The sequence below is a fragment of the Streptomyces sp. NPDC046925 genome (assembly GCF_040644915.1).
Classification (GTDB): domain Bacteria; phylum Actinomycetota; class Actinomycetes; order Streptomycetales; family Streptomycetaceae; genus Streptomyces.
In genome coordinates, this window is sequence record NZ_JBEYWZ010000004.1 from 441,430 (window position 1) to 553,329 (window position 111,900).

Genomic DNA, 111,900 nt, shown 5'->3' on the forward strand with positions numbered 1-111,900 from the left:
GCGGCGGGTGACCGGGTCGGAGACCAGGAATCCGCGGTGCGCCAGCGCGGCGAGCAGGCGCTGTGCCACCGACTTGTCCCAGCCGAACTCGGCCGCCAGATCCGTCACCCCCCACTCCTCGCGCTCCTGCGAGAAGGCCAGGAGCACGCTGAGGACGCGGTCGGCGGTCTGCAAAGGGGGTGGGGTCATGGCGGCAGCGTACCGGATGGCGGACATGCTTCTCTGAAATAGAGAAAAGGTTGTCTCATCCGGGATTGACGTCGCAGTCTGCTGAAAGCCAGGTCACAGTGGCCCTGGCGGCAAGATCACGTAAACGCACCAAGGGAGCCGCTGTGCTCAAGCACGTACTCGACGTCCTCGACCTCCTGGACCGCCCGCAGGCGAGCGGTGAGCTGCTCGCCGGCCATCTGCGGTCCGTCCTGGACGCGGCCGGATCGCCGGCCGAAGGCCCCAAGCCGGAAATCACCGTCACCCGGATCGAGGGCGAGCAGGGCGGCACCGACTTCGTGAAGGTCACCGTTCCCGGCACCCGCGGCAAGACGGCCGGGGGAGAGGCGCCCACGCTCGGCATCCTCGGCCGCCTCGGCGGCGTGGGCGCCCGCCCGGAGCGGATCGGCCTGGTGTCCGACGCGGACGGCGCGGTCGCCGCGCTGGCCACCGCTGCCAAGCTGCTCGACATGTACGGGCGCGGCGACCGCCTGGAGGGCGACGTCATCCTCTCCACGCACGTCTGCCCCGACGCGCCGACCCGGCCGCACGATCCGGTGCCGTTCATGGACTCGCCGATCTCGGTCCTGGACTGCAACCGCGCGGAGATCTCCCCGCAGATGGACGCGGTGGTCTCCATCGACACCACCAAGGGCAACCGGCTCCTCAACCACCGGGGCGTCGCAATCTCCCCGACCGTCAAGCAGGGCTGGATCCTGCGCCCGAGCGACGACCTCCTCGGGGTCCTTGAGACCGTCACCGGCGAGCGCGCGCACGTCCTGCCGATCACCACGCAGGACATCACCCCGTACGGCAACGGCGTGCACCACATCAACTCGATCATGCAGCCGTGCGTGGCGACGGACGCGCCGGTGGTCGGCCTCGCGCTGGTCACCGAGACCGCGGTGGCGGGCTGCGCGACGGGCGCCAGCCACGAGACGGACATCGCCGCGGCGGCCCGGTTCTCGCTGGAGGCGGCCAAGGACTTCGGACGCGGTGTCGCACGCTTCCACGACCAGGAGGAGTTCGAGCGGCTGATCGAGCTCTACGGGCCGATGACCCGCCTGCAGGCGTCCGCCGCCTGACCGCGGTTCGTCCCTCCCCTTCGCCCCGTTGGAGTCCTCGTGACCACTTCGCAGAGCGCACCCCCCACGGGTGCGCCGCCCACGCACCCGCGCGCCTTCGAACCGGTGACCCTGGTCGTCAGCGCCCTCCTCGCCGTCCTCGGTTCCGTCATCGGCCTGGTGCTGATCACGACCCTGGGCATCGCCCCCAACACCTCCGTGATCGGTGCGCTGCTGGCGATGCTGATCGGCCGGATCTCCGTCGCCGGCCTGCGCAAGATGCGCGACCAGCACCGGCAGAACCTCGTGCAGTCGGCCGTGTCCGGCTCGACGTTCGCCGCCGCCAACTCGCTGATCACCCCCATCGCGGTGCCGTTCCTCATCGGCCGCCCCGACCTGGTGTGGACGATGCTGCTCGGTGCGGTGATCGGTCTGGCCGTGGACAGTTGGGTGCTGTTCCGCGTCTACGACTCGCGGCTCTTCCCGGCCACGTCCGCCTGGCCGGCCGGAATCGCCGCCGCCGAGACGATCAAGGCAGGCGACGAGGGCGGGAAGAAGGCCGCGGTGCTCGGCGTCGGAGCGGTCGTCGGCTTCGTCGGAGCGATGTTCAAGCTGCCCACCTCGGCTGCGGGAGTGGCATTCCTCGGCAACATCTGGGCGCTGCTGATGTTCGGCGTCGGCCTGCTCGTCGCCCAGTACGTGCCGGCCGCCTTCGACTACGACCTCGGCGCCAACTACGTCCCGCACGGCGTGATGATCGGCGCGGGTCTGGTGGCGCTGGTCCAGGCCGGACTGATGATGCGGGACCGCTCGGCGAAGAAGCAGGCCGCGGCCGAGCGGCAGGACGGGCGGTTCGACGCGGACTTCCGCACCGTCGACGCCCGCCGGCTGCGCCGCGGGCTGATCGAGGGCATGGCGCTGTTCGTCGTCGGCGCGATCGTCGTCGCCGTCGGCGGCGGGCTCGCGGCGGACATGGGCGGGTTCGCCCTCGTCGGCTGGGTGCTGCTTGCCGGGGTGGCCGCGCTGGTGCACCAGCTGATCGTGGGGCTCGCGGCGATGCACTCCGGGTGGTTCCCCGCCTTCGCCGTGACGCTGATCTTCCTGATCCTCGGCCTGGTGCTGAGCATCCCGATGATGCCGCTCGCTCTCCTGGTCGGGTACTGCGCGTGCACCGGACCGGCCTTCGCCGACGTCGGCTTCGACTTCAAGGCGGGCTGGCTGCTGCGCAAGGACGCCGTGCCGTGGAAGCCGTACGAGATGGCGGGCCGCCGCCAGCAGTACCTCTCGCAGCTGGTGGGCTTCGCCGTGGCGATCGTCATCGTCGCCATCGCCTGGAAGCCGTTCTTCTCCGACGGCCGGGTCCCGCCGGTCGCCCAGGTGTACGTCGACACCATCAAGGCCGGCCTCACCGACACACACGCCATCACGATGATGCTGCTGTGGGCGATCCCCGGTGTACTGATCCAACTCCTCGGCGGCTCCAAGCGGCAGATGGGTGTGCTCCTTGCCACCGGTCTGCTGGTGGCCACCCCGCAGGCCGGCTGGCTGGTGCTTGCCGCGCTCGCCGTCCGCTTCGGCTACACGCGCCGGCGCCGTTCGCAGGCCGCCACGAAGGAGGAGGCGGATGCGGCGGCCGAGACCGCCGACAACGACCTCGCCCTGGTCGGCGCCGGGCTGATCGCGGGCAGTTCCGTCCACGACGTCGGCCAGATCTACAAGGCGGTGTGACCGTGTCTCTGAAAAGCGGTGCGAACGTGTCCACGGCATCGGACGCCCGGGGCGTGCTTGGTCTGGTCACCATCGGCCAGGCCCCGCGCACCGACCTGACCCCCGACATCCTCCCGCTGACGGCCGGGCTCCGGCTGGCCGAGCACGGCGCCCTCGACCACGACCGGTTTGACGGCCCGGACGCCGACGCGGTACGCGCCGCCGTCGGCCCCGCCCCCGGCGAGGCGCCGCTGATCTCCCGGCTGCGCGACGGCGGTTCCGCCGTTCTTGGCCACGACGCGCTCGCCCCCCGGATGGCCGGCGCCGTCGCCCGCTGCGAGGCCGATGGCGCCGACGCCACGCTGCTGCTGTGCACCGGCCACTTCCCGCCGGTTCCGGCCGGGAGGCCGCTGCTGTACGCCGAGCCTCTCGTCCAGCACGGGGTACGGGCCCTGGTCGGCGCCGACCCGGTCGGTGTCATCTGCCCGCTGCCCGCCCAGCGCGAGGACGTCGCGGCGCGCTGGGCCCGGCTCCTGCCCGGCCAGGTCACCGCAGCCCCGGCGGACCCGTACGCCGCAGGCGCGCCGGAGCACTGCGCCGCGGCGGCAGGGGAGTTGGCCGCGGGCGGGGCGCGGTGGGTGGTCCTCGACTGCATCGGCTACACCGAGGAGATGCGCCGCGCGGCCGCTGACGCCGCCCGCGTGCCGGTACTGCTGGCCCGCTCTCTGGCCGTACGGCTGGCGGCGGAGGTCGCGCAGTCGGCGGCGCAGGCGCACGGCTGACGTCAGCGGGGCAGGCGGGGTCGTCCCGCCTGCCCCGACAATGAGCACCCGCCCCGATACCCAGCGGTACTTCTCACTGGACAGGTGGAGGGCCGCGTAGGCGATGTCCCCGGGCGCGCCCTCCGCGCCCGGGACGTTCGCCCGGCCGCGGAGTTCGCCGGCCGATTCGCGGACGTCGGCGGCAGTGGAAGACCTCGCACGGCCGCAAGCCCGAACGGCCGGTGGGCGCGCACCGGCCCGCGCCGGGTCGCCGGCCCGGCGGGCGTCGTATTCGGACAAGCCGTCGCGTTTCCCTATACACAAGGACGGGCGGACGGTGGACACTTGGACGGTTGAGCCCTGGCCGGCTCTGGGGCGGCGGCATCGGTGGGGTCCGGTGGGGGCCGTGGTGCACGGGGGCGACACCGGGGGCGACTCCTCCCGCAGGCCCCGAACAGACAGCACCGGTTTTCCGTCATTCGACATGGCCCGCTGAACGCACCTCCACGCCCCGCCGTATGGGCTCAGTGACAGGGCGGCCGCAGTTCGGTCGTCTTCGCTGCGCGGTCCCGGCTCATTGGTCCTGGCTCATTGAATGAAGGGAATCCGAGGAACCATGCCTCCCGAGATTGTCAGTCAGCAAGGCGCCCTGGCCGGCGAGCGGTTCGGCATCGGAGCAAAACCTCTCACGTTCGGCCGCAAGCCGGCGAACGACGTGGTGATCCGCGACGCGAGCATCTCGCGCTTCCATGCCGAGGTACGCCGCGAGGGCCATGGCTTCATGCTGTACGACCTGGGGAGCAGCAACGGCACGTTCGTCAACGGGGAGCGCATGACCTCCCGTGTCCTCCAACCCGGCGACCTGATCACGATCGGAGAGGAAACGTTCCGCTTTCAGGCGGCCAGTCCGATGGAAACCATCATGGACCTGTCCGTGCTCGAAGCGCTCACGCCGCCTCCGGCCGAGCAGCCGGTGCCGGTGCTCAAGGCCACGGTGTCGGGCGGCGGGCCCGCGGGGCTGGCTTTCGCCCTGCTGCTCGAGTCCCTTCTCGGCTCCCGGGTCGCCATCACGGTCTATGACGGCCGATGGACCCGGGACGGGGACAAGGTCGTATGGAAGGACGAGAAGCAGGGCAACGTCCGGCGGCAGCAGGTCGTCACCATCCAGAGTCGCCAGTACCTGGGCCTTCCCCAAGAGGTCCAGGACAGGCTGTTCAGGGACGGCACGTACAGCGAGATGTGGCCGGCGGGCCCGGACTCGATCAACGGTCACAACCCGCGGAACATCCGCATCGCCTACGTCGAGGACACGCTGCTCGAGCTGGCCAACGAGAAGCCGGACCGCATCCGCCTGGTCCCGGAGCGGTTCGACGCGGTCGAGCACCGCAAGACCGCTGCGGCGGACCACGTGCTCGCCATCTGCGAGGGAGGCCGCTCCCGCACGCGTGAGCACTTCGCCGAGAAGTTCGGCCAGGCCGACAAGTCCATCTACTCCCTGGAAGGCGCGCATCTCCAGGACGTGGTGCTCGGCCTCAAGGTGAAGTCCGCGCTCCCGGATCCGATGTCCGTGCTGCTGACGGTGGCGCAGAACCGCTTTCTCCTCAACTCCCTGCGCGGCGAGGGCTTCCTCAACATGCGGCTCACCGATGAGGAGGCGAAGGAGGTCGTGGGGATCGACCCCGTACGGCAGGTGTTCGAGGAGTGCATTGCCGCCCGCCCGTGCGTGATGAACCGGAGCGAGGACGGCGATTTCCGCTGCGACACCCACAGCACCCTGTTCCTGCCCGCCCTGATCAGGGGGTCGGCGCTGTGGAAGCGGGTCAAGGAGGGCCTGGCGCTTTTCGGCGTGCCCGAGTCCGAGCTGAGTGCCGTCACCGCCTTCCGCCTCGACATGGTGCAGCGGCCGCGGTTCACCGCCCGGCTGCACCCCAGGACGGCCACCGACCCCGGCACATACGGGTTCCTGCTGGGGGACGCCGCCAACGCCATCCACTTCTGGCCGGGGCGTGGCCTCAACAGCGGCTGGGGATCGGTCATCTCGCTCGCCCGGTCGCTCAGCGGCTGCTGGCGGGGACGGCCGTTGCGCGACGCGGACTTCGTCCGCCACGAGGCGGCCATGTCGATGCTGCAGTACCGGCACAAGAGCCGCGCCTGGAACTCCATGATCACCACGGATGAGCACGGGGTGACACGGGCCATCAAGGACAAGATCCAGCAGAGCATCTCGGAGTCCGCCGAGCGGGACCCGGACCCGGGCCTGGACCGGCGGTCCGACCTCGAAGCGCTCATGAGGCAACTCCGCGCGATCCGCGACCGCCTGGCGCCCAGGCTCCCCGGGATGCCGGACGACGCGACGCTCCTGAAGCACCTGGACACGCTGAACAGCCACAGCCTGTACACCTTGGTCCGCAGTGGCGCATGGGACACACAGATCGTCGGCGGCGAAGAGGTCGACATCGACATCTTCTATCCTGCGGAGCGGCTGGACCCGGTCCCGGCCGGGTGAGTGCCGAGTGGCTGGCCAGATGCTGAAAGATCAGGCTGCGAGCGTGGATCCGCCTCGACCGAGGGCCATGGTCGCGACGCGGCAGCCTGCCCAGGCGACGTCACCCCGGCCCCCCGGCACCCGCCACGCTCATCGACTACCTCAGGCCGGGCCGCCTCTCGCCGGTGGTGACGTCCACATCCGTGAGGGCCGCATCGGGATGCCGCGCCCCCGTCAGTACCTCGTCCTGCTTGGTGTCGCCGAGGAGGTAGCGGCGGAAGAAGGCACCGAGGTACGTGCCGGCGACATGGCGCTGCTGCGGCTCGGTCAGCTGCCTGTCCGGCGCCGCATCCTCACGGTCGGTGCACTGCCCGGGGTGTCCCTTCACCGGCGTGGCGTCGTCGAAGGCCGCGACCTGACCGCTCTGGGGCGACCACTGCGTGTTGAAGTAGTTGTGGTTCGCCCCGTGTATCGCAAACCGGTAGAAGCCGCGCCGGTTCCCCTTGGCCGCGTCGGCCGCGAACGACAGTGCCTCACCGCCGACCTGTCCGTCGCACGTTCCCCGGAAGGCGGCGAAGGGGGTCTTGGTGATCCTGTAGTTGGACATGTCCTCCGTCATCACGTTGTAGGCGGGCGCCAGCGCTGCCACCGCCTTGACGTCGACGCCCCTGGGGCCACTGCTTCCGATGGGTGTCGGCCGCCTGCCAGGTGGCCCCGGCCCCCGCCCGGGAATGCCCCATGATCCCCACGTTGCCCATGTCCACGTGGTGGGCGAAGCCGACGCGTCGCGCCGCTCCGGTCGCCGGGTCGGTGAACTTCCCGGCGAGCTCACCCTTGCCCTTGGAGCTGAGCTGCTGCCACATGCGCAGATGCCGGTTGATGAGATCCGCCCGCGCGGCAGCATTGTCGTCCCCCATCACGGAGGAGGCGTTGATGCCGTTGGCGCCTGCCGAGACCACGACGAACCCCTGTGCGGCCAGCTTGCGGCCCAGGTAGTCGTATCCGCGCTCGCTGGGAAGGGCGGGCGTTCCCGGCGCACACGGCCAGGCGGACAGCTTGGCGTTGGCAGCCTCGTACGCGGCGTCGTCCCCGCTGGCTTCGGCGGCGGTGCGCGCCGCGGCGGCCTTCCGGTCGGCGCAGGTGTCGTGCAGGCCGTGCAGCATCACGATCAGTGGATGCCGCCCCGTGCCCAGGTCGGCGGGGTAGTGCACCACCCCGGACAGCTCGCCCGGTTCACCCGTCTGCGGCAGGTGCCAGGCCTTGTCGCCCAGGTCGTAGCGGACCGTTCTGGTGGCCCCGGACGAAGGCGCCGCGCTCTGTCCCGTCGCCTCGCCAGGCGCCGCGGCACCGGTTGCGGCCGTATACGTGAAGGCTGCCGCGGCGGCGGACAGCACCGCCACCGACAGGCCCAGCAGACGAGCCGAAGCCCTCTTGTGCTTGCGTCGCTTCATCATCATTTCTTTCGCGGTGAGTTCGGTAAGTACGGGGCCGGCCGAGCGTCCGGTCGCGCTCGTGGCCGTTGCCGGGGGTGGAGGTGAAGGGGCGTGCTCAGCGGGCGGCGGAGTAGGAATCCACCACGAACTTGATGACCTGGTCCTGCAACGCGGCCCCTGACTTGCCTTCCTTCTTGATCATGTCTGTGCCGTGCCGTTCGCCCTTCCGGATGACCAGTTCCTTCTTGCGGGCAACGGAGGCCGCGTAGACCTCGCGAACTTCCTTCTCCACGTTGCCTTGCATGTCACCGGGCGAGGCCACGAGAAGCGTCGGAACGCTCAGCTTCTTCACCGCCACCACGCTGTCCGCCCCGGGGCCGCACCGGGCCGGCGAGGACATCATCAACAGGCCCACCACCCGCAGGGACGTATCGGCCCCGGCGGCCGCTGCGGTCGTTCCTCCGCACGACGCCCCCGCCAGAAACACCCTCTTCGCGCCGACACGCCGCAGTTCCGCAAGTCCGGCGCGGGCATCGCGGTCGATGTGCACGTTCTCGGCCAGTTTCTCGGAAGCGCCGTGATTGCGGTACTCGGGGATCACCACGTGGTAGCCGCGCTCGGCCAGTTGCCGCCCGATGTCGACGAACGAGCAGATGCTGTAGCCCTGTTCGTGATCCAGCAGAACGCCGTCGGGCCCGTCCCCCAGGACCAGCGCCGACAGATGCACGCCGTCGCTGGTCGTCAGCGTGGTGGCTTTGTTCCTCAGGTCCTTGGGCACGCACGTGTTGACGCGATGCCCCCGTGCCGTGCGCACCGTGGTGTCGGGCCAGCTCGGCTTGTACGCGACCGGCTCATGATCCGGCGGCGGCGCGGGAGCGCTGCTCCGTGTCCCGGAGGGCACCGGCGCGGTGGACGTCGCGGCTCGCGCTTCCGGATCGTGCCCGGACCCGCCGGCCGGGCTCGCACAGCCCGACACCAGGCCCAGACACGCCAGCGTGGCGGCAGCAGCAGCTCTGACTTTCAGCACGATCTTCCTCAGGTCTCACGTCCGACGGCGACGTGTCCCGCGCTTGCCGGACACGCACGTCCGCACCAGGGCGGAACATCCCTTACGCCTTGACAGACGTACGGCCCTGCCCGAGGTTGCAGGCCGTGTCGATCATGTTCCGGAAGCGGGGGAGGCGGACGGGCCGCGCCACAGCCAGACGCCCGCACCTCGCGGTGAACTGCAACCTGTCGGCGCCCCACACGTCCTTCCCTGTAGAGGACACCCCTTGAAAGCCCTGAACCGCTCGATTCACGCAACAGGTTGACGCATATGCCAGAAATGACCCGCCGGGAAACCACCCGCGGCAGCATCCCGACGTCCCCACGGCGCCCCGGACCGGATGACGGCCGACGCACACAGCGTCAGTACGCCTCCCTTACCCCGCCCGTGGGGATAGGGCGCTGATGGCTGCCGTTTACGCCGGTGAAGGTGCCTTCCCGCGCAGCCGGTGGCGCTGGCTACTGGCCCGCCTCTCCCCGGACCGCAACAGATCGGACCGCGAAGGCCGGCTGTCGGGCACGACGTCGGAAGAAGTCGACCGGCTGTACCGCCACCGCAGGCTCGACCTCGTGCGCCTGGCCGTTCTCCTGGTCGACGACATCCCCACAGCCGAGGACGTCGTCCAGGAAGCCTTCGCGGCCCTCTACCGGCGGCACGGCACCTCGCTCGACACCATCGCCGACCCCGAGGCCTACATACGGCGCAGCGTGATCAATACCTCCAGGGACGTGCTGCGCAGGAGGCGCACCGTGCGCGCCTACATCCCCCCGCGCATCCTCCCCGTACCCCCTCCGGAAGAAGAGGTCCTCCTCAGGGAAGAACACCAGGAAGTGCTGCGCGCACTGAGACTGCTCACCGTGCGGCAGCGGGAGGTCCTCGTTCTCAGGTACTGGTCGAACATGTCCGAAGCGGACATCGCAGCAACCTTGGGCCTGTCTCGGGGTGCGGTGAAGTCCACAGCGAGCCGGGCACTCACGGCTCTGGCCGGCAGACTGAAGGAGACGCCGTGACAGCCATCGAGGACCGCCTGCGCGCCGCACTGCATGCCCGGACCGACCAAGTCACCTCCCTCCGAACGGACTTCCCGCCACCGAACCGCGCACGGACGGTCATCCACCCCCGGCTGCGCACGGCTGCGATAGTCCTTCTGGCCGCAGCGGTGACAGTTGTCCTCCTCATGCTGCCGCGGCTCCTTTCACAGGACGCCCCATCAGCCCCCGCCGACACCCCGCCACCCGCCAGCCCGAGCAACAGCCCGTCGCCTTCCCCCGCCCCTTCCTCACCGGACGAGACACCTGGACCTGTCGCACCGTGAGGCAGCCGGGGCTGCGGAGGTACCGGACTGCACCGTGCGCCGGGCGTTGGCTTGCTTCTTGCTGCTTGACGGCCCGATTCCCGTAAAGGCCTGCCGCGCTGGGGCATTGGGAGCATGCTGGAGGCACGGCGTGGGGTGGTCAGCAGCACAGGCGGCCTGGCAGCGGGAGCGGTGCACACGTCATGTCACACGTCTTTGAGGTTACGGATCTGGATGCCGCCCTCGCGCTCATCCGCGAGCAATACTCCTCAGTGCAACTGAAGTTGCACACCGAGCGCCCCCTGCTGCGCATTCGGCAGGATCCTCTTGGCCAGGCCCGCCTGGACCGGGTGACGTTTCGCATGCACTACGACTTCACCGGCGACCCGTTGGGACTTGTGTTCGTCGGCCATCTGCTCAGAGGGCGGTCCTGGTTCCGGTCGAGCCGGGACGAAGTGCACGTTCAGCAGGGCGATGTCTTCCTCCTGAGCCAGCCCGACGCCTCGCTTCAAGGACGTGTGGACAGTGCCGTCATTGACTTCGCGGTCGTCGAACCGAGCCTGTTGGGCGACATCGCGCAGAATGCGCCCGGCGTGCGGGGGCCGGTGCGGCTCCTGGGCCGCCGGCCCTTCTCGCCCCTGGCCGGCGCGCAGTGGTCCCACACCGTGGGGCTGGTCCGCGAACTGGTCACCAGCCCTCTGACGCTGAAGAGCCCGCTGATCACGGCACAGGCGGAGCGGCTGCTCGCCGCGGCCACACTGGCGGCGTTTCCCAACACCACTCTGACCGACCCGACGATCCAGGACCGGCGCGACGCGCACCCGGCCACGATGAGCCGTGCCTTGGCCTACATCGAGGAGCATCCCCGCGAGGATCTGACGGTCATCGAGATCGCCCGCGCGGCCCGGGTCAGTGTCCGCGCCCTGCAGCTGGCATTCCGCCGCCACCTCGACACGACCCCCATGCGCTACCTGCGGGAGGTGCGGCTGCAGCACGCGCACGGGGAACTGCGCGACGCGGTGCCGGGGCAGGGGGTCACCGTGACGAGTGTGGCCGCGCGATGGGGATTCTCGACACCCTCGCGGTTCTCCACCCTCTACCGGCAGACGTTCGGCTTTCCGCCCGCTCAGACCTTACGGGGAGAGCGCCGCCTGATCCCGCTCAGCGGGCAGGCCTTGAACTGACACCCCGCCACTCATGTGCGTTTGCACGCAAGCTGACAGCCCATGCGGGCCGTTGCCCAGCGGCGGCGCCGGGTGGTACGAGTTGGAATGAGCGAGCTGATGCAGGCAGCTGTCCCTACAGAACGGCCGGAGTCTGCAGCCTCATGTCGACGTAGACGCCGGTCGAGCCCGCCCCGTCGGCTCGTTGAGCGACCGGGACGACGGGGACGGGCTCTTCGTAAAGAGGCGAACGGCACGCCTCCCGCGTGCGTGCCACCGCCGGCCGGATCCGCCGTCGCCGTCCTCCGGCGGATCCGGCCCTCACACCGCTCCGGGGGAGCGCATTGAGCATTGCGCACCCGCGCGTCGGCCACCTTCCCAGAAACGCACGACGCTCCGGCAGGTCAGCGCATGGACCCCCTACAGAAAACGAAGCACCGGACGCTGGGGGCCCGCCTCTGCTGCTGGAACCGGCACTGATTGCTACCGCAGGCCGCACGATCAAGGGAGGATTCCCGGGGCTGGTGAGTTGCTGGTGGCCGTGCGTGCCTAGTGCGGGTCATAGTTGCCGTTGGTGGTCAAGTCCTGCGTGACGGTGGACACCTGGAAGCCGTCCGGGGCGTACTGGATGCAGCCGCCGCTGCATTGCACGGTGAGTTCGCTCGCCTGGGCGCTTGCGACCGGTCCGATCAGCAGTGTCACGGCGAAGCCGCTCGCGGCAAGCAGGCCTGTGGTCCAACGAGTTGTCCGCTTCATCTCATCTCCCTTGTGTGACCCTCGACGGCCACACCGTGGCATGCGGTGCCTGCCGACGGCGAACCTTTCGACTCCAATTTGAAGCTCGTGTCGCAACAGTCGTCTGACTGGGGCTGATTGACTGTCGATGTCCTCGCTAGGAGGCCGACGGGGACAGGGACGCGCCGGGCCCCTCCCGTCGCGGGTGTTCAGACGGCTTTGCCGCGGGCGATGTAGAGGTTCATGTCGGTGAAGTCGAGGGTGATGTTGTAGGGCTTGTGGAAGGTGTGGAAGAACGCCGCTCGCACCTCGAACCCGTAGGGGGCGAGATCGGCCTGCGGGTGTGTCTCGCAGTAGATGTTGCGGGCGGCGGCGTTGCCCAGGCGGATCTCGCGGGGATAGCAGGGGAAAGTGGTGGCCGGGTGGCTGTGGGCGAAGGTCCCGATCGGACGGTCGTGGTCGGTACGGATGTTGAGCTGTTCGGCGGTCGGACCGAATATCACCGCGGCGCTTTCGCCGCCGCTACCGCCGAAGTTCACGCCCACCACTCCGGTGCGGGAGCCGGCGACGCTGCCCCTGGTGTGCAGGTACTGGTCGGTCAGCCACAGCGGCAGGGGCTCGGCCCCCGCCCGTAGCGCGGCGGCGCGCGCCTTGCCGGCCGTTTCGGGGGTGCGGCGGCGCAGGATCAGTTGGCGGCCCGCGTAGTCGAAGGTGGTCAGCAGATGCTGGAAGACCCACGTGCCGATCATGCCGTCACTGCCGGTGCCGCTGCCTGTCTCCTGGTCCGACTCCGTAGATGACCAGCCCACCGGAACGTTGCACAGTTCGATCTCGCCCAGCCGGAGGGAGTCCAGGATCCCGTAGTTCGCCCAGATGGTGCCGCCCTCGTAATCGACCTGCTGACGGGCGACGGGGCGCAGACCGGCCTCCTTGGCCGCTGCCGCGCTCAGGCTCAGGTTGGGGGCACCGGTGTAGAAGGTGAAGCGCTTGGTCGGTCCGCCGTTGACCGAAGCCTCTACCAGCGGCATCGGGTCCATCTGCTGGATGGGAAGCCGGGCGGCGTCGCCGTGGAGCTTGTACGGCTCGCCGTCGACTGCCGCGAACCACTGGGCATAGGTCTTCTCGCCTCCCGCGCGCCAGTGCGGCGCGGAGAGGCCGAGCTTGTCCTGCCGCAGATAGCAGTCGCCCAGCAGTAAGTGGGTCTCCTTGTCGCCGGGCGCAGTCTTGAGGGCTCTGGTCAGATATTTCTCGGCGTCGGGAAACTTGTTGGCCAGCAGCCCGATATAGCCGCGGCGGCGCGCTGCGTGCAGATTCGCGGGGTCCTTCTCCAGGACCCGCTCGTACGCGCGGGCGGCCTCTTCGAATTCCCCGGCCTCAAACAGTGCATCCGCGTTCCGGCTGCCGCCCAGCGCCGCTGCCGGGCCGCCCAGCAGTGGCCCGGCCGCGGCAGCACCCGTCAATACGGCGGCGCCCCGCAACAGTGAACGCCGTTCCCACGCCCGGTACTTGGCCACGTCTGCTCCTTGTGATCGTCCTGCCGCCACCCGCTGCGCCGGCAGAGGCCCGAAGACGCTGCCGCGCACGGTGTGGTGAGTGACGTTCACTGAAGCCGCAGGGCTGTTGCGGGGACGTATGCGTTTTTCCATACGCCCCCGATATACCGGGAGCCCCGGATGCCCCGGCATCGTAAGTGCCGAAGGCCGTACGTCAGCTTTGTTCGGCGGCCATGGAGTCGAAGGTCTCCCGCATCAGCTGATCGATGACTCCGGGCCGTCCGGCCATGGTGTCGAAAAGGTCGGCGAGCAGCCACAACACGAAGCCGTGCACCAGAGCCTCCGCCGGCGGAATCTGCCCGAATCGGTCGCGCCAGGCTACGGTGTCCATGCCCATCGCAGCGGCCATGAGGACGCCGGTGGCCATCGGCACCTGGGTCGGATCTGCCTTCTCGAAGGTGGGGAGTCGGCGGATCACAGCGGGGATCAGATCGCTGAGCGGATCAAGCCGGTTCTCGCTGCCGGATTGTTCGGCGATCAGGTATCCGGTCAGCACGCCCACGAGGAAGACCGTGCCGCGGGACACCTCCTCACGCCCGTACGCCTCCACTGCGGCCTCGACCTGCTGCTGGGCCTCCTGGCGGTCCCCGGCGGAGGTCCGTTCGTCCAGGACCCGGTAGGAGGCCCACGCTGCACGGATCGCCTCATCCGCAACTACGCCGTCACTCGTCATGGACCAAACCCTAGGTGTTGCCGGCCATAACGCTGATGTCACCGCGTGGATGCGGGAGCCGTCGTTCCGCCGGCCGCGCGTTCGGCGACGTCGGCGGGGGCGGCGGCGATGACGTTCTCGAGCGCGGACCGGGAGATTTCCAGGTCGGTGATGGCCTTGGTGATCCGCTCGCGTTCCTTGAACAGGTCGGCGAGAAGGTCGGAACAGGTCGGCACCAGGCGCTCGTCCTCGTCGCGCAGGCACGGCAGGATCGTGGCGATGGTGGCGGTACCGAGGCCGGCGGCGAGCAGGCTGCGGATGCGGCGCACGGTGTCCACGTCCGCCTCGTTGTACTCGCGGTAGCCGCTGGGGCGGCGCTCGGGCTGAAGCAGGTGCTGCTCCTCGTAGTAGCGCAGCAGTCGTTCGTGTACGCCGGTCCTGCGGGACAGCTCACCGATCCGCACGTGATCCTCCTGACCGATGCCTCGGCAGCGGCAACGCCGCTTGACTCTCACATCGATGTGAAACTCTAGCCTCCCGGGCATGAGTAAGAACTTCGCCTCGCTCGCTGCTTTGTGCGCGAGCGTCTTCGTTGTCGGTACGTCGGAATACCTGGTCGCGGGCCTGCTGCCCGAGGTCGGCGCAGATCTTGAGGTGTCGCAGGGCATCGCCGGGCAGGCGGTGACCGCCTACGCGCTCGGGGTGGTGATCGGCGGTCCCGTGGTGACCATGGCGACCGCGCGACTGCCTCGCAAGGGTCTGGCGCTCGGCCTGATGCTGCTGTTCGCCGCAGGCAGCGTCCTCAGCGCGCTGGCCCCGTCGTTCGGGATGCTGCTGGCCGGGCGGGTGATCTCCTCGCTCAGCCACGCCGCGTTCTTGGCGCTGGCGCTGGTGATGGCCACGAGCGTGGTGCCCGAGCACAAGACCGGCTCGGCGATTGCCACCGTGGCCTCCGGGTTCACCGTGGCCACTTTGCTCGGGGTGCCCTTGGGCTCGCTGCTGGGGCATGCCGCCGGATGGCGCGCTCCGTTCGCGGTGCTCACCGCGCTCACCCTGGTCGCCGTCGCGTTGCTGGCGCTGGTGCTGCCCCGGCAGCAGGCGCCGGCTACGAGCCTGCGTGACGAGTTGCGGGTGGTGACCCGCAAGCCGGTGCTGCTGGCCATTGCCACCACGGCGGTCGGCTTCTCCGGTGTCACCGTCGTGTTCACCTACATCGCGCCGCTGCTCACGCGCGTCGCCGGCTTCTCCCCGGTCGCCGTCTCCGCCCTGCTGCTCGCCTACGGCGCCGGCAGCTTCCTGGGCAATCTGGCTGCCGGAAAGCTGACCGACAAGTACATGTCCGCGACCGTACGCGGCGTGTTCGGCGGCCTGACCGGTGTGCTGGTGGCCATGCCGTTCGCCGCCGTCTGGCAGCCCACCGCGGTCCTCGCCGTCCTCGTCCTTGGCCTGCTCGCCACCGCCACCATCGCTCCCCTGCAGAGCCTGATCCTGCACCACGCCGGGGCGGCCCCGACCCTGGCGACCTCCGCCAACGTCGGCGCGTTCAACCTCGGCGCCGCGGTCGGCTCCGTCCTCGGCGGGCTCCTCGTGACCGCGGGCGCACTGCGCTGGACCGGTCTGGCCGGGGCCGTGCTGAGCGTGACCGGCCTGGCCCTGACCTACCTGATTTTGCCCCGCACCCGAAACACGTCACGTACTGACAACGCCGGTATCTCTACCGCCGCTTGAACATCCGCGCTCACCCCCTGGAAAATGCCGGGCTCACCCCTGCTCCGATGGCGAGGTCCCGCCGTGTCGACCGCGATGGTGTCGCACCGGACGGGGCCAGGTGTCGGCATGGAGCGGGGCGAGGCGGCTGCGTGTCGTTATCCTGCGTGGCTGTGGCGGGTCTCGAAGCGGTCGAAGGCCGCTTCCTGGCGCCACTGCGCGGCTGCCTTCGGGCTGGAGTCGAGGAGCCTGGCGCACGCCGTCGAGGGTTTGGATTCGCCGGGCACATCGTGGTGGCACCGCGTGGCGCGCCGGTAGTTCTCTGTCGTGGCGCGATCACGCCACAGGCTGCGCCCGGGCAGGAAGGCGTACTCCAGCGAGGCGCGCGCCAGATCCTTCAGTTCCGGATACGAGAGGTCGTAGGTGTGGGCCGCGTACCGGTACTCGTGGCTGATATCGGTCCGTGAGATGCCGGGGTCGTCCGTGGCCAGGACGATGGGTACGCCGTGGGCCCGGTAGGCGTTGAAGGGGTGCTCCTCCCCGGCGACGCCGAGGATCTGGGCGTTGCTGGTGAACGGCACCTCGACCGCCACGTGTCGTTTCGCCATGGTGCGGGCCAGGTTCTGCCAGTCGTCCTCGTGGACGAGGTCGACACCGTGGCCGATGCGCTCGGCGTGGGCGGTGTGTACGGCCTCGTTGATGTGGAAGGTCAGGTCCTCCGGTTTGACCAGGCCGGGCCACAACTCGCCCGCGTGCAGGGTGATGTGGGCTTTGGGGTACTGCTGGTGGAGGTAGTCCAGCATGCGCATCTGCAGCCGGTAGTGGCGCAGTGCACTGTCCCCGTCCTCGGGCTGGACCAAGTTGACGGCCACGAAGCGGGGATCCTTCTCGGCCAGCCTGAGGCCGAGCGCCATCTGGGTGAAGACGCGTTCGGGTGAACTCCCGCGGGAGACCTGGGAGATCCAGCGCATCGGCAGTTTGCAGCCGGGGGAGGGGTCGGCGGTGGCACAGCGGCCTGCGGCCCTGCGTTCGGTGTCGGCCTCGTCGGCCTCGCGCCGCGCCTCGGCGACCAGGCGGTCCAACCCGCCGTCGGCTTGCAGCTTGTTGTGGAGCCGTTGCAGGTCGGCGTCCCAACCGACCTTGTCGGCCAGGCGTTTCGCGGATCCGGAGGCGGGGGTGTTCATGGTTTCCAGGTAGAACTGATTCTGTTCCGCCGCGGTGTCGGCGACCTCGGCCAGGAGCTCGCCCGTGTGGCGCCAGGGCACCTCGCCGAACTTTTCGAAGGTGGCGAAGAAGTGGTCGTGTCCGGGCTCGTCGGCCGGGAAGTCCTGCATCGACCAGGCCCGCACCAGGGAGCGGCGGAAGTCGGCGTCGGAGCGCGCGTCGGAGGCCGGCCGCTGTCCCTTGCCGCACGGTCCCTCGACGGCAGTCATCGACTTCTTCTCGATGCACAGTCCGTCCCGCCCGGCGAGCTCGATCAGGTACTCCGTCGAGACGGCACCGGAGAGGTGGTTGTGGAGGTCCGCACCCTTGGGCAGGGCGCGGAAGAATTCCCGGGCGGCGGTGGTGTCGTGACGCAGGGTCCGCAGGTACGCGTCGGTACGCAGCTCACCCGCGCTGGGCAGCCGCGGCGCCGCAGCAGACCGCGCATCGCCGGGACCGGCGGAGCCGGCCCCGGCCGGGCCGGGGTCCGTGGCATGGGCGGCCGGCGAGAGCAGAGACAGGGAGGACAAGGCGGCCAGGGCCGCGGCGCCGAGCGGCAGAGGGCCCCGGCGCATACGTGCTCCGGCAAGGAAGTGGAAGATCACCTACGGATCTTCGCCGCGCCGCGAACCGGACCGGGGGACACACACCGCTACTGATGGGGAAACCACCCGACCGAGTGCTGTGCTGTGCCCGGGGCTGATGCCCGCCGAAGCGTCCAGCGGCGCCAAAGGGCTCGCACCGCGCCCTTCAGGTTGCCAAGAGCGGCCATACGAGGGGCGGTTGCGCAGATTTCGGCGCGCAGCCGTAGGCTGCGCTCGTGGGACACACGGGCGTCCCGAGGCCGGTGGGGGAGTGGAGGTGGTCCGCCGGATGTCCGTGTCGGTGAACTGCACGCCGGGATGAGACGGGGAGCTGATGGAACCGATTCACGTGACGGAGTGGGATGAGACCGGGGGCGAGGGCGTCCCCGTGGTTTTCTCCCACAATATTTTCACCTGGGGCAGCGACGAGGCGTACGGCTTCGCGGCCCAGAGCCCGCTGGCCGACCGCTACCGCCTGTTGCTGGCGGACCGTCGGGGCTACGGCGCCAGCCCCGACACCGACCGCAGCGACTTCGACACCGACGCCGACGACCTGGTGGACTTGCTGGAGCGGCAGGGCGCAGGGGCGCACTTGGTCGGGCACGGCAACGGCGGCCTTGCGGCCATGCTCGCCGCCGGGCGCCGCCCCGGCCTCGTACGGTCCCTGACGCTGATCCAGCCCTCCGCGTTCTGCGCGGCCGCCGGGCACCCGGTGGTCGAGGCCATGCTGGAGCGGGTGCGGGACAGTGCGGGTGTGCCGGATTCGGTGACGCCGGAGCAGTATCTGCGCGCCTCGACGGAGGGCCTGGGCATGCCGATGCCCGATCCCACGCCGCGGCGTCTTCGTGCGGTGGCCACATCGATGCGCGAACGTCCCGTGTGGGACGCGGCCGTGCCCCTGGAACCGCTGAAGGCCGCGCCGTGGCCGACGCTTGTGATCTGCGGGACCTGGCAGGACGCGCCGGAGACGTACCGGAAGTACGCGGGCGAACCGCTGATCGCCTGTGCCGAATCCGTGGCCGACGCCCTCGACGCCCGACTGCTGCGCGTCCCCGGCTACTACCCGCACACCCAGCAATCCGCCACCGTCAACGCCGCCTTGCGCGACCTGTGGGAGACCCGGCGCTACTGACTTCGGCGTCTGAGGCTGAGGCTGGAGCGCGTGTCGGATCTGGTCGCTGCAGGTCGGTCCACGACACTCGGGGCATGAGTGCGGAGAAGGCGCCGAAGTACAGCCAGGACAGCTCCGGGCACGTGATGTTGCTGGCGGTGGTACTGACGGTCCCGGTGCTCAAGCTGGCCTGGACGCTCGGCGGCGGGAACGCCGCCCGGGACGCCCTGATCGCCATGGGACCGGGCAACTGGCCCGATGTCCTGATCGGCATGTTCCTCAACGAGCCCCTGCTGGCCACCGTGCTTGCGGTGGTCGTCTCGCGCGCCACCTACGCCTACTTCGCGGCCAAGGGCGGCGCTCTGCGCCACCAGGGCGTGCCCCTGCCTGTTACAGCGGCCGCGGCCGCCGTCGTCCCCGTCGGCCTGGCAGTGGTGATCGGCGCCTTCAACGGCTTGGCCTGGGGCCTGTTCACCGGCGTGATCGCCTATCTGCTGCGGGTGGCAGTGGTGATCGACTACACCACCGGCCGCCGTGTCCACGCGACGGGCCGGCGCAGCGGCCGCCGTGCCGAGACGCCCCTTCAGCGCGCCGCCGACGTCATCTGGATCGCCGGACTGCTGCTGGCCGGTGTCGTCTTGCCCGTGATCGCGCTCCTGGCCGCGCTGGACGGACGCGCCTGGACCAGCGTGGAGAACTGCAACGTCAACACCGGCCAGGGCATCCACCGCGCCCGTCTGATCGAACTGGAGCGACAGGGCGACGGCATCGTCGGCTGGGACGTGGCCGCCTCCGAGGTCGTCAACGGCATCAACTGCGCCGGCGACGAGAACGAGACGATCCGTCCTGCGTGGTGGCGTGAGGCCTGAGACCGGGCATCAGCCGCTGCCGGATCAGGTCAGCTCCACCAGGGCGGTGATGTCCTTGCCGGTCTGGTGGCAGGTGACGGAGACGCGAGCGGCCAGGCGGCGCACCAGCAGCCAGCCATATCCCCCCGCCCGGGACGCGCCCCCCACATCGTCATCGGGGACCACGGGCGTGCGGGTGCTGGCGTCACCGACCGCGATGGACAATCCCTCATCGGTGAGTTCCGCCGAGAAGCGGGTCAGGCCACCGCCATGGCGATAGGCGTTGGTCACCAGCTCCGTGGTCACCAGCAGTGCGTCGGCCACCACGACATCGTCCGCGCCTTCACCCTCCAGGTAGCAGAAATGAGACGACAGCAGCTTGGTGACTTCCGCACGCGCGGCGGCAGGGGTGGGGGGCACCGAAGACTCCGGGGACACGGTCGCCGCCGTCTCACCGGTGGCAGCCGTATGTGTCTCAGCCGGCGCGTCTTCCGGATGGGGGCCTTGGTCCGGTACTTCGTGGTCGATGCTCATTGCTTCGTCCACTTGCCCTGGGGAATCAGGCTCACACTCCGCATGCGTCCTTCCGGCCCCCGTGCGCGGAGAGTGATCAGCATGTGTGCGCTTCCGCGACGCTGTCGGCGAACGTGAACGTCTCACGCAGTCCGGTGACCTCGAACAGCCGGGACACCGAGGTGCTGAGTGGCCCCGCCAGAACGAGGGTGCTCCCGGCGGCGGCGAGCTTGCGCTGACCTTCCAGCAAGACGTGCAGGGCCGTGGAGTCGGCGAAGGTCACGCCGGACAGATCCACGACCGTCCGAATGCCCTCGCCCCGGGCAGCCCCGGCCAGTGCCTTGGTCAGGCCGCCGGAGTCCGACCAGTCGTCCAGGCTGCCCCCGACAGTGATCAGCACCACGTTGGCGGCCGTGGTCTCCACGTCCACCGTCAGATCGTCGTTCCCCATGCCCCGTATTTTGCCGCCCGCTCCTGCGACCGGAGGCGCCGGGGGTGGCCAGCCGCCACCAGACGCCCTCAGACCTTGCGCCAGCGGGCATTGGCCCAGGAGAAGAGGCCGAACGCCGCAAGGCCGACCGCGATCAGGACAAGAAGCCAGGGGCCGGCGGGGGTGTCGGTGAAGGAACGCAGAGTGTCGTCCATCCCCTTGGCCTTGCCGGGCTTGTGCTTCAAGGCCGCGGCGATGGCGAAACCTCCGGCGACGGCGAAGACCGCGCCTCTGCAGGCACCGCCGAACACTCCGAGGAACGTGACCGCTTTGCGGACGTTCGCCGACATCTGGGACATCTTCAGGTGCTTCTTGAACTTGCGCATGATCGCCCGGCCGGCGATCCACAGACCGGCACCGGCCACCCCGGCACCGGCGATCCCGACGATCCACTGCCCGCCCGGCCAGTCCAGGACCCTCGCCGTGATGTCCCGGGAATCCTTGTCGGAGCTCCCGCTGCCGCTGCCCTTCTCCCCGGCCGCATACGACAGCACGGAGTAGGCGACGAACCCGTAGAAGACGCAGCGGCCTGCGCCCATCGCCCGTTTGCTCGCCTTCTTGCCGTCGGGCCCCGCTTGCCCGAAGGCCGCCTCGGTCAGCCGCCACAGGGCCATCCCCACCAGCGCCGCGCCCAGCAGCCACAGCAAAACGGTGCCGAAGGGCTTCTCGGCTATCTCCGCGACGGCGCCGCCCCGGTCTGCCTGCTGACCGCCTCCGTCAGCGAAAGCGATCCTGAGCGAGAGCGCACCGATGAGCAGGTAGATGACCCCGCGGGCCACGAACCCCGCACGGGCCGCGCCCTCGATTGCCGTGCTGTTCGCCGCGCGCCGGGCCTGTCTGCGCCCTCGTTTTGTTGCTGATCCAGTTGCCATGCTCGTCTTTTGCCCCCTGGGGGGTATGCGATGTCTGGATCGAGTCCTCTCAATTTTTTTGTCTTTCCGTCCGTCCTCCAGGAAGGTGCATCCATGACCCGCACGCAAGACGCCCTCGCAGACACCGCCCATACGCCCGCAGCCGCCCGGCCGGCACCCTCGGCCGAGGCCAGGGACGAGGCTTGGGACGAGAAGGAAAGAGGCGTCCTTGACGAGCGGTCCCGGCGCGCCAGACGTCGGCTGGAAAGACTCATAGGGGTAGCCGCGACCGAAGGCAACGCGCTGATCCCGCTGCGCAACGGCGACGAGATCTTCGCAGCGATGCTGGACGGCATCCGCTCCGCGCAGCACACCGTGGACATGATGACGTTCGTGTACTGGAAGGGCGAGATCGCGCAGCACTTCGCCGACGCCCTGGCCGAACGGGCACGCCAGGGGGTGCGGGTGCGCCTCATGCTGGACGGCTTCGGCAGCCGGCTCATCGAGAAGGAGCAGCTGGAGGTGATGGAGCGGGCCGGTGTGCAGGTGGCCTGGTTCCGCAAACCGCTCTACCTGTCACCGCTGAAGCAAAACCACCGCTGCCACCGCAAGGTCCTGGTCGTCGACGAAGTGACCGCGTTCACCGGCGGGGTCGGCATCGCCGAGGAGTGGTGCGGCGATGCCCGTAATCCCGACGAGTGGCGCGACACGCACGTGGAGGTGCGCGGGCCCGCCGTGGACGGACTGGCCGCGGCGTTCGCCCAGAACTGGGCCGAGTGCCACGACGAACTCTTCGACGAACGCGACCGGTTCATCGACCACACCCCGCACGGCGAGGCCGTCGTGCAGGTCGTACGGGGCTCGGCCAGTTTCGGCTGGCAGGACATGCAGACCCTGCTCCGGGTGGCGATCGAGTCGGCGGAGGAGCGGATCCGGCTCGCCACCGCCTACTTCGCGCCCGATGACTATTTCATCGGGCTGCTGTGCGCCGCCGCGCGCCGCGGCGTCGAGGTCGAGATCCTGCTGCCGGGCGCGCACACCGACAAGCGGGTCTGCCAGCTGGCCGGCCAGCGCTACTACGAAGACCTCACCGCTTGCGGCGTGAAGGTCTTCGAGTACCAGCCGACGATGCTCCACACCAAGGTCATCACCGTCGACAGAATCATGGCGCTGACCGGGTCGACGAACTTCAACCGCCGCTCGCTCGACCACGACGAAGAGGTCATGCTCGCCGTCCTGGACCACACGTTCACCGCGACGCTCGACAGCCATTTCACCGAGGATCTCGAGCGCAGCGAGCTCATCAGCCGCGGACGCTGGAAGCGCCGCTCGCCCCTTCAGCGCGCCAGGGAAGCAGCTGTCGTGCCCTTCCGCCGCTTCCTCTGACCCACCGGTCGGGCGGCCGCTACTTGCGCACGTGGAAGCGCAGCATGGTGACCCCGCCCGACTGGATGTTGTCGAACGGCTCCAGGTCGATCCGGTCCAGGCCCGGCGGTGCGAATCGGACGCCGTCGCCCAGCAGCACCGGCAGCACGTACACCAGGATCTCGTCGACGAGGCCGCGTCGCAGGCACTGGGCGGCTGTGTCGGCGCCGAGGATCTCCAGGTTCTTGTCGCCGGCGGCGCGGCGTGCCGTGGCCACGGCCTCCTCGATGTCGCAGGTGAGGAAGGTGACGTTGGGGTCCGGCTCGTCGGGCGGGCGGTGGGTGAGGACGAACCGCGCGCCGCCGTCGTAGTCGGGGTTCTCGTCGTTCTCGTCGGACATGCGCTTGCCGACCTCGTACGTGCCCCGGCCGATGAGCATGGCGCCCGTGGCGGCCATGACCTCCGGGAACGTCGCCGACGTCATGTGCTCGAAGATCCAGTCCATCGTGTGGCCGGGACCGGCGATGAACCCGTCCAGGGACATTACCCTGTTCACGACCACGTTGCCGGTGCTCGCATCCGTCATGCGTCTTCTCCAAGCAGGTGGAGGGCCGGGATCGCATCATAGGTCGGCGGGCAACATCTTCTCCGGCAACAGCCACGACTTCTTCGCGGCGCTGCTGACTCTGCGGACCAGAGTCACGTCCGTGTTCACGGTTCACGGGCGGTCACTCACTGCAGGGCTCCTGCGCGGCGGCCCTCGGTGAGCAGCGCTTCCACCAGTTGCGATTTCACGCCCGGTGCCAGGAACGTGAGGGGTTTGGCGGTCTGGTTCCGGTGGATCTCCATGCGGTGCGCTCCCATGTAGAGGTCCACGACCGTTGTCTGCTGGATACCGGTCACGTTGCTCCAGGCCACGGAATCGCTCACCCGGCCGAAGCGGTTGGTCACGGCTACCCCCTCCGCCAGGAGGTAGCACCGGTTCATGCCGAGCCGGGCGGTCAGCAGACGCCATCCGAACGTCACGGTGTAGACCGCGATCACCACCGCCGTCGTCCAGGCGAGGTTCCCGTCGACCTGGTCGGGGGTGAACACGGTGAAACCGGCCATGACGACCCAGGTGATCAGCAGGAATCCCCGGAGTATCTGCAGCAGGGTGCCCGCGAACGGGGTCATGAGGTGGTAGTCCCCTCGGATCGGACCGAGGCCCAGTCCGGACACGCGAGTGCGCACGATTCCCCCATCAGCCAGATCCGGTCCGAGCCCTGAGGTGCGGTCGGCAAGGCAGGGCATACCCCTGCGCGCGGGGGATCGAACAGGCTCGGCCTGGATCGGGTCGGCTGGCCCCCGGCGCAGGGGCATGATCGGTGACCGGGGCCCGTCGAACGTGCTCATGGTGCAGAACGAGCGCGACCCTGGCACACCGCTGGCCGGCGCGCAGAAGCTGCGGAAGGCGTTCGGCAAGCGGGCCGTGATGGTCACCGCCGACCAGGGCGGCCACGGCCTCTACCCGAACACCCTCAACACCTGCGCGAACGACGCGGTGACCACGTACCTGGCCACCGGGAAGCGTCCGGCCCGTGACCTGGCCTGCGCCGCAGAGCAGCCGAGCGGGCAGCCCGGCACCTGACGGGGGAGGGTGCATGCTCCGAACCCGGCACGGGGCAATCCGGTCGGGCGGTGCCTCGGCCCGCAGCCCGGGCGACAGCTTTTCCCGACTGCGTGTGCGCACCGGGGTGGATGATACGCGGGCGCCGACCGGCGCGGTCGAGTGTCGTACTCGACATATGGTCGGGGTGGTGCTTCACTCGTGACATGGCATCAATTCGTCTGACGCGTACGACACTTGAGGTGATCAAGGTGTTGATGGCGTCCACGCCCGACGATCCGGCATGGGGACTGAAGATCTGTGAGGAGGCCGACCTCGGGTCCGGGACGGTCTATCCCATCCTCGAGCGTCTGGTCGACGCGGGATGGATCACCCGGTACGAGGAGACGGCCGAGCACCCCGGGCGGCCGAAGCGGTTCTACTACGAACTCACTGCCGCCGGCCAGCGTGCGGCCCAGCAGGCCAGGGAGCGCAAGCCCCGGCTCTTCGGACTGCACTCAGCGACCGAAGGGGGCACGGCGTGAGCGCCGACGAGCGACCCCCGGAGGAAGCCGGTGCCGGTATGGCGGCCGTGGTTGCTGTGCTGGCACCGGTGCTGGCCGGCGCACTGGCAGCCGGAATGCTGCTCGTCGGCTACATCCTCAGAATGCTCGTCCCGGAATCGGGGACTACCCAGATCCTGCTCACCGGGGGCTGGCTTTTCGGCGCTGTCACGGCGGCCGCGATCCTGGTCGGCGCGGTCGGCCTGCTGGTGACCGCCCTGCGCAACGGCGCGCAGGCGGCGGAGGAACAGCCCGAAGCCCCTGCGACGCGCAACGACGCTCCGGGCAGCAGGGCAGGCCGGCGGACTCTCAACTTCGCTTCCGTTGTCGCCGGCGGCCGCCGAGCACACCTCCGCGATGAATGGGCCGCAGTCCTCGCCGGCGACCCCGAGAACGGCCTCGTCCTCTCCCGGCGCCGCAGGATGCGCTACGCCACGGGCTTCCTCTGGGCAGCGCTTCGGATGAGGCTCAGCGACCTTGTCGCTCCCTTGTGGATGCCGGTGGACTGGCTGCTGTCGGTGGAGTCACGTACACACGGGTTCATCGCGATGGCCGTCGGTGCACAGCTCCTGTACATCCAGCACGAGGACGGATTGCACGCCCTTGTCACCGAGGGCTGGGGCTGGTGCGCCGGCTGCGGAATCGCGCTGCGGCTGTTCGCCGGCTGGCTGCGCGGGGTTCGCGGCATCGAACTCGCTGAGACGGACAGCAAGCCGCGGAAGCAGTAGCCACAGCTCACCACGAACGCCGTCAGACGGCGCCCGCATCGCGGCTGTCCAGCAGGCCGACTCGGACAGCGGGCGCCAATTGCAACAGCCGTGCGATCAAGCCTGGTTGAAGCCCCCCGGCTGAAGCGGCCGGGCGGGTGCCGCACGGCGCGTGCCCGTGCGTGCTTGGCGTTTCCGGGACTGTGTACGGCGGGATGGATGATCGGGTCGGTGCCGACTGGCGGGCTGCCGCTGTGTCTTGCAGGGCGGCGCGTTCTTCGGCGCTGGAGCGCCGGGGTGCGGGGTCGGGGTCTGGCTGCGGGGCGCCGCGGCCTTGTTCAAGGCTGTGTGTTGTCCCCGGCCTGGCGTCTGGTCCGGCGCGGTGGTTTTTGGCCTGGTGCGTTTCCGCTGGGGCGGGTGGCCCGGGCTGTTTGTGCCGGGGCCTGGTCCAGCGGGTCGAGCCGGTCCTCGATGATGGCCCGCGCGACGGCGTCAGCGGTGCGCCGGTGGGAGCGGGCGTAGCTGCGCAGGTGGGTGAATGCTTCGTCGACGGTGAGGTGGTGCCGGGCGGCCAGGATGCCTTTGGCCTGCTCGATGACCACGCGCGTGGCCAGTGCGGTGGTCAGCTGACCCGCCCGGGTGTGTTCGCGTACGGCTTCGTCCTGCAAGGACAGCAGGTGCGCGGTCATGTCGGCCAGGGCGCGGGCACCGGAGAGTGCCTGTTCGCCTCCGTCGCCGCGTGCGCCGTCGAGCAGCAGCAGCGCGCCGACCGGGCCGTCAGGGCCGTCCAGGGGCAGGGCGGTGACCCGGCTGTAGCCGAGCTGCGCGGCCTGCGGCGCCCAGCGCGGCCATCTTCGGCGGGCCGCGGCTGTGGTCACCTTCATGTCGAGCAGCGCGCAGCCCGATACCTGCGTGTCGTGCCCGGGCCCCTCGCCCCAGGTGCAGGCGTTCAGAGCCAGGGCACGCAGGGCCTCGCTGGTCCCCAGAACCTGTACTTCCGAGCGGTTGGGCGGGGCGTAGCGTACGACGGCTGCGTGCGCTGAAAGGGCGCGCCGTCCCGAGTCGGCACAAGCGATCAGGACGCGCTCCCCGTCCAGGGGGCGTGCGCTGGCGAGCTGGGCCAACTGGACCAGGGCCGCGGTGAGTTCCGCTTCTGCCAGCACACCATCACCAAAGCCCTGTCGACCGAGTCGTACGCGGACTTCAACCCTACCGGTGTGTGGGCTGCGCGATAGCGGATCCGGACGCTCCTGGGCGCTTCTGGCCGGGGCCGGGGATGCCGCCTGCAGGCCGGATGCGGTCCGATACCCTCTGCGGATCCGGTCCGCGCACCGCGTGCTCGGGCAGGTCAGAGGGTGTAAAAGCGCTTTGGAATATGCCTAGTGGATGAGCGCTTGCCACATTTGGCTGAAATCGTTTGGTAGTTGATCGGATGCTGTGTGCGCGGCACCCGGCTTACCGGCGTGCTTCCGGACCCGGGTCGGCTGGATTGGATGTCCACTGTGCCGAGCCGCGACAGTTGGCTGGTCGGCATCCTCCTCGCTCGCCTGTGCCAAGATTCGGGGGTGGAGATGACCGACGTCATACGCGCGATCGCGGCTGCGACGTCGATCGCCGCGTCGCTCGACCTGCCAGCCGACGACGCAATCGTTCTGCACAACTCGAACAAGCTCGCACTGCGGCTGACGCCGTGCGACGTCTTTGCCCGGGTCGCTCCCATGGGACAAGAGGTGGCACAGTTCGAAGTCGAGCTGGCTCAGCGGCTCGCCGAGGTCGGGTGCCCGGTGTGTCCCTTGGAGCCTCGGGCGGACGCTCGTGTGTATAGGCGCGATGGCTTCGCGGTAACGCTGTGGACCTTCCACGAGCCCGCGACACCTCACACCGCGCCAGTCGACTACGCCAAGGCGCTGGAGCAGCTGCACGCCGGCATGCGCAAGGTCGATGTGCCGAGCCCGAGGTTCACGGAGCGGATCACGGAGGCGGAAGAAGTTGTCGCCGACCCGGATCGCTCGCCGGAACTCGCCGACGCGGACCGCGATTTCCTCAGCGGGCGGCTGGCAGGCCTGAGACGAGCGATCGAGGACCGCGGCGCCGTGGAACAGCTGCTCCACGGCGAGCCGCATCCCGGCAATGTGCTCAGCACGAAGAGCGGCCTGTTGTTCATCGACCTCGAGACGTGCTGCCGCGGCCCCGTCGAGTTCGATCTCGCCCACGTACCCGAGGCGGTCTGCGAGCACTACCCGAACGTCGACCAAGAGCTGCTGGACGAGTGCCGACAGCTCGTCATCGCGATGGTCGCAGCATGGCGTTGGGAGCTTGGCGACCAGTTTCCGAACGGAAGGCTTTTCGGAGAGGAATTCCTGCGCTTGCTACGCGCGGGGCCTCCTTGGCCGACACTCGACTCCGTGAACAGGCGCCTGGACGGTCCGTAGAGATCACCGAAGGTCACGTGAGAGCGGCAGGGAACCAAGCGACGCGCCTGTCTGCGCTCTGACCCATCCGCGCCGGCCCGGCTGACGCCCTGGACCACGGCTGCGGTGCCAACACCTCCAGCATGCTGATCCCGCACGACTGGGTTGACTGTCACAGAAACTGTCGCAGAAGTCGACACGGCTGAGTTCGTTGCCAATCGCCTCAATTGGATGACCAAGGACATGTGCCCCGATGCTGGGGTCTGTCGGCGCGCGACGTGCTCAAGCGCACTCTCTTGGCCTGGGAACGGTCGGCGACCGTGGCACGGGCGCTGATGGATCTTGACGAGGTGGTTGAGCACCGGACGCTGCTGAAGGACGAGTAGGCGCTCGTGGCGGGCGAGCGGCCAGGGCCCGTACGGCACTGGGCGAGGCCGCGACGGCGTTACGGCTGGTGCAGGGCGTGCGCGGCCGAGCGCGGATGTGACTTTCGATTGCTTGGTTCCAGTGACCTTTGTCCCGTCGATAGCGTTCCTGATGCGTCATGTGTCCATGGAATGATCATTTGCGACCTGCCGTCACCTTTCGATCGCAGTGACGGCTGAACATTCATGGGGGACACGATGAAGCTTTCCGTTGACAGGGCATCGGCGCTGACCGGCATAGCGGCGGTGGCCGCCTCCGCAGTGCTCGTCACCGCGGTTCCGGCGTTCGCCGGTTCGAGCCGACCCGGGCCCGACGCGGACGCCGCGGCGTCCGTTGTGGAGAGCGCCACCGGAACCGCCGGCCTGACCAGCCCGCGGACGGGTGAGGGCGGCCTGGTCGCGGACGCGGCGGGAACCCGCGTGGAGATGCCTGCCACCGGCTCCGGCGCGATCTCCGTGACCGACCCCGAGGGGACTCGTGTGGGTATCGGCCTGCCGGGTTCGGGTGCCGCGTCGGCAAGCGTCACGCCCAACGGCACCGTGATGTACACCCGGCCCGAGGGGCCCGTCGACTTGGCCGCTCAGGTCGGCCGGGACGGCAGCGCGAGCACTCTGATCACTTTGAAGAACGCGTCGGCGCCCACCGAGTACCGCTTCCCGCTGGACCTGCCCAGTGGTGCCCACGCCGCGCTTCTGGACGAAGGGGGCGTCGTGGTCGGCGACAGCGCCGGCGAGATGGTCGGCCTCTTCGACACCCCCTGGGCCAGGGACGCCAACGGCAAGCCGGTGCCCACCGGCTACCGGCTTGAGGGCGACACCCTCATCCAGACCATCCGGACGGACGCATCGACCGCCTACCCTGTCGTCGCCGACCCCAAGTGGTGGGACAAGACCAAGGAGATCGCCGGCGGCATGGTCAGCGACACCTGGAACTCTATGAAGTGCGGCGCCGCGCTCGCCGCGGCCTTCGCCCCGGGCAAGGCCGCCTTCAAGGTGATCAAGAACGCCGGTGGCGTCAAGAAGGTCCTGGCCACCCTCGCCAGCGTGGACACCAAGAAGGGCGCCATGGCCGCACTCGGATCCGGCGGATCCACGCTGTTCGGGATCAAGTCCGTCAAGAAGGCCTGCTATGACGGCCTGAAGTAGACATCATCTCTTCCCCCCATTTCTCCCCCGAGGGATTGCTGTGAACACCCAGAACACCGACGCCGCAGGCCGGCGTACCGTCCCCTGGCGCGGGGCGGCGATGCTCGCCTTCGGCTACGCCGTCTTCTACATGCCTCTGGCCTACTTCATCGACCATCCGATCAGCCTGCACTGGTTGGTATGGCCCGTCGTGGCAGTGGCCGGCCTGACCTTCGCCGCCGACTTGAAGGGCATCGGCGACCGCCCCTGGTTCGTCAGGACGATGTTCGTGCTCATCGTCGTGGTCGCGATCGTCGGCGCCGTCCTGTCCTGACATCCGTTACGTACGGCAACTGCACGGCCCAGTGCGCCCCTTGGTACGCCCGCGGGGGAGTAGCGGTGCACTGGGCGAGGCCTGTGCCCAGCTGGGGACCTCACGAGTCGAGGTTGTGGTGGTGCACGACCTGGTGAGCAAGGTTCGCCAGGAGCAGGTGCGTCCGGCGGCAGTGTTCGTGCAGGAGGAACAGTGCTTGCTCGGGGGTGCAACGGAAGCGGGCAGCAAGGATGTCCTTGGCCTCCTCGATCAGCGCAGCCGACTGCACCGAAGGTTCCACCGCCGTGTCGGCATCGTTGGGAACGCGCGGTGCGATCAAGGGCGTGCCCGCCCGCATGGCCCGGGCGGAGACCCGCATCGAGATGGCCTGCAGCCGCATCTCGACGGCCACCGTTCCCTTGCGCACCGCCCACTGGTGCAGGGCGGCGGCCCTGATGGACTGCTCCATGCGCGACAGGGCCCGCTGATCCCACCAAGCGGGTTCACTCGGTACAGCTTCACGCACTGACACGACCTCACCTCGCCCCTCTGCTGGAAGGCTCCGAGTGCTACCTGAGTTCCGCGCCCCGGCGAGTAGAAACCCCCACTTGCCACCGAACTCGGCTCGACAGCCTGCTTTCAGCCCGGCCTTGGCGTGCCTGCTCTGTTGAGGCGGCTGGTGCGAGCTACTCCTGAATGGGCGCCGTCACCGTCCTCACGCTGATCGGCGCTGTCCTCGCCGGTGTCTGCGCCTGTCGCAGGCGGCTTTCGACAGACGGCGACTCACACCGGGCGAATTTGTCTCGCTGTTCATCCGGCCACGGGTCGGTCCGGTAGCGGCCCCAAGAGAGCCTCATCGGCAGCCAGTTGTCGGTACGGTGCCCTGCATGAGCGAAGACGTACGGCGGGTGGAGGCGGCGTGGGCCCGGCTCGAGCGGTGGTTGGCCGGGCACGCGCCACGGTCGCACCAAAGTCTGCTGCCGCCGGCGTCCGAGGAGGAGATCGGTGCGGCGGATGCGGAGCTGCGCCGGCAGCTGGGCTTCGGGCTTCCGGTGGAGCTGGCTGCCCTGTGGCGGCTGTGCGGGGGAGTGGAGCACCAGGTCATCGAGGAAGACGAACAAGGCGAGGTCGGCTCCGGGGCGGTCTTGCCCGGCGGGATCATCCTGTCCCCGGACCAGGCGCTGGGGCCCCGCCTCCCCGGCATGGGGCAAAAGGATCCCTGGGACGGTCTGGCCGGGGTGCCGTGGCTGACCGCTGACGAGGCCGGGCCCGAATCCGGTCACTGGGTGTCCGATGACGGGATGGGCCACTGGTATCTGAGCGAGCCGCCGGACGGCCCCCAGTTTCCGTCGATGGCCGACTACTTCGACGAAGTGTTCCGCACCCTCACCGAGGGGCCGGCCGACCGGATGGGATCTGATGTGCCCGGCCTGGTGTGGGGCTGCCTGATCTGGGACGACCCGACACGGGAACCGGCGCACCGGACTCTGGACGAGGCGTCCACCTACTGGCGGCCGGTGCACTGACCGTGCCGGGGCCCCGCCGCCTGTGCGCCGACGACCTGCTCGGTGTCTCGCGGGGGCCGCGCTGGGGCAGGCCCTCAAGGAGGACCCGCAATGTAGCTCTGCCGCCGCGCACGCAGCCCATGACGCGGACCCCTTCCGGTGCGTGAACGGGCCCCGCCGCGCGGGTGGGCCGCAGGCCGGCTGAAGCCCCCGCCGAGCCAGCCCCGGTGCGTCTGTGCCCGCAAGCCGCGAGGACGCGTCGAGCACCCGCCTCCGCCCGCCGATGACATGGTCCACGACACCGGCTGTGCCCGTGTCGTGCGGCGGGGATTCGAAGGTGCCGGTGCGGGGTGACGTCTTGGATGTGAAGGTATGCATGGCGGCAGAACCTGGGAATCGCCTCGGCCGACGGGGGCGGGCGATCTTCACCGTGGACACCCATGGACACCCGCCGACAGCCGCATGGGCACGGCAACTCGCCCGCCCGCCAGCCCACTTCACCGGCACGCTTCACGATGCACGGGTCTGGGTGGTCAGGGCCGTACCACCGACTGTCCGAAGAAGCGCGGCGGTGCACCCTGCCCACGCGCGGTCGGCGTCAGTCGATGTAGCCGGGCGACCCGCTCAGCGCCCGGGTCTTGTCGCCGTCACCGTCGCTGTTGATGTTGTAGATGATCTTTCCGTCGGCGGTCCACGTGCCTCCGCCGCTAGTGGTCGAGTCCGTGTTCAGGTCGCATTGGCCCGAGATGATGTTGGGTATGCCGCTGGGCTAGAAGGACTTGCCGGTGCTGGCCCGGGCTCCTGGCCGTGATGCGGTGCAGGGCGCTGCTCGCTCAGTCGCGGCTTGTGTTCTGTTTCCTGGACCAAGCGGTGGCGTCAGCTCCGTAGCGAGTAAGCAGACGTGCGAACTGGATGCGCTCCTCCGGCGACCAGGCGACGGTGATCTCCTGGAACGCCTTGCGCTGTTCGGCGGCGAAGCGGTTGCGTTCGGCCTCGCCGTGCTCGGTGAGTTCGAGGACGGTGCGGCGTCCGTCGGCCTGGGACGCCGCACGGCGCAGCAGCCCGTCCTCGATGCAGGCAGCGACGGTCCGGCTGGCCACCGGCTGGGCGACGCCCATCTCGGCGGCGAGGCCACCGACGGTCGTCTCGCCCGGCGCGTCGGCGATCACATTGAGTACCAGGTTGCGGGAGAGGTCCTTGCTCGATGCCGGTGCGCGTCGTCGCAGACGTGACAGTGCCGGGCCGATCTGGTCCAGCGCCAGGTCGTCGGACGGCTGCTCGGAGGAAGACGCGCTGCTCATGCGACCGATTCTAGGCCCGGCTCGCACATTTGCATACCGCCAGGCAAGTGCATAGCATTAGGTATGTAAATCTTGGACGAGCGAGGAACGAGGCGGACCGCTATGGCGCTCACCGCGATCACAGGCGCGCAGATCTTCGACGGAGAGAAGACGGTCGGCGTGCAGACCGTGGTCATCGACGGCGGGAGGGTCGCCCGTATCGGTGGCGACGCTCCCCGGGGCAGCGAGATCGTCGACGGCAGCGGCGCCACCCTGCTGCCGGGACTCATCGACGCCCACGTCCACTCCGCCCCGGGAACCCTGGCGCTCGCGCTGCAATTCGGGGTGACGACCGAGCTGGAGATGCAGGGGATGAACACCCGGGAGAACCGGGGGTCCATCACCGACGACGACACCGTGGCCGACGTGCGCTCCTCCGGCTTCGCCATCACGCCGCCCGGCGGTCACCCGAGCGAGCTGATGCCCGAAGGCTTCCGGCCCAAGTGGGATCTCCCGCCGGTGATGCCCCTGATGCCGTTCTCCACCACTCCCGAGGAAGCGGCCGCCTTCGTGCCCCAACTCCTCGCCCGGGGCTCCGACTTCATCAAGTTCATGATCGACGACGGCAGCGTGGAGGGACACCCCGGGCTGCCCTCGCTCGACCAGGCCACCGTCAACGCCGGTGTCGCCGAAGCAAAGAAGTACGGCGCCCTCACCGTGGCCCACGCGCTGACCGTCGACGCCACCAGAATGGCCGCCGAGGCCGGCATCGACGGCCTCACCCACGTATTCATGGACCAGCCGCACACCGACGAGATCATTGCCCTCATCAGGGACGCGGGCATGTTCGTCATCCCCTGCATCACTCTCAATGCCTCGATGATGGGGATCACGGGCGGCGAACTCGCCGACGACCCCCGGGTCGCCGCACGCCTCGACAGCAAGTGGGACCAGACCCTGCGCTCCAGCTACAACCGCTACCCGCAGGGCAAGCTCGACGACGTGTACGACACCGTGCGCGCGCTGGATGCCGCCGGCGTGGACGTGCTGGCCGGTACCGACGTCTCCATGTCCGAGACGTTCTTCGGCGGCCTGGCGCACGGAGCGAGCCTGCACCACGAACTGCAGTACCTGGTGGCTGCCGGCCTCACGCCCGAACGGGCCCTGCGCGCGGCCACGGCGACCACCGCCCGCCGCTTCGGCCTCGGCGACCGGGGGCGTATCGCCGAAGGACTCCGCGCCGACCTTCTACTGGTCGACGGCGACCCGGTCAGCAACATCAGCGACACCCTCAACACCCGCGCCATCTGGCGCCGCGGCACCCGCCTGGCGGCCTGACCGAAGCACTTGCCCCTGAGGGAAAGACTCAGTTCGCCTTCATGGGCGAGCCTGCCCGAGCCATCGGCTGCGCACATTCGCATTGATGCTGCCGGTTCTTGGCGGCCTGTCTGCGGATTGACGCCACCGCCCACGGCCTGCGCTTCGTGGCGCACATCGCCCTTAGCGGGCAGGAAGCGGAGGCAACTCCTTGGTCGGCCGCCGGATGGATTGGTGCGCTCGGGCGCAGCGCCAACGCGCCTGCTGTGGAGCCGGTATGTGGACACCGCTCGAAGAACCCTGCACCAGACGGCCTGCAGGGGCGCTCATTTGGGATAGGTGACGCTTGGTCAAGTGGGTGGGGGCCGCACGGACGTAACGGCTTGGTGCGGATCATGGTGGCCCTCTTGGCGTGGGTCTTTGGTGTTTGGCATGTTGCGGGGCGTGGGTGTCGGGTGTGGCGTGACTGTGCAGCACCCCGGTAGCGGGCCTGTCGGTGTGTGCCGGCGGGGCGTCACGTTCGGGGCGGAAGGGGCGCGGCTATGGGAGATCAGCTTCTCGGGGGCCGCTACCGGTTGTTGCGGCAGCTCGGCGAGGGCGGCATGGGCGAGGTCTGGCAGGCCCGGGACGAGAGGCTGGGCCGGCTGGTCGCGGTCAAGGTGATCGCCTTGCTGGCCGGGGGCGGGAGCCGGGGCGACGAGGCGCGCGCCAGGTTCCTGCGCGAGGCGCGGATCACCGCAGCGCTGCAGCACCCGAACGTGGTGACCGTCCATGACCTCGGGCAGGCCGACGCCGAGGGCGGCGGGGCGCCGTTTTTGGTGATGGAGCTACTGCGCGGGGAGGCACTGGATGCGGTGGCGCGCCGCGGACCTGTCCCGTTGTCGGACGCGGCACGGTGGGGCGCGCAGATCTGTGACGCCCTGGCCGACGCCCACGAAGCCGGGGTCCTGCACCGCGACATCAAGCCCTCGAACGTACTGATCACGGAGAGCGGCGCCGTGAAGGTTCTCGATTTCGGCATCGCGCGGGCCGCGGACCCCTACGCGACGGCGAACCGCCTCACCCAGACCGGGTTCATCGTCGGCACGCCCCCGTATATGGCCCCCGAGCAGGCGCGCGGGCACCCCGAGGCGCGCAGTGACCTGTACGCGGTCGGCTGCCTGCTGTTCGAACTGATCACCGGCCGGCTGCCGTTCCAGGCTCCCGACGCGGTGGGCTACCTCACGGCCCACCTCACCCGGGATCCGCCGGCTCCCAGCTCGGTTGCCGCGGACATCCCGCACGACTGGGACGAACTCGTCCTGACCCTGCTCCACAAGACGCCCGACCGGCGCTATGCGTCCGCCGCCGATGTCGCCACTGCACTGCGGCGGCTCGGGACAGGCCCCCGGCAGACGCGGCCGGAGGGTGCCCCCTCCGTGATCGCGGACCACCGCCGCCATGGCACCGGGAGTCACCATTCGGAGAGCCCCGGATCCCAGGAGGAGCGCAAGCCGGCCGAGGCGCCGGCGACGGCCGGTAAGGCGTCTGCGAGCCCGGAGGTCTTCTCCAACCCCCGGTCTGCGGAGGGGCGCCTGCTGGGGTTCGTCCGCCGCGTGGTGATCGCTGCTGTGATCTTGTGTGCGTGTGCGGTCATCGCCCATATCGCCAAGCCCGAAGAGTCGTGGGCGGTGGAGGACGTGGATGTGGTCGTGTTCGGCTTTGTCCTGGCGCTCTGCGTGTACCTCACGTGGATCGACCGTGAGAAGGACCGCTTGAGCATCTCCGCACGAGAGCTTGTCGTGTCGCCCGGAGGCCCCTTCCGGACCTGGGAGCCGATCGCCGTCCCCTGGAGCTCACTTGAGCGGGTGGGCCTGACGGGCCAGGGCCGTGCCACCGTGGTCGTCGTATGGTTCCGGCCGGGCCGCCGTCCCGCGGCCAAGGCGAATCAGCGGCGTCACATCAAGCGTCTTCCCGGCCAGGACGGCTACGTCCTGTACCGCCTGGCCCACGACCCTGCTTCGGATGGCCCGGACTCAAGGCGCGAGAAGATGCGTGCAGTTCTCGCCAAGTGTGCCGACGCCAAAGGCGTGGAACTGGTCGCCTCGCAGGAGGGACAGTGACGGGGCATCAGGCCGATCGCGCGACCGAGAGCCTTACCTGACGCATGACCGCGATCGGGGCAGCGCGACCCCCGACCACCCGCGGCAGGGATATGCAGGGCGGCGCGACATTCGACGCCTGCGGCCGGTGCCCGGGCGCCTGCTTCATGCCGGCCGGGAAAGCGGATGTCTGAGGCTGGGTGGCACCTGGTGGAGCGCCTTCGGGAGCCCCGGCACCGCGTCCGGGGCTGGTCCGGGGGGCCGGGCCGGGGTCACAGCATCCGGTCGACCAGCCCGTCGACGTAGTCGGGGGTGAGTTCCATGCCGAACAGGACGCGGATGTACATCGGGGCCAGGACGTGGTCCAGCACGCCGAAGGCGTCGGGTGCGGCTTCGCCGCGGTCGCGGGCGCGATCGAGCATGGACTGCAGTTGCCGGGTGCGTTCGGCGCGCAGGGCGTCGCGCGCCTGCAGGCCCTGGTCGCCGGTGCCGGCCAGGGCGAAGGCCAGGCGCAGCAGCGCCAGGCCGTCGGGTCCGGTGATCTCGCGGGCCACCTGGGCCGCGTAGGTGCGCAGGTCGCCGGCCAGGCTCCCGGTGTCGGGCATCGGCGACAGTTCGTTGAGCCGGGTGAGCGCCACGTCGGTGAGCAGGGTTTCCAGGCTGCCCCACCGGCGGTAGATGCTGCTGTCGGCCACGCCCGCGCGGGCTGCGACCTCGCCGACGGTGAAGTTGCCGTAGCCGCGCTCATTGATCAGGTCGGTGACGGCCTGGTGCACCTGCGCGCCGACGCGGGCGCTGCGCCCGCCGGGCCGCCGGGCTCGCTCTGGTTCGTTCATGCACCCACCTTAACGCAGTCGCCACTTGCATTAGTGAGGCGACTCTCCTTATAGTCTCCTAACGCAGCCGCTGGCTGCGTTAGCGTCCGGGTCGACCACATCGGCCCCGAGAGGGCGCGACCGACAATGGAGAGGAATCTGCATGGCTGCATCGCCTGCGACCGTAGGCAGCGGGCCGAACAGGGCCGTGCTGCTCGCGGTGACCTGCCTGGGCCAGTTCATGGTCCTGCTCGACAACACGATCGTCGGAGCAGCGCTGCCCGACATGCAGCACCGGCTGCACACGCAGCTGACCGGACTGCAGTGGATCGTCGACGCGTACGTACTGCTGGTCGCCATGCTGCTGCTGTCCGGCGGCGTCTTCGCCGACCGGTTCGGCCGCAAGCGCGTGTACCTGACCGGCGTCGCGGTCTTCACCGTCGCGTCCGTCGTGTGCAGCCTGGCGCCCTCGGTCGGCTGGCTGGTCGCGGGGCGGGTCCTGCAGGGCATCGGGGCCGCGGCGCTGAGCCCTGCCTCGCTCGCCCTGCTCGTCGCCGCCTATCCCGTGCCGCAGGAACGCATCAAAGCGATCGGCCTGTGGGCCGGGTTCAGCGGCATCGGCCTGGCCGCAGGCCCCGTGGCCGGCGGCGTGCTGACCGATGCCTTCGGCTGGCCCGCCATCTTCCTGGTCAATCTGCCCATCGGCGTGGCCCTGCTGTTGGTGGGTCTGCGCAGCCTGGCGGAAACCCGCAACCCGAGCGCCCCCGCGATCGATGTCCCCGGCACGGTGCTGTCCGTGCTGGGGGTGGGGGTGCTGACCTACGCCCTGATCGAGGGCGGTGCCCGCGGCTGGACGGCGCCGGTGATCCTGGGCAGCTTCGCCTCCGCGGTACTCCTCCTGGCCGCCTTCGTCGCCGTCGAAGCGCGCCGGTCGGCTCCGATGCTGCCGCTGCGGCTGTTCCGGCAGCGGCTGTTCACCGTGTCCAACACCGCCATGGTCGTGGTGGGGTTCGCGCTCATGGGGTCGTCGTTCTTCTTCTCCCAGTTCTTCGTGTACGTCCAGGGCAGCTCGATCATGCGCGCCGGCCTGCAGACCCTGCCGGTATCCCTCGCCATGGTCATCGTCAGCCCGTACGCAGGCCGGCTAGCCGCCCGGTACGGCTACCGCATCGTCGTCACCACCGGCCTGGCCCTGGCCGGCCTGGGCCTCCTCGCGCTCGGCACGGTGCACGCCGATACCGGCTACGGGAACGTGTGGTGGCGGCTGGCAATCATCGGCACCGGCTTCGCCCTGACCCTGTCCCCGCTGACGGGAGCCGCCATCCAGGCGGTCAGCCCGCAGGAAGGCGGCCTCGCCTCGGGCATCAGCAGCACCACCCGGCAGATCGGCGCGGTGCTCGGCGTGGCGCTGCTCGGAGCCATCGTCCGCACCCGGCAATCCGGGGGCGCCTCCTTCGAAACCGGCCTCAACAGCGCCTTCCTCGCCGCGGGCGCCGTCACGTTGGCCACCGCCGTGTGCACCGGCCTGTGGCTGGCCACGTCCAAGCCCGCGGAAGCCTCCGCGCCGCCGCAGCGCGCCACCGACCCGGGTACGGTCACCCCCTCGCACAAGGAGGCCGCGAACATCCGCTGACGGCGGCACCGGCCGTGACCAGGAGGCGTCCCGCCGGGATCATCCGGCAGGACGCCCTTCGGCCGACCGGATACGGCGAAGCGGTCTCGCCCCTGCGGCGGGGCACCGTTTTGAGGGTGAGCCCGAGGAAGTGGCGGGCCCGTCGGTCGCCAGGGCTGCCGTGGGCGGGCATGCCGAGCGTTCGGGAGAAGGATGATGCGGCCCGGATTCCTGCTGCCTTCCGCGGCAACGCTGGCGCCGCCCTCCGTGCCGGGTCGGCTCAGGTTTCTAACAGGCACAGGGTCGCGATCCGGTCCCAGCCGTAGGCGGCGGTCCTCTCGCGCAGCCCGAGTTCGGCGCTGGCCCTGATGATCAGGCACTGGGACGGGGCGAGGCGGCTGGCGATGAGAGCGAGGGCCTGAAGGATGCTCCTCGACACGAAACTGACGTCGGTGAGATCCAGGACGATCTCGTCGGTCCGTGCGGCCTCGTCGGTGAGCGCCAGCGCCAGGGGCCCGCGATGGGAGCCGAGGACCTCGCCCCGCAGACGCACACCGGGGCCGGCCGACAGGGGCAGCATCAGCAGGAGATCATCGGCGAAGTAGCAGCGCATCACGATTCCCGGGGTCTTGGGGAAACGCACCGGCAGGGATAGCGACGGCGGGAGTTGCAAGGCCGTTGGCGCCCCGGACGCGGTGCTATGTGGCGGGCACAGGCTCCCGCTGGAGTCAGCCGCTGGCGAAAGGGCCCCAGCCTGGGCCCGGTTGGAACGCCGGTAAGCCGGTTACCGCGCTAACGGCAACCGGTCGACCACGGACTGTGTGCAACCTATTGCGGCGCGCGCCCATGCGGAAGGCATGTTCCGGACCGCTTCCTTGAGGAAGGCCGGTTCGATCGGTAGCGGGCCCGCGCCCGGGCGACGTCGGCGCCCCGGAACCCGAACCACCGTTATGTGCCCATGGTCGTGTACCGCCCGGTACGTCAAGGGGCCCGTCACTCGTAGGGGTTGCTGCCGGGCTCGATGTCCCTGGGTCTGTGCTGGCGGCATACCGTTTCGGGGAATGCAGCCTGCCGAGGTCACAGAGCGGTGGGGCGGATCGGGGAAAGGGCGGCGTGTGAGCTGGGAAGCTGAGGGATCTTGGATGGCGCGGGCGATGTGCCGGACTGCGGATCCGGACGACCTGTTCGTCCAGGGCGCGGCGCAGCACAGGGCCAAGGCGGTTTGTTCGGGCTGTCCGGTGCGCACGGAGTGCCTTGTGTATGCCCTTGATTCACGTGTCGAGCACGGAGTGTGGGGCGGTTTGACGGAGCGGGAGCGGCGCGCGCTGCTGCGGCGGCGTCCCACGGTGACGTCGTGGCGGCGTCTGCTGGAGGCGGCGCGGGTGGAGCACGGGAGGCAGCGGCGTGCCGGAGGCGGTGCGGGCCGGCAGGCGGCGGGCTGACCCGGATTTGCCCGCCTCGCGGCGCAGTTGGCGGGGCTACCGGCTGATTCCAGCAGTACGTGCTGACCTGCGTGGCGCCCGTCGGTGCCGAACGGAGACTGTTTTGCGCAGGACTTTCAGCAGACTCGGACCAGCTTGACCTTCCCTCTCGGATACCCGGCTGGTGCGCTGACCTCATAAGCTCGCCGAGTTGCTGGCCGCTTGGCCTACGACGCCTGCTTCCATGTCGGTCGTACGCGGCTCCCGTTCGAGGTCCAGAGGCCTGCGGGACGGGCGGGTTTGCTCTTTGGCAGGTGGCTACGGTGTGAGGCGGTCCGCTTCGGCCAGCAGCAGATCGCCGAAGGGCTGAAAGCCAATACCGCAGGCATAGACGCCGCTGAAGACTCTGTGGATGGTTCCCCATTCCCAGATGGCGGTGGCATCCACGCCGGTGCGGGAAGCCAATTGCGCAGTCCGCGCCCAGAGGTCATCGCCAAGGTCTGGATTGCAACGCACGATCGTGCCGAGATCGCACGCCGGTTCGGCCCGCAGACCGGCTGGATCGATGAGCTTGTAGCTACCGTCACTCGCCTGCAGGGCGTTCATCTCGTGGATATCACCGTGGACAAGAACCGCGGACCGATCGTCGTGGGCGAGGCGACGACGATTCATGCAATTCAGCGCGTCCGTCACGGTGGCCGGCGAACACGGCCGCCCGGCCTGCTCCCAGAGTCCCGGCAGCCGATCGGCGTACTGCTCGGCCAACTTGGCGCCGGTCGGCAGGCCGATGTCGGGACCGATCGGGCGCCACAGGCGAACCGCCATGTCGCACAGCAAGGCGTGGCGGCTTGCAGGGTCGACGACGATGTCGTGCATCGGAGCCCGCAGACGCTCCAGCAGCAGGGCTTGTCGACCCATGTCTTCGCGCAACAGCTTGGGGCATCCCTCTCCGTTTGCCAGGCGCAACACCGTGGCCTCCTGCCGGATGTCCCTACCTGGCACACCGATCTTGAGGACCGCCGGAGTCCCGTCGACGAGTGTCGCCTCGACGACCAGGGCGGCGTGACCGCCTGCGAAGCTGGCGCCGATCATCAGCGACCACTCCCGGACCAGTGAGTCGACCAGGCCCGGCAGCTCGTCCAGCCAGGATTCGTTCCCGTCGGCCATGACCGTCTTGCGTACCCGGTCAGGAATGTCGAGGCTCATATCGCCAGCCTAGAGCCGTGGCCGTATTGGTCCGCCGGACTGGTTGAGGCCGCGGTGTCGAGGGTGCGTCCGCCCCAGCGGATGGAGGACTGACCGCGCCTGGTTGGGCGGATGGTGGCCGTCGTGTGGAAGTCACCGCACATCCGACCGCCACGACCGCCGGCCCGGCGAACAATCCCGATCAGCGGCGTGGTCAGCGGCGTGCTTTGAGCCCCTCCACGAGCAGGCCGAGCCCGAACTCGAAGTTGCGGTCGAAGTCGGTGCTGGCGAGGGTGGCCAGGGTGCTCTTCAGGTGGGGGTAGTCGCTGCCTGACGTCACGGCGCTGCGCAGTCTTTCCGCGCCGGTCTGATCGCCCTCCTCCGTGGCGGTGGCGGCCTGTTCCTCCAGGGTGTGGCCGACGGTGAAGTTGGCCACGGTGTAGAGCGTCCGTGCCGCGTCGTCGCCGGAGAAGCCCGCCTCGCGCAGGACGCCGACGAGTGTGTCCGCGAAGCCGAGGACCCCGGCGCCCGTGGAGTGGGTGCCGGCGAACACGCGCGCCCCGTCCCGGTGGGCGAGCAGGGCGTTGCGCAGGGCGTGCGCGAGCGCGGCGAGCCGCTCGCTCCACGAGATGTCGCCGCCCGCGGCCGTCACCACGACGCCCTCCATCATCTGCTCCGACATCGCCGTGAGCAGTTCCTGCTTGGTCGCGTAGTAGCGGTACAGCGCTCCGGCCTGCACGCCCATCGCGCCGGCCAGCCGCCTCATGGTCAGGGCGTCCAGGCCCGACTGATCCAGCAGGTCGAGGGCGGTTTGCACGGTGTGCGCGCGGTCGATCCGGGAGGGGCGGCCGCGCGGTGGGGTGGACGGAGAGCTCATGGAGCCCATTATAGTGAACAACGTTCACGTGAACGTTGTTCACTAATTCTGGGTGCGAGAAGAGCGGGAGGACGACGCCGATGGACGTCGACGTGATCATCGTGGGAGCAGGGCCGACCGGGCTGATGCTCGGCTGCGAGCTGGCCCTTGCGGGAGTGCGCACGCGGATCGTGGAACGCCGCGCCGCACCGCAGCGGGACTCCCGAGCGCTGAGCCTGCATCCGCGCAGTGTCGAGCTGATGGACCAGCGCGGGCTGCTCGACCGGTTCCTGCCGCAGGGCCGTCCCGTGCCCGGCTGGCACTTCGCACAACTCCCCACCCGCCTGGACTTCTCCCGGCTGGACACCCGGCACGGCTACACGCTGTTCATCGCCCAGGCCCGTACCGAGGCACTGCTGGCCCGGCGGGCGCACGAACTGGGCGCGGAGATCGTACGGGGACACGAGGTCGTCCGGCTGAGCCAGGACGACGACGGAGTCCAGGCGCAGGTGCGGGGCCCCGGAGGCGCCGAAACCGTCCGCGCCCGCTACGCGGTGGGCTGCGACGGCGGCCGCAGCGTGGTGCGGCAGGCCGCCGGCATCGCCTTCCCGGGCACCGACGAGACGCTCACGGGGATGCTCGGCGACTTCGCGGTCATGGACTCCGACCCCGCCGTCCTGGACGCCGCCCGCGCCGGGGGCGTGCTGGTGGCGCCCCTGGAAGACGGTGTGACGCGGCTGGTCCTGCTGGATCCGGACCGGATCCGCGTACCGAGCGCGGAGCCGGTGACCCTGGAGGAGTTCCGCGAAGCCCTGCGGCGCCTGTGCGGCTCCGACTTCGGCGTCGGCGAACCCCGCTGGCTCTCCCGCTTCGGCAACGCCACCCGCCTCGCCGACCACTACCGCTCCGGCCGGCTCCTGCTGGCCGGTGACGCCGCCCACATCCACTTCCCCGCCGCGGGACAGGGTCTCAACACCGGTCTGCAGGACGCGATGAACCTCGGCTGGAAGCTGGCCGCCACCGTCCACGGCTGGGCGCCGCCCGGCCTGCTGGACAGCTACGACACCGAACGGCGCCCGGTGGGCCAGGCGGTCACCGAGAACACCGAGATACAGACGCTGCTCGCGGAACTCACACTTGTCCGGGAATACCGACGCCCCGCGGCCGCCCTGCGCCGCCTCCTCGACGACCTCCTGCGCATGGACGAGGTCAACCGCACCCTCGCCTCCCGCATTTCCGCCCTCTCCACCGTCTACCGGCCCACCGAACCCGGAGCCGACCCACTGGTGGGCCGGCGCATGCCCGACATCGGCATCAAGGCCGGCGGACACGCGACACGCCTGTACGACCTGCTTCCCCCGGCCCGGTTCGTCCACCTCGACCTCACGGGCGATCCGGAATCCTCAGCAGCCGTCACCCGGGGCTGGGGCCCACGGATCTCCGCGGTGGCCGTGAACGCCCACGACGAGCACGCGGACCTGCGGGGAATCACCGAAGTCCTGGTACGCCCGGACGGACATGTCGCCTGGGCGACACGCGCCACCGACACGGCCGCCCGGTCCGGCGAACGCCGCGCCGCGCTGACGGCATGGGCCGGAACCCCCCTCTGAGCGCGGCGTTTCTGCCCCAGCGGATGCCCTTATCGCTGCGCATGCAGAGAAGTTCCCGGCGCCGGGAGGCGAGTGGAGACGCCGTCACCAGTACTGGATCATCACTTTGGCGATGATGACGACGCCCACCCCGAGGAAACCGAGGCCAAAGACCGTCCCGAACATGTCCTTGGCCGGCTGCGGCTCGGAGGCGGTGGCCTTGTCCGGCTCGTCGCCTGCGTAGTACACGAGCGTGGCATCGCCTGGTTCCCGGCTTGCCGGGCCGCCGGATTCCTTGAACCGGACGGCCCGGCCGTCCGGCGTCGTGAAGTCGTATTCGTGCCACTGGATGCGCCGCGCCACGTTGTTGACCATCTGGACAGTGGCCCAGGCGCGCACCACCCGCGCCTGCGCGGTCAGTCCGCTCTCCCACGCCGCGCGCCGTTGCCGCGTGCGGCGCACGATCGCGTGGGCGGCCCAGAACATCAGCACGATGAACAGCGGGAAGAGTATGTGGAAGACGAAATCCATGCGGTATGTACCCCCGTACACGAAAGAAGGACCGATGCGCGCGCCGCGCGGACCGGCAGTCGGTCGCGGTGCACGCGGACCCTATCCGAGGGCATCAGGGGCATGACATCCGGGCGTGGACCGGAAGGTGACGTACGAGCAGAGGCAGGGGTCTGACCCGCTCGCCCCGGCTCCGCCGACGCAGCCCTGGCGGAACCGCACAGCCTCCCGCGCTGGAGCGCGGCGGTTGCGGCAGGCGCCCGGATTGGCGAGGACTCGCCCCGCTCTGCAGTTCGACGCCGCCCCGGCGTTGCCCGCACAACGGCCCGTCCCCGGCGCTCTCCAGGCCGCGGAAACGGGCCATTTCACTACGTCGCGCGACGTAAAACCCCGGTCTGGGATCGATTTCGGCCGACATTGCGGCCCGAATAAACGTTACGTCCGACCCTGGGCCGGGTGATGGGCACGATGAGTGGGGCCCAACCGGATGGACGCATTGCCGCAGGGGTAGGCAGTGAACAAGATCGGAGGAGAGGCCATGTCTTTCAAAAACATCTTCGAGGGCGGCGGAAGCGAAGCCAAGTCCGCCGAAGAGTCCGCGCAAAAGGTATACGAAAAGATCCCGGGCGCCCGGCCCGAACGGCAAGGGATCGACCCGGAACTGTACGACGGAATTCCGGATGTCGAGCGTGACCCGAAGATTGTGCGTGAGACGTCACCCGAGGCGCTCCGCATCATGAACGGGTTTCTGTCGCCGCTGTTCCAGCGGACCGGGTCGGCGGCCGCCGAACAGCAAGCCACCTGCGAGGACCCCGCATCGACGACCGGCATGGCGTCCGCGTCCGAGGGCGAGACGTTCAAGAAGGTGAACGTCGAGATCAGGGACGAGGACCGGCCGGGGGTCAAGGCTGAGGACCTGCCGAAGATGAGCGAGGCAGAGATGGAAGAAATGAGAAGGAAGAACGCCGAAGCGGCCGCGAAAGTCGAAAGGACCGACGGCACGCCGGCCGAGGGTGAGTGACTGCCACATCGTTGAGTTCCGCGGGAAAGGGAGGGCCCAAGGGAATGGGCGATGCAAAAAAGAACAATGTGAGTACGGCTCATCTCGGCGAACGCTACATGCGCCACCCGCTGACCGGCCGGAACCTGAAAGAGCTCGACGTCGCCACAAAGGCGCCCGCGATCCTGGACCAGGGCAGGGAGAAATTCAAGAGGAAGGCCGAAAAGAAGACGCCGGACGGTGAGGACCGGTACGTCCACCCCACTGGATTTTCCCTGAACAAGGGACGGTTCCAGGAATTCCCCGAAGGAGAAGCCGCGGCGCACGAGCGCGGATGGACGGCCTACATGACGGTGGGTGTGCCGCTCGTCGAAGAGCGGGCCGACATCGCACAGCCTCCTCCAGATGTGATCTCCAAGCAGACGTATGTGAACCGGACCGACCCCGTCCCCACGAAGTGGTCGCACACGGTCGAGTTCTCGATCTCGAACACGATCAGCTGGTCGCTCCAGGGGCAGGTGCAGCTCACCTTCGGCGCGAAGGTCACCGCCTCGCTCCAGCAGCAACTCCAGAAGAGCATGGCGGCGAACCAGTCGCAGAAGACCACCCTGAAGAACAGCAGGGACAACCAGGGCGTCGACTCGGAGTCCCAGTCGCAGTCGACCAGTACGACCACGGCCACGAGCACCGCCACCGGCACCGGCGAGCTGTCGGCACAGCTCATGCTGGGGATCACCGCGTCGGTCAGCGGCTCGCTGACCACCGCGTTCAAGACGTCGTCCACGCTGAGCGGTGAGGTCGGCAGCCGGGTTGACGTCCTGGCCACGCAGCGGCGCCAGGTGCGGAGGTTCGACTACGAGTTCCCCATCTCCTTCGGCGGGTGGGTCGCGCTGTATTACCCCGAGCCGGTGGAGGTCAAAGAGACGCACCCGGACGGCCCCCAGACCAAGGAGCCGGCCTATGCCAAGGTCATCGCGTGGAAGCTCGGCGAGACCGGCGCGCCCCAGGACACCTTCGACCTGACCGACGAGGGCAGGCCGTTCTTGCAGCGGGGGGAGGCCGAGGTCGTCTCCACGCTCGCCGGAGTCCATGAGGTCTTCGAGCTGGAGAAACTCGAGTTCGACAGCAAGATGCACCCTCTGCACAAGGGCGGTGGCGCACGGCAGGCGAGTTCCCGGAAGCCTCCCGTCACGCTCGCCGAAGGGCTGGGCACCGCCGACGGTCTGGCGCTGGACCGGGCGAACCAGAAGGCGTACGTCACCGACCGGTACAACGGCGGCAGGCTGCTGCAGGTGGACCTCGCCGACGACGGCGAAGGCGTCAGCGACAGCACCGAATGGGTCCTGGCGACGCCGGGTCAGGTCAACGACGTGGCGCTCGATCTGCCGGGCAACCAGGCCTACATCACCGACTACAGCGGCAAGCGCCTTTTCACGGTGGACCTGGCCGACCGCTCGGCCCCTCCGGTCGAGATCGCCGAAGGCATGAACGCGTACGGCGTCGCCCTGGAACTGCCGGGCGGCCGGGCCTACGTCACCGACGTGGAGAAAGGCGAGTTGATCGAGTTCAGGCTGGACGGCCGCCCGGCACAGCGGCAGCGCACCTGGAACGTGCCGAGGGCCGCAGGGGTGGCGCTGGCCGAGGGCAGGGCGTACGTCGGTCAGTACGACCTCGGCGGGCTGTACGAGGTCGACCTCACGGCGGACGGCGTCCCCCCGCGCACCGTGGCCACCCGTCTGGGGTGCAGCGTCCGCGTGGCGCTGGACGGCGCGGGCCACGCGTACGTCTGTGACTCGGCCGGCGGCAAGGTGCACGAGGTCGTCGTGGCCGACGGCGAGGCCAAGGGCCGTCAGCGCGTGGTGGCCGAGGGCCTGGGCAACGTCAGCGGTATCGCGCTGGACCATGACAACGGCCTGATCTACGTCAGCAACCGGCAGGGCAAGCTGCTGCGGATCCCCGGCGCGCTGCGGGGCACCCCGGCACCGTCGTAGCAAGACACGCCCCCACTCGGGTGCGGATTGGCCCGCCGGAGAGTCCGGTGTGGTGTACGGATGCTGTCGGCCGGCCGCGCTACGCGGCCGGCCGACAGCGTTCGGCGGGGCCAGTGTTGGTGCGCCATCACGTGCGGCCGGGAGAGGACGTCACACCGCAGAGGCCACAGATGCGGCTGCACGACACGCTCAACTCCACGGCCGCGAGGCGAGACCATACCCAAGCCCATCTGCCGCTTCCCGCACACGCGGAGATGACACTGAGCCTTTTCCAACCTCAGGTTGAGGTGTGATGAAGGGCGGGGATGGTCTTCACGATGGCGGTGACTCGGTTGGTGCTACAGCGGAGTTTCCGCGGGAGGCGCCAGCCCTTCAGGGCGGCCATGGCTTGGTCGCCGAGGCACCGGATTCCGGCCTGGGTGCTGTTGTGCCGACGTTGCCGCAGCTTGATACGCAGGCCGCGGAAGGGCGCCCGGGTGGTGCCGCCGGCGCCTTGATACGCCTTGTCCGTCCAGCACTTCACCTCCGCGTCGCGGGGGTGTAGTCACCGGCAGCACCCGTGTCGTGGCGAGCGCCCGGAGCGGTGGGTGAGGTCGCCAGCAGTCGACCTGCCGCATCGGCGATGGCCTGCCACGCCGGGCTCGTCGGCATGGCGGCGCTGACCCGGTTGGGAGCTGCCGCGGAGCTGCGCACCGACCGGTGAGCGGTCGGTGCGGGCCCGGTCTACCGGTTCGCGGCTTCGCGAGAGGCGGTCCGGTTTGTGCGAACGACCGCGCGGCCCACGGCGTTGCGCACCGCGAGGCCCGGCCGGGTGCGGGGCACCATGAGCCTGGAGAGCAGACCGACGCGTCGTTGCCGCGGGCCTACCTCACGGCGGAGCCGCGACTCGTAGGCGGTGAAGGCGCGGGCGTGGTCACCGGGATGGGTGGCGAGCTCTTCTGCGAGGGCGTACGCGCCCGCCATCGCCATGCTGGACCCGTCGCCCAGCAGGGCTGTCGCCGCCGCCGCGTCCCCGAGCAGTACGACCCGTCCGCGGGACCACGAAGGCACCCGGACGGTGGTCAGGGGGTCGAAGAACGGAGCCGGGTGGTCGAGGAACGCCGCCACGAGTTCCGGTGCCCGCCACCGCACGTCGGCGTAGGCGTCGGCCACGGTCTGCTTGTGAAGGGCGATGTTCTTGCGGTCGTGGGGCGCCGGCGGTGCGGCCCGGAAGGTGAAGATCGCGAGCGGGGTGGTCCGCGAGGGGTGGAGGACCAGCATCCGGTTCGGCACGGTCAGCATCGTCATCTCGGTCGGGTCCTCGATGGCGTCCGGTTCCAGCGGGACGGTCGCGCCGTACAGGCCCAGGTCGCTCGCGAACTGCCGCTCGGGGCCGAATACCAGGCGCCGTACGGTGGAGTGCATCCCGTCGGCACCGACTACCAAGTCGAAGCGCCGTGGCGCGGACCGCCGGAAGGTGACGTCCACCCCGCCTTCGTCCTGGTCGAGAGCGGTGACCGTGTCGTCGAACAAGAACTCGGCCTCGGTCTGCGCCGACCGGTGGAGCACCTCGGACAGGTCGGCTCGGGTCACCTCGACCGTCGGCGCCTTGTCCGAGGTGAGCGGGAGTTGCAGGATTCGCCTGCCGCCGGGGTCGAGCAGGGACAGCGACCGATTGCGAGTGGCGAGCTCATGGAGCTGCGGGAGGATGCCCATGTGGTCGGCGACCGGGATCGCGGGCCCCTTCACGACGATCGCGCTACCACCGGAGCGCAGCTGCCGGGCGTGTTCGACGACCGTTGGCCGGTAGCCGTTCCGGGAGAGCCAGTAGGCGAGTGCGGGCCCTGCGATTCCGGCACCGACTATCAGCACCTCGGGTTTCTTCATGACGATGACCTCTCGGAGTGTCGATGACCAGGTCCCCGGTGAGTGCCGGTGCCGGGGCTCAGGGCGCGGCGGCACGGGGCAGCACAACCCGGGGAAAGGTACGAAAGATTTCGTACCTCAGTGGAGCACGCCCTTCAGGTACGATGCAAGTCGTACTTGAAGGAGGTGCGGCGTGGCCGGGAGGAACCTGGTCGGCCCGGAGGCCGATGCGCTCGATCTGGGTGCGGTGTTTCGCGCCCTCGCCGACGAGCACCGTCGTTCGGTGATGACGGAGTTGGCCGCCGACCGCAGCGACAGCGAGCGGGGCTGCAACTCGTTCGATCTTCCGATCTCGAAGCAGACCCAGACCCACCACTTCCGGGTCCTGCGCCAGGCAGGTCTCATTGACGAGATCGACTACGGTAACCGCAAGGGCATCCGACTACGACGCGCGGACATCGAGAAGAGATTCCCCGGGCTGCTCACGCTCCTGGGCGCAGAGTCCCCGGGCGGTACCGCTCCTCGCTGAGCGCAGCTGAGCACCCCGGAGGGGAGTCCGAGTCGTCCCTGAGCCGCAAGCTCGACCGGATCCAGCTCGCGCCCGGCTCGCAGGCAGCCGAGCGCGACGCGGGCACGAAGGGGATCGGTGTCGCTTCGACCACCGTCCCGCGCTCGTGATCGGCGCCGAGCACTTCCGCGCGCGCTCCCTCACGCCACCACCCACCGAGGTGTCCTCAACCTGCGTGCGGAGCAGAGCCACTGGGGTAAGGGCGGGGTCCGGGCGTAGAGAAGCTCCTGGTAGACGGGTGCGTGTCGAGTCCAAGCCATCCTGCCAGGAGCTTTCCGCATGCTTGCCTGCCCAGCCGGGGTCGATCTGTCCACCTCCGTTCTGCGCTTCCTCGCCCGTGAGTTGACCGCACGTCGTCTTGCGCAAGGAACACGATGGCGCCGGCTGGCCGCCGGACGGCACGCTGCTGCCAATCGACCGGATCGCCGCCGACCGACCCTTCTACTCCGGGAAACATAAGAAGCACGGCATGAACGTGCAGGTGATCGCCGCCCGGCAGGACGGTTACTGTGGGCGTCGCCCGCGCTGCCGGGATCCGTCCACGACATCAAGGCCGCGCGAACCCACGGCATCATCGGTGCCCTGGCGGGTGCTGGGGTGGATTGCTGGGCCGACAAGGGCTACCGGGGCGCCGGCGGCACCGTGCGAGTTCCCTACTGGGGGCGCTGGGAGACTCTCTCCCCTGGCCAGCGGGCCGTCAACTGCTCACACGCGAAGATCCGTGCACTCGTCGAACAGGCCATGGCCGCCCTCAAAACCTGGCGGCTGATGCGCAAACTGCGATGCTCTGCCAGCCGTATCACCAGCATCGTCCAGGCCGTCCTCACCCTGCACCTGACATGCACAAACTGAGGTTGGAAAAGGCTCACTGTCTAATTCGCTCTGAAAATAGGGTTGTTGAGGCCGGCGGCACACGCTGGGTGAGCAACAGCTTGGAGGCGTGGCCCCGCGACATGTCCGGGATCGAGCGGCACGGTCACACCCAACGGCCGCCAAAGACCTGCGACATCGGTCACGGAACTGGGCGTGGAGAACGCGCCGCACTCCGCGTTCACGGCGGCAGGAGCGCCGTCTCTGAGGCAATTCCCAGCCGCTGAACGAGGGGGGGTGCGCCCGGGGGAGATAGGCCGGACACGGACCCGGCAGCCCACCCTTTGGACAGGTCTGCCGCCACCGGCAGATCACCAGCTCGACTCCGACCGGCACCCTCGACGGCGAGGTGTGCGGCCTGCGAGAGGCTGGTCGCACCACACGGCGCGACAGTTGGCAGGCTCTCGTGACGCGACTTCCGACACCTGTCGATTGTTGGGCGGGAGTCCCGACGCCACTCTTCCAGGCATGACGAATCTGCCACCCGGGTGCCGGGCGACCACGCACGCCTTCCTCGCTCCTGCCGCACGGCCCGCCGCGACGGCGCGGAGCCGACCGACCTCCTGCTGACGCCCTCGAACGCGGACGAAAGGCGGCCCCAACCGGCCGGCGGAGGCTAGTCGCCTCCAGCGCCCGGGCGTCGCCGAGAAGCGCCGGATCCACGGGCCTGCCTCGTGTCCCCGCTCGTTACTGATCCCTGCTCGTTCCTGGAGGCCACCGTGTCCGAATCCGTCCCCCGCTCAGAGCAACAGAGCCTTCCCCGAGCGGGCATGGCCGTGCTGGCCGTGCTCGCCGTCGCCGTCGGCGCCCTGGAAAACGTACCCATCCCCGTGCTTCCGCTCCTGCAGCGCGAGCTCTCCCTCACCGCGGCGCAGGCGGCTCTGCTCACCACGACGCTGGTCCTCAGCGGCTCGGTCACCGGTCCGATCACGGCGAAGCTCGCAGACCTCTTCGGCGGGCGTCGCATGCTGCTCGTGATGACATGGATCATCGTCGCGGGCGCCGGCGTCTCGGCGTTCGCCGACTCCCTGCCGGTGATGCTGGTGGGCCAGACGCTCCAGGGCATCGGCGTCGGCATTCTGCCGGTCGCGTTCACGCTGGTACGGGAGTACGTGCAGGAGCGCATGTCGCTCGCCGTCGGACTGGTCACCGGGCCCTTCATCGCCGGCACCGGCCTTGGGATCGTGGCCGCGGGGCCGATCGCGGACGCGATGTCCCGCCGATGGGTCTTCCTGCTTCCCACCCTGGTGGTGGCCGCACTAGCTGTCGCGGCCCAATTCGCCCTGCCTCGGCGCAGTGCGCCCGGCCTTCGACGACAAGGACGGGAAACACTGGACTGGCCCGGCGCCCTCCTGTTGGCTCTCGCGCTCGGCGCCCTCACGTTCAATCTCTCCCGGATCCCGCGCACCGGATGGCTGTCCACTGAGTCCTTGACGCTGTTCGCCGTCACCCTCGTCAGCGGCGCCTGCTGGGTGGCCGTGGAGCGACGGGCCGCCACACCTCTGATCGACCTCCGTCTCCTCGGGCGCCGCGGAGTGTGGAGTTCGGTCGTCGTCGCCGGCGTCGTCGGTGCGGGGTCCGCCGTCCCGGCTTACTTGTTCCCGCAGTTGCTCGCGATGCCGTCCGAGGCGGCCGGGTTCGGCTTCACCGCCTCGACCAGCCAGGTCAGTCTCTACCTGTTCCCGGCATACCTCTGCGCCATGTTCGTCGGACCGTTGTCCGGGCAGCTGGTCCGCTGGTTCGGATCCCGCCTGGTCGTCGCCGGCGCGCTGGTCGTCACGGCCGCCGGGCTGCTCTTCGCCGCCCTGTGGCACAGCGCCCCCTGGCACGTCGTCCTCAGCCTGATCGTGGCGGTCGGTATCGGCGTCGGCGCCGCCGGCACCGCGCTGTACGTCGGCACCATCGCGTCGGTTGATCCGTCCGACACCGGTGTCGCCACTTCCGTCAACATGGTCGCGCGCGGGATCGGTGCGGCGATCGGCGTCCAGATCTCCGCGGCCGTGCTGTCCACCGGCACGAACCCCCTCACGCAGCTGCCCACCGAGAACAGCTTCCGGTTCGGATTCCTGCTCGCCGCGATCCTGGCCCTTCTGCCTCTGGCGATCGTCGCGTTCATGCCCGGCCGCGCCCCGGCACCCAGCCGCCCCACGGCGGGCAGGGTGCCGGATCCGGTACCTGGCTCGTAGGCACCTGCGGACGATCCCGCGCTCAGGACACCAACGGCCTGCCACGGCAGTACTTTCCCAAGGGCCGGCCTGTCCCGGCGGATTCGGGCTGCTTGGGCCAGGACGCGGTCGGTGACGTCGATCCACTAGCCGGGGGGAGGGGGCTCTTCGCCGCGGGCGTCGGCCGCCGCGATTTCCCGGCCGCGTTCGACGGCGGCGAGGGTGTCCTTGGCCACGCGCTCGTCCATGGTGGGGCCGGTCGTGCAGCATGTCGCGCCTCATACGGAAGGGGCGGTACGCGCAGGGCGAGCACTGACGCCGGACAAAGGCCGCTGCGCGTCCGCGCTGCGGTTGCTCCCACCGGGTACGGCCCGACAGAGCCAGGCGCTTTTCGGACAAGCGCTCGCGAATCATGGTCAGCTGCCGGACCGTCACGGCACAGTGACGCAGAGATCGCCGACGGGCTGCTTCGGGGAGGGGTGCAGTGAGAATGCGCTTCAGGGTGCTCGGGGAGATCGAGGCGTACGTGGACGGCCGCCCGGTGGACCTCGGGCACTTGCGGCAGCGATCCGTGCTGGCCGCGCTGCTGGTCGACGCCAACCGGAGCGTCTCGGTGGACCAACTGGCCGACCGGGTCTGGGGCCACCGGCCTCCACAGCGGTGGCGACCGACGCTGTACAGCTATCTCTCCCGGCTGCGGCACACGGTGGAGCCGGCCGCCAACGGAGCCGTGGGCATCAGCCGTGGACCCGGTGGCTACCGGCTCATGGTCGATGCCTCGGCGGTGGACCTGCACCGGTTCCGCGACCTGGTCACCCGGGCACGCGGCAGCGAGCAGGACGATCAGGCCGCAGCCCTCTTCGAGCAGGCGATGGACCTGTGGCACGGGCCCGGGTTCGGCACCCTGGACACGCCGTGGTTCAGCGCGCAGCGCGAGGCCCTCGCCCACGAGCGGTTCACCATGAGGCTGGACCGCAATGACGTCGCCCTCAGGCGCGGGCGGCACGGTGATGTGCTCGCTGATCTGACCGCGCAGGCGGCGGCGCACTCGGTGGACGAGCGGCTGGCCGGGCAGTTGATGCTCGCTCTGCACCGCTGCGGCCGCTCGGCGGAGGCACTCGCGCATTTCGACCGTACGCGCCGCACGCTCTCCGAGGAACTGGGTATCGATCCGGGCCCTCAACTGCGCCGGCTGCACCGGCGGATTCTTGCTGCTGACGCGTCCCTCATCGTCCAGGCGCCTGCGCCTGCGCCTGCCGCTACCTCACTCCCCGTGCCATGCCAGATGCCGACCCCGCCTGCCTTGTTCGCGGGGCGGGAGGACGAGCTGGAACAGCTCACCAAGGCGTTCTGGGACACGCCGGAAGGCACCGTGGCGATCCCGGTGATCTGCGGGCCGGGCGGTGTTGGCAAGAGCTGGCTGGCCTCCCAGTGGGTCAGCCAAAACACTCAGCGGTTCCCCGATGGGCAGTTGTACGTGGACCTGCACGGCTTCGACCCCCGTACGCCGCCGTTACCTGCCCGCGCAGCGCTGAGCGGATTCCTGGACGCGCTGGGCATCACCCGCGACCGTATCCCCGCAGACATCGATGCCCAGTCCGCCCTGTACAGGAGTCTCCTGGCCGACCGGCGGATGCTGATCGTCCTGGACGACGCCCGCGACGCCGACCAAATCCGCCCGCTGCTGCCCGGCGGCCCGTCCTGCGCCGCGCTCATCACCAGCCGCAACCGGCTGACCCCGCTGACGGCCACGCACGGCGCCAGCCTGCTGCCGCTGGACGTGCTGCGTCCGAACGAGGCCCGGGCGCTCCTGGAACGCCGCCTGGGTGCCGATCGCACCAGCACCGAGCCAGAAGCCCTTGCGGCCCTGGCGGAGCACTGCGCCGGACTGCCGCTGGCCCTGGCCATCGTGGCCGCCCGCGCCGCTATGCACCCCGACTTCCAACTCGCCGTCCTCGCCGAGGAACTCGGCCGGACCACTGACCGCCTCACCGCACTCGACCTCGGTGACCTGACGGTGAGCATGCGCGCCGTCTTCGCCTCTTCCTGCGCGGCGCTGACCCCGGCTGCCGCTCGGCTGTTCGCCTTCCTGGGGTTGGTACGGAGTGCGGACATCACCGCCACCGCCACCGCCAGCCTGGCCGGACTTGCCCCGACAGAGGCCCGGGTGCTGCTGGCGGAGCTGGAGAGCGCGCACCTGGTGCGCCAGCACCGTCCCGGGCGGTACCGGATGCACGACCTGGTGCGCCTGTACGCCGTCGAGCTGGCCGCCGTCCTGCCCGACCAGGAGACAGTGCATGGCCAGAACCGGCTCCTGGACCACTATCTGCACACGGCGTTCGCCTCCAACCGGCTGCTGGACGGCCCATACACGCCCTTCCGGCCCCAGCCAGAGCCTGCGGTCCCCGGCAGCAATCCCATCTCGCCCGATGACACCGCGGCCGCGCTCCAGTGGTTTGACGAAGAGCACGAGTGTCTGCTCAACGCCCAGGCGCAAGCGGCGATCCTCGGCAGGCACCGCTTCGTAGGGCAGCTGGCCTGGACGCTGATCTCCTATCAACTAAGCCGACACCGGCTGGAGGAGTACGTCAGCGTGTGGCAGACCGCCCTCACCGCGGCCGAGCACGACGACAACCCAGCCGCCCGGATCCTGGCGCATTGGCGCCTGGGCTTCGCCAGCTCCCGCGTCGGTGACCACGCACAGGCCCTCGACCACCTGCATCACGCCCTCGACCTGGCCGAGCGTTCGAACGACCTGGCGGGCCAGGCGCACATCTACCGCACCCTGGCGCGGGCCTGGGAGGAGCAGGGCGACAACACACGCGCCCTGGATCACGCGGAGCACGCGCTGCGGCTGTACCAGGAGGTGAACCACCCGCTCTGGGAGGCGAACCAGCTCAATGCGGTCGGCTGGATGCATGCCCGGCTCGGCATGTACGCCCGGGCCCGGGCCCGCTGCGAGCAGGCGCTCGCCCTTTTCCGCGCACAGAGCCTGCCGGAGCACGGGGCGTCGACTCTGGACAGCCTGGGCTACATAGCCCATCACACTGGCCGCTACGGCGATGCCCTTGAACACTACGAGCAGGCTCTTGCTCTCTTCCGTGAGGTGGGTGATCTCGCCAACGAGGCCGACACCTTGGCCAACGCCGGCGAGACCCATCTGGCCCTGCACCAGTACCAGGAGACCCGCCGGGTCTGGGAGCGGGCCATAGAGCTATACCGAACCCAGAACCGAACCGCCGAGGCCGACGGCGTGTGCGACCGCCTGGCCTCATTGGAGACGCTTTAGGCGGAGATGTTCCGCGGGGATGCCAGGCCGGTTGCTGTCCCCCCGTCTGGCATCCGTCTGGCATCCCCGCGTCCCCCGGTCGGTGCCGACTTCGGCCCGGAGCGTTGCAGCCGGGCCAGTCCCCCTTCTGACACCGGCCGCCCCCACTGCCTTCGATCAGGATCAACCGCGGCCTGGCTGAAGCCCCCACCGTGCTGGAGCAGAACGCCTCAGCGGTCTTCAGGTCAGCCGGCGTCCCAGAAGCCGGAAGCCACCCGCTTGCCGGAGGTGCACCCGGCGTACACGCCCCTGCGGTCCCCGTAAGCGCGAGTGTACGTACTGTACTTGGTGCTCCCGGTGGAACACTTGACCCAGGTGCCGTACTTCTCCGGTCCGGTTCCGTCGCACCAGCCGGTGAACCCTGTTGTGGTGAAACTGATCGCGTCGCAGTTGCCGTTCCAGTCCTTCACGCCGACGCCGGACGCACTGCCATGCGAGACCTCAGCGACGGCGGTCTGTTCGGAACGACTCGATGAGGCACTCGCCACTTGAGGGGTCAGTGCCATACCGCCCAGCATCAATGCTCCGACGGCGGCGTAGATGCGGTGTTTCTGCATGGTGGCTCTCCTTGAAAGCGCTGTGGTCACCTGTTTTCCGGGCACTCGCGGATGACCCTGGCCCCCTCCTGCACGAGACCTGCCCACCCGGCTGTGCGCCCTGCGGAATACGATCGGGTTCTGACCTGGGGCAAACCTTGTAAGACCATTGAATTACCTGGTCAGGGCGTACATGCGAGCCGGTCGAAGTGCCGGCCTGGTCGTCCGTCGCCTGCCTCCGAGTGCACCGTCGTCGGCTGTGAGCTCAGGATGTCCGCTCGTAGAGCGTCCCTACGCGGACCAGCGTGGGGCGTCCGTCAGCGTCGGGGTCGTAGAACTGTACGGCCCCGAATTCGCCCGGGCTGCCGAGGTCCAGAGAGAACCGGCGCCGCTCGCTGTCGATGCAGACGAGGGGCAGGGCCCGATTGTCGCCGGGCGTGCGGCCATTGAGCCGGTCCCACGTGGTCAGCGCGGGTGCTGGTGTCAGCCGGAGGCGGAGCTGCCCGTCGCGCACGTCGACGGAGACCTGGCCGTTGGGGGAGCGGTAGTCCCCGGTGAACCGCTCGTTGTCGACCTCGACGGCAGGCTCCGGCGGGTAGGAGGGGGCCGGACTGGGGACGTCGAAACACTCCTTGAGCAGGCTCTCGCACAGCGCGGAGTACAGCTTGAACCCGGTGGTGCTGTTGGTGAGTACGGCCAGGACAGCCTTCTGCTTCGGCAGTACGTACAGGGTCGAGTGCATGCCGAGGTTGGCGCCGCCGTGCGTCAGGACCGGGTCCTCGCCCTCCCGGACGAGGGCCCAGCCGAGACCGTAGTTCACGTACATGGGGAAGCAGCCCCAGAAGTCGTCGAACTGGGGCTGGCGCATCTCGTGCAGTGACCAGGGGGACAGGAACCGGCGTCCGTCGGGCGCCGTGCCGTCGATGTGGATCCGCCCGAAATTGATCAGGGCGTCGACGTCGAGCCACAAGCGGGACCCGGCGGGGCCGTTCTCGGGCCAGGCGCGCAGCCGGGAGACCGGTGACGTGTTCCCGGTGGCGGGGTCGACGGTGTGTCCCACGGCGGTCGATCGCAGAAGGAGCTCTTCGCTGTCGGCGGTGGCGTTGAGGTCCAGCGGCTGCAGGATGCGCGTGCTGAGTGCGGAGTCGTAGCTCTCGCCGGTGATCACTTCGCTCAGCCGTCCGAGGGTGCCCATGCCCATGTTGCTGTAGGACCATCGCTTGCCGGGGATGCCCGTGACCGGCTGGGTGGTGAGCTCTCGCATCAACCGTTCGAGCACGTCGTCGCCCGGAGCCAGGTCGGGCATGTAGTCGCCGGGCAAACCGGATGAGTGGTTGAGCAGCATGCGCACGGTGATGGCCGCGGCCCGCTCGGAATGCGCGAGCTCGAAGCCGGGCAGGTAGGCCCGCACGGGCGCGTCGAGTTCGAGCAGCCCCTCGTCCACGAGAGTCATCGCCAGGGATGCGGTGAACACTTTGGTGACGGACCCGGCGGCGAACAGCGTGTTCGGCAGCACGGGTGCGCCGGTTGCCGTGTTGACTGTCCCGGTCGCGGCCCTGACCAGCGTGCCCTGGTGCCACAGGGCCGCTGACGCGCCTGCCACATTGAATTCCTCGGCCAGATCCGAAAGCCGACGAGTGAGCTCCTCCGACGTCATCATGCCCACCAAGGTAGGTGAGCGGGCGATCAGTCTCACGCGACACCAGTCGCGTTTTCCGCTGCTGGTACTTGACAGATGTCGAGGTGCGTCGGGTCAGGCGAGGCCCAGGAGCCGGGAGACTTTGATGCCCAGGTGGAGGAGGAGCCGGTGCTGTCCGTCGGAGAGGTCGAGTTCGGTGACGTCTTCGATGCGGCGGACGCGGTGGTACACGCTCGCGCGGTGCAGTCCGAGCTCGGTGGCGGTCGCCCGGGCGTCGCCTGCCCGGTCCAGGTACAGCTCGGCAGTGGTGAAGAGCTGACGGTCGGCCTCGAGCAGCCGCCGCACCGCGGGGTGCACTCCGTAGGTGCCGAGCTGGTCGATGGGTTGGCCGGCGAGCAGGGCATAGATGCCCAGAGACTCGTGTGCGACCAGCGGGGCGAAGGAGGGGACGACCTCCGCCACGCGCAACGCGTCGAGCGCCTGCGTGTAGGACGTCACGGCATCGTCGAGCCGGCGGGCCGGGCTGCCCACGGCGACATGCACATCACGCCACTTCGCGCTGCGGCCCAGCCGTTCCAGGGAGGTCGTCCTCAGGGCTTCCGGCAGCTCCGGCGAGCGTCGCAGCGTTGCGCTCGGCATGACCAGGACGGCGTGATCCGGCCGGACCAGGCGCAGGCTGCCCCGATCACCGAGGCGAGCCGAGGCCGTGTTCACAGCGGCCTGGAGCGCTATCCGGTCGTCCTCGTCGACACCGTCCGCGCCGGCCGGCAGCGGGCGTGCCACCACGGCCGTGACATCCCCGCGCAGCGCGAACAGGTCCTCCTCGACCAGCCTGGCCGAGGCCATGCCCCTTACCTGCGGGTCCTCCGAGAGCAGGTCGCGCACCAGCTCGCCTTCCCGAGCTGTGCGCAGGTGCGAGACCACGCGCTCGCGGAAGCAGATGGCGCCTGCTTCGGCTGCCGCCGCCGACGCCAGCTCGAGCTGCGCACCGGTCAGTGAATCCTCCGTGTCAAACAGCCACAGATAGCCGAAGCGCACGTCTTGGTAGACGACGGGCACCACCAGCCGCGGCAGGATCCCGAGATCATTCTCGGCCGGGAGGCGCACCGGTCCGGTCGCGCGCCCAAGACGCTGGCGCCGCAGCCACGCGACGGCCTCGGGCGGCGCCCCGCGGCTGAGGATGACGCGTGCGCGCCACTCGTCGCCCGCGTCGGCGTGCGTGCTGTAGGCCAGCAACCTGAAGTCAAGGTCGTCCAGGGCGACCGCGCGCCCGAGGCGATGCGCGAGCGCCTCCACCACGCGCTGAAGCTCTTCGAGCACACCACTCACCGTTCTGCCGCAGACCTGCGCCCGTCCGGTCACGACTCCCGCCGGCGCCTGGCCCAGTCGTACCACGCCATGGCATGCGGCAAGCGTCTGACCATGTCCGTCCTCGGGCGGCGTCGCCGGTCCGCACGACAGCTGTAGAAGCATTGGGGTCCGGAATGCAACGCGGGCCACATGCCTGGCGGTACGGTCTGCGCGAGTCTTGAGGGGCCCGGAGTCCGGCACCTTGCCCACTCGGCGCGATCCCGGACGCGGGTCGCCGGACACACGACGGTCTGACTGGGAGCTCCCGTGCGCGAATCGCCGCCGACATCAGTGCCACGGGGCCCCTCCGGCCCGGTGAACCCGCAGCCGTCGGGTCCGACGAGCCGCCGGAGAACGCGGTCGCACTCTCCGCGGGCCGTCAGCGACGGCGGGCCCAGGCTTCCAGCTCGACCAGCGCGCCGAACGGCAGTTGGTGCACCGCCACGCAGGTACGGGCCGGAGGTTCGGATCCGAAGACCGCGTTGTACTGCTCGTTGCAGGCGGTGTAGTCATCCATCGTGGTCAGGAAGATGTTGACCTTGACTACGTCGGAGGCCGCCAGTCCGGCCGCGTCCAGCACCGCCAGCAGGTTGGCCAGGGCCTGTTCCGTCTGCCCGGCGGCACCGCCGCCCGCCAGGCGGTCGTCAACGAGGCCGATCTGTCCGGAGACCGCGACAAGGTCGCCGGCCTCCACACTCGGGCGGAAAAGCGGAAGAGAGTTCATCGGTTCGCCTCACTCGGGGAGATGACAGTCGGTCGGGGCCCGTTCCGGCTCACTATCTGTCTTTCGCCGTCCGAAGTCGCCCTGCAGTTGTCCGGTGTTGATGGCCCCGAATTCGACGTCTGTCACACCGGCAGTCGCCCCCACCACCACGCAATCCTCTCTTCAGGAGACCAGCATGCTTCTCGCACCACGTCCCGGCCCGCCCCGCACACACGGCCAGGTCACCGAAGGCGGTGTTCAGGCATGACCCGCTCGACGCGCAAGCCCCCGAAGCGCGTTGCCGTGATCGGCGCCGGGATGGTCGGACTGTCGACCGCATGGTTCCTGCAGGAGGCCGGCGTCGAGGTGACGGTCCTCGACCGCTCGGGCGTGGCCGCGGGGTCCAGTTGGGGCAACGCAGGATGGCTGACATCGAGCCTGGCCGCCCCGCTGCCCGAGCCGGCGGTGCTGAAGTACGGCATCCGCGCCATGTTCAGCCCGTCGTCGCCGCTCTACATACCGCCGACCGCCGACCCGCGCATGCTCAAGTGGCTGGCACAGTTCGCCCGCAACTGCACATCCGCCCGGCGCAACAAGGCGATGCAAGGCATGCTCCCCCTCATCCAGGACGCCTTGACGGCATTCGACGCACTGGAAGACGGCGGGGTCACCGCCCGCACCCGGCCCGCCGACCCGCTGACCGCGGCGTTCCGCACCGCGCAGGACAGCAAGGGACTGCTGGAGGAGTTCGCCCACCTGCGGGCCACCGGCCGGCCGGTGGACTTCGAGATCCTCGACGGCGCCGAGGCACGGAACTCCGAACCGGTCCTGGCCGACGAGATCACCCGCGTGGTGCGCTTCCACGGCGAGCGGTACATCGACCCCGCCGCGTACGTGCAGGCCATCGCCGAGTCGATACGGGCGCGGGACGGCCTGATCGCCGAGGGAGCCGAAGTACATTCCCTCCACCCGACCGGCTCCGGCGTCACGGTGGCCGGCGAGGACTACGACTCCGTCGTCCTGGCCCACGGCGCGTGGATCAACCGGCTGGCCCGTCAGACAGGCGTCAGGCAGATCGTGCAGGCCGGCCGGGGCTACTCCTTCACCGTGAAGATGGATCAGCTGCCCGAAGGACCCGTCTACTTCACCCGGCAAAAGGTCGTGTGCACACCCCTCGGCGACCGGGCGCGGATCGCCGGGACGATGGAGTTCCGCGACGTCAGCGCTCCCAAGGACCCGCGACGTATCCAGTCCCTCGTCGCACAGGCGCGCGCTCTGCTGAAAGGCGCGCACCTCGATGACCGCCAGGACGAATGGGTGGGTGCGCGCCCCTGCACCGCGGACGGTCTGCCGCTGATCGGCGCCGGGAGCAACTCCCGTGTCTATGTGGCCGGCGGTCACGGCATGTGGGGCATCTTCCTGGGGCCGGTCAGCGGCAGGCTCCTGGCCGAACAGATCGTCACGGGGCACCGCCCCGAGGCACTGCGCGCCGTCGACCCACTGCGCTGACGACACGATCCGGCCGACAGCGGGCGATGACCGCTGTCGGCCCGCCCGTCCGATGCGAACCTCACGGCGCCGGCAGCGGGGAGCACTTCCCAGGCCGTGCATCCGTCCGCCGTATACCTGCCATCCACGAGGAGACAGCCCGCCTTGACTCGACCACTGGGCATTGAAGACCTCTGTTCCTCCGCGCTGCCGCAGCGGCCGTCCTTGGGGAGCCCCCTGGACATGCCGTACTGGCAGCGGCGGCTGGCCGAACTGGCCGAACGGCACCGGGTCCCCGGTGCGGTCCTGGGCATCGCCCGCGGTGCGCACAGCGATGCGGTCGCGCACGGCGTGCTCAACACGGCCACCGGGGTGAGCACCACGCCCGACTCCCTGTTCCAGATCGGGTCCATCACGAAGGTGTGGACCGCGACCCTGGCCATGCAGCTCGTCGACCAGGGCTCTCTCGACCTGGACGCCCCGGTCGCCGACCTCCTGCCGGAGCTGCGCCTCGCCGACCCGCAGGTGGCACGGCAGGTGACGATGCGGCATCTGCTGACCCACACCAGCGGCATCGACGGCGACGTGTTCACCGACACCGGACGCGGCGACGACTGCCTGGAACGGTTCGTGGGCCGGTTGGACCAGGCCGCGCAGAACCATCCACTGGGGGCGACCTTCTCGTACTGCAACTCCGGGTTCGTGCTCGCCGGACGGATCATCGAGAAGCTCACCGGCATGAGTTGGGACCGTGCGCTGCGCGAGCGGCTGTGCGAGCCGCTGGGCCTCGCGCACACCGTCACACTGCCGGAGGAGGCACTGCGCTTCCGCACCGCCATGGGCCATGAGTCCGAGGAGGACCAGCCGCCCCGTCCGGTCCCCGCCTGGGGGCTGCCGCGCTCCGCGGGACCGGCCGGCCTGATCTGCGCCACGGCCGGGGACGTCCTGGCCTTCGCCCGCCTGCACCTGGCAGGTGGCACCGCCCCGGACGGGACCCGGCTGCTGTCGGAGCGTGCGGTGCGGGAAATGGCAGAGCTGCAGATCAAGCTGCCGGACACGCACTCGCTCGGGGACTCCTGGGGACTTGGCTGGATCCGCTTCGGCTGGGACGACCGACGGCTGATCGGGCACGACGGGAGCACGCTTGGGCAGTCGGCGTTTTTGCGGGTGCTGCCCGAGCAGGACCTGGCCATCACGCTCCTCACCAACGGTGGGGCGGCAAAGGACCTCTACCGGGAGCTGTTCGCGGAGATCTTCGCCGACCTGGCCGGGGTGGCCATGCCGCAACCTCCGCAACCGCCGGCCGGCCCGGTATCGGTGGATGCCCGTCGGTACCTGGGGCGCTTCGAGCGGGCCGGAACGCGCATCGACATCCTCCAGGGCACGGACGGAGTGCGGCTGCGGGACACGACGACCGGGCCGCTCGCGCCCCTGGTATCGATGCCGGTCCTGGAGACCGCGCTGGTGCCCGTCGCGGACGGCCGTTTTCTCGTGCAGTACCCCGGCAGTCCGTCCTGGATCCCGGTGACGTTCTACTCGTTGCCCACCGGCGAGAGCTATGTGCACCACGGCATGCGCGCGACCCCGAAGGTGCCCTGACAGTCAGTTGCGAGCACCTCAACCGCTGCGGCGGCGGGCAGAGGGACGGCCCCCGACCTGGCCGACCGTGACTGCGCCGATGCGGTGACGGAGGCCGTCTGGGCCCTGGACGCCCGGGAGATGACGCCCGCGCCCCAGCCCGCGGGGTCGTGGGGCGGCCGAGAATCCGGCTGTCAGTGCGTTCCGTTCAGGCAGGTCGGGCAACCCGGCAGACGAGCACCGTGATGGAGGAACCTCTTGTAGCGAGCCTCTTCCTCGAGCGGACCAGGAAGCGCTGCGGTCAAGAGCGGCCGCTCCGGGAGCGCCTCGATATCCACCAGTGCGCCACTCTTGACGACCGTGTGAATGCTTTCGTAGTTCTTGGCGCCCTGCAACGGATCCGCGTCGAGGACGACCATATCCGCGATCTTGCCTACTTCGAGCGTTCCGAGATCGTCGTCGACGTTGTAGGCCCTGGCGATGTTCCGGGTCGCCGCATGCAGCAAGTCCATCGGAGACATGCCTTTTTCTTCCATGGCTCTCAGCCAGACGAAATGCCCCGTCGCCAGCCGGCCCAGAGCCTCGTCCTCGGGCAACCCGTTCCAGGTTCCCTTGATCATCGGTTCCTGCATGACTTCCGGTGCGAAGATGCCCCCGTCATTCGCGAGGAGGATCATCGCGCCGGAGCTGATGAGATTGCGGCTGTTGGCGTCCGATGCCTTCCACATCGTCCACTCGTGATCCGAGATGCTTTCCCTCAGGGCCGCCATGCCGCCATCGGTCAACGGAAAGACGACGGCACCGCAGGTCCCCTGCGAGAGCAGTTCGAGGGTTTCGTCCGGGATCTCCACCGGTCCCGTCATGTTGCAGTGCTGGACGAGGTCGCAGCCCGCCTCGATCGACATCCTCAGGCCCTCGACCGACTGGCTGTGTGACTGGGCGGGCAGCCCCGCGCGATGAGCTTCCTCGACGATGGCGCGTTGCGTTCTCTCGGAGAACTGGATGAAGGCGCCCGCGGAGGTCCCGCCGTGTTCGTTCGCCGCGTACTTGACGAAGTCGATACCGTGCTCGATGTACTTGCGGACCTCTTGTCCCACCGCCTCGGGTGTCAGCCACATCAAATGCCGCCCGGTGTTCTCCACCCACGTCGCGTTGACCCGGTCGACGAAGTGAGAGCTGCCGACCCCGGGGATCCTCGTATCGAAATCCTGGGAGAACGGGCCTTCGAATCCGATGATGTTCCCGGCGCAGCGGACGCGGCTGCCCACGACCTCGCCCCGGTCGATCTTGTCGCGGACCGTCATGAGCGCACGTCGCGGCCCCCATGTGTCGAACACCGTCGTCATTCCGCCCCTGAGCGCAACCTGGGCGGCCTCGACGATCAGATCCTCGTATCTGCCTTCGTAGCGGACGAGCGTCTCGAAGAGGACGTTGACGAGGAGATGCACGTTGGCATTCATCAACCCCGGGATGATGAACTTTCCACTGAAATCGACGGTTTCGGTGTCCGGCGGAATCGCCATCTCGTCCCGCCGGCCGATCGCCACGATGCGGCCGTCGTCCACCAGGATCGACCGACCCTCGATTCCCTTTTCGGAGACGCCGTCGATGACGGTCGCACCGGTCAACAGCAGTGACATGATCTCCCTTTCAGGGACGACTGCGCTCTTCTGCCAGGCGCAGTACGTCGGATTGACCTTCGCTTGTCGATGCCGCCCGTGAGGCCCGGGCGGGCCGGTCGCTCGTCGGCGCCACCACGAGCCTCACCTCTCCAGGGCCGGACGCGATCAGCGCCACACGTTCTGTGCCACGCGGAAGAAATTCCCCCCGAGGATTCCGCGGATGGCTTCGGGAGAATAGGAGCGATCCGCCAACGCCGCCGCGATCGCGGGCAGCCGCTCCGGCTCGATGAAATCGATGCGATCCCATGTGTCGTAGCTGGGCGGAAACAAGTCGGGGTTCTGGGCCAGCTCACCGTTGACGTCGTCGGTGGCGAAGCAGAAGTCGAGGCCGAGCCCCACGTGCTCCCAGCCGACCAGGTCGACGGCGTGATCAATGTGGCGGACGAGCGCTTCGGTGCTCGTGTCGTTGTCGCCCAGGAAGATTCCCACGCCGTTGATACCGATGACACCGCCCGTCGCGGCGCATGCCTGGATCTGGTCGTCCCACACATTGCGCTCGTGGTCGTGGATCGCGCGGGTCGCCGAATGGGACAGCACGACAGGCGCCTTCGATGCGGCGAAGACATCCATCGACGTGCGGTAGGAACAGTGGGTCGCGTCGACCACCATGCCCACGCGGTTCATCTCCGCCACCACTTGCCTGCCGAACTCGGTCAGACCACCGTCAGATGCGTCGTGGCAGCCCGAACCGGCGGCGTTCTGCTGGTTGTAGGTGAGCAGCATGGTCCGGACGCCGAGGTCGTAGTACGTCTGCACGGTGTCGATGCGGCCCCCCAGCGGACGCGTGTCCTCAAGGTCGAACGCGACCGCGAGACGCCCGCCGGCCTTGGCCCGGCGCACGTCGTCCGCCGAGTTGGCCAAGACGTACCGGTCCGGGTTCATCAGCACGTGACGGCGGAACGCCGACAGGACCCTGATCGTGTCGGCGATGTCGTGTGGCGCGTAACCGACGTTCACCGACACGAATGAGGCTCCCGCCTCGGCGTAACGCCACAATTCATCGATGCGGGTGTCCGGATCGAGCGGAAGGCAGCAATGCTGCTCCCACACCAGCGCTTGGGCGTACTCGGCAGCGAAGCCGGGCTGCGTCGTTAGGTACTCCTGCTTCATGAATCTCCCAGAGGTGCAAAGGCGGCTCTCGGCCGAATGCTAGGACCGCGTGGGACCACGGGCGAGCGGCAGCTGTCGCGCTGAGCACGATGCCGGTTCGACAAGTGTCGGACGGTGCCGCGTCTGGTCTCCGGCGCGCGGACCTGAGGCGAAGCGCGAAGGCGGGGGGAGCTCGGCGGGGGAGGGGGTGTGATCGTCGTCCGGCAGGGCATGCCGGATCCCCGGCAGCGCATGCCGGATCCCCGGCAACCTTGACGTATACCCATATGGGAATATGATGTTGGTCATGGCACGAGCAGCGACGACGTCGGATGTCTTCAACGCGATCGCCGAGCCGCAGCGCCGGGACATCCTGGCGTTGCTGCGGGCGGGGGAGCGGCCGGTGACCGACCTGGCCGAGGAGCTGGGGATGAGCCAGCCGGGGGCGTCCAAGCACCTGCGGGTGCTCCGGGAGGTGGGTCTGGTGCGGGTCCGCGGGGCGGGCAAGCAGCGTCTCTACGGCCTGGACGCCGGCGGGCTGCGGCCGGTCCACGAGTGGGTCGGCGGGTTCGAGCAGTTCTGGAGCGAGAGCTTCGACCGGCTGGACGCCTACGTGCAGGACCTCAAGCAGGCACGGCAGGAGGAGTGACCGATGGCAGAAGCAGGGCAGGAAACGCGTACGGAGACGGCGACGGCCGACCGGGAGATCGTGATCTCCAGGATCATCGACGCCCCACAGGAGCTGGTGTTCGAGGCGTTCACCGAGGTCCGGCACCTGTCGCAATGGTGGGGTCCGGAGAAATTCACCACCACCACGCGGTCTTTCGAGTTCCGCGAGGGCGGGGAGTGGGTCTTCGTGCTGCACGGACCGGACGGGACGGACTACCCCGAGTGGATCCGCTGGCGGCGGATCGCCCCACCGGAGCGGATCGACCTGCTGCACGGTGAGTACCCCGACGACCCGAACTCCTTCGAGACGTTCCTGGCCTTCGCACCGGACGGTGCGGCGACCCGGATCGTGATGCGCACGGTGTTCGCGACCAGGGAACTGCGCGACGCGGCGGTCGAGAAGTACCACGCGATCGAGGGCGGCCGGCAGACCCTGAGCAACCTGGCGGCCTACGTCACCGGGATCGTCGGGAAGGGGGCGCAGGGCTGATGGCTCAGAAGGTGTTCTTCAGCGTGTCGATGTCGCTGGACGGGTTCATCGCACCCGAGTCCCCCGATGACCTGATGGGGCAGCAGTGGAGGGAACTGCAGCAGTGGATCTTCCCGCAGCGGTTCTTCCGCGAGAACCTGAAGCTGGGCGAGGGCGGCGAGGAAGGGCGCGACAACGACATCGTGCGGGAGACGTTCGAGCGCACCGGTGCGAGCGTCATGGGCAAGCGCATGTTCGACGCCGGCGAGCAGATGTGGCCGCAGGAACCACCGTTCCACACACCGGTCTTCGTCGTGACGCACACCAAGCGTGACCCGTGGGAGCGGCCGGGCGGGACGACGTTCCACTTCGTCAACGACGGCATCGAGACCGCGCTCGAGCGGGCCCGCTACGCCGCCGGCGGCCGCGACGTCCGCATCGCGGGCGGCGGCGCGACCATCCTGGAGTACGTGAACGCCGGCCTCGTCGACGAGTTCTCGATCGCGCTGGCGCCGGTGCTGTTCGGCTCCGGAATCCGCCTGTTCGAGGGCGTGGATGCATCCAGGGTCGCGCTGGAGCCGGTCCGTTCGGAGCCGTCGCCGCGGGTGACACACCTGACCTACGCCGTGCACCCACGCTAGCCGCGCAGCCTGTCACCAGGGGCGCACGAGGCAGGCCAAGTGGTCATCGGCGGCAGCGCTCAGCCGGCCGGTGTGCCGGTGCCGGGCTGTCCCGCCCTGATCGCAGTGGCACCGGCTGCATGTGCCGCGCGGCATCCCCGTGACGTCAGGCGGTGCGCTTCACATGGCGGACCAGCCACATCAGCAGGGCGTCCAGATCGGCGGCGGCCGAGAGGACCCTGTCGACTGCCTCGGGAGTGTGCAGCCACTCCTCGCAGCCGAGAGGGCGGGCAGCGATCAGCGAACGGTGGCGCAGCAGGTTCGTACGGGAGTGGTTCGTCGGGTAGCCGCGCGGGGGGCGTTTCATCACGTCCCCGGAGATGTCGTATCCCTTCTCCTGCACGTCCTCGAGGATGGCGGACAGTTCGCGGCCGCTCCCCTCGGCGGCGACGGCCTTGCGGAACATGTCCACCTGGCCGGGATCGGGGTACCACCAGGCGCCCTGGACCCGCAGGCCGTCCAGGTCGAACCGGAGATTGATCTCGATTTTGCGGCCGAGCCGGATCACCGCGCTCTGGTGCTGCCACCACCAGGAGTTGGTGCGGTAATGCCAGACGGAGAAGTCCTCGTATCGGGGGTCGGCGTCCGCGACCTCGTTCAGCAAGTCGATCATCGGCTGCCGGACCAGGCGTTCGCGATCCGCGCGGCAGCGCTCGCGGGTCGCCTGGGTCGGTTCGCCCTGGAGCTGCCACAACACGTCCATGGCCCGCTCCGGCCAGCCGGTGAACTGTCCGCGCATGCGGGCAGGTTAGCTCACGCATGGTGCGCCGGGGGGCAGCGAGACAGGTCGGGCGGCGCAGACGGGCTGGGAGGCGCTGTGGCGGGGGTCGTCGGCGCGGCCGAGAGTGCGGTCGATTCGAAGCAGGCGGTGAGATCGTGCAGGCGAACTTGATATCCCGCACGACTCTCCTCGGGGCTGTCATGGAGGTGTGGAATGACCGCCCCCGTCTGGCCGGCGCGCTCAGCTTTGGTCTGGTCGCGATCTCGATCAAGGTGCTGCCTGCGACCGAGAACCACTTGATCTCGTTCCACCGGTACCAATGGGGGACATGGGTCGGATCGCACGCGGAAGATTTGCGAGATCGACGGCAAACAGCAGCTCGCGAACGCCGAAGCCGGCGAGGGCTACGAGATCGGCAAGCGTACTGGCGTCTGTGGCGGCCGACTCGGTCTTCTGGACGGCGGCGCGGCCTCTGCTACCAAGGGCGGCCGGTGGGTGAGGCGTGCAGCCGGATCGTCGGCAGTCACGAGCGCTGCGCGTCCGCGACTGCGCCGGGCGAAGGAGTCTCTGCCATGCGTTGACGCTGAACGGGCCCACACGCTCGATGGCCTGGAGCTGGGCGGGGGGTTTTGAGATCGCGTGTTCGCGCGGTGCCCCGGGTCTCCTGTCTGCCGGGCCGGTGGTCAGGGGGCCGGGTTGGTGCCGTGCAGGATGTCCCCGGTCCGCAGATCGATGTTGTGTGCGTCTATGCCGGTGAGGGTGAGGCGGGCAGCGTGCGGTGGGTCCATGTACGTGACGGTGACCCGGGGGTAGCGTTCGATCTCGGTGAGGGTCAGGTTGAGGGTGCGGCCCTGCCGGTCTGTGCAGTTGAACCGGGCGCCCAGCCGTGTGATGGCCAGGCATCGCACCACGAGTGCGATGAGATCAGGGCCGCCGCTGTCCTGCTCCACGATCTGGATCCGGGGGCCGGGCTCTGGGGAGGGCGTGGTCATGCCGGCATGGTCTCAGCTGAGTTGGGACTTCAAGGAGTAGGCCTGGCGGGAAGGGCGGAGCGGGCATCCGGCTCGTGAAGGCCGCCGAATCAAACGGTGCGACGGCTGGGTACGTTGCTGACCTGGACCACGACCACAGGGCCGGAACACGTGCATCTGCGAGCGTCCGGCTACAAGCCTCCAGTAGGCACCCACTCGATCGACACCGCACGCATCGCGCACGCGCCCAGCATCGCCGCACGGCGTCCGAATAGGCCCGGATCAACCAGGACATCAACGCCTACCTGGCAGAGGCCGCCATCCGCTCGCGCCCTGCGGGTTCTACTGGCGTCTGGAGTTGCCGCCGTGCTGCGCCGACGAGGCTGATTTCGGGAGGGCCACCACCGGTGCCATAGACCACAGTTCGCCGCATGCCGACCGGGACACTCTGGAGGCGGACATGCGCCCTCTGCGCGGCGAGCCAAATATGTGGTGGCGCATTTTACGGGAAGAGATGCGGAGGGATGTCAGTTACTGGGATTTCTGTCCGGATTCCAGTCGTTGTTTCCATCGGCTGCAGGGCACTCGATGAAGTAGAGGCGCCTGAACCGGTAGCGGCGCATGCGGGAGGAGTCTCATCCATGAACGGTCAATTGGATCAGCGGAGGCTGCTGCTGGCGCACGTAGGCTGCGGCACTGACAAGTTCATCGGCGCGAGGATCTCCGACGGAATGGGCGACTCCTGCAGCGTGAAGGGCTCGGCAGTACAACCTGATGCCTCCTCCCGGCCCTCGCCCGGAACCTTGGAAGCTCCGCCCCTTGTTACGGACAGAGGCATTCGACGCGCTCTCATTCACTCAGCGGGGAGAGAGCAGGAGCGGGAGCAGGTCCCAATCTCTGGAATCGGCTGCTCCCGACCTCAAAGCTGCTTTCCCACACAGGACTTGCGCCGCTAGCCCCACGCCGCCGCATGCTGTACTCGTCGGCCGACCACCCGAGGCGAAGGGATGGCGCCGGACTCCCTCGTACCCCCCGCCCGCGCTCACCGCCGTGTGCGGACGCATCCGAGCCCAAAGGACACCGTCACCATGTCGACTCAGCCGCACCGACGCCCCCTCGTGCCGTCCCAGCCGCAACGCCCGGAGCCGCAGGCGAGGACGGACGGCCCCCTCGACACGCGCGCGGGCCTTCTGCTGCTCGCCGGGGCCGGTTCGACCTACGTGGCTTTCCAGCACCCCGGTTTCGGAGCCGCATTGCTGGTAGGCGTCGCTGTCGTGACCGTCCTGCACATTCTGCTGGCGCGGCGGTGAATCCTGATCGTCCGTGGCGATGCCGAACCGTTCGCACGCCTTTACCGCGATCCGGTTGCACTGCGGAGGTGCGGCGAGGTCAGGTCAACGTGGCAATCCCCAGGGCGATGAGGCTGCACAGCAGGGTGAGGGTGGCGCCGAAGGCCGCGCTTGCATGGAGGAGAGCACCGGGCAGAGAAGCGCCGTCCCAGCGGGCGAGGAACCCGGTGGAGATCGCTGCCAGGAGCGCGAGAAGGATCGCGGAGAGGATCACGACAAGTAGAGTGAGGGCACACACCGGCAGCGTGGTCAGCGACGCGGGCATAGGTCTTTCTCCGTTCCCTGTATGGCTGTTGTCCGACAACGACGGTGCCGAACTCTCCGTACGCCGGCGTACGGGCGAACGAACCTGTACGGGATTGCTCAGCGATACGTCTGATCGTCGAGGAGGTCCGGGTGCGGTCCCTGGAGGACGTCCCTGATGGCGTTGCTGCGCTTGCGGAGCTGCAACAGCGGCTGCGGGATCGGCGGGATGCACGCGGCATCAAGATGGTTGCCCTCGAGAGACTTTCGGGGCTGGGGCACACGACGGTCAGCAAGGCGCTCAACGGACCGGGCATACCGACACGGGCAACCGTGATCGCCTTGGCCAGAGCACTGAAGACGGATACGGCTCCGCTGCTGCAGCTCTGGGACCAGACGGCGGAAGCCGGCCGCCGAGAGGCACCGCAGGAGCCCTCGACGCGGGACTTTTTCGATGATCTCATCGAAAACCACACACGGTTGTTCGCCGGGCGGCAAGCCGAGCGCGCACGAATCATGGAGTTCATCCGGGAGCGTCCCTCCGGCTACGTCTTCGTCGAGGCGCCGTCGGGATACGGGAAGACTCGCTCCTGGCGGATCTGGTCAGGCAGAACCCCGAGTTCCGCTATCACTTCATCAGCCAGGCCTACCGGCGCAGTGGTGCGGGGTTCAATCCCACCAGCCCCGAGGACGTACTGGAGTGCCTCTGCGAACAGCTGGACCCCGCCCATACAGGCGGGGGAGGGCTGAGGATTCTGGAGCGGCAGTTCCGCGGCCTCATGACCCGCGAGCCGAAGAAGCCCACGGTCGTCGTACTGGATGCGATCGACGAACTCGAACAACCCGACCAACTCCGCACCCTGCTGCCGCGACAGCTGCCGCACGGGCTGGTGCTCGTGCTCTCGGGCCGCGACCAGGGCGACAGGTCCTGCCTCAGTGACATTGCGCTGTCGCCGGCGGACATGAGTCTGAAGTTGCGACTGGGCGGCCTGGACGAGGCGGCGCTCACGGCACTGCTCCGGATGGCCGGCCGTGCGGCGGGAGAGCTCGCCAATGACGCGGACTTCGTCGCGCAAGTGCACCATGTCTCTGCTGGCGACCCGTTCTATGTGCGGTTCCTGGTGGAGGATGCGGCCGCCGGAGTGCTCACGCGCGACAACATGGAGCGCACCCCCACCGGACTTGAAGGCTATCTGGATCAGCAGCTGGAGCAGCTCAACCGAAGTGCCCACCGCACTGAGCACGTCGAGATCCTGGGGTTTCTTCTGGAAGCCGGAACCCTCTCCGCGCGGGATCTGTACAACCTGGTCGAAGGGCTGAACTGGCTGAACTTCGACACCATCCTGCGGGAGATCCACCGCTTCCTGCTCGTCGACCGGCGCGCCTCGCCTGGCCTCGAACCGGGCAGGGGAAGCGAGGAGTACACCTTCTGCCACGACCGGTTCCGGCAGTACTTCCGCGTCCGAGCCGGAATCGGATAGCGGTATGTCATCAATACGGGACGACGTCAACGCGCTGCTGTCCAGCGGGCGCACCCGCGCCGGTCTTTGGGCCCATGTGCGCAACTGGCGTCAATGCCCCACGCCTTACACCATCGACAACGCCATCCAATTGGCCGCGGAAGAAGCGTGCGGAGAGGATCTGGACGACACGATCCACGACGAGGAGTTCCGGCGCCTGCGTCAACGCATGTTCGGTCTCAACGCCCTGCGAGCCGATCTGCACATCGCGCGCATGTACTCCCTCAGACGCCGGCCTGACCTGCTCAGGTACTTGCAGGTGCTCCTCTTGGAGCAACGTCCCTTCGGTACCCCGCAGAGCGCGCTCGCCCAGCAGGAGCACTGCCAGGAGTTCGCCGAGTTCCTTCAACTCGACCGGCTCCCGCACGAGCGGGTCGACGTCGGCCTGCACAGAGTACTGCGGCGCTGTTTCACTGGTGCCGCTGAGACCGGTCTGCGACTGGCCGGGTACGAGCTGGGCGAATGGAGCTGCTCCTGCGGTCGGCTGACCGGTCGCGACCGGCGCTTTGACTACAACTGCGTCTGCACGGCCGTCTCGGGGAATGGAAGGATCGCAGCAGAGACCTTGGACTGCCCGTCCCCCGCGTGCACCGGCCGCGTCGATTACGCCGTCTGTCCCGCCTGCCGGACCAGGGTGGCGCTGGACAATCTCTGGCGGATGCGACGGGGCGGGACCGGTCCGCGCGACTTCCTGATACCGCTCTATCTGGACCTCGCCGTCGAGGAGGGAGGGAACGCCGTATCGGCGCGGCACCTGCTGATGTACCTCCCGCTGCCCATCGGCCTACGGGAACGGAACGACGAGATCCTTTTCGAGGCGCCCACCATCTTCTGGGAGAGCGAACTGGACAGGCACTACGCCGACGACCGCTTCCTCGGGTTGACGGACACCCTTCGCTACGACGGGCGCTCCCGGCTCGGCCCCATTCTGGAAGCTCTACTGCGGCGCACCCTACTGGGCTACCGCAGTGGGTACACGCAGTTCACCGACGCTCTGCTGGAGGGCGTGGTCGGCAGACCTGCCGGGCGGACTCGTTCTGCCAGACGACGGCCCTGGTCCGGAGCCGGGGACAGGAGCTGTCACTCGTATACACGAGGGTTCTGGGACCGGCTGCGACGGGTGACCGTCCAAGGACTGCAGATCGGCGATCTGGTGAGCCAAGGGGTGGTGTCCGCACAGTGCACCGTCGTCTCCTCACCGCGGCTCCGGGGCAGGGCGGTGCTCGTCAACAAGCGCCTTGCAGAGCCGAAATCGCTCTCGGTTCCGGCAGTGTTGCAGGTGAGCAGGACCCTGGCTCATGACGCCGTGCTGACTGCGCGGCCCCGCTTCGTATCCGCCGAACGAACTCAGGGGCTTGAGGATTCAGGCCTGACCACGCCGGGACAACTGGTGCAACCCGGGCACCTCTTGATGGGGGCGGCCTCGCCCTTGGGCGACGGGCCGCGGCGCACCGCCGAGGAGCGTTTGCTGGGAACGCTCATCGGTGACCGGGCTGTGGTGAACAGGTCTCTGAGTATGCCTGGCCACTTACCGGGACATGTTCTGGAACAGCGCATCAGCGGTGCCCTGGCAACGGATGCGATTCCGGCTGTCCCCGGCCGGCACCTGCTGAGACGGGGGGAGTACGGCACCCGCATCACCGTCACGGTAGCCGTCGACCAGTCACTGCAGCAGGGGGACATCCTGGATGATGTATCCGGTGTTTCCGCGATAGTGTGCGGTCTCGTCCACGGGCCCTCGCTCGGCCAGTTCCGAGGAGCCGGACTTGGTCGTGGCGCCGGATCACCCCTGGGCACCATCACCGGGCCAGGCTCGCCGAACGGTGCGGGTTCGCCTTGCCGCCCACGGCCTGGCAGGACCGGAAACCGGAGCGCGGTCCACCGGCGGGTACTCGCAGGTCCTCCAACAGCCGCTGTGGAGCACGTCCGGCAACGGTGCGCAGATGATCGAACCTGCCGAGATGCAGTGGCTCATCGAGCACCGTGCGCGCCACCTGGCGATGGAGATCTACGGGCCCCGAAGCGACTGCGCGCGCTGGCGGACGCAGCTCATTCGCTCCATGGACACAGGCAGCAGAACGCTGGCCCCGAGCCACGGTCAGCCGACCGCGCTGCAGGACTCCCCGACCTATGGCGCCCGCCGGCTCGACCTCACCCTGCGCGCGGCTCGTGTGGCGCCGTATCTTGAAGCTCACAGGATCGGCCTGCACCTCATGACCGACGCAGACGTGCTGGTCCTTTCGCAGGGCGAAGTGGTGAGTGAGGCCGTTCTCAACCTCCGGGGACGCCCGGTGCCGGGTGGCCTCTTCTGCCAGCGGATCTTTGGTCCGGACCGCGTGGGCGAGTGCGCCTGCGGGGGGCGACACCGCACCTGGGACGTCGGGGAGTGCAGCGCTTGTGGACACACGCTGGTCGAGCCCCGCGAACGCGGGCGTCGATTCGGCCACATCGAACTACCTGCCCCGGTGGTCCACCCCTGGTATCTCAAGGGCGCGGCCGGGGCGCGACTCGCACGCTCGCTGCGGCTGACCGAGCGGGAACTGCGGCAGGTCGCCGACTGCGAACTGGTCCTGATCACTGACCCCGGCCCCACCCCACTGCTCGCCGGGCAATTGCTGAGTATCCAGGAGTGGCAGGGCATCGCCGGTCGGGCTCAAGCCCGGGCGGTGGCGGGAGGAGACGCCGTCAAGGTCCTTCTGCACCGGGCCGGTGAAGCCGTCCCGGCTGGGCTGTCCCCGGACGCCGTCGTCATGCAACGCTTGCCGGTTCTGCCTCCGCACCTGCGACCTCACGACCGTCTGGAGGACGGACGGATCGTGGAAAGCGATCTCAACCGGCTCTACGGTGCTGTGATTTCCCAGGCTGCTGTACTGCGCAAGGACAATGGCTGGCCAATAAGTGTACGGATGGAGGCGCACCGTCTGCTCCAGCGGAATGTCGACAACCTGTTGGACAACGCTCGCCAAATCGAGCCGACACGGGGCCGCGACGGCAGGACGCTCGTCAGCCTCGCGGGCTGGCTCACGGCCCGTCAGGACTCCACCGGCCCGCTGCGCCACGACTTCCTCCGTCGCTCGGTGGACTACACCGCGCGGGCCCGTCTCGTGGTGGGTCAGCTTCCGGACCCCACCGGGAACGATGTCACTACCGCCCCTGACCATGTCCTTCTCGGTCGCGACCTGGCCCTGCCTCTGGTGGAGCCGCTGCTAGTGCAGGCCCTGATCGCCGGTGGTGCGGCCACAGACGCAACGGCCGCCCGCTCATTGATCAGCGAACGTTCCGAATCCGTCATGCGGCTGCTTGAATCGGTGTGCGAGCAGACTCTGGTTTTGGTCGCCTTCCCATACGGCCCCTGGCGGCTGGTGGCCCTGCGCCTCCACGCAGCCGAGGTACCCGCTTTGCAGGTCCAGTCCGGGCTGCTGGACCTTGTCGGCTGGGAGAATCTGGGCGAACCGGTGCGGATCTTCGGCATCCTGACCGACGAGGCACTCCGGGAGGCGACCGAACTCCTGACGGTTCAGACGCTGCGCCGGGAACCTGCCTCCCGCCCGCCTCGGCCCGCGGCGGCGGACTCCTTCTTTGATATGCCCTGCGAGGAACTGGCAGACCGTATCGCGGACGCCGCGGTGGCCATTGGCTCCTTGCCCATCGGGTCTGACGACGGCCTGCTCCTGTGCGACCCCGGCTGGCTCGCCGGACAGGGCGGCGGACACCGGCTGGATGAGGCAGGGCGAAGGGAATAGTCCCGCGCCACTCAAGATCTCCTACGCGAGCCGTGAGGTCGTGCTCGGACGATGCAGAACCTGCGTGGGGTCTGGGGCCATCACCACGGCTACCGGGACGCCCGCAGGTGGCTGTGCTGGCGCGTCGGTCATGTTGCAGGTCTGGTGATGACGTCGATCGATCACGTGTTGAGGCGTACGCCCGATGCGACGGGCGGAGTTGGTGGCCACCGAGATCGGCCAGAACCCAGTTGCCTCGAAAGCGCCAGGGGCAGCATCTTGTCGTCCCCTGCCGGGTGCTCAATCGGCGATGTCGACGCCGTAGCCGCGCGCGAGGGTGTCGAGGCCGGGTCGTGCCTTGTTGCCGTGGAGGAGTCGATCTCGAGCGGCATCGGCCGGCAGTGAACTTTCAACCGAGGACGGGCCCGGCTCTTGTGCCGGGGCAGGCACAAGAGCCGGGGCCCATCAACGGTTGCGCATCATGATCAACAGCAAGGTCACCGCAGCGATGCCGACCAGCAGCGCAGTTCCGAGCGGTGGCCGCTCAAAGGCGGCATAGGTGATGCCGCCACCGACCGCCAGCACCAGCACCATCTCGGAGTCCAGCCGACTGTTCATGGACTCGATCCCCTCTCACTGAACGAGGGCCCCCTCCGTGGGGCCCGTCGTAAGGGGTGAGAGCCGGAGAAACGGATCCTTACGCGAGTTCTGCAAGATTCTTTGTGGTTCTGCTGCTGGCCTAGTTCTCACTCCAGAGCGCGCCCCGCTCACCAGTGGATTGCGGTGTGGGCGGGTGAAGGCTGCGGTCGTCAATTCGGGGACGACGGTTCAAGCTTCAGCGGGAGAAGGAAGAATAGACAGACCTTGGTCGTCTCTCCGATCCGGCCGGTGGTCGGCCCAACCCATGAAATAGGGGAGACGGTCTCGCGCCGGATCTGGCTCCGACGCTTCTTCGTCAGTCCTTTCCCGCCTTTTCCTGCAACGCCTGATCGAGGAGGACTTCCGCCGCCGCCCGCGCGTGCCGACCGTAGTCCGCTTCGTCCAGAACCATGGCGCGGCTGGCCGCCCCGTCGGCGAGGGTGGCCAGTTGCTCGGCGAGCGGAAGGGGTTCGCGGCAGCCCAGCTCCGTCAGCACCGCGGCGATCAGTTGCACCATGCGCAGCTTCTGTTCCCGGGCGTAGGAGTGCACCGCGCTCTGCGGGTCGGGGAACTCTGCGGCGGCATCGATGAAGGGACACCCGCGCACCGGAGCCGCGTCCGTCACCGGCTGGTCGAACAGCCTGCGGATCCGGTCACGCGCAGGAATGTCCTGGCGGGTCAGCACGCCTTCCAGGGTGGCCCCCGACAGCGCCAGGCCCTGCAAGTGGGCGATGACCAGATCGTTCTTGGTGCGAAAGTGCGCGTAGAGCGTCCGCTTGGACACCGGTGCTTCCTCGGCGATCTGTTCCATGCCGGTCGCGGTGATGCCGTGGGTCGCGAACAGCCGGGCGGCGGCGGCCAGGATGCGCTCCCGTCCGCCGCGCCCTGGCCGCCGGGGTGCCGTGGCCGTCGTACTCGCGGTCGTGTCCATGGGGCAAGTATACGCATTCGTTTACTTGGGGTGGTCTGCCGGGCTAGGGTGACCGCTGGATGTAAACGAGCCCGTTTACTTGAAGTCTTTCGTTCTTGAGGAGCTGCCCCATGAGCAAGTTCGTCCCCGCCGAGCTGAGCAGCTGCGCGGAGAAGCTGATACGCGGCCGTCACGCGACCCGCGCGTTCCGTGCGGAGCCCGTATCCGACGACACGATGCGCAGGATCTTCTCGCTGGCCGGCGCCGCGCCGTCCAACTCCAACGCGCAACCGTGGCAGGTGGAGGTGGTGAGCGGCGCGGCACGTCAGCGCCTGGCCGATGCCTTGCAGAGGGCCCACGCCGAGCGGCGCACCTCGGTGGACTTCCCGTATGCCGAGGGGATGTACGCGCCGGTGCACCAGTCACGCCGGGCGGCGTTCGGCGGCGAACTGTACGGGGCGCTGGACATCGGCCCCGACGATCACGCGGCGCGTGCGGCCTATGACGCGCAAAGCCTGCGCTTCTACGACGCGCCCCACGCCGCCTTCCTGTTCGTCCACGGTGACGCAAGGGCCCGGTTGGCCGCGGATGTCGGCGCCTACATGCAGACGCTGCTTCTGGCGATGACTGCGTACGGCGTGGACAGCTGCCCGCAGGGGCTGTTGAGCTTCTACGCCGATACCGTCCGCACCGAACTCGGCGTCACGGGAGGGAAGCTGCTCGTCGGCATCTCCTTCGGCTACGGCGACGAGGCGGCGCCGGTCAACAGGGTGCGGGCCGAGCGGGCTCCTCTCGAGTCGACCACGGCCTTCCACGACTAGGCGGTTTCGGGTGAGAGCCCCGGGCCCGTTTCCTGCGCCTGGGAGGCGAGCTGAAGCACCACCACACCGGCCGCTGCGTGCGGCGCGGGGCTTTCCGCGCGGTGCTGCCCCCCTCGGATGGTCCCGGGCGCCTGGCCGCGTCGCCGGGCTGGCGGTCCGACACTGCACTCAGTCAGGGGCGGTCTCCTCCGGCAGCGCTGTTCCCCGCGCTCGTCAGGACCGTGCTCGCGACGACGTCGAAGAGGTGATCGGCGCGCGGCGCGAGCGAGGGCTGGTCGCCGAGCCAGGCAAGCATGGCGATCAGCGCGAACAGGTCGTCGCCGTCGATGTCGCTCCGCGCCGTGCCCGCGTCCCGGGCACGGTGAAGGAGTCGCGCACCGGCTGCGCGCAGGGTGACGCACGAGGCGTGCAGTGCGGATTCGGTGTCCTCGATGGCGGCTGCCATCAGCACGGTCACGCCCCGGTACTCGGTCGTCCACGCCACGCAGTCGCGTACCCACGTCACGAGGGCGTCTTCGGGCGGGTTCGACGTCTCGAGGACGGCTGCCTTGGCGGTCAGTTCCTCGAAGCTCGTGTGGAGCAGGGCCTCCAGCAGCGCCTCGCGCGTGGGGAAGTGCCGCAGCAGCGTTGCGAGCCCGACGTCGGCCCGGCGTGCGATGTCGCGCATGGACACGTCGATGCCCTGCTCGGTGATGGCGGCGCCCGCTACTGCGAGCAGGTGGTCGCGGTTCTTCCTGGCGTCGGCCCGCATCTGTAGATCTGTCCCTCTTGACTATCCGGATCAGTGGTCCATATATTCGGATCAGTGGTCCACTTATGTGGATCGCTGATCCGAATCAGCGTATCCCGCGATGCGGGCAGGAGAAAATGATGTCGACACACGCGATGCGGGCGATCCGGCTGCACGAGCACGGCGGCCCGGGTGTCCTGCGGTACGAAGAGGTGGAAGTTCCCCGGCCGGGGCCGGGTGAGGTGCTCGTCCGCGTGCATGCGGCCGGTATCAATCCCCCCGACTGGTACCTGCGCGACGGGATGTCCAACCTGCCTCCCGAGACGAGGCCGAAGTTCGAGCTGCCCGTGATTCCGGGTACGGACGTCTCAGGCGTCGTCGAGGCGGTCGCCGAGGACGTGGAGGCCTTCTCCGTCGGCGACGAAGTCTTCGGTCTTCTCCGCTTCCCCAGCTTCGACGGCCACGCCTACGCCGAGTACGTGGCTGCGCCCGCCGCGGACCTCGCGCTCAAGCCGGCCGGCATCGATCACGTGCACGCCGCCGGGGTCCCCATGGCCGGGCTCACCGCATGGCAGTTCCTCATCGAACTCGGGCACGATCACCCCTCGCCCTTCCAGGCGGCGACGCACCGCCCGGTGCCGCTCGATGCGGGCGTGAGGGTACTCGTCAACGGCGCGGCGGGCGGGGTGGGACACCTCGCGCTCCAGCTGGCGAAGTGGAAGGGCGCCCATGTCATCGCCGTGGCATCGGGCGCGCACGAAGCGTTCTTGCGCGGGCTCGGCGCCGACGAGTTCATCGACTACACCAAGAACCGCCCCGAAGAGCTCGTACGCGACGTCGACCTCGTTCTCGACACCGTCGGCGGCCCCGACAGCAAGCGATTCCTCCGCACGCTCAAGCGCGGCGGCTCGCAATTCCCCGTGTTCTTCGGCGACTTCGACGAGGAAGAGACCGCCGAGCTGGGGGTCACGGTCACGGCCACCCAGGTCCGCTCGAGCGGCGTGCAACTCGCCGAACTGGGACGCCTCCTCGACGCGGGCACGGTCCGCGTCGCGATCGACAGCACGTTCGCGCTCGCCGACGCCCGGGCGGCACACGAACGCGCCGCCCGGGGACACATCCAGGGCAAGATCGTCCTCACGGTCGCCTAGGGGGGGGCGAGCCCTTTCACCGGGACGCCGCCGACGACAGCGGCAGCCCCTCCCGGGCGTTCCCTGCTGTCGCCGTGCGCACGGAGGGCTTGCCGGGCCGGCTTGCGGCAGCTGTGTCAGGTCGTGCCGGTGTTCCGCCGCGCCCGGAACGCTGCGGCTTTGGTGCGGTTCTGGCAGGCGGTGGAGCAGAACTGGCGGGCGGTGTTGCGGGTGGTGTCGATGTAGACGCGGTCGCAGCGGGTGGCCTGGCAGACGCCGAGTCGGTCTGTCATGTCGCTGTCCAGGGCGAGGGCCAGTCCGGTGGCGCAGCTGGCGCTGGTACTCACGGCGGGGGAGTCGTCCGCGCCGTGGAAGTGCAGTCTCCAGGGCTGGTCCGTATCCCGCCTCAGGCGGGGGCGGGCGCCGGTGGCCACCAGCAGGGTGTTGGCGACGGCTGCCGCGTCATCGGTGTGGCCTGCGGATACCGCCTCGAAAGCGAGGCGCAGTTGTTGCGCGGTGCGGACCAGGTAGGCGGCCTGGTCGGTGTCGATCGTGTGTTCTTGCAGGTAGGGCAGGGCGGCGGTGATCGCTTCGGGCAGCTGCTCGCCGGTCGGGGCCGGGTGGGGCCTGCCGTGGGCTGCGCCGCCGGTCAGCGCGTTCACGAGCGAGGCGGCGTCTTCGAGCCGGTCCGTAACGTGACTGTCGAATAGCACTTGACCAGTCACCTCTCTGCTTCTAGCGTGAGTCAACGTCACTGACATTATCCATGACGCCAGTGACGATGGGAGGGGTGATGCACGGGTCCGCGGACCGCTTGCCGCGCAGCGTCTGGCTGCTGGTCACGGCGCGCGCGTTCAACCGCCTGGGGGCCTTCTCGATGCCGTTCCTCACGGTGCTGGTCAGCAGCGAGTTCGGTGCAAGCACCGCGACGGCGGGGATGGTTGCGGCCGCGTTCGGGCTGGCGACGATCCCGTCACGGCTGATCGGCGGGCGCCTGGCGGACCGGATCGGCCAACGGACCACGATCGTGCTCGGACTGAGCGGTTGTGCGCTGACCCAGACGGGGATCGCCGTGTCCGGGAGCCTGGTGGCGGTGACGGTGTGGGCGGTCCTGTTGGGCCTTGCCTACGAGCTGTACGAGCCGCCCAGCCAGGCGATGATCGCGGACGCCGTGCCGCCGGGGCTGCAAGTGAGGGCCTACAGTCTGCTCAATGCCGCGATGGCCGTGGGCGGCATGGGCGCGGGACTGTTGGCGGCGGGGTTGGGGCGCTGGGACCTGCGGTGGCTTTTCGCGGCCGACGCGCTCACTTGTGCGGTGTGTGCGCTCGCGGTGCGGGCGCTGTTGCCCACGGACCGTCCGGCGCTCTCCGCGGGCACCGCCTCGGTCGCAAGCCCCTGGCGGGACCGGCGTCTGCTGGTCCTGCTGGCCTTCGGCACCGCGTTCGCCCTGGTGCACATGCAGGTCGTCATGTCGCTGCCGTTGTCTCTCGAGCGGCGTGGGCTGCGTCCCGCCGATGCGGGATTGCTCTTCACCACCGCCGCGGTCACGGCTCTGGCCGCCCAGCCTCTGCTGCGCCTGCGGCGGGTGGCCGCACTGTCCGCGCCGGCGGCCCTGGCGACGGGCTGCCTACTGCTGGCCGCGGGCCTGGCCGGCTATGCGGCGGCGTCGGGCCTGCCGCTCTACGTGCTGGCCACGGTGGTGTGCGGGCTCGGGGATTTGCTGATCATGGGACGGGTACTCGCGGTGGTCGCCGGCATTGCCCCGGCCGGGGCGACGGGCCGCTATCTCGCGGTGTACGGCATCAGTTGGGGCATCGCCACCGTAGCGGCGCCGGTCCTGGGCACCCAGCTCCTGGAGCGCGCGGGCGTGCAGGCGCTGTGGGCCGCGATGGCAGGAGTGTGCCTGACGCTGGCCGCGTCGGCCGCGCTGGCCGCCCTGCGACCGTCAACCGGGCGCCGCACGCGGCTTCTCCGGTGGTCATCGCAACGCCCCAGAGCGAGAGTGCGAGGGACGGCAGGATCCCGGTGATCCGAGAGAACCGGGCACCGCCTCAGGGGCCCGGCCGCTGTCTGCTGAGCGGGCCGCGTGCTTCCGGCTCGTGAAGCAGAGGCACAGCCACAACGAGGCATGCTGGATCGGCGGAATCAAGCCGAAGACCGGCAGGCACAAGCGCAACGGACGGCATGCGTCCGGGCGTACGGAGGCGGCGCCACCGGTCATGCGGGTGGCGCCTGCTTCTGCTTGCGGGCGGCGGTTGGGCGCGCGAGGGCGAGCGCGTGCACATCGCTGACCGGCTGCGCGAGAAGGCATCCGCCCGCCGTGAAGGTCAGTTTCTTGAACCCGCCGTCGATGCCGGTCATTTCCAACGACGTGGGCCTCCCGACGGTGCTTGCGCACCCGGCCGTCACCGGGGTGTCCGGTTCGGTGCGGTGCCGCCTGGTATAAGGGTCCGGCGCCGTGGGCCGGTCGGCGAGAGCCGTGCAGCGATTTCACCGGCCCGCAGTGCATCCGCGCCCGCAGTCATCTGCGTGCCGGGCGCTTGGAGCGGAGTCGTTAGGGGGGCGAGCCTGATGCGGGCAGCAGAGAGGGGAACGTCAGTGCTGAAGTCGGGGGTCAAGCGGCTGTTGGGGCGCGCTGGATTCGACATCGTGCGCAGCACCAACAACCGCGGTGGGGTGGACGATTTCATTCCGTTCGAGGCGGTGATGCGGGCCGCACGGGCGGCGGGGTTATCGGTCGGTGACTACATCGACGAGGTCATGAACGGGACGCCCGGCGCCACCCAGTCCACCGTCGATGAACTACGGGCTCTGGGCGTCTTCGAAGCCAAACCTGACTCCGTGCTGGAGGTCGGTCCCGGGTCCGGGCGGTATCTGGAGAAGACGGTGAAGGAGTGTTCGCCGGACCGATACGAGATCTACGAGACGGCAGCGCCGTGGGCGAACTACCTGGTGGACACCTACGGCGTGATCGCCCAACCGACAGCAGGGGCCAGTCTCGCCCCGACACCCGACGGCAGCATCGACCTCGTGCAGGCCCATAAGGTCTTCAACACCCTGACCTTCCTCAGCGCCTGCCGCTACTTCTTCGAGATGGCCCGTGTGACGCGTCCCGGCGGCCGGATCGTCTTCGACGTCATGACGGAGAGCTGCCTGGACCCGGCCACCGTCCGTGCCTGGGCTTCGCAGGGCGGCGATGGCCATGACTCCTACCCGGCCGCCTGGCCTCGCCGGACCTGCGTGGACCTCTTCGCGGCCCTGGACTGTCGACTGGAGGCCAGCTTCCTGGCTCCCATGGGCTTCGCCTCCACTGAAGTGCTCGTCTTCAAGAAGGGGACGTAATCCTCGGCGCCCGCCAAAGGCCGCCTGTGTCGCGGCCGCCTCGGCGCGTGGCGGATGCCCGGGTGGGCGACCTGGTTCGAAGCACATCGCGGGAGAGCGTCCGGCCCCCGGCCGCCCTGACGGTAGCGTGATCGACGTGACGGCTGAGGGCGGTACGGCGGAGGGCGAAGCCCTGGCGGGCGGCATGGTGAACGTGGGCGCGGTCGTCCGCCGCGGCGCCCTGGTGGAACGCCCGGCGCCGCGCACCGCGCGCCCTCCATGCACATCTCCTTGCGCTCGAAGAGCACGGTTTCGACGCGGCCCCGAGGCCGATCCGTCTTACCGCAGACGGCCACGAACAGCTGGCCTTCATCCCGGGCGACGTCGCTCTGCCGCCGTTTCCGCGCTGGGTGATGACCGAGACCGCGTTGAGATCGGTGGGAGGACTGCTGCGGCGCCTGCATGATGCCAGCGCGGCCATCGCGGTGGACGCATCCGCCCAGTGGCCCCGGCCCCTGGCCGACCCGGCGGGAGGAACAATGCTGTGCCACAACGACGTGTGCCCGGAGAACGTCGTCTTCCGCGACGGCCGTGCGGTAGCCCTGATCGATTTCGACCTGGCGGCCCCCGGCCGGGCTGTGTGGGACGTTGCCATGACCGCCCGCTACTGGATTCCCATACTCGATCCCGCGTCCGCTGCGGTTGTCCATCCCGCGGGTCTGGATGCCCCGGCTCGACTGCGCATCCTCGCCGACAGCTACGGCCTGTCCCCGCAGGAGCGCGCCGAACTGCCCGGCGTCATCGAACAGGCCACCGCATCCTGCCGTGCCTTCGCCGCTGACCGGGTGGCCGACGGCGACCCCGCCTACACCTCGGCGCTGTCCGAGCGCGGCGGCTGGCAGCGCTGGGACCGCATCCAGGAGTGGCTGGCAGCCCACCGCGAGTTGTTCACGGCGGCCCTGCTGACATGAAGGGTGCCGCAGGCGGGTGCAGTCAGGGACCGGCCGTATGGTCAGGGTGTCCCCGAGTGCGTCGGGCCTCCTTCATCTCCGCCTCGTACAGATGGGCGTGTCCGTCGACGAGCTCATCTCGCACCTGCTTTTCGATGCTGGTGAAGGGCTGGTAATACGTGGCGTTGTACGACTCGATGACTTGATAGGTCCAGTGGCCGGGAATGACATTGCGGCCCAGGATCTCCCGCTCCAACAGGTCGGCCTGCTGCGCGTGGCCCGCCGCGCGCAGCTCCTCGACAGCCTCGCCCAGCGTGAGGTCCGCGCCTCCGGTCAGTTGGTGGAAGGCGTAGAGACAGCCGCGAGCCTGCTCCACTGTTTCCAGCGCCTTCGACAGCGTCCCCAGGGCCTTTACGGTCGCATCGTCCGCGCCTCCGGGACGTGCAGCCGTGCGATCGGGGCGGTCTTCGTCACTCGTAGCTTCGTTCACAGTCACGAGCCTGCCCGCCTGACCGGACGTTGGCCCGCCGACCTGGCCGCTGGGCCCTCCGGACGGAGCCAACGGGTGATTCCCGGCCGTGCGCAGGCCCGGGCCCCGGGTTCCCGGTTGCCGCCAGCCTGCGGCGATCGGTGTGACCACGTGGCCGATGAGTGGGCTTGCATCGTCGATGCCGAGGCAGCCGCGGTGTGGGTCATGAGTGGCTACGTGCTCAGGTAAGTGCGCATTTCATCGGATCAGGTGACACGCGCCGCGCCCCCCGCGCGCCTGTCGGCGTATTGCCCCTGCGTCCACGCAGGCTGAACTTGCCCCCTTCAGGAGGAGTCTCATGTCTGTACACGCCTGTACATCCCGCCGGATGTCCACTGTCCTCACCGCTCTGGGCGGGAGTATCTGCGCATTTGCTCTGGTGCTGTCCGGTACGGCACATGCCGATCCTGGAGCACCCGAGCCTTCACACCCCGACGATGACTTCGCCGGTTCCCAGATTCTCAGACACGAGGGATCGGCCAGGAGCGGCGTTGCACTCAGCGCGGCCCGGGGCACCGAGGGCGTGGACGTCAGCAGCCACCAGCGCAACGTCGCATGGTCCACCCTGCGGAAGTCCGGAGTACGGTTCGCCTACGTCAAGGCGACGGAGTCCAAGAGTTACAAGAACCCCTACTTCGCCCAGCAGTACAACGGGTCCTACAAGGCCGGCATGATCCGGGGCGCCTACCACTTCGCCACCCCCAACACCTCCAGCGGTGCCACCCAGGCCCGCTACTTCCTCGCGCACGGCGGCGGCTGGTCCAAGGACGGGAAGACACTGCCCGGCGCCCTGGACATGGAGTACAACCCTTACGGAGCCACCTGCTACGGGCTGAGCAAGCGGAGCATGGTCAAGTGGGTCAGCGACTTCTTCAAGACCTACAAGGCGAAAACCGGCCGGGACGCCGTCCTGTACACCTCTACCGGCTGGTGGAAGACCTGCACCGGGAACTACTCCGGGTTCAGCAAGACCCATCCGCTGTGGGTGCCGCACTACGGTTCGTCCGTCGGAGCGCTGCCCGGGGGCTGGAACTACCAGACCGTGTGGCAGTACACGTCAAAGGGAGCGACGGTCGGCGACCACGACCGGTTCAACGGAAGCCTGAACCGCCTGAGAGCCCTGGCGCGCGGCTGACCGATGCCCTCGCGGGCGGGTGCGGTGGTGGCGAGCCTTCTGAACCGGGGTTCAGTCAGACGGAGTTGTCCGCCGAGGTCGTCGGGCAGCCGGTTCCGCCATACCGGGAACCCGGCGTCGCGCGCCCTGAGGGCCGGGCGAACCACCGCAGCGTCCGCATCCTCCTCGGCAGGCACCTCGTCACCGCAGTCCCCTCTCAGACTGCTCCCGGCCCACGGCGGTGCCCGCGGGCAACAGAGGTATCAATAGGGTGTCTCCCATGCCTGCGACGCTGAGTTCCGAAAAAACCGCCGCCGCGCTCCGCAGATCGGCACGGGTCTCCCTCGAGGGGCTGCTGGTTCTGGTGGCTGCTGCGGCAGCCCTGTGGGTTCTGGGTCAGATGTGGTCAGTCCTGTGGCCGCTCGTGGTGGGCCTCTTGCTCACCACGCTGACCTGGCCTCCGGCTCGCTTCCTGCGCCGGCGCGGCTGGCCGCCCGCCCTGGCGGCCTCGGTGGTGACCGTGCTGTTCCTCCTGGTCGCCGCGGGCGTCGTGGCACTGATCGCCGTGCCGGTGGCGTCGGAGTCCGGCGAACTGACCGACGGCGTGACCGAGGGCATCGAGAAATTGCGCCAGTGGGCCGCCGGGCCGCCCTTCAACATCGACGACGCCGAGATCGCGGGCGGAATCGACTCGGCGACCGCACGGATCAAGGACAGCGTCGGCAGCATGGTGACCACGCTGTTCACAGGCGTGAGCACCGTGTTGAACGGATTGGTCACCGCCGTTCTGGCGCTCTTCCTGATGTTCTTCTTCCTCAAGGACGGCCCGCGGTTCCTGCCCTGGCTCGCCCGTCAGCTCCCCGGCCGGCTCTCCACCGACGTGACGACCGTCGCCGCGCGCAGTTGGGACACCCTGGGAGCCTTCGTACGTTCCCAGGCCTTCGTCGGCCTGCTCGACGCGATCTTCATCGGCCTGGGTCTGTGGATCGTGGGGGTGCCCCTCGTGCTCCCGCTGGCGGTGCTGACCTTCGTATCGGCGTTCGTACCGATCGTGGGCGCCGTGTTCGCCGGCCTGGTAGCGGTGCTCATCGCGTTGGTGTCCAACGGTCTGACAGACGCACTGATCGTGCTGGCCATCATCCTGGTGGTCCAGCAACTCGAGGGCAACGTGTTCCAGCCGATCATCCAGAGCCGCGGACTTGGCCTGCACGCGGCGGTGGTCCTGCTGGCGGTCACCCTGGGCGCGAACCTGGCCGGCGTCGTGGGCAGCCTGCTCGCGGTGCCCGTAGCGGCCCTGATCGCGGTGATCTGGAACTACCTGCGCGAGCAACTCAGCGACCTGCCACCGGAACAGGAAGACACTGACGGCACACCGCCGGGTGCCACAGCTTCCTCCTAGTACTCGATCGTGGACCGGGGCTCCTTCGAGACCGCTGATAGGTTCCTGCGGTGAGCGAGCAACTGCCCAGCGGCGGCATCGAACTGTCACCCGGCGAGATCGAAGCCCTCAACGCCAGATGGTCTTCCTGCTGGACCCCCAGTGAGGTGGCGCAGCAGTTGGCCGGGATCGGCACGCCCTGGTACGTGGCCGCGGGCTGGGCGCTGGACCTGTTCCGCGGCAGGCAGACGCGCGCTCACGGGGACATCGAGATCGCGATTCCGGCCGCGAGCTTTCCCCAGGTCCGCCACCGCTTCCCCGGATACGTCTTCGACGCGGCAGGCAGCGGCCGGATCTGGGAGGACGCCACACCGGAGGTGCTGGCCGCCGTGCACCAGACCTGGCTCCGCGATCCGGCCACCGGCAACTACCTGCTCGACGTGTTCCGCGAACCGCACGACGGCGACACCTGGATCTGCCGGCGCGACGAGAGGATCCGGCTTCCCTACGGCGACATCATCCACCACACCAAGGACGGCATCCCGTATCTGGTGCCCGAACTGGTCCTGCTGTTCAAGGCCAAGCACGTCCGCCGAAAAGACCAAACAGACTTCGACGCGACCGTCCCGCACCTGTCCCCGGCGCAGCGCGAGACCCTGGCCGAGCTACTTGAGCGTGTACACCCGGGGCATCCCTGGACGGCGAATCTGTAGCCGGCGGCTGCTGTTGCGCTCACTCAACTGTCGTCGGCTCCCCGCGTAAGCCGCATGGTGCGTATGCCGCGCAGCGCGGCCCGTACCACACTCGCGTGCGGCGACCACCGTGTCAATGTCACCTAGCAGCACTCCCTCCCACGCATCAGCGTGCCCGTCGCGCAACAGGCAGTCGTACGCTTATGGCGCCAGTTGTCGGAAGGCCAGGGCGAACGGGGTCAGTCGGGTGGACTCACGGGCCAGTTGGCGCAGGAAGACCAGGTGGGTGCGCCGGCGGAAGAGCCGGGAGAGCCATGGCTTGACGCTGGGGACATGGGTGGTCGTCTCCGCCGAGGCCAGCGGGATGCCGAGCTTGACGATCATCTCCTGTCGCTCTCGGCGAGTGAGGCCGAGTTCCTCTTCGAGCTCGCGGACGACGGTGTGCAGTTCCTCCTGCGCGGTTCGGATGGCGACGAGATCGCTCTGATTGCGGAGCTTCTCCTCGATGTCGTAGATCCAGTTGCGGAAGGCGGTCGCCTTCGCCGTACGCCGTATCTCCACGGCGGTGGTGAGGAGCGAACGGCGCGTGGTGCACTGGCTGATCACATACGACGCGATGAGCGGGAACTCCGCAGAGAGGGCACCAGCACCGAACTCGTTGTTGATCCGCTCACTGAGGGCCGCGCGGATGGATGCGGTCTCATCCAGGACGAGGTCGCCGAACTTCACGGCCGGCCGGTCGATTTGCGCTTGGATCAGGCCTGAGCGCCAGGAGTGCGGCATATAGGAGGCGCTCATCAGGTGCGCGATTTGCTGGTAGTAGAAGCCCCGGAAGGCGAAGTACGCGAAATTACGGACGGAGGGGTGCTGACGTTCCAGCGACTGGGCCAGCGCACGCAGCCGTTCACCGGCGGCGGCGCCTTCCGGTGTCCGGCGGTGGAGGCCGTCACGGACCAGACGCATGAATTCGTCCGTGTCGTGATAGAAGGGCGGCAGAACGTCAAGCTCGCGGGACGATGGCATGAATCCCAACTGCTCGACGAGTTGTCCGGAGTCGAGTAGATGCGCAAGCTGCGCGGTGCTGATCTCGGTGATGGCGGTGGGCAGTACATATGAGTCGACCATGACTGCGGTGTCGTGGAAGAAGGAGCCTCCGGCGGCTGACACCGTATTAAGGTACGGCCAGGCGTAGTACTCGCGGCTGGAATTGTCGATGGCGAAGTCGTTGAAAAGGACGATCGCTTCGAGCACGTCCATCAGTGACCGCAGGTTGACGCCCGAGGGTAATTCGCGGGGGCGTGCCGGGTCCCACTCGAAGGCTTTCCGCGCCCCGAACACTGTGGTGTTGTCCAGCAGAACGAACCCCCGGTAAGAGGGTCGCTCACCATCCGAATCAGGGTCGCTGCCAGTCATGATGTCCACCCGGCAACTGCCGTGCCGGCGAAGCCGATCAGGGCCATCCGCGTCACCGCATCCATCTGCCCATTGTGCGGCTCGCTGTCCGATCCGGGAATACCGCCCCGCGAGGACTCGCGTCCCGATCGCGGGCGGTTCGAACGGCACTCTCACAGCATCCGCAGCCACGTCGCCCGGATTTCGCGGCGCATCGAGGGGCTGTTGGGACGACTACAAGGGCAGCGACGACCGGGACAACTTCCGGGTCAGGGACTCGCATCCGAACTTCACATCCTTCCAGTTGCGGGTGTACTGGAAGGGCCAGACCTACAAGAAGCACGCCTACAGCGGCGCGACCAAGACGCTGGACATCGGTGACGTGAAGAAGGGCCAGAAGGTCGAGTTCCGTGCGTGTGGCTACGACAACGGCCACAAGATCGGCTGCTCTGGGAAGCAGACGGTCACGGAGTAGCTCCCTGCTCGCGTCACGGCGTCGGGGGTGAGGCCCGGTCGCCGGGACGGGTGGGAGAGTCGCGTCGGGCCGAGGGCGGCGGACAGGGGTGGCGGGGTCAGTGGGTGGGCGTGCCCACCTGGTGGGCGGGGGTCGCCGGTCGGGGACGCAGGAGCTCAGCCGCGGAGCAGTCGGAGTCGAGGTCCTCGGTCAGGCACAGGTTGAGTCCTTGCTCGTCACGCCGGATCAGGGCCAACAGGAGGCAGGGATCGTGTGCGTCAATGTCCAGTGCGACGGTGTCGCCCCGGGTGATGTCGTCGTCGGCGAACGAGGTGCCCTTGGCGTCGGGCGTGCTGAAGAAGCTCCAGTGCCCGGCAGCCGTAGCGGGGCACTCAGTACCTCCCAGCAGGGCTTTGTGGAGCTTTTCCCCGCTCATGACGTGGCCGTCCGTCAAGTCGAGGCGGGCGCCGGCCGGGTTGCTCCATGCGCCGGCAAGAGCCGACTGATGCACGCGGGCTGCCTCACCCCCGGGGCTGGCGCAGCCCGTGCAGGCCCAGGCCGCCACGGCAGCCAGAGCCGCCCACCGTCTCGATGACGTACTCATCCGCATCCCCGCCCCCCAACCGGCTGAACGCGGCCACGATAGGCGGGCGGGGCAGGGAGTCTCACGGCGGGGTGGGGCGGTACACGATCATCGGCAGTCGCCGGGGGAGTGGGCCAGAGCAACAGACGGCAACAAGGGGCAAATGCGCGCGGGCGGAACCCACGACGTGCTGCGGTGGCCGTCGCTCGGCGCTATGTGCGCGCAGCGCCGTACGGCCGGCGGGCGTAGCGCTGGGCGAGGGCGTGGAATGCCTGCTTGGGTTCCCAGTGCCAGTCGGAGTCGGGGTCTTGCGGGGCGTCCCGGATGGTTTTGACGATGGCGTAGCTGGCCATGTCGAGATCGTGCCGTGGGTCTGCGGGCCAGTGCGGGGAATCGGGGGTGACTAACTCGAAGGCGTGCGCCGCGTACAGGCCCATGGCGTCGAAGACGTCGAACAGCTCGCTGACATAGCGTGCTTGGGTCGCCTCGCTGCGCACCAGCGGCTTGGTGAATTCCGGGGGTTGTTTGGTGTGGTCGATGACCTGCCAGGCCATGCCTCCGGCGTCCGGGGCGCCCTTGTAGGCGCAGGTGCCGAACTCGGCGATGGCCAGGGGCTTTCCGAAACGCTGGTAGCGGCGCAGCTCGCGGATGTAGTCCTGGCGGCGGGGATGGTGGGAGTAGTAATCGATGCCGACGATGTCGAACAGGTCCCAGTCGACCTCGTCGTCCTGGGCGGCGGCGTAGCTCAGCGGGCCGTCGAAGACCGCGCGGCCGACCTTCGCCGCCCGCGCGGTGAAACGGTCGAGTCGCTCCTGCACCCGCTCGGGGTGATCGATGGTGCCGTTGGTGAGGTTCTCGATCCGTTCCACGGCGTTGGCGCCCGGAATGATCCCGGGGACGAACAGCCAGAACTCGCAGCCGACGCTGAGTTCGACCTGGGCGCCATGGCGGCGCAGCTGTTCTGCGTGCCGGCCGACTTCGGCGAGATGGTCGAGGATCTCGTGCTGCGGGCGGTCGCCGAGGGTGGGTTCGGCGCGTACTTGGAGCCCGTGTTCGGCTGCCTCCTGCGCGGTGGCCGTGAGCCGCTCGACGCCGTCCCCGGTGACCTTGATGGAGTTGGCGTTGAGGTCGTGCTTGATGGCGTGGATGTCGGCGCGCATCCGGGCCGGGCGGAAGGCGGTCGCCGGGGTCTCGCCCGCCAGGACGGTGTAGCACACCCCGCGGTGGCGCACGCCGCAACGACCGGCGTCTGTCTGGGGTTTTGATGCGGCGGCTGCCGTGCTGTGGCCGGCGGTGCCCAGGACTGCGGCGGCCCCGAGCGCCGAAGCGGCGGTCAGCAGTTGTCTGCGGCTGGTCGTGTTCTGCACCGGTGTGCGGCTCTGTCGTCGTGCGGCAGTTTTTCCCATGTCCTCGACGCTAGGGAGCGGGGCCGCGGGTGCGCCTCGGCCAATGGGCGAGGACCGCATAGCCACTGGTCTACATCTGGATGTGCCCGGTGACTACGGTCCGGCCACTTCTTGGGCCGACAGGTGGCCCCGGTCCGGCTGGGCCAGCGCGCTGGAGAGGCTGGCCGTGACGGCGTCGTCTGCCTCGACTGCCTTGACGTGGGTGGCGTTGGGGCTGTGCTTCGGCGACACAGGGCGTGCCGGTCAACTCGGTCGTCTGGTCAGCGATCTACCCAGTCCGGTGTCCACACGTCGTGCGGGGTTCGCGGGCCTGTGGTGCGCAGGTGGTCGCGCAGTGCGGTCAGGACAGGGTGCTGGTCTCCGCTGCGGAACAGCAGCATGTGCGGGTAGACCGGGGTGGGGTCGTGCAAGGGGATGCGCCGCAGGTCGTGGCTCTGGGGCCACAGGTATCGGTCCCCGCTGCCGACGAGGGTGGCCAGCGCGGCCGAGTCGGCCAGCGCGTCCATCAGGGCCTCGTCACCGAAGTTGGGGCCGAGCGCGTCGATGCTCAAGCCGAAGGCCTCGGACAGCGCTTGGTAGAACGCCGCCCACTCCGCACCCGGCGTGATCCCGGGGATCCAGATGCGGTGGCCGGCCAGGTCCGCAGGCCTGACCCGGGGCGCGTCGGCCAGCGGGTGGCCGGGGCCGACCAGGAGCTGCAGGGGTGCGTCCAGGAGCCGTTCGGCGCTGATCCCGGCCGGGACCTGGTCCGGCGACAGGGCCCGGAAGGACGCGTCGATGGTCCCTTCGAGCACCGCCTGGGCGGCCTGGGCGGCGTTCTCCTTGCTCAGCGTGACTGCGTCCAGATCCGTACCGGGGTGCGAGCGGTAGAACTGGTAGACGGCCTGGGCCGGGGAGATGCGCCGATTGAGGACATCGACGCGCAAGGGACGGCTTCCGGGGCGCACGGCCAACTCGGCCTGTTCGACGGCCGCCAGGATCTTCTTGGCGTGGGGCAGGAAGACCTGCCCGTCCAGGCTCAGCCGGGAGCCCCGGGAGGTCCGCACCAGGAGCGCGACCTCGATGTGCCTTTCCAACGCCGCGATCCGCTTGGAGACCGCCTGCTGGCTGATCCCCAGCTCGTCGGCCGCAGCCTGGAACTGGCCGGTCTCGGCGACGGCCACGAACGTCCGCAGCGCTTCTACATCCACGCTTCGACTCTACTTCCACAACCTTTGGTTGTGTCTGGTGCGGTGCAGGGTTGTTTGATCGGTGTTCTGCACGGTGATGAGATCAGCGCATGTCTACCCGCACAGAGCAGGTTATGTACGTCCAGACCCCTGATTTCGCGCGTCACGCGGAGCGGATCGAGGAGGTGACCGACGCGACGTCTCGACTCAACGTGCTGCCGTTCAGTGACACTGAAGGACGCGCGGAACTACTCTCGGTTGTGTTCGGAGATCGGTTGCCGGAATCGGTGACGATCTACCCGCCGTTTTTCACCGAGCACGGGCTGAACACGACGTTCGGGGAGAACGTCTTCGTCAACCAGGGATGCACCTTCATGGACAAGGGAGGCATCCGTATCGGGAACGGCGTCATGATCGCCCCCAAGGTCAGCCTCATCACCGGAGGCCATCCACTGCCCCTGGCCGAGCGCCGTGAGTATCTCTCCTTCGCCCCGATCGTCATCGAGGACGACGTCTGGATCGGGACGGCTGCCGTGATCACGCAGGGGGTGACCATCGGTGCCGGTGCGGTGGTCGCTGCCGGTGCGGTGGTCACTCGTGATGTTCCGGCCGGCACCGTGGTCGGGGGAGTACCCGCCCGGGTGATCAAGAAGATCGACTGAGCCCCGGCCGGGCTGCCGGCCCGGGTACGCAGCACCCCTGCGGTCTGATCATGGCGGAGGGCCGCGGTGCCCCATCGCCCAGGGGGGTGGGACATCATGGAGGGCTGCTGCGGGTGATGTCCGGGGCGACGGGAGAGACGTGGAGGCGTGGCGGTGGGGTTTCGTGCAACCGGCTCGGGAGGGCACACGGGAAGCGGACCGGAGCCCCTGGCGTACCGCACCCTGACTGCGGACCAGCTCGTGAGTGTGCACGGGCTGGCCGGAGTCGTCTACTACCCGCAGCCGCCCCGAAGCCTCTTCGATACCGCGACGGCCAACTTCCTGAGCAGTGTGGGCCTTCCCGGCAACCGGCTGTTCGCGGCCCGTGCCGATGTCGGCGTGGAGGAGGACGACGTTGACCCCGTCGAACTGGGTCCTCTCTTCGACCTGGACGGACTGGAGTATCCCGCGGAGCGCCGGCACTGGTACACGCTGGGCTATCTGCGCACCACCCTGGTCGTCCTGGACCCCGTCACCGGAGCGGTCCACGGCTACATCGAGGGGGATGACGACAGCATCGTGCTGCACCGCGATGTCGAATCGTTCGCGTTCTGCCTCACCGAACTGCGTCGGCTGCAGGACGCGGGGGAGAGGGGCGAGGATGGTGCTGAGGTGGCCGCCCGCTTCAGGGACACCGTGAACGGTTTCGACGCGCTGCCTCTGGACTGCGAGGAGTCCGAGTGGAGCGTCATGCTGGACGAGTTCGCATCAGGCATGTGGTGAGAAGCAGCAAGAAGTGTTGCCGCCGGGCCCTGCCCGTCACGGCGCCCCACACGGGCCAGCTGCCTTGCGGCGTGCGGGAATTGAGTGGATGGCCGCCGGGCCCGTGCGGGATGCTGCAGGCGTGATCGAGCGAGAAGCCGCAGTGCTTGTTGTCGAGGAACAGCTGGAGCGCGACTACCAAGAGTGGCGGGCGGTGGATGCGCAGGCCCTGCGCATGGTTGTGGGGGACGTCGAGGAGCACGAGCTGGTGTGGATCGTCGACTGGACGTCCCGGGAGTTCGAGCGCACCGGGAATCCGGCGTTCCTGCTGATCGGCTGCGGGCCGTACCTGGTTGACCGCGTCGACGGGGGACTGCATCAGATCGGCGTCGTCTCCGCGGTGCAGGGGGCGTGGGAGGACGACTACCGAGCCCGTATCCGGGGGCTGCCGGTACGCACCGCGGTGGACGATCTGCACGATGAGCTGCACGAAGTCGCCGCTGTGCGAGGACGAATGACGGCTGTGCGGACACTGCGCCGGAGGCTGCCTGTGCTCTCGCCTGCGGAGGCCATCGAGTACGTGAGCGCGCTGCTGGACGGTGATGTACCCGCGCGCCTGGTGGCTGTCGCTGCCGGGGTACTCGTGGAGCCTCTCGACCCGGTATTCGCGGTGACGACCATCAGGGAGGGTGCGGCGCTTCGAGCCGGTCAGGAACTCGACGGGTGAGCCGAGAGTCAGTGGGCATGGCGCGGCGCCCTCCCCGACCTGCGGAAATGAGCGCCGCGTGTCCTCTTGGCCGAACTGGCCTGCGCAACCCCAAGGAGGCTACGCAGGCCGTCGTACCGCAGATTGCGTGGCCCCTTACGGTGTTCGACGCGCGACGGGGCCCGCGAAGTGGCTCCAGCCTCAGCAGACCACGGTGCGGTCGTACTGGCCGCCCAGGGAGCGGTAGAGCCAGCCGGTGCGGTTGGCCATCGTCTTGCAGCCGCTGTCGGGCCAGTGCTTGACGATGACCCTCACCCGCATCGTCTTGCCGCACAGGTTGCGAATGTAGACCTTGGTGCCGCCGTCGGGGATGTTGACGGCGGTGCGCTCGATACACGCGGGCGCGGTGCCGCCCGCGCGGGCGCCGATGTCCGCGGCCGCTACCGTGGAGGCCGGTGCGGCGGTTGAAGTTGATGCGCTTGCGTTCGCCGGAATCGCTCCGGCAGCACCCACCAAGATCAGACCGGCGGTGCCGACGGCAACTCGTCGGGCAGTAAGCATAATTCCCCCTGTTTCTGCTAGCGAAGTGACGGTGAGACGACGCGGGCAGCCGCGTCGAGGTACGGACCCTTGCGGGGCGGTGCCGTGCCGGTCCTTCAAACGGGCCCACGGCGCCGAACCCAGCGGTCCGGACGGTCGTGCGGCAGAACCCTTGCGGTGGCTGCGTCACAGAGCACGCGCTGCCAAGACGTAACCTCAGTCAAGGAGTCCCCCTGCCGCGCGTTGGTGCGGTCAAGACGGAAAACTACTGACAGCGACACCCGGTTCGCATCCCGCGGTCGTATGACCTCCCGCTCCACCCAGCGCATCAGCGGGTAAACCCCGGCGGTACGGACCGCGGAGGTCTCGGCAGGAACCCGGCAGGCCGTGGTCACGAACTACGCTGGCATCCCATTCCAGCAGTCCAGGGAGCATCGTGCCGCCGCCCTTCGCCCACCGGATAACCAAGTACGACCCCGCCGATCGCGACGAACGTGGGCACTACCACGGCGCTGAGGTCACGGTGAGCGACCATGGGCCGGTCGAAGCGGCCTACTTGGAGGCGATCGCCGCCTTCGCGCAGGAGTCGGGCATCGACCGGCTGGAGATCCGTGAACCCGCGGTCACCGGCTTCGTCACCTTCGGCCTGGAGGCGCCCGTTGACGGACACGGCCTCGCCGGGCTGTTTCCAGCTGACCTCGCCGGCTACTACGACGGTGCCGAGGTCTCAGTGCCGGTCGCGCTGGAGCTGGTCCGGGCCATGCTCCGTGACCAGGGCGCCTGGTGCCGGCTGGAGCAGCAGGACAGGTTCACCGTGCACGTCGGGTGGGATCAGTATGTGTACGTCGGCAGTGACCAGCCCTGTGCGGCAGCCGTCGCCCGGACCCGCGAGCTCGGCCTGTTCGCGGAACCGATCACGATGTCGCCCTACGCCGCGGACCTCGAGGAACCAGAGGTGACGCAGGCCGCGGACGAGGAGTTCTGGGAACGAGTACGCGCGGAACTGGCCGTACCGCAGATGCTCCTCCTGGAGGAGAGCTACCTCTACAACGCCACCCGCTGGCACCGTCTCACCGAGCACAACCTCGATACCGTCCGCGCCGTGCTTGGCCCGCGCGCGCTCCTGAGCGTCTGGCCCGACCTCAACCCTGACGTCGACGCGGTCCTTGCCGCGCTGCCGGAGGACGAAACCGTGGACTTCGTCTGGGAAGCGCCGAACGGAACGATCAGCCACGTGACCGTCGACGAGACCCACCATCAACAGCTCGCCACTTCGGTGGCGGGCGCGAGGGCGGCCTGCTCCCTGTCCCTGGCCCTCGACGAACGCCACCCCCTGTTCCACGCTGCTCTCCCCGACAGTGACGGCGTGCTGCGCGCCAGGTGGTGACCTGCTTTTCCGTGTCCTGTCTGCGGCGTCGGCTCGACGCTGCCGTCTGGCTGTGCAGGTCCGGCACGTATGCCGTTTTCGATACGCCGACGATACGTGCTGACTCGTAGCCTGGAGCGCATGCGTGTCTTGATCGTCGAGGACGAGACCTATATGGCAGAAGCCATCCGCGATGGCCTGCGGCTGGAAGCGATCGCGGCCGACATCGCCGGTGACGGCGCCACCGCGCTGGAACTGCTGAGCATCAACACCTACGACATCGCCGTCCTCGACCGCGACATCCCCGACCCTTCCGGCGACGAGGTTGCCAAACGCATCGTCGCCTCGGGCAGCGGCATGCCGATCCTCATGCTCACCGCGGCCGACCGGCTCGACGACAAAGCCTCCGGGTTCGGGCTCGGCGCCGACGACTACCTCACCAAGCCTTTCGACCTGCGGGAGCTCGTGCTCAGGCTCAGGGCCCTGGATCGCCGGCGCGCCCACAACCGGCCTCCGGTGCGGCAGATCGCCGGGCTGCGCCTCGATCCGTTCCGCCGCGAGGTCTACCGCGATGACCGCTACATCGCGCTCACCCGCAAACAGTTCGCGGTCCTTGAAGTCCTCGTCGCCGCAGAAGGCGGTGTCGTCAGCGCCGAAGAGCTCCTGGAGCGCGCGTGGGACGAGAACGCCGACCCGTTCACCAATGCCGTACGCATCACGGTCTCCGCCCTGCGCAAACGCCTCGGCGAACCCTGGATCATCGCCACCGTGCCGGGCGTCGGCTACCGCATCGACACCGCCCCCGACGCCGGGCCCGGGAGCGGTGAGCGTGAATAGGAGTTCGGGCCTGAGCGTCCGCCTCAAGCTCACCCTCAGCTACGCCGGATTCCTCATGCTTGCCGGGCTCCTGCTGCTGGGTGCCGCGGGGTATTTCCTGCTGCGCCGGGGATGGTTGCAGACCAACGAAGCGGGGGCGTGGAGACAGAGTCCGGGCACCGACCTCGTGCGCGGTTTCGCGCCGACGGCAGCCGCGGTCATGGTGTTCCTCCTGGTCTTCGGCCTGCTGGGAGGATGGCTCCTGGCCGGGCGCATGCTCGCGCCCATGGACCGCATCACCCATGCCACCCGGGCGGCCGCGGCCGGCTCACTGTCCCACCGCATCCATCTGCCGGGGCGCAAGGACGAGTTCCGCGAACTTGCCGACGCCTTCGACATGATGCTCGCGCGGCTCGAAGCGCACATCGCGGAGCAGCAGAGGTTCGCGGCCAACGCCTCGCACGAGCTGCGTACCCCGCTGGCGATCTCGAAGGCGCTCATCGATGTCGCCCGCGCCGATCCACACCACGACACCGGCGAACTCGTCGACCGCCTCCATACCGTCAACACCCGGGCCATCGACCTCACCGAGGCCCTGCTCCTGCTCAGCCGCGCCAACCAGCGGTCCTTCGCCCGGGAGCACGTCGACCTGTCCCTTCTCGCGGAGGAGGCAACCGAAACGCTCCACTCGCTCGCAGGACAGCACGGTGTCACCCTCGAGACCAGCGGCGACATCGCCCCCACGACCGGTTCGCCCGCGCTTTTGCTGCAGCTCACCATGAACCTCGTACAAAACGCGATCGTCCACAACCTGCCGGGACAGGGCACCGTCTGGGTCCACACCGGCGTACGCCCCAAGAGCGTGGTGCTCACCGTCGAGAACACCGGCGAGCAGCTCACCCCCCAGCTGGTCGCGACCCTGACCGAACCCTTCCAGCGCGGCACCGAGCGCATCCACACCGACCAGGCAGGCGTCGGTCTTGGCCTGGCCATCGTCAAGACCATCACCGAGGCACACGAAGGAATCCTCACGCTTACCCCGCGCCCCGCCGGCGGGCTGCGCATCACCGTGGAACTGCCCGCGTCATCCGGGGAGTGAGCCCCGAGCCACCAACCCGGACCGCCCGCCCCTCCTTCCGGCACGGCCGCGCCAATGGATGGCCATGACACGGGTGGGCGCGCGCGGAGGTCCGCGCGCCGGTGGATGCCCCAGCGTGACTGCTTTTCCAGTCAATACAGGCATCTGGGTGATCCAGGCGCGAATAGTGCGTTTGACCTCCTTAGTATCTGGCCTCGTGACAGACGGTAAGAGTCGGACGCGTCCGGCTGACCATGCGACCGGTGTGATTGTTCTGGGGGCCGGTCCGGCCGGGCTTGTGCTCGGCAACATCCTCATGGACCACGGGATCGACTGCGTCGTCCTGGAGCGGGCCGAGCGCGCCCATGTCGAGACGCGGTCACGCGCGGGGTTCCTGGCCGCCAACACCGTGCGGATCCTCGACGAGCATGGTCTTTCCGACGGCCTGCACCGGCGCGGACAGACGCACGGCACCTGCGAGTTCCGCACCGCGGACGGCCGCTTCCGGCTGGACTACAGCGGGCTCGGCCAGCGAGAGCGCCATACCGTCTACCCTCAACAGGACCTGGTGTCCGACCTGTTGACGCGCTTCCTGGCGCGCGGCGGACAGATCCGATTCGCCACTGAGGCCGTGGCCGTACGCGATGCTGACACCGACCAGCCTGCGGTAGCCGTACGCGAGGTGGACGGGCAACCCGGTCTGTGGCGCGCCCGGTACGTGGCCGGCTGCGACGGGCGCCACGGCGCGGCCCGGCGCTCCCTGCCCGCCGGAACGGTCCGCCACCACCGCGATCACGGTGTGACCTGGCTGGGGCTGCTCGCCCAGGCGCCGCCCAGCCTGGACGCCGTCGGGTACGCGGTGCACGAGCGCGGCTTCGCCGGACACATGGCCCGCACCAGCGAGGTCACCCGCTACTACCTGCAGTGCGAGCGCGGCACCCCGGCCGAGGCCTGGTCCCGGGAGCGGATCTGGGACGAACTGGAACTGCGCATGCGGGCACGCGAGTACGGCCCGCTGCACCGCGGACCCATCCTGCAGCGATCAGTCGTCGACCTGGAGTCCGACGTACTGGAACCGCTGCGGCACGGCGCACTGTTCCTCGCGGGTGACGCCGCCGGGCTGATCAGTCCGTCCGCGGCGAAGGGCGCCAACCTCGCGGTGCTCGAAGCGGCGCTCCTGGCCCGTGCCCTGACCGACGCCCTCACGTCCGGGGACAGTGCCGGCCTCGACGCCTACTCGGCGCGATGCCTGACACACATCTGGCGCGCACAGGAGTTCTCGCACTGGATGATCGGCCTGCTGCACGGCCCGTCCGGTACGGACGGCGAATCGCTGTTCCACAACTCCCTGCGGCGCTCGCGCCTTGCCTCGTTGCGCACCTCGCGCAGCCAGCAGGACTGGTTCGCGGAGCACTACGTGGGCGTCTAGCCCCTCGCTGCCCCGAACCCCTTCACCCGCGTACATCCGTGCGCGTATGTCCGCGTGCGCACGTCCGTGCGCATGCGTTGAACCCGGAATGAGGAACCCCCCGCAATGATCACGACATTGTCGTGCGATACGTCTCGCCTGCGCGCGGCGGTCGACTTCGTCAAGGAGCAGGACACCGCCACACTGCTTCCGCTCCTGCTGCCGGGGCTCGACGGCCCGGAACTGCGGGCGCTGGTGGAACGCTGCGACTTCTCGCACGCTGCGCTCCTCGTCTTCCCGCCGGACGAGGCGGCACTGCACACCATGATCACCGACTGTGGTCTCGTCGTGGAGGCGCCGCCCCAGCCGAGCGTCATCGTGCGCGAACGTCTGGCCGTACGGCACCAGCGGCGTGCGGAGGACCTCACCGTCGAAATCCTGCGCCCCGCGGTGGACTGCCCGGACGGCACGCGGCGCATGGTCGAGGTGTTCACGCTGGCCGTGCCGCCGGGGTCGTCCCTCGACACGCTCGCCACGCACGAGCGGGACCAGCAGCACGAGGCGCATGTCGCCTTCGAGGTCAGGGCAGCGGACCCGTTGGTGCTGCGCGGCCTGTGCGCGGCCTTGGGACGGTACGGCGCCACGCCCGACGGCGGCGGCTACAACCCGCACGAGAACGGCACGGTGTTCTACTTCACCGCGCCCCCGGAGGCCAAGGCAGGCTACCGGCGCGTGGAGCTGTATGCCCCCGGCGATCACCGTGACCTCCTTGCCGCCCACCTCGACGAACACCGCAGGCGTCAGCCCGCCGAGAGCCTGCTGCGTCTGCTGACCGGGGCGTGGACGACGCAGGCCCTGGCCGCGTTCGCACGGTTGGAGGTGGCCGACGCGATGGACGCGCAGCGGAGCGTGACCCTCGCCGAGCTCGCGCGGGACGTCGATGCGTGCGAGCCGAACCTGGCCACCCTGCTGCGCTACCTCACGATGCTCGGCGTGGTCAGCGAGAACGGTGACGGCTACCGGCTGACGCAAACCGGCGAACTGCTGCGCAGGGACAGCGAAGGGTCGATGCGGGCTCTGGCGCTGATGTACGGGGGAGTGTTCTACGAGTCCTTCGCCGGGCTCGACCACACCGTGCGCACCGGGCAGGTCGCCTTCGAACAGCGCTTCCACGCCAACCACTTCGACCACTTCGCCCGTGATCCACGGCTCGCGGAACTCTTCGACCAGTCCATGGCCGCCGGCTCACGGATGTTCGACCCGCTGCCCGCCCACCCGGTCCTGGCCGCGGCGGCCGACGGGGCCACCGTGGTCGACATCGCGGGCGGCAACGGCGAACTGCTCTGCCGAATCCTTTCCGCTCATCCCCGCCTGCAGGGCCTTTTGCTGGAACGCCCGCACACGGTCGAAGCGGCCCGCCGCCTCCTCGACGCCGCCGGACACACGCAGCGGTGCACCTTCCGGGCGGGCGACTTCGCCGACGTGCCCGCGGGCGGCGAGGTGTACGTACTGTCCCGCGTCCTGCACGACTGGGACGACGAGCGCTGTATCGAGATCCTGCGCCACTGCGCCCGCGCCATGCCCGCCACCGCCGATCTGCTCGTCGTCGAACGTGTCCTGCCCGCCGACGGCTCGGCCTCGTTGGCCACGGCCTGGGACCTGCACATGATGTGCAACGTCGGGGGCCGGGAAAGGCGGGCCGACCACTACGCCCGGCTGTTCGCCGACGCGGGCCTCACTCTGGTCGACGTGGCACCGCTGCCCCTGGACGGCAGCGTGCTCCACGTCCGCAGGACCGGACCGTCACCCACCTGATCATCTGCCCGGCCTGGTGGCCATGAAGGTGGCCAGGGGACAGACATCGGCCTCAACCTGGCCCGCCGAGCTAATCGAAGGCAGCAGGAGGGCAATAGAGCCGCGGATCCGGGCGCCTGTCCGGATCCGTGGCCCGGGCCGGGGGAAAAGCCTTGGCGGGCGGGGCGGCTGCGGCGACAAGATGGCGTGCATGACTTTGCCCACCCCCACGCTGCACACCGCTCGCCTGCGACTGCGGCCCTTCGCCGACGCCGACGCGAACGCGCTCTACCCGCTGCACAGCAGCACGCAGGTGATGCGCTTCTGGGACTCCCCGCCGTGGACCGAACAGGCCCGCGCCGAACAATTCATCGCGAGGTGCCGGAAGCTTGCGGACGAAGGCACCGGGGCACGGGTGGCCATCGACCGTGCTTCTGACGGCGCCTTCGTCGGCTGGTGCGCCCTGACCCGATGGGACCCGGACTTCCGCAGCGCGTCATTGGGCTACTGCCTCGACGACGCGACGTGGGGCCAGGGCTACGCGACGGAGGCCGCGCACGCCTTGCTGCGGTGGGCATTCGACACGCTGGACCTGAATCGAGTCCAGGCCGAGACCGATACGCGCAATGTGGCATCCGCCCGCGTCCTGGAGAAGGTCGGATTCGTACGCGAAGGGACACTGCGGGAAGAGTGCATCGTGAACGGCGAGGTATCCGACACGTGGGTGTTCGGGTTGCTCAGGCGGGAGTGGCGGCCGTAGGGCCCGCGCCTCTCGGTGAATCTGCCGATCTGCGGCTCTGCGGATCTGCGAAAGAGGCCGGGCCACGGGGAAGTTCCGTGGCCCGGCCTCATGATGTGGCCGCTGGGACCGTCAGGGTCCAGGACGTCGCGTCACGGAGCGAGCCGCGTCACGGAGCGAGCCGGTAGGCGTTCGTGATCGTCTCGGTCACGGTGTTGCCGGTCGTGTCCTTCAGATACACGCGGTAGGACACGGCCTTGGCCGTCGCCGGGTGCTTTACGCTCGCCGTGCGCGCCCCCTTGGCGTCGGTCGTGACGGGGGCCGACTTCCATGTGGTGCCGCCGTCGTAGGACACCTTGACGGTCAGGGTGGCGATCTTGCCGGTGCCGGCTGCCGCGCCGGCTACCTTCAGCGGCACCGTGAGCGTGCCGCCTGCTGGGGCCGTACCGTTCAGTGCCAGTTTCGGCGCGAGGCGGACGGTGGACAGGGGCAGCTCGGTGGGCGGGTCGTCGGGCGTCTTCGCCGACTTGAACGTCCAGGTCGCGGCCACCTTGGTGCTGGTCGTGGCGACCGCGGCCGGGCGCTTGGCCTCCATGACCAGGCGGTAGGAGGCGGAAGCGGCCGGGAGTTCGGCGTTCACCGCGCCGGGTTCGCCCTCGGCGAGGGTGCGGCCGCCGGACTCCAGCCGGGTAAAGCCACCGGACGTCACGGAGCTGCCCGCGTGCCCCGCGCCGTCGCTGAACAGCTGGACGTAGGCGTCCATGGCGTTGCCCGCGCGACGCGCGCCCTGCCCGTCGTCGGCGTTGAGGTCGGGGCCCACGACGCCGGTGTTGAAGTTGAGCGTGTAGCGCTTGCCCGCCTTGTACGCGACCGTGTCGGTGCCGTAATCGATGGTGGAAGAGCCCGCGTCGTCGAGCTGCGCCATGGACCAACTCCAGCGCAGGTCCTTGGTGTTGACGTAGCTCGTACCGGAGGCCGGGAGCGTCAGCTTCGTCTCCGGCTGCAGGGGCGGGTTGTAGTCGTTCGTGCCGATCGGCGTGGCGGACAGTGTGCCCTTGCGCCGGGCGGCGGAGGAGCCGACGCCGTAGGTCACCTCGGCCAGCTCGGCCTTGGTCGCGGCGTGCTTCAGGCCCGAGAACCAGCTGCCGCTACGGCTGAACCCCAGCCGGTAGTCGACCTTCTTCGCCGCCGTGCCCGAGGCCTTCCAGATGCCGTTGTACTGGGCTTTCAGCGTGGTCGAATCGGGGCCCAGGCCCAGGGTGCGGATGACGGTGCCCTCGCCGAGGCTCCAGCTGCTCGCGATGCCACGGGCCGTGTCGTCGTAGCTGATGTGCGCCGCCGTGAGACGCGCTCCGGCGTCCGGGGTGGTGACGGCCACCGGCTTGGCCTTGCGGGAATCCAGCGTGACCGTCGCCTTCGCGGCGACCTTCAGCTTCGGCTGGACGAAGACCGCGAAGCTTTTGGTCGGGCCGTAGACGGAGCTCTCCAGCGCGTAGGTGCCCTTCGGTACCCGCACGGTGACCGGCCCCTCCTGGTAGGGGATCTCGATCTTCCGCTGGGTGCTGTCGGTGAGCGTGGTGACGTAGTTGAGCGAATTGCCGCCGTTGACGTCGAGATGCTTCAGCGTGAGGTCGTAGGACTCGACCTCACGGTCCACGACGAGGCCGGTGCGCACTTCCTGGCCGTCGCCGGCGGCCAGCAGCGTTCCGCCGTAGACGCCGTCGGCGGTGCCGATCCTGGTGTCGGCGGTGACGGTGGTCTTCGCGGTGCCGCCTGCCGGGACGGTGAGTTTGGCGTCCTTGACGGTGAACATGCCTGCCGGGCCCGGGCGGCCCTTGGGGTCCAGGGCGTCGGCGGAGAGTGCGAGGGTGACCGGCTTGGTGCCGAGGTTGCGGTAGGTGACCGTCTTGGTGACCGGCTTGTCGTCGCTGTGCGGCCAGGCCTGCGTGCCGAAGGCGAGCGTGCCGGGCTCGGGGACGACGGACGCGGTGACGGCGCGCGTCAGGTCGACGCGGCCCGCCCCCTGCTGATGGGCGTTGAGCGTGGGATTGGGCTTGGCGGAGCCGGTCAGCGCGGCCTTGAGCTGCGGGCCGGTCCACTTCGGATGCTGCTGCAGGAGCAGGGCGGCGGAACCGGCCACGTGCGGCGTCGCCATCGAGGTACCCGACATGGCGACGTAGGGCTCGCTGTCGGAGTCGTCGGGAATCTGCGTGGAGCGCGCGGCCGTGATGTCGTCACCGGGCGCGGTCAGGTCGGGCTTGGCGATCCCGTCGGCCTGCGGGCCTCGGCTGGAGGTCTCCGCGATGTTGTCCTGCTTGTCGACGGAGCCGACGGTCAGGGCGGTGGGAGCGCTGCCGGGCGAGTTCAACGTGCCGGGCTCGGGGCCGTCGTTGCCCGCCGCGATGACGAAAAGGGCCTTGCCGGAGAGCCGCGCGACGGCTTCCTCCAGCGGATCGGTTCCCGGCGAGTCGAGGCTGCCCAGACTCAGGTTGACGATCTTCGCGTTGCTGTCGACCGCCCACTGCATGCCGGCGGCGATGCCGGACTCGGTGCCCGTGCCCTCCACCTCGGAGATGACCTTGCCGTCCAGGAGCTGCACGTCGGGCGCCACGCCCTTGTACTTGCCGCCCGACTTGGCCCCGGAACCCGCCAGGGTCGAGGCGACGTGCGTGCCATGGCCCATGCGGTCCTTGGCGTCGGGAGCGGACTCCGTGAAGTTCTTCTCGGTGACCTCCACGCCCTTGAGGTCCGGGTGGGTCTGGTCGACTCCGGTGTCCAGGACGGCGACCTTGACGCCCTTGCCGGTGTATCCGGCCTTCCACATGGTGGGGGCGCCGATCTGCGGCACGCTCTTGTCCAGAGCGGGGCGGACCTTGGCGTCCAGCCAGACGTGCGCGATGGCCGGGGCGGCGGTTGTACGCGCGTTCGTACGGCCGTCCGTCCCGCCCGTCAGCTGCGACCAGACGTCCCCCGCGCCGGACTTGGGCGCGTCGAACGCCTCGCCGCCGATGGCGGGCAGCTCATGGCGGTCGCGGGCCATGCCGCGGAAGGTGTCGTCCGGGCGGCTGTTGGCGCGTCCCGGCCGGTACTTGACGATCAGCGGCAGCGAAGTGCGGTGGGCGTCGTCGTACTTGTCCCTGACGAGCCGTGTGACGTCGAAGAGCCGTCGGTCCAGCTTGCCCGCGTTGATCAGTGACTGGGCGTCCTGCGGCACGACGTACGTCTGCCCGGCCTCGCGCCGCACCGCGATCGCGATCTGCTCGCGGCCCTCCCCGCGCATCAGCCGGACGACCTGCTTGCCCCCTGACCGGACGACCACCCGGTCGCCGGTCACCAACGTGACGGTCTGTGTCTTGCCGCCCTCGGCTCTTCGACCGCTCTCGTTTTTCCCAGCGGTATGTGTGCCCGCGCTGTGGTCCGGTCCCGGCACTGGCCCTGGCCCGGAGTCGGCCGCGGCCACCCCCGCGACCAGCGCGCCGGACACCGCGGCGGCCATCGCCGCCGCCCCCACCCTCGATATGACTGCCACCCGATTTGCCTGTCTCTTGAGCGTGCTTGATGTGGTCGCCCGTAACACGTGATCTTTGAGGTGTCTGGTTCTGGCGATCGGGAAGATGTTCCTGAGATTTTTTGGAATGGGGGTCAACGTCGTGCCAGATAGGGTCAAATCCTCCTAAGCCAGGAAACCCACGCGCAGGAAGCCGCGAGCTGAAGACCGAAGATCTGAACGCCCCCGGCGCATGACATGGGTGTCCGTGTCGGTGCAACCTCCCGCCGGTTCGGCAGTCTTACTTCGCGGGGTGCACATGACGACAGATCACCAGATCGCCTTCTTCCTGCGGGAGTTGGAGACGGGCGACACCTGGCGGCGGGCGGCAGCGGCGAAGGGGCTTGGCAAACTCGGCGGCACCGAGCATGCCGCGGTGCTCCTGCGCGCGGCCGCCGACTCCGCACCCGAGGTGCGGGAAGGCGCGGCGGTGGGTTTGGGCAGGCTGGGGGTCCCTCCGGCCGGAGCGGCCGTAGTGCAGGCCCTGTGCGCGCTGATGGACGACGTCGATCCGTGGGTGCGCAGACAGGCTTCTCTGGCATCCGTCCGGCTCGGGCTGCGTGATCGCGAGGTCGTGGACGGCTACGCGCGACTGCTCGGGGATCCCGACTATCACCTGCGGATCAACGCCTTGGAGGCGTTGCGGGAGCTGGGCGTGCCCGGCGATGTTCCCGCGCTCGTGCGGCTGCTGGGCGATCCGGCCCACGGCATCTGGGGTCGGGCTCGGGCCATGATCTTTGAGTTCGGGAAGGACCCGGACATCCAGGCAGAGGTGGCCCGTGCGGCCCTGTGGGGTGCGGACGGCGCGCGCGTGCATGCCCTGTTGATGCTGTCGGACCAGCACACCGACCGGCTGCTGCCATCGCTGCTGAAGGATCTGACGGACGGCCCTTCTGCCGAGGTGCGCTGCGCCGTGGCTTTCCGGCTGGCGCGCGTGAAGCACCCCGAGACGCGGGACGCGCTGTTCGCCGCCCTGGCGGCCGAGCGGGACCCGGCGGTGGCGAGGCAACTGCTGTTCCTGCTCGGTCGATCGGGTGACCAACGGCTCCTGGGTCCGGCCTCGCGCTGGCTGAGCGAGGAGAGGGCGGGGCCCTCGGCCGCCGCAGCCCTGGGAGCCGTCGGCGGCAAGACCGCCACAAGGCTCCTGCGGACTCTGCTCACCGACCCCGCAACGACGCCCCCCACGCTCGCGGCAGCAGCAAAGGCCTACGGCGAGATGGGCAGATGGGACGCCGTGTGGCTACTGCTCCCTCTGCTGGATCATGCCGCGGCCGAGGTGTACGAAGGAGCGCTGCGCGGCCTTGACGCCATGGCGGACACCGGGTTCCGGCCGTGGGAACGCGCCGCGGTCGCCCGGGGACTGGTGGCCCGTCTCGGCGTCGCCCCCACCCTGGTCGGGGTGGCAGAAAGGGTCCTCACGGGACTGGCGGAAGCCCTGCCCGGTATGCGGGAACTGGTGGACCGGACCACCTCCCCCATGGTCCGGGCCGCCGCGTTGTCGCTGCTGGACCCGCACAATGCGACGGACGCCGGCACCCCGCACGATCTGCCCCTTCTCGTGCGGCACTTGGACGACGGCAATTTGTGGGTGCGCCAGGCCGCCGCGGAGGCGATCGCCCACTGGGTGGAGGAGACGGGCACGCTCCCTGCGGGCGAGGAGCGGCTGCGCGAGCGGCTTGCCGCCCTGGACTCCGACCCATCCGCTCACGTACGCGAGGCGGCGGCCGAAGCGCTGCGGGCCCTGGACGACTGCCGGAACACCTGACGAGGCAGGGGCGACAACGGCAACACGGGCAGTGCCAGCAACGCCCCCGCCATCGGCCCGGCGGTGCGCACGCGGCGCTTCATCGCCACCCGCCTCGGCACCGGGGGCAGTGTCGTCGGATCTCACGGAGGCCCCACTCGTCGATCCGGTTCGCCGTCGTGATCAGCTCTCGACAGGTACGGGTTCCGCGTGGAGCGACACGGCGCTGAGGTAGGCGCCTTCGCCGCTGAGCCGGAGCGTCGGGGGCAGGCCCTCCTTGAGGGCATCGGAGACCTCGGCGGTCGGGTAGCCGAAGAGGTCGATGCCGCTCAGTGCAACTGGGCAGGCAGACGGCCCGGTGAGCGTGAACGGGTCGCGGGTGAGACCGATGCCGGCCAGGCCCGGGGTGTCCTGATGCGAGCCGCGGCCCGCGGTGTCGCCGTATATATCGAGCGTCAAGCTCTGGTACTGCGCGCTGAAAGCCCAGCGAGCGCCACAGACCCAACCATCGCGAACGTCCGCGATGGTGGCGACGGCCCACTGGGCGGCGCGCTCATCCATGCCGAAGCGGAGGATGCCGGCACCGTCAGGCAGCCGCATGCCGACTTCGGGGAGTAGCTCGAACATGCGGAGATGGTTCCAACGAATGGCACTGCGCCACAAGCCGGAAACGGCGATCACCGCGGATCCGTGGGCGGCAGCCGGTCATCGCGCAGGTCCCTGGCTCGCGAACCGCCAGGAGAGAGGTCAGCGCTTTATGCCCACACCCGCCAGCAGGCCGATCTGGGCGTCCGTCGGCTCCGTCCCGTCGGCAGGTCCGGCAGGACGCCAGCGGTGGCAGCAGCACAGGCCGGGCTCGATCAGGTCAAGCCCGTCGAAGAAGCGGCGGATGTCGCCGTGCGAACGAAACTGCACCGGAGTCCCCGACTTGGTGTAGATCTCGGCGACCTTGTTCCAGGTGACGGGGTCGAAGTCGGGCGTGCAGTGGTTTATGGCCAGGGCACTGCCGGCCGGGAGCGGGTCGAGGAGCCGGCGGACGATGGCAAAGGGGTCGTGCGGTTCGGTGATGAAGTGCATGAGTGCGTTGAGGGAGAGAGCAATCGGCTGGTCGAAGTCCAGGACCTGCGAGTCCTCCACGGCGCTCATCAGTGCGTCGGGGTCGGTGACATCGGCCTCGATGTAGGCCGTGCGTCCCTGCGTCGTGCTCCGCATGAGGCGTTCGGCGAATTTGAGGACCAGAGGATCGTTGTCCGCGTACACGACACGGGCCTCGGGTACGACGGACTGGGCGACTTGGTGCAGGTTGGGCTCGGTCGGGATTCCCGTGCCGATGTCGAGCCACTGGCGGATGCCGTGTTCTTGCGCCAGGACGCGGGTCGCGCGGTGCATGAACGCCCGGTTCTCGCGGGCGGTCACGGGCAGGCCGGGGTGGGCCCGGGCTGCGACCTGGGCCGCATCCTTGTCGATCTCGAAATGGTCCTTGCCGCCGAGGAAGTAGTCGTACATCCGGGCCGAGTGCGGCCTGCTCGTGTCGAGATCCCGGCCAGGCTGCCTGGTGGTCATGAATTTCCCTTCACCCGTGTCTGTCGGCCCGCAGGCCAGGAACGGGACGGCCTCTGCGTCCCTTGCCGCCGTCGATTCACCCGGCGGCCAGGTGATCGGCCAGACCCTCTTTCACCCCGCGGACGAAAGCGGTGACCTCCTGCGGCGTGCAGATCAGCGCCGGCCCGGCCGGGTCGGTGGATTGCCGCAGGGCCACACGGCCGTCGGCGAGCCGTTTCATTTCGATGCACTGGCCGCCGTTCGGCCCGCTCCAAGGGCGCTCCCAGCCCTGTTCCCCGAGGTCGCGGGCCGGCATTCCGTTGTAGACGCCCTGGTCGGTGATCGTCACGAGTACTCCTTGCGCATACGGTTCAAAAGCGCCCGGCTGTCCTCGGACGACGTCGACAGCGCCATGCGGGAATGCGCCTCAAGATGGGCGACGACGTCCGCACGCTGGTCCAGGTAGACGGAGGCGGACAGCAGTTCGCTGTAGACGATGTCGGGCAGCTCGGGTTCCTCGAAGCGGAAATACGTGAACGGGGCGCACGCTCCGGCATGCGCACCCGCGTCGAAGGGCACGATGTCGAGACTGACGTGCGCCAGCTCGGTCACGTCCAGGAGCCTTTCTATCTGCTCCCGCATCACGTCGGGGCTGCCCACCTGGCGGTGCAGGACTGCTTCATCCAGGACCACCCACAGGGTGGGAGCATCGTCTTTCTCCAGCAGGCTCTGGCGGCGCAGCCGCAACTCCACGCGACGCTCGAGCTCTTCCTCGCTTCCGTTCGGCATTCCGCCGCGCAGCACGGTGCGGGCGTAGAGGGGAGTCTGCAGCAGGCCGGTGACGTACTGCGGTTCGTAGGTGCGCAGCGTCTTGGCGCTGGTCTCCAGGCTGACGTAGGCGGTGAACCAACTGGGGACGACGTCGCGGTAGGAGTGCCACCAGCCGGGCTCGTTGGCCTGCTCGGCCAGGTCGACGAACTCATCGATCATGCCGCGGTCCGCGCCGTAGGTCTCCAGGAGCTTCTCCACGTAGAGAGGCTTCAGCGCGACCTCGGCCTTTTCCAGCCGGCGGATCGTCAGAGTCTTCACGCGCAGTGCTTTTGCCGCATCCTCCAGCGAGGCACCGGCGTCGAGCCGCATGTCCTGCAGCCGACGGCCGAGGATCATGCGCAGGACTGTCGGCGCGCTGGTGCTGGAACGGGGCTGCTCCCTCACACCCGACCTCCCGACGGCTCGTCAACAGCATCATTCTGTCAGCGAGTTGATGTTGACGCCATGCTGATACACGTATCGCTGAAATTATCAGGGAGTCGGTTGCAGGGTGCACTCCACCCTGCGCATAGTTGATGCGTGAGAGGTAAGGGCACAGCTCCGGCGCAGCATCCGGCCCAGAGGGGACATGTGGGGCGAATGCCGCCCCGGATATCCCACCGCGGCGCTGCTGCCTCGGCATACGCCTCACGCCCCTCGGCATTCCGACACCGCGCCCACCCCCACGCAGGGGCGCTGGAAGGCGACATCCGTGACTCTCCCCACGACCCCGGATCCACCCACGGCTGCCGCCTTAGCCGCGACCGCGCCGCGCCGCGAGTACTGGTTCAACGTGCCCGCCCTGCGCACCAGCGCGCGAACCGCCCGCGACGCCGTACGCGACCGTCTCCTGACCTGGCAGGTGCCGGGGGACACCAGCTGCGACGCGGTGCTGCTGGTGTCCGAGATGACCACGAACGCCGTGCTCCACACCGA

102 protein-coding genes and 4 pseudogenes (2 of these 106 cut by a window edge) are annotated in these 111,900 nt (G+C 69.1%); 57 read left to right on the plus strand and 49 right to left on the minus strand.

What is annotated here, in order from left to right:
• A protein-coding gene (locus ABZ906_RS20465) for an IclR family transcriptional regulator (RefSeq protein ID WP_361384348.1) crosses the window boundary here: on the minus strand, positions 1 to 189 show its 5' end (the start). 603 nt of this gene lie to the left of the window's left edge; only the first 189 of its 792 coding nucleotides appear in the window; it begins with the start codon at positions 187 to 189; its stop codon lies beyond the left edge, outside the window.
• 143 nt (positions 190 to 332) lie between these two features.
• Between ABZ906_RS20465 and ABZ906_RS20470 the strand changes: the two genes are divergently transcribed.
• The 4 genes from ABZ906_RS20470 to ABZ906_RS20485 all read left to right on the plus strand — a co-directional run bounded on the left by ABZ906_RS20470 (position 333) and on the right by ABZ906_RS20485 (position 6,245).
• Positions 333 to 1,292 carry a DUF1177 domain-containing protein gene (locus ABZ906_RS20470; protein WP_361384351.1) on the plus strand — a complete coding sequence of 320 codons (960 nt, stop codon included), beginning with the start codon at positions 333 to 335 and terminating at the stop codon, positions 1,290 to 1,292.
• A 39-nt stretch (positions 1,293 to 1,331) separates the two neighbouring features.
• On the plus strand, positions 1,332 to 2,999 hold the full coding sequence (locus ABZ906_RS20475) for an OPT/YSL family transporter (protein WP_361384354.1): 1,668 nt from the start codon (positions 1,332 to 1,334) through the stop codon (positions 2,997 to 2,999).
• A gap of 26 nt (positions 3,000 to 3,025) precedes the next feature.
• Positions 3,026 to 3,760: an AroM family protein gene (locus tag ABZ906_RS20480; protein ID WP_361384357.1), complete on the plus strand. Its 735-nt coding sequence runs from the start codon at positions 3,026 to 3,028 to the stop codon at positions 3,758 to 3,760.
• 595 nt (positions 3,761 to 4,355) lie between these two features.
• Positions 4,356 to 6,245, plus strand: a complete 1,890-nt coding sequence (locus ABZ906_RS20485; protein WP_361384360.1) for an FHA domain-containing protein — start codon at positions 4,356 to 4,358, stop codon at positions 6,243 to 6,245.
• 136 nt (positions 6,246 to 6,381) lie between these two features.
• Here ABZ906_RS20485 and ABZ906_RS20490 read toward each other — a convergent pair whose 3' ends face one another.
• The 3 genes from ABZ906_RS20490 to ABZ906_RS20500 form a co-directional block, all read right to left on the minus strand.
• Positions 6,382 to 6,831, minus strand: a complete 450-nt coding sequence (locus ABZ906_RS20490; protein WP_361384363.1) for a hypothetical protein — start codon at positions 6,829 to 6,831, stop codon at positions 6,382 to 6,384.
• Positions 6,758 to 7,675, minus strand: coding sequence for a hypothetical protein (locus tag ABZ906_RS20495; protein ID WP_361384366.1), 918 nt, complete (start codon positions 7,673 to 7,675; stop codon positions 6,758 to 6,760). The genes ABZ906_RS20490 and ABZ906_RS20495 overlap by 74 nt, the downstream gene beginning before the upstream one ends.
• 97 nt (positions 7,676 to 7,772) lie before the next feature.
• Positions 7,773 to 8,435 (minus strand): alpha/beta hydrolase, encoded by a 663-nt coding sequence (locus ABZ906_RS20500; RefSeq protein WP_361384369.1) that lies wholly within the window; start codon positions 8,433 to 8,435, stop codon positions 7,773 to 7,775.
• A gap of 674 nt (positions 8,436 to 9,109) precedes the next feature.
• On the opposite strand from ABZ906_RS20500, the gene ABZ906_RS20505 reads away from it, so the two are divergent.
• Positions 9,110 to 9,715, plus strand: a complete 606-nt coding sequence (locus tag ABZ906_RS20505; protein ID WP_361384372.1) for a SigE family RNA polymerase sigma factor — start codon at positions 9,110 to 9,112, stop codon at positions 9,713 to 9,715.
• A 487-nt stretch (positions 9,716 to 10,202) separates the two neighbouring features.
• Positions 10,203 to 11,183, plus strand: a complete 981-nt coding sequence (locus ABZ906_RS20510; RefSeq protein WP_361384375.1) for a helix-turn-helix transcriptional regulator — start codon at positions 10,203 to 10,205, stop codon at positions 11,181 to 11,183.
• A gap of 528 nt (positions 11,184 to 11,711) precedes the next feature.
• On the opposite strand, the gene ABZ906_RS20515 is transcribed toward ABZ906_RS20510, so the two are convergent.
• From ABZ906_RS20515 to ABZ906_RS20530, 4 genes are all read right to left on the minus strand, one after another.
• Positions 11,712 to 11,918, minus strand: a complete 207-nt coding sequence (locus tag ABZ906_RS20515; RefSeq protein WP_361187003.1) for a hypothetical protein — start codon at positions 11,916 to 11,918, stop codon at positions 11,712 to 11,714.
• 188 nt (positions 11,919 to 12,106) lie between these two features.
• Positions 12,107 to 13,411: a tetratricopeptide repeat protein gene (locus ABZ906_RS20520; protein WP_361384378.1), complete on the minus strand. Its 1,305-nt coding sequence runs from the start codon at positions 13,409 to 13,411 to the stop codon at positions 12,107 to 12,109.
• Between the two features lie 193 nt (positions 13,412 to 13,604).
• Positions 13,605 to 14,123, minus strand: a complete 519-nt coding sequence (locus tag ABZ906_RS20525; RefSeq protein WP_361384381.1) for a hypothetical protein — start codon at positions 14,121 to 14,123, stop codon at positions 13,605 to 13,607.
• 38 nt (positions 14,124 to 14,161) lie between these two features.
• Positions 14,162 to 14,566, minus strand: a complete 405-nt coding sequence (locus ABZ906_RS20530; protein ID WP_361384384.1) for a MerR family transcriptional regulator — start codon at positions 14,564 to 14,566, stop codon at positions 14,162 to 14,164.
• A gap of 79 nt (positions 14,567 to 14,645) precedes the next feature.
• Here ABZ906_RS20530 and ABZ906_RS20535 point away from each other — a divergent pair, with 79 nt between their 5' ends.
• A complete protein-coding gene (locus ABZ906_RS20535; protein WP_361384386.1) occupies positions 14,646 to 15,830 on the plus strand; it encodes an MFS transporter in 1,185 nt (394 codons plus the stop codon).
• A gap of 137 nt (positions 15,831 to 15,967) precedes the next feature.
• Here ABZ906_RS20535 and ABZ906_RS20540 read toward each other — a convergent pair whose 3' ends face one another.
• Positions 15,968 to 17,587: an adenosine deaminase gene (locus ABZ906_RS20540; protein WP_361384389.1), complete on the minus strand. Its 1,620-nt coding sequence runs from the start codon at positions 17,585 to 17,587 to the stop codon at positions 15,968 to 15,970.
• A 343-nt stretch (positions 17,588 to 17,930) separates the two neighbouring features.
• Between ABZ906_RS20540 and ABZ906_RS20545 the strand changes: the two genes are divergently transcribed.
• Both ABZ906_RS20545 and ABZ906_RS20550 read left to right on the plus strand, forming a co-directional pair.
• Positions 17,931 to 18,728, plus strand: a complete 798-nt coding sequence (locus ABZ906_RS20545; protein WP_361384392.1) for an alpha/beta hydrolase — start codon at positions 17,931 to 17,933, stop codon at positions 18,726 to 18,728.
• Positions 18,729 to 18,802: 74 nt separating this feature from the next.
• Positions 18,803 to 19,576: a hypothetical protein gene (locus tag ABZ906_RS20550; RefSeq protein WP_361384395.1), complete on the plus strand. Its 774-nt coding sequence runs from the start codon at positions 18,803 to 18,805 to the stop codon at positions 19,574 to 19,576.
• Positions 19,577 to 19,600: 24 nt separating this feature from the next.
• Here ABZ906_RS20550 and ABZ906_RS20555 read toward each other — a convergent pair whose 3' ends face one another.
• The 3 genes from ABZ906_RS20555 to ABZ906_RS20565 all read right to left on the minus strand — a co-directional run bounded on the left by ABZ906_RS20555 (position 19,601) and on the right by ABZ906_RS20565 (position 21,430).
• On the minus strand, positions 19,601 to 20,089 hold the full coding sequence (locus ABZ906_RS20555; protein WP_361384398.1) for an ATP-binding protein: 489 nt from the start codon (positions 20,087 to 20,089) through the stop codon (positions 19,601 to 19,603).
• Positions 20,090 to 20,165: 76 nt separating this feature from the next.
• Entirely contained in the window at positions 20,166 to 20,519 is a 354-nt protein-coding gene (locus ABZ906_RS20560; RefSeq protein WP_361384401.1) for an STAS domain-containing protein, read from the minus strand.
• 68 nt (positions 20,520 to 20,587) lie between these two features.
• Positions 20,588 to 21,430, minus strand: a complete 843-nt coding sequence (locus tag ABZ906_RS20565; RefSeq protein ID WP_361201084.1) for a DUF1206 domain-containing protein — start codon at positions 21,428 to 21,430, stop codon at positions 20,588 to 20,590.
• Between the two features lie 93 nt (positions 21,431 to 21,523).
• Between ABZ906_RS20565 and ABZ906_RS20570 the strand changes: the two genes are divergently transcribed.
• Positions 21,524 to 22,795 (plus strand): phospholipase D-like domain-containing protein, encoded by a 1,272-nt coding sequence (locus ABZ906_RS20570; RefSeq protein WP_361384404.1) that lies wholly within the window; start codon positions 21,524 to 21,526, stop codon positions 22,793 to 22,795.
• Positions 22,796 to 22,814: 19 nt separating this feature from the next.
• Here the strand turns inward: ABZ906_RS20570 and ABZ906_RS20575 are convergent, their stop codons facing one another.
• Together ABZ906_RS20575 and ABZ906_RS20580 are read right to left on the minus strand one after the other, a co-directional pair.
• Positions 22,815 to 23,360, minus strand: coding sequence for a dihydrofolate reductase family protein (locus ABZ906_RS20575; protein ID WP_361384407.1), 546 nt, complete (start codon positions 23,358 to 23,360; stop codon positions 22,815 to 22,817).
• Positions 23,361 to 23,506: 146 nt separating this feature from the next.
• Positions 23,507 to 23,950: a hypothetical protein gene (locus tag ABZ906_RS20580; protein WP_361201090.1), complete on the minus strand. Its 444-nt coding sequence runs from the start codon at positions 23,948 to 23,950 to the stop codon at positions 23,507 to 23,509.
• A gap of 163 nt (positions 23,951 to 24,113) precedes the next feature.
• Here ABZ906_RS20580 and ABZ906_RS20585 point away from each other — a divergent pair.
• From ABZ906_RS20585 to ABZ906_RS20595, 3 genes and pseudogenes are all read left to right on the plus strand, one after another.
• Positions 24,114 to 24,404 (plus strand): annotated as a pseudogene (locus tag ABZ906_RS20585) (alpha/beta hydrolase); the annotation flags it as partial.
• 185 nt (positions 24,405 to 24,589) lie between these two features.
• Positions 24,590 to 24,907: a helix-turn-helix transcriptional regulator gene (locus tag ABZ906_RS20590; protein WP_361201092.1), complete on the plus strand. Its 318-nt coding sequence runs from the start codon at positions 24,590 to 24,592 to the stop codon at positions 24,905 to 24,907.
• Positions 24,908 to 24,927: 20 nt separating this feature from the next.
• A pseudogene (locus ABZ906_RS20595) lies at positions 24,928 to 25,152 on the plus strand (hypothetical protein); the annotation flags it as partial.
• A gap of 818 nt (positions 25,153 to 25,970) precedes the next feature.
• On the opposite strand, the gene ABZ906_RS20600 reads toward ABZ906_RS20595, so the two are convergent.
• A complete protein-coding gene (locus ABZ906_RS20600) occupies positions 25,971 to 26,795 on the minus strand; it encodes an ANTAR domain-containing protein (protein WP_361384410.1) in 825 nt (274 codons plus the stop codon).
• 408 nt (positions 26,796 to 27,203) lie between these two features.
• On the opposite strand from ABZ906_RS20600, the gene ABZ906_RS20605 reads away from it, so the two are divergent.
• From ABZ906_RS20605 to ABZ906_RS20615, 3 genes are all read left to right on the plus strand, one after another.
• Positions 27,204 to 28,064: an aminoglycoside phosphotransferase family protein gene (locus tag ABZ906_RS20605; RefSeq protein ID WP_361384868.1), complete on the plus strand. Its 861-nt coding sequence runs from the start codon at positions 27,204 to 27,206 to the stop codon at positions 28,062 to 28,064.
• 602 nt (positions 28,065 to 28,666) lie between these two features.
• Complete coding sequence (locus ABZ906_RS20610) at positions 28,667 to 29,614, plus strand: hypothetical protein (RefSeq protein WP_361384413.1); 948 nt, start codon at positions 28,667 to 28,669, stop codon at positions 29,612 to 29,614.
• 40 nt (positions 29,615 to 29,654) lie between these two features.
• A complete protein-coding gene (locus tag ABZ906_RS20615; protein WP_361201098.1) occupies positions 29,655 to 29,927 on the plus strand; it encodes a hypothetical protein in 273 nt (90 codons plus the stop codon).
• Positions 29,928 to 30,027: 100 nt separating this feature from the next.
• Here ABZ906_RS20615 and ABZ906_RS20620 read toward each other — a convergent pair whose 3' ends face one another.
• The gene (locus ABZ906_RS20620) at positions 30,028 to 30,375 is read right to left on the minus strand and encodes an ANTAR domain-containing protein (RefSeq protein ID WP_361201100.1); all 348 of its coding nucleotides are present in this window, start codon (positions 30,373 to 30,375) and stop codon (positions 30,028 to 30,030) included.
• 418 nt (positions 30,376 to 30,793) lie between these two features.
• Here ABZ906_RS20620 and ABZ906_RS20625 point away from each other — a divergent pair, with 418 nt between their 5' ends.
• On the plus strand, positions 30,794 to 31,432 hold the full coding sequence (locus ABZ906_RS20625; protein WP_361201102.1) for a hypothetical protein: 639 nt from the start codon (positions 30,794 to 30,796) through the stop codon (positions 31,430 to 31,432).
• A gap of 812 nt (positions 31,433 to 32,244) precedes the next feature.
• Here the strand turns inward: ABZ906_RS20625 and ABZ906_RS20630 are convergent.
• Entirely contained in the window at positions 32,245 to 32,712 is a 468-nt protein-coding gene (locus ABZ906_RS20630; protein ID WP_361201104.1) for a MarR family winged helix-turn-helix transcriptional regulator, read from the minus strand.
• A 102-nt stretch (positions 32,713 to 32,814) separates the two neighbouring features.
• Here ABZ906_RS20630 and ABZ906_RS20635 point away from each other — a divergent pair, with 102 nt between their 5' ends.
• Together ABZ906_RS20635 and ABZ906_RS20640 are read left to right on the plus strand one after the other, a co-directional pair.
• Entirely contained in the window at positions 32,815 to 34,029 is a 1,215-nt protein-coding gene (locus ABZ906_RS20635) for an amidohydrolase family protein (RefSeq protein ID WP_361384416.1), read from the plus strand.
• Positions 34,030 to 34,550: 521 nt separating this feature from the next.
• Positions 34,551 to 36,110 (plus strand): serine/threonine-protein kinase, encoded by a 1,560-nt coding sequence (locus ABZ906_RS20640; RefSeq protein ID WP_361384419.1) that lies wholly within the window; start codon positions 34,551 to 34,553, stop codon positions 36,108 to 36,110.
• A 251-nt stretch (positions 36,111 to 36,361) separates the two neighbouring features.
• On the opposite strand, the gene ABZ906_RS20645 is transcribed toward ABZ906_RS20640, so the two are convergent.
• Positions 36,362 to 36,925, minus strand: coding sequence for a TetR/AcrR family transcriptional regulator (locus ABZ906_RS20645; RefSeq protein ID WP_361201110.1), 564 nt, complete (start codon positions 36,923 to 36,925; stop codon positions 36,362 to 36,364).
• A gap of 142 nt (positions 36,926 to 37,067) precedes the next feature.
• Here ABZ906_RS20645 and ABZ906_RS20650 point away from each other — a divergent pair, with 142 nt between their 5' ends.
• A complete protein-coding gene (locus ABZ906_RS20650; protein ID WP_361384422.1) occupies positions 37,068 to 38,537 on the plus strand; it encodes an MFS transporter in 1,470 nt (489 codons plus the stop codon).
• 259 nt (positions 38,538 to 38,796) lie between these two features.
• Here ABZ906_RS20650 and ABZ906_RS20655 read toward each other — a convergent pair whose 3' ends face one another.
• Positions 38,797 to 39,129: a hypothetical protein gene (locus ABZ906_RS20655; RefSeq protein ID WP_361384425.1), complete on the minus strand. Its 333-nt coding sequence runs from the start codon at positions 39,127 to 39,129 to the stop codon at positions 38,797 to 38,799.
• 529 nt (positions 39,130 to 39,658) lie between these two features.
• Between ABZ906_RS20655 and ABZ906_RS20660 the strand changes: the two genes are divergently transcribed.
• Positions 39,659 to 39,958 (plus strand): WhiB family transcriptional regulator, encoded by a 300-nt coding sequence (locus ABZ906_RS20660; RefSeq protein ID WP_361384428.1) that lies wholly within the window; start codon positions 39,659 to 39,661, stop codon positions 39,956 to 39,958.
• 297 nt (positions 39,959 to 40,255) lie between these two features.
• On the opposite strand, the gene ABZ906_RS20665 is transcribed toward ABZ906_RS20660, so the two are convergent.
• Both ABZ906_RS20665 and ABZ906_RS20670 read right to left on the minus strand, forming a co-directional pair.
• Entirely contained in the window at positions 40,256 to 41,143 is an 888-nt protein-coding gene (locus tag ABZ906_RS20665; protein WP_361384431.1) for an aminoglycoside phosphotransferase family protein, read from the minus strand.
• 193 nt (positions 41,144 to 41,336) lie between these two features.
• The gene (locus ABZ906_RS20670) at positions 41,337 to 41,999 is read right to left on the minus strand and encodes a TetR/AcrR family transcriptional regulator (protein ID WP_361384434.1); all 663 of its coding nucleotides are present in this window, start codon (positions 41,997 to 41,999) and stop codon (positions 41,337 to 41,339) included.
• 80 nt (positions 42,000 to 42,079) lie between these two features.
• Here ABZ906_RS20670 and ABZ906_RS20675 point away from each other — a divergent pair, with 80 nt between their 5' ends.
• The gene (locus ABZ906_RS20675; RefSeq protein ID WP_361384437.1) at positions 42,080 to 43,588 is read left to right on the plus strand and encodes a monooxygenase; all 1,509 of its coding nucleotides are present in this window, start codon (positions 42,080 to 42,082) and stop codon (positions 43,586 to 43,588) included.
• 84 nt (positions 43,589 to 43,672) lie between these two features.
• Here the strand turns inward: ABZ906_RS20675 and ABZ906_RS20680 are convergent, their stop codons facing one another.
• Positions 43,673 to 44,098 (minus strand): DUF3592 domain-containing protein, encoded by a 426-nt coding sequence (locus ABZ906_RS20680; RefSeq protein WP_361384440.1) that lies wholly within the window; start codon positions 44,096 to 44,098, stop codon positions 43,673 to 43,675.
• 493 nt (positions 44,099 to 44,591) lie between these two features.
• Between ABZ906_RS20680 and ABZ906_RS20685 the strand changes: the two genes are divergently transcribed.
• Entirely contained in the window at positions 44,592 to 45,098 is a 507-nt protein-coding gene (locus ABZ906_RS20685; protein ID WP_361384443.1) for a hypothetical protein, read from the plus strand.
• Positions 45,099 to 45,166: 68 nt separating this feature from the next.
• Complete coding sequence (locus ABZ906_RS20690) at positions 45,167 to 47,068, plus strand: hypothetical protein (protein WP_361384446.1); 1,902 nt, start codon at positions 45,167 to 45,169, stop codon at positions 47,066 to 47,068.
• A 723-nt stretch (positions 47,069 to 47,791) separates the two neighbouring features.
• Here the strand turns inward: ABZ906_RS20690 and ABZ906_RS20695 are convergent.
• Positions 47,792 to 48,934 (minus strand): FAD-dependent monooxygenase, encoded by a 1,143-nt coding sequence (locus ABZ906_RS20695; RefSeq protein WP_361384449.1) that lies wholly within the window; start codon positions 48,932 to 48,934, stop codon positions 47,792 to 47,794.
• A gap of 172 nt (positions 48,935 to 49,106) precedes the next feature.
• Between ABZ906_RS20695 and ABZ906_RS20700 the strand changes: the two genes are divergently transcribed.
• The 4 genes and pseudogenes from ABZ906_RS20700 to ABZ906_RS20715 all read left to right on the plus strand — a co-directional run bounded on the left by ABZ906_RS20700 (position 49,107) and on the right by ABZ906_RS20715 (position 55,805).
• Positions 49,107 to 49,442, plus strand: coding sequence for a winged helix-turn-helix domain-containing protein (locus tag ABZ906_RS20700; RefSeq protein ID WP_361191988.1), 336 nt, complete (start codon positions 49,107 to 49,109; stop codon positions 49,440 to 49,442).
• A gap of 318 nt (positions 49,443 to 49,760) precedes the next feature.
• Positions 49,761 to 50,333: pseudogene (locus tag ABZ906_RS20705) on the plus strand (transposase family protein).
• 788 nt (positions 50,334 to 51,121) lie between these two features.
• Complete coding sequence (locus ABZ906_RS20710) at positions 51,122 to 52,537, plus strand: MFS transporter (RefSeq protein WP_361191985.1); 1,416 nt, start codon at positions 51,122 to 51,124, stop codon at positions 52,535 to 52,537.
• A 469-nt stretch (positions 52,538 to 53,006) separates the two neighbouring features.
• Entirely contained in the window at positions 53,007 to 55,805 is a 2,799-nt protein-coding gene (locus ABZ906_RS20715) for a BTAD domain-containing putative transcriptional regulator (protein ID WP_361384871.1), read from the plus strand.
• Between the two features lie 224 nt (positions 55,806 to 56,029).
• Here the strand turns inward: ABZ906_RS20715 and ABZ906_RS20720 are convergent, their stop codons facing one another.
• From ABZ906_RS20720 to ABZ906_RS20735, 4 genes are all read right to left on the minus strand, one after another.
• Complete coding sequence (locus ABZ906_RS20720) at positions 56,030 to 56,401, minus strand: hypothetical protein (RefSeq protein ID WP_361384452.1); 372 nt, start codon at positions 56,399 to 56,401, stop codon at positions 56,030 to 56,032.
• A 244-nt stretch (positions 56,402 to 56,645) separates the two neighbouring features.
• Positions 56,646 to 58,040, minus strand: a complete 1,395-nt coding sequence (locus ABZ906_RS20725; RefSeq protein WP_361384455.1) for a serine hydrolase domain-containing protein — start codon at positions 58,038 to 58,040, stop codon at positions 56,646 to 56,648.
• A gap of 93 nt (positions 58,041 to 58,133) precedes the next feature.
• On the minus strand, positions 58,134 to 59,339 hold the full coding sequence (locus tag ABZ906_RS20730) for a helix-turn-helix domain-containing protein (RefSeq protein WP_361384458.1): 1,206 nt from the start codon (positions 59,337 to 59,339) through the stop codon (positions 58,134 to 58,136).
• 409 nt (positions 59,340 to 59,748) lie between these two features.
• The gene (locus ABZ906_RS20735; RefSeq protein ID WP_361384461.1) at positions 59,749 to 60,093 is read right to left on the minus strand and encodes a RidA family protein; all 345 of its coding nucleotides are present in this window, start codon (positions 60,091 to 60,093) and stop codon (positions 59,749 to 59,751) included.
• Positions 60,094 to 60,336: 243 nt separating this feature from the next.
• On the opposite strand from ABZ906_RS20735, the gene ABZ906_RS20740 reads away from it, so the two are divergent.
• Both ABZ906_RS20740 and ABZ906_RS20745 read left to right on the plus strand, forming a co-directional pair.
• Entirely contained in the window at positions 60,337 to 61,581 is a 1,245-nt protein-coding gene (locus tag ABZ906_RS20740; protein WP_361384464.1) for an FAD-dependent oxidoreductase, read from the plus strand.
• 222 nt (positions 61,582 to 61,803) lie between these two features.
• Positions 61,804 to 63,159 (plus strand): serine hydrolase domain-containing protein, encoded by a 1,356-nt coding sequence (locus ABZ906_RS20745; RefSeq protein ID WP_361384467.1) that lies wholly within the window; start codon positions 61,804 to 61,806, stop codon positions 63,157 to 63,159.
• A 173-nt stretch (positions 63,160 to 63,332) separates the two neighbouring features.
• Here the strand turns inward: ABZ906_RS20745 and ABZ906_RS20750 are convergent, their stop codons facing one another.
• Positions 63,333 to 64,778, minus strand: a complete 1,446-nt coding sequence (locus ABZ906_RS20750; RefSeq protein ID WP_361384470.1) for an amidohydrolase family protein — start codon at positions 64,776 to 64,778, stop codon at positions 63,333 to 63,335.
• A gap of 147 nt (positions 64,779 to 64,925) precedes the next feature.
• On the minus strand, positions 64,926 to 65,930 hold the full coding sequence (locus ABZ906_RS20755) for a membrane dipeptidase (RefSeq protein ID WP_361191962.1): 1,005 nt from the start codon (positions 65,928 to 65,930) through the stop codon (positions 64,926 to 64,928).
• Positions 65,931 to 66,216: 286 nt separating this feature from the next.
• Here ABZ906_RS20755 and ABZ906_RS20760 point away from each other — a divergent pair, with 286 nt between their 5' ends.
• From ABZ906_RS20760 to ABZ906_RS20770, 3 genes are read left to right on the plus strand one after another with little or no spacing between them, the layout of a single operon-like run.
• Positions 66,217 to 66,558, plus strand: a complete 342-nt coding sequence (locus ABZ906_RS20760; protein WP_361191960.1) for a metalloregulator ArsR/SmtB family transcription factor — start codon at positions 66,217 to 66,219, stop codon at positions 66,556 to 66,558.
• A 3-nt stretch (positions 66,559 to 66,561) separates the two neighbouring features.
• Positions 66,562 to 67,068, plus strand: coding sequence for an SRPBCC family protein (locus ABZ906_RS20765; protein WP_361384473.1), 507 nt, complete (start codon positions 66,562 to 66,564; stop codon positions 67,066 to 67,068).
• Positions 67,068 to 67,688, plus strand: coding sequence for a dihydrofolate reductase family protein (locus ABZ906_RS20770; protein ID WP_361384476.1), 621 nt, complete (start codon positions 67,068 to 67,070; stop codon positions 67,686 to 67,688). Before ABZ906_RS20765 ends, ABZ906_RS20770 begins: the two co-directional genes overlap by 1 nt.
• 145 nt (positions 67,689 to 67,833) lie before the next feature.
• On the opposite strand, the gene ABZ906_RS20775 is transcribed toward ABZ906_RS20770, so the two are convergent.
• Positions 67,834 to 68,466 (minus strand): DUF2461 family protein, encoded by a 633-nt coding sequence (locus ABZ906_RS20775; protein ID WP_361384478.1) that lies wholly within the window; start codon positions 68,464 to 68,466, stop codon positions 67,834 to 67,836.
• A gap of 665 nt (positions 68,467 to 69,131) precedes the next feature.
• Positions 69,132 to 69,440, minus strand: a complete 309-nt coding sequence (locus ABZ906_RS20780) for a hypothetical protein (RefSeq protein ID WP_361384480.1) — start codon at positions 69,438 to 69,440, stop codon at positions 69,132 to 69,134.
• Positions 69,441 to 70,507: 1,067 nt separating this feature from the next.
• Here ABZ906_RS20780 and ABZ906_RS20785 point away from each other — a divergent pair.
• Positions 70,508 to 70,729, plus strand: coding sequence for a hypothetical protein (locus ABZ906_RS20785; protein ID WP_361384482.1), 222 nt, complete (start codon positions 70,508 to 70,510; stop codon positions 70,727 to 70,729).
• 79 nt (positions 70,730 to 70,808) lie between these two features.
• Here ABZ906_RS20785 and ABZ906_RS20790 read toward each other — a convergent pair whose 3' ends face one another.
• The gene (locus ABZ906_RS20790) at positions 70,809 to 71,033 is read right to left on the minus strand and encodes a hypothetical protein (protein ID WP_361384485.1); all 225 of its coding nucleotides are present in this window, start codon (positions 71,031 to 71,033) and stop codon (positions 70,809 to 70,811) included.
• Positions 71,034 to 71,164: 131 nt separating this feature from the next.
• On the opposite strand from ABZ906_RS20790, the gene ABZ906_RS20795 reads away from it, so the two are divergent.
• Together ABZ906_RS20795 and ABZ906_RS20800 are read left to right on the plus strand one after the other, a co-directional pair.
• Positions 71,165 to 71,761, plus strand: a complete 597-nt coding sequence (locus tag ABZ906_RS20795; RefSeq protein WP_361384488.1) for a helix-turn-helix domain-containing protein — start codon at positions 71,165 to 71,167, stop codon at positions 71,759 to 71,761.
• 29 nt (positions 71,762 to 71,790) lie between these two features.
• Positions 71,791 to 72,492 carry a hypothetical protein gene (locus tag ABZ906_RS20800; RefSeq protein ID WP_361384491.1) on the plus strand — a complete coding sequence of 234 codons (702 nt, stop codon included), beginning with the start codon at positions 71,791 to 71,793 and terminating at the stop codon, positions 72,490 to 72,492.
• A gap of 10 nt (positions 72,493 to 72,502) precedes the next feature.
• On the opposite strand, the gene ABZ906_RS20805 is transcribed toward ABZ906_RS20800, so the two are convergent.
• A complete protein-coding gene (locus ABZ906_RS20805) occupies positions 72,503 to 72,922 on the minus strand; it encodes a hypothetical protein (protein ID WP_361384494.1) in 420 nt (139 codons plus the stop codon).
• A gap of 1,552 nt (positions 72,923 to 74,474) precedes the next feature.
• Here ABZ906_RS20805 and ABZ906_RS20810 point away from each other — a divergent pair.
• Entirely contained in the window at positions 74,475 to 76,274 is a 1,800-nt protein-coding gene (locus ABZ906_RS20810; protein WP_361384497.1) for a hypothetical protein, read from the plus strand.
• Between the two features lie 444 nt (positions 76,275 to 76,718).
• On the opposite strand, the gene ABZ906_RS20815 is transcribed toward ABZ906_RS20810, so the two are convergent.
• Positions 76,719 to 76,871, minus strand: a complete 153-nt coding sequence (locus ABZ906_RS20815) for a hypothetical protein (RefSeq protein WP_361384499.1) — start codon at positions 76,869 to 76,871, stop codon at positions 76,719 to 76,721.
• Positions 76,872 to 77,208: 337 nt separating this feature from the next.
• Entirely contained in the window at positions 77,209 to 77,823 is a 615-nt protein-coding gene (locus ABZ906_RS20820; protein ID WP_361384502.1) for a TetR family transcriptional regulator, read from the minus strand.
• Positions 77,824 to 77,933: 110 nt separating this feature from the next.
• Here ABZ906_RS20820 and ABZ906_RS20825 point away from each other — a divergent pair, with 110 nt between their 5' ends.
• The gene (locus ABZ906_RS20825) at positions 77,934 to 78,623 is read left to right on the plus strand and encodes a nitroreductase family protein (protein WP_361384505.1); all 690 of its coding nucleotides are present in this window, start codon (positions 77,934 to 77,936) and stop codon (positions 78,621 to 78,623) included.
• A 172-nt stretch (positions 78,624 to 78,795) separates the two neighbouring features.
• Here ABZ906_RS20825 and ABZ906_RS20830 read toward each other — a convergent pair whose 3' ends face one another.
• On the minus strand, positions 78,796 to 79,374 hold the full coding sequence (locus ABZ906_RS20830; protein WP_361191940.1) for a TetR/AcrR family transcriptional regulator: 579 nt from the start codon (positions 79,372 to 79,374) through the stop codon (positions 78,796 to 78,798).
• A gap of 119 nt (positions 79,375 to 79,493) precedes the next feature.
• On the opposite strand from ABZ906_RS20830, the gene ABZ906_RS20835 reads away from it, so the two are divergent.
• A complete protein-coding gene (locus ABZ906_RS20835) occupies positions 79,494 to 80,504 on the plus strand; it encodes an NADP-dependent oxidoreductase (RefSeq protein ID WP_361384508.1) in 1,011 nt (336 codons plus the stop codon).
• A gap of 116 nt (positions 80,505 to 80,620) precedes the next feature.
• On the opposite strand, the gene ABZ906_RS20840 is transcribed toward ABZ906_RS20835, so the two are convergent.
• Entirely contained in the window at positions 80,621 to 81,196 is a 576-nt protein-coding gene (locus ABZ906_RS20840; RefSeq protein WP_361384511.1) for a CGNR zinc finger domain-containing protein, read from the minus strand.
• A gap of 53 nt (positions 81,197 to 81,249) precedes the next feature.
• On the opposite strand from ABZ906_RS20840, the gene ABZ906_RS20845 reads away from it, so the two are divergent.
• Positions 81,250 to 82,512 (plus strand): MFS transporter, encoded by a 1,263-nt coding sequence (locus tag ABZ906_RS20845; RefSeq protein ID WP_361384514.1) that lies wholly within the window; start codon positions 81,250 to 81,252, stop codon positions 82,510 to 82,512.
• Between the two features lie 188 nt (positions 82,513 to 82,700).
• Here the strand turns inward: ABZ906_RS20845 and ABZ906_RS20850 are convergent, their stop codons facing one another.
• Entirely contained in the window at positions 82,701 to 82,844 is a 144-nt protein-coding gene (locus ABZ906_RS20850) for a hypothetical protein (protein ID WP_361384517.1), read from the minus strand.
• A gap of 210 nt (positions 82,845 to 83,054) precedes the next feature.
• Here ABZ906_RS20850 and ABZ906_RS20855 point away from each other — a divergent pair, with 210 nt between their 5' ends.
• Positions 83,055 to 83,825 carry a methyltransferase domain-containing protein gene (locus ABZ906_RS20855; protein WP_361384520.1) on the plus strand — a complete coding sequence of 257 codons (771 nt, stop codon included), beginning with the start codon at positions 83,055 to 83,057 and terminating at the stop codon, positions 83,823 to 83,825.
• A 184-nt stretch (positions 83,826 to 84,009) separates the two neighbouring features.
• Positions 84,010 to 84,775 (plus strand): annotated as a pseudogene (locus ABZ906_RS20860) (phosphotransferase).
• Between the two features lie 22 nt (positions 84,776 to 84,797).
• Here ABZ906_RS20860 and ABZ906_RS20865 read toward each other — a convergent pair.
• Positions 84,798 to 85,244 carry a hypothetical protein gene (locus tag ABZ906_RS20865; RefSeq protein ID WP_361384523.1) on the minus strand — a complete coding sequence of 149 codons (447 nt, stop codon included), beginning with the start codon at positions 85,242 to 85,244 and terminating at the stop codon, positions 84,798 to 84,800.
• Positions 85,245 to 85,581: 337 nt separating this feature from the next.
• Between ABZ906_RS20865 and ABZ906_RS20870 the strand changes: the two genes are divergently transcribed.
• From ABZ906_RS20870 to ABZ906_RS20880, 3 genes are all read left to right on the plus strand, one after another.
• Positions 85,582 to 86,418, plus strand: a complete 837-nt coding sequence (locus tag ABZ906_RS20870; protein WP_361384526.1) for a lysozyme — start codon at positions 85,582 to 85,584, stop codon at positions 86,416 to 86,418.
• A gap of 259 nt (positions 86,419 to 86,677) precedes the next feature.
• Positions 86,678 to 87,796, plus strand: a complete 1,119-nt coding sequence (locus tag ABZ906_RS20875; protein ID WP_361191923.1) for an AI-2E family transporter — start codon at positions 86,678 to 86,680, stop codon at positions 87,794 to 87,796.
• Positions 87,797 to 87,846: 50 nt separating this feature from the next.
• A complete protein-coding gene (locus tag ABZ906_RS20880; RefSeq protein ID WP_361384529.1) occupies positions 87,847 to 88,488 on the plus strand; it encodes a hypothetical protein in 642 nt (213 codons plus the stop codon).
• A 180-nt stretch (positions 88,489 to 88,668) separates the two neighbouring features.
• Here ABZ906_RS20880 and ABZ906_RS20885 read toward each other — a convergent pair whose 3' ends face one another.
• On the minus strand, positions 88,669 to 89,880 hold the full coding sequence (locus ABZ906_RS20885; RefSeq protein ID WP_361191920.1) for a hypothetical protein: 1,212 nt from the start codon (positions 89,878 to 89,880) through the stop codon (positions 88,669 to 88,671).
• Positions 89,881 to 90,163: 283 nt separating this feature from the next.
• On the opposite strand from ABZ906_RS20885, the gene ABZ906_RS20890 reads away from it, so the two are divergent.
• Positions 90,164 to 90,334, plus strand: a complete 171-nt coding sequence (locus ABZ906_RS20890; RefSeq protein ID WP_361384532.1) for a hypothetical protein — start codon at positions 90,164 to 90,166, stop codon at positions 90,332 to 90,334.
• Positions 90,335 to 90,431: 97 nt separating this feature from the next.
• On the opposite strand, the gene ABZ906_RS20895 is transcribed toward ABZ906_RS20890, so the two are convergent.
• From ABZ906_RS20895 to ABZ906_RS20905, 3 genes are all read right to left on the minus strand, one after another.
• The gene (locus ABZ906_RS20895; protein ID WP_361384535.1) at positions 90,432 to 90,749 is read right to left on the minus strand and encodes a hypothetical protein; all 318 of its coding nucleotides are present in this window, start codon (positions 90,747 to 90,749) and stop codon (positions 90,432 to 90,434) included.
• Positions 90,750 to 91,108: 359 nt separating this feature from the next.
• A complete protein-coding gene (locus ABZ906_RS20900; protein ID WP_361384537.1) occupies positions 91,109 to 92,302 on the minus strand; it encodes an abortive phage infection protein in 1,194 nt (397 codons plus the stop codon).
• 260 nt (positions 92,303 to 92,562) lie between these two features.
• Positions 92,563 to 93,492, minus strand: a complete 930-nt coding sequence (locus tag ABZ906_RS20905; protein WP_361384540.1) for a LysR family transcriptional regulator — start codon at positions 93,490 to 93,492, stop codon at positions 92,563 to 92,565.
• Between the two features lie 113 nt (positions 93,493 to 93,605).
• Between ABZ906_RS20905 and ABZ906_RS20910 the strand changes: the two genes are divergently transcribed.
• The 3 genes from ABZ906_RS20910 (at position 93,606) to ABZ906_RS20920 (ending at position 95,601) form a co-directional block, all read left to right on the plus strand.
• Complete coding sequence (locus tag ABZ906_RS20910; protein WP_361384543.1) at positions 93,606 to 94,133, plus strand: DapH/DapD/GlmU-related protein; 528 nt, start codon at positions 93,606 to 93,608, stop codon at positions 94,131 to 94,133.
• Positions 94,134 to 94,286: 153 nt separating this feature from the next.
• Positions 94,287 to 94,895: an SUKH-4 family immunity protein gene (locus ABZ906_RS20915; RefSeq protein WP_361384547.1), complete on the plus strand. Its 609-nt coding sequence runs from the start codon at positions 94,287 to 94,289 to the stop codon at positions 94,893 to 94,895.
• A 121-nt stretch (positions 94,896 to 95,016) separates the two neighbouring features.
• Positions 95,017 to 95,601 carry a YrhB domain-containing protein gene (locus ABZ906_RS20920; RefSeq protein ID WP_361384550.1) on the plus strand — a complete coding sequence of 195 codons (585 nt, stop codon included), beginning with the start codon at positions 95,017 to 95,019 and terminating at the stop codon, positions 95,599 to 95,601.
• Between the two features lie 180 nt (positions 95,602 to 95,781).
• Here the strand turns inward: ABZ906_RS20920 and ABZ906_RS20925 are convergent, their stop codons facing one another.
• Positions 95,782 to 96,141: a hypothetical protein gene (locus ABZ906_RS20925; protein WP_361384553.1), complete on the minus strand. Its 360-nt coding sequence runs from the start codon at positions 96,139 to 96,141 to the stop codon at positions 95,782 to 95,784.
• 415 nt (positions 96,142 to 96,556) lie between these two features.
• Here ABZ906_RS20925 and ABZ906_RS20930 point away from each other — a divergent pair, with 415 nt between their 5' ends.
• From ABZ906_RS20930 to ABZ906_RS20955, 6 genes are all read left to right on the plus strand, one after another.
• Positions 96,557 to 97,507, plus strand: a complete 951-nt coding sequence (locus tag ABZ906_RS20930; protein ID WP_361384556.1) for an RNA-binding protein — start codon at positions 96,557 to 96,559, stop codon at positions 97,505 to 97,507.
• A gap of 120 nt (positions 97,508 to 97,627) precedes the next feature.
• The gene (locus ABZ906_RS20935; RefSeq protein WP_361384559.1) at positions 97,628 to 98,323 is read left to right on the plus strand and encodes a response regulator transcription factor; all 696 of its coding nucleotides are present in this window, start codon (positions 97,628 to 97,630) and stop codon (positions 98,321 to 98,323) included.
• Positions 98,316 to 99,401 carry a HAMP domain-containing sensor histidine kinase gene (locus tag ABZ906_RS20940; protein ID WP_361384562.1) on the plus strand — a complete coding sequence of 362 codons (1,086 nt, stop codon included), beginning with the start codon at positions 98,316 to 98,318 and terminating at the stop codon, positions 99,399 to 99,401. The genes ABZ906_RS20935 and ABZ906_RS20940 overlap by 8 nt, the downstream gene beginning before the upstream one ends.
• A 244-nt stretch (positions 99,402 to 99,645) precedes the next feature.
• A complete protein-coding gene (locus ABZ906_RS20945; RefSeq protein ID WP_361384564.1) occupies positions 99,646 to 100,809 on the plus strand; it encodes a 4-hydroxybenzoate 3-monooxygenase in 1,164 nt (387 codons plus the stop codon).
• Between the two features lie 105 nt (positions 100,810 to 100,914).
• Entirely contained in the window at positions 100,915 to 102,603 is a 1,689-nt protein-coding gene (locus ABZ906_RS20950; RefSeq protein WP_361384567.1) for a methyltransferase, read from the plus strand.
• A 190-nt stretch (positions 102,604 to 102,793) separates the two neighbouring features.
• Positions 102,794 to 103,342 (plus strand): GNAT family protein, encoded by a 549-nt coding sequence (locus ABZ906_RS20955; protein ID WP_361384570.1) that lies wholly within the window; start codon positions 102,794 to 102,796, stop codon positions 103,340 to 103,342.
• 148 nt (positions 103,343 to 103,490) lie between these two features.
• On the opposite strand, the gene ABZ906_RS20960 is transcribed toward ABZ906_RS20955, so the two are convergent.
• Positions 103,491 to 106,850: a S8 family serine peptidase gene (locus ABZ906_RS20960; protein WP_361384573.1), complete on the minus strand. Its 3,360-nt coding sequence runs from the start codon at positions 106,848 to 106,850 to the stop codon at positions 103,491 to 103,493.
• Between the two features lie 277 nt (positions 106,851 to 107,127).
• Here ABZ906_RS20960 and ABZ906_RS20965 point away from each other — a divergent pair, with 277 nt between their 5' ends.
• Positions 107,128 to 108,633: a HEAT repeat domain-containing protein gene (locus ABZ906_RS20965; protein WP_361384576.1), complete on the plus strand. Its 1,506-nt coding sequence runs from the start codon at positions 107,128 to 107,130 to the stop codon at positions 108,631 to 108,633.
• Between the two features lie 162 nt (positions 108,634 to 108,795).
• Here ABZ906_RS20965 and ABZ906_RS20970 read toward each other — a convergent pair whose 3' ends face one another.
• The 4 genes from ABZ906_RS20970 to ABZ906_RS20985 form a co-directional block, all read right to left on the minus strand.
• Entirely contained in the window at positions 108,796 to 109,239 is a 444-nt protein-coding gene (locus ABZ906_RS20970) for a hypothetical protein (protein ID WP_361384579.1), read from the minus strand.
• Positions 109,240 to 109,359: 120 nt separating this feature from the next.
• Positions 109,360 to 110,175 (minus strand): SAM-dependent methyltransferase, encoded by an 816-nt coding sequence (locus tag ABZ906_RS20975; RefSeq protein WP_361384582.1) that lies wholly within the window; start codon positions 110,173 to 110,175, stop codon positions 109,360 to 109,362.
• 76 nt (positions 110,176 to 110,251) lie between these two features.
• A complete protein-coding gene (locus tag ABZ906_RS20980; protein WP_361191876.1) occupies positions 110,252 to 110,503 on the minus strand; it encodes a DUF397 domain-containing protein in 252 nt (83 codons plus the stop codon).
• On the minus strand, positions 110,500 to 111,321 hold the full coding sequence (locus ABZ906_RS20985; RefSeq protein WP_361384874.1) for a helix-turn-helix transcriptional regulator: 822 nt from the start codon (positions 111,319 to 111,321) through the stop codon (positions 110,500 to 110,502). The genes ABZ906_RS20980 and ABZ906_RS20985 overlap by 4 nt, the downstream gene beginning before the upstream one ends.
• A gap of 355 nt (positions 111,322 to 111,676) precedes the next feature.
• Here ABZ906_RS20985 and ABZ906_RS20990 point away from each other — a divergent pair, with 355 nt between their 5' ends.
• Positions 111,677 to 111,900 carry the 5' portion of an ATP-binding protein gene (locus ABZ906_RS20990; protein WP_361191871.1) on the plus strand. 235 nt of this gene lie beyond the right edge of the window, so only the first 224 of its 459 coding nucleotides appear in the window; the start codon lies at positions 111,677 to 111,679; its stop codon lies off the right edge, out of view.

Excerpts from the sequence above, each read along its gene's own strand:
- ABZ906_RS20485 (WP_361384360.1), top strand. The coding sequence starts at position 4,356 with ATGCCTCCCGAGATTGTCAGTCAGCAAGGCGCCCTGGCCGGCGAGCGG.
- ABZ906_RS20490 (WP_361384363.1), bottom strand. The coding sequence starts at position 6,831 with ATGTCCAACTACAGGATCACCAAGACCCCCTTCGCCGCCTTCCGGGGA.
- ABZ906_RS20495 (WP_361384366.1), bottom strand. The coding sequence starts at position 7,675 with ATGAAGCGACGCAAGCACAAGAGGGCTTCGGCTCGTCTGCTGGGCCTG.
- ABZ906_RS20505 (WP_361384372.1), top strand. The coding sequence starts at position 9,110 with ATGGCTGCCGTTTACGCCGGTGAAGGTGCCTTCCCGCGCAGCCGGTGG.
- ABZ906_RS20510 (WP_361384375.1), top strand. The coding sequence starts at position 10,203 with ATGTCACACGTCTTTGAGGTTACGGATCTGGATGCCGCCCTCGCGCTC.
- ABZ906_RS20515 (WP_361187003.1), bottom strand. The coding sequence starts at position 11,918 with ATGAAGCGGACAACTCGTTGGACCACAGGCCTGCTTGCCGCGAGCGGC.
- ABZ906_RS20525 (WP_361384381.1), bottom strand. The coding sequence starts at position 14,123 with ATGACGAGTGACGGCGTAGTTGCGGATGAGGCGATCCGTGCAGCGTGG.
- ABZ906_RS20535 (WP_361384386.1), top strand. The coding sequence starts at position 14,646 with ATGAGTAAGAACTTCGCCTCGCTCGCTGCTTTGTGCGCGAGCGTCTTC.
- ABZ906_RS20540 (WP_361384389.1), bottom strand. The coding sequence starts at position 17,587 with ATGCGCCGGGGCCCTCTGCCGCTCGGCGCCGCGGCCCTGGCCGCCTTG.
- ABZ906_RS20545 (WP_361384392.1), top strand. The coding sequence starts at position 17,931 with ATGGAACCGATTCACGTGACGGAGTGGGATGAGACCGGGGGCGAGGGC.
- ABZ906_RS20550 (WP_361384395.1), top strand. The coding sequence starts at position 18,803 with ATGAGTGCGGAGAAGGCGCCGAAGTACAGCCAGGACAGCTCCGGGCAC.
- ABZ906_RS20555 (WP_361384398.1), bottom strand. The coding sequence starts at position 20,089 with ATGAGCATCGACCACGAAGTACCGGACCAAGGCCCCCATCCGGAAGAC.
- ABZ906_RS20560 (WP_361384401.1), bottom strand. The coding sequence starts at position 20,519 with ATGGGGAACGACGATCTGACGGTGGACGTGGAGACCACGGCCGCCAAC.
- ABZ906_RS20565 (WP_361201084.1), bottom strand. The coding sequence starts at position 21,430 with ATGGCAACTGGATCAGCAACAAAACGAGGGCGCAGACAGGCCCGGCGC.
- ABZ906_RS20570 (WP_361384404.1), top strand. The coding sequence starts at position 21,524 with ATGACCCGCACGCAAGACGCCCTCGCAGACACCGCCCATACGCCCGCA.
- ABZ906_RS20575 (WP_361384407.1), bottom strand. The coding sequence starts at position 23,360 with ATGACGGATGCGAGCACCGGCAACGTGGTCGTGAACAGGGTAATGTCC.
- ABZ906_RS20580 (WP_361201090.1), bottom strand. The coding sequence starts at position 23,950 with ATGACCCCGTTCGCGGGCACCCTGCTGCAGATACTCCGGGGATTCCTG.
- ABZ906_RS20590 (WP_361201092.1), top strand. The coding sequence starts at position 24,590 with ATGGCATCAATTCGTCTGACGCGTACGACACTTGAGGTGATCAAGGTG.
- ABZ906_RS20605 (WP_361384868.1), top strand. The coding sequence starts at position 27,204 with ATGACCGACGTCATACGCGCGATCGCGGCTGCGACGTCGATCGCCGCG.
- ABZ906_RS20610 (WP_361384413.1), top strand. The coding sequence starts at position 28,667 with ATGAAGCTTTCCGTTGACAGGGCATCGGCGCTGACCGGCATAGCGGCG.
- ABZ906_RS20620 (WP_361201100.1), bottom strand. The coding sequence starts at position 30,375 with ATGGAGCAGTCCATCAGGGCCGCCGCCCTGCACCAGTGGGCGGTGCGC.
- ABZ906_RS20625 (WP_361201102.1), top strand. The coding sequence starts at position 30,794 with ATGAGCGAAGACGTACGGCGGGTGGAGGCGGCGTGGGCCCGGCTCGAG.
- ABZ906_RS20630 (WP_361201104.1), bottom strand. The coding sequence starts at position 32,712 with ATGAGCAGCGCGTCTTCCTCCGAGCAGCCGTCCGACGACCTGGCGCTG.
- ABZ906_RS20635 (WP_361384416.1), top strand. The coding sequence starts at position 32,815 with ATGGCGCTCACCGCGATCACAGGCGCGCAGATCTTCGACGGAGAGAAG.
- ABZ906_RS20640 (WP_361384419.1), top strand. The coding sequence starts at position 34,551 with ATGGGAGATCAGCTTCTCGGGGGCCGCTACCGGTTGTTGCGGCAGCTC.
- ABZ906_RS20645 (WP_361201110.1), bottom strand. The coding sequence starts at position 36,925 with ATGAACGAACCAGAGCGAGCCCGGCGGCCCGGCGGGCGCAGCGCCCGC.
- ABZ906_RS20650 (WP_361384422.1), top strand. The coding sequence starts at position 37,068 with ATGGCTGCATCGCCTGCGACCGTAGGCAGCGGGCCGAACAGGGCCGTG.
- ABZ906_RS20655 (WP_361384425.1), bottom strand. The coding sequence starts at position 39,129 with ATGCGCTGCTACTTCGCCGATGATCTCCTGCTGATGCTGCCCCTGTCG.
- ABZ906_RS20660 (WP_361384428.1), top strand. The coding sequence starts at position 39,659 with ATGGCGCGGGCGATGTGCCGGACTGCGGATCCGGACGACCTGTTCGTC.
- ABZ906_RS20665 (WP_361384431.1), bottom strand. The coding sequence starts at position 41,143 with ATGAGCCTCGACATTCCTGACCGGGTACGCAAGACGGTCATGGCCGAC.
- ABZ906_RS20670 (WP_361384434.1), bottom strand. The coding sequence starts at position 41,999 with ATGAGCTCTCCGTCCACCCCACCGCGCGGCCGCCCCTCCCGGATCGAC.
- ABZ906_RS20675 (WP_361384437.1), top strand. The coding sequence starts at position 42,080 with ATGGACGTCGACGTGATCATCGTGGGAGCAGGGCCGACCGGGCTGATG.
- ABZ906_RS20680 (WP_361384440.1), bottom strand. The coding sequence starts at position 44,098 with ATGGATTTCGTCTTCCACATACTCTTCCCGCTGTTCATCGTGCTGATG.
- ABZ906_RS20695 (WP_361384449.1), bottom strand. The coding sequence starts at position 48,934 with ATGAAGAAACCCGAGGTGCTGATAGTCGGTGCCGGAATCGCAGGGCCC.
- ABZ906_RS20710 (WP_361191985.1), top strand. The coding sequence starts at position 51,122 with ATGGCCGTGCTGGCCGTGCTCGCCGTCGCCGTCGGCGCCCTGGAAAAC.
- ABZ906_RS20715 (WP_361384871.1), top strand. The coding sequence starts at position 53,007 with ATGCGCTTCAGGGTGCTCGGGGAGATCGAGGCGTACGTGGACGGCCGC.
- ABZ906_RS20720 (WP_361384452.1), bottom strand. The coding sequence starts at position 56,401 with ATGCAGAAACACCGCATCTACGCCGCCGTCGGAGCATTGATGCTGGGC.
- ABZ906_RS20725 (WP_361384455.1), bottom strand. The coding sequence starts at position 58,040 with ATGATGACGTCGGAGGAGCTCACTCGTCGGCTTTCGGATCTGGCCGAG.
- ABZ906_RS20735 (WP_361384461.1), bottom strand. The coding sequence starts at position 60,093 with ATGAACTCTCTTCCGCTTTTCCGCCCGAGTGTGGAGGCCGGCGACCTT.
- ABZ906_RS20740 (WP_361384464.1), top strand. The coding sequence starts at position 60,337 with ATGACCCGCTCGACGCGCAAGCCCCCGAAGCGCGTTGCCGTGATCGGC.
- ABZ906_RS20745 (WP_361384467.1), top strand. The coding sequence starts at position 61,804 with ATGCCGTACTGGCAGCGGCGGCTGGCCGAACTGGCCGAACGGCACCGG.
- ABZ906_RS20750 (WP_361384470.1), bottom strand. The coding sequence starts at position 64,778 with ATGTCACTGCTGTTGACCGGTGCGACCGTCATCGACGGCGTCTCCGAA.
- ABZ906_RS20755 (WP_361191962.1), bottom strand. The coding sequence starts at position 65,930 with ATGAAGCAGGAGTACCTAACGACGCAGCCCGGCTTCGCTGCCGAGTAC.
- ABZ906_RS20760 (WP_361191960.1), top strand. The coding sequence starts at position 66,217 with ATGGCACGAGCAGCGACGACGTCGGATGTCTTCAACGCGATCGCCGAG.
- ABZ906_RS20765 (WP_361384473.1), top strand. The coding sequence starts at position 66,562 with ATGGCAGAAGCAGGGCAGGAAACGCGTACGGAGACGGCGACGGCCGAC.
- ABZ906_RS20770 (WP_361384476.1), top strand. The coding sequence starts at position 67,068 with ATGGCTCAGAAGGTGTTCTTCAGCGTGTCGATGTCGCTGGACGGGTTC.
- ABZ906_RS20775 (WP_361384478.1), bottom strand. The coding sequence starts at position 68,466 with ATGCGCGGACAGTTCACCGGCTGGCCGGAGCGGGCCATGGACGTGTTG.
- ABZ906_RS20780 (WP_361384480.1), bottom strand. The coding sequence starts at position 69,440 with ATGACCACGCCCTCCCCAGAGCCCGGCCCCCGGATCCAGATCGTGGAG.
- ABZ906_RS20785 (WP_361384482.1), top strand. The coding sequence starts at position 70,508 with ATGTCGACTCAGCCGCACCGACGCCCCCTCGTGCCGTCCCAGCCGCAA.
- ABZ906_RS20790 (WP_361384485.1), bottom strand. The coding sequence starts at position 71,033 with ATGCCCGCGTCGCTGACCACGCTGCCGGTGTGTGCCCTCACTCTACTT.
- ABZ906_RS20800 (WP_361384491.1), top strand. The coding sequence starts at position 71,791 with ATGACCCGCGAGCCGAAGAAGCCCACGGTCGTCGTACTGGATGCGATC.
- ABZ906_RS20810 (WP_361384497.1), top strand. The coding sequence starts at position 74,475 with ATGATCGAACCTGCCGAGATGCAGTGGCTCATCGAGCACCGTGCGCGC.
- ABZ906_RS20815 (WP_361384499.1), bottom strand. The coding sequence starts at position 76,871 with ATGAACAGTCGGCTGGACTCCGAGATGGTGCTGGTGCTGGCGGTCGGT.
- ABZ906_RS20820 (WP_361384502.1), bottom strand. The coding sequence starts at position 77,823 with ATGGACACGACCGCGAGTACGACGGCCACGGCACCCCGGCGGCCAGGG.
- ABZ906_RS20825 (WP_361384505.1), top strand. The coding sequence starts at position 77,934 with ATGAGCAAGTTCGTCCCCGCCGAGCTGAGCAGCTGCGCGGAGAAGCTG.
- ABZ906_RS20830 (WP_361191940.1), bottom strand. The coding sequence starts at position 79,374 with ATGCGGGCCGACGCCAGGAAGAACCGCGACCACCTGCTCGCAGTAGCG.
- ABZ906_RS20835 (WP_361384508.1), top strand. The coding sequence starts at position 79,494 with ATGTCGACACACGCGATGCGGGCGATCCGGCTGCACGAGCACGGCGGC.
- ABZ906_RS20845 (WP_361384514.1), top strand. The coding sequence starts at position 81,250 with ATGACGCCAGTGACGATGGGAGGGGTGATGCACGGGTCCGCGGACCGC.
- ABZ906_RS20850 (WP_361384517.1), bottom strand. The coding sequence starts at position 82,844 with ATGACCGGCATCGACGGCGGGTTCAAGAAACTGACCTTCACGGCGGGC.
- ABZ906_RS20855 (WP_361384520.1), top strand. The coding sequence starts at position 83,055 with ATGCGGGCAGCAGAGAGGGGAACGTCAGTGCTGAAGTCGGGGGTCAAG.
- ABZ906_RS20870 (WP_361384526.1), top strand. The coding sequence starts at position 85,582 with ATGTCTGTACACGCCTGTACATCCCGCCGGATGTCCACTGTCCTCACC.
- ABZ906_RS20875 (WP_361191923.1), top strand. The coding sequence starts at position 86,678 with ATGCCTGCGACGCTGAGTTCCGAAAAAACCGCCGCCGCGCTCCGCAGA.
- ABZ906_RS20885 (WP_361191920.1), bottom strand. The coding sequence starts at position 89,880 with ATGACTGGCAGCGACCCTGATTCGGATGGTGAGCGACCCTCTTACCGG.
- ABZ906_RS20895 (WP_361384535.1), bottom strand. The coding sequence starts at position 90,749 with ATGAGCGGGGAAAAGCTCCACAAAGCCCTGCTGGGAGGTACTGAGTGC.
- ABZ906_RS20900 (WP_361384537.1), bottom strand. The coding sequence starts at position 92,302 with ATGGGAAAAACTGCCGCACGACGACAGAGCCGCACACCGGTGCAGAAC.
- ABZ906_RS20910 (WP_361384543.1), top strand. The coding sequence starts at position 93,606 with ATGTACGTCCAGACCCCTGATTTCGCGCGTCACGCGGAGCGGATCGAG.
- ABZ906_RS20925 (WP_361384553.1), bottom strand. The coding sequence starts at position 96,141 with ATGCTTACTGCCCGACGAGTTGCCGTCGGCACCGCCGGTCTGATCTTG.
- ABZ906_RS20935 (WP_361384559.1), top strand. The coding sequence starts at position 97,628 with ATGCGTGTCTTGATCGTCGAGGACGAGACCTATATGGCAGAAGCCATC.
- ABZ906_RS20950 (WP_361384567.1), top strand. The coding sequence starts at position 100,915 with ATGATCACGACATTGTCGTGCGATACGTCTCGCCTGCGCGCGGCGGTC.
- ABZ906_RS20955 (WP_361384570.1), top strand. The coding sequence starts at position 102,794 with ATGACTTTGCCCACCCCCACGCTGCACACCGCTCGCCTGCGACTGCGG.
- ABZ906_RS20965 (WP_361384576.1), top strand. The coding sequence starts at position 107,128 with ATGACGACAGATCACCAGATCGCCTTCTTCCTGCGGGAGTTGGAGACG.
- ABZ906_RS20970 (WP_361384579.1), bottom strand. The coding sequence starts at position 109,239 with ATGTTCGAGCTACTCCCCGAAGTCGGCATGCGGCTGCCTGACGGTGCC.
- ABZ906_RS20975 (WP_361384582.1), bottom strand. The coding sequence starts at position 110,175 with ATGACCACCAGGCAGCCTGGCCGGGATCTCGACACGAGCAGGCCGCAC.
- ABZ906_RS20985 (WP_361384874.1), bottom strand. The coding sequence starts at position 111,321 with ATGATCCTCGGCCGTCGGCTGCAGGACATGCGGCTCGACGCCGGTGCC.